General features: G+C 65.1%; 101 protein-coding genes (1 of these 101 cut by a window edge). 44 read left to right on the plus strand and 57 right to left on the minus strand.

Going from position 1 to position 114,058, the window contains the following annotated elements; translation table 11 throughout:
- Positions 1–160: 160 nt before the first annotated feature.
- The 6 genes from bioD to BLW02_RS03275 form a co-directional block, all read right to left on the minus strand.
- Positions 161–934, minus strand: a complete 774-nt coding sequence (gene bioD, locus BLW02_RS03250) for a dethiobiotin synthase (protein WP_092697015.1) — start codon at positions 932–934, stop codon at positions 161–163.
- Positions 931–2,148 carry an 8-amino-7-oxononanoate synthase gene (gene bioF, locus BLW02_RS03255; protein ID WP_092697016.1) on the minus strand — a complete coding sequence of 406 codons (1,218 nt, stop codon included), beginning with the start codon at positions 2,146–2,148 and terminating at the stop codon, positions 931–933. Before bioF ends, bioD begins: the two co-directional genes overlap by 4 nt.
- Positions 2,138–3,454: an adenosylmethionine--8-amino-7-oxononanoate transaminase gene (gene bioA / locus BLW02_RS03260; protein WP_092697017.1), complete on the minus strand. Its 1,317-nt coding sequence runs from the start codon at positions 3,452–3,454 to the stop codon at positions 2,138–2,140. Before bioA ends, bioF begins: the two co-directional genes overlap by 11 nt.
- 224 nt (positions 3,455–3,678) lie before the next feature.
- On the minus strand, positions 3,679–5,325 hold the full coding sequence (locus BLW02_RS03265; RefSeq protein WP_092697018.1) for an acyl-CoA synthetase: 1,647 nt from the start codon (positions 5,323–5,325) through the stop codon (positions 3,679–3,681).
- A 46-nt stretch (positions 5,326–5,371) separates the two neighbouring features.
- Positions 5,372–7,072: a GGDEF domain-containing protein gene (locus BLW02_RS03270; RefSeq protein ID WP_092697019.1), complete on the minus strand. Its 1,701-nt coding sequence runs from the start codon at positions 7,070–7,072 to the stop codon at positions 5,372–5,374.
- A 3-nt stretch (positions 7,073–7,075) separates the two neighbouring features.
- The gene (locus tag BLW02_RS03275; RefSeq protein WP_244273606.1) at positions 7,076–8,149 is read right to left on the minus strand and encodes an ABC transporter substrate-binding protein; all 1,074 of its coding nucleotides are present in this window, start codon (positions 8,147–8,149) and stop codon (positions 7,076–7,078) included.
- A gap of 65 nt (positions 8,150–8,214) precedes the next feature.
- On the opposite strand from BLW02_RS03275, the gene dnaG reads away from it, so the two are divergent.
- Together dnaG and rpoD are read left to right on the plus strand one after the other, a co-directional pair.
- Positions 8,215–10,185 (plus strand): DNA primase, encoded by a 1,971-nt coding sequence (dnaG, locus tag BLW02_RS03280; protein ID WP_092697020.1) that lies wholly within the window; start codon positions 8,215–8,217, stop codon positions 10,183–10,185.
- Positions 10,186–10,450: 265 nt separating this feature from the next.
- Positions 10,451–12,814 carry an RNA polymerase sigma factor RpoD gene (gene rpoD / locus BLW02_RS03285; RefSeq protein ID WP_092697021.1) on the plus strand — a complete coding sequence of 788 codons (2,364 nt, stop codon included), beginning with the start codon at positions 10,451–10,453 and terminating at the stop codon, positions 12,812–12,814.
- Positions 12,815–13,101: 287 nt separating this feature from the next.
- Here rpoD and BLW02_RS03290 read toward each other — a convergent pair whose 3' ends face one another.
- The 3 genes from BLW02_RS03290 to BLW02_RS03300 all read right to left on the minus strand — a co-directional run bounded on the left by BLW02_RS03290 (position 13,102) and on the right by BLW02_RS03300 (position 16,388).
- On the minus strand, positions 13,102–14,121 hold the full coding sequence (locus tag BLW02_RS03290) for a tripartite tricarboxylate transporter substrate binding protein (protein ID WP_092697022.1): 1,020 nt from the start codon (positions 14,119–14,121) through the stop codon (positions 13,102–13,104).
- 69 nt (positions 14,122–14,190) lie between these two features.
- Positions 14,191–15,402, minus strand: a complete 1,212-nt coding sequence (locus BLW02_RS03295) for a CaiB/BaiF CoA transferase family protein (protein WP_092697210.1) — start codon at positions 15,400–15,402, stop codon at positions 14,191–14,193.
- A gap of 23 nt (positions 15,403–15,425) precedes the next feature.
- Positions 15,426–16,388, minus strand: coding sequence for a hydroxymethylglutaryl-CoA lyase (locus tag BLW02_RS03300; protein ID WP_092697211.1), 963 nt, complete (start codon positions 16,386–16,388; stop codon positions 15,426–15,428).
- Between the two features lie 123 nt (positions 16,389–16,511).
- On the opposite strand from BLW02_RS03300, the gene BLW02_RS03305 reads away from it, so the two are divergent.
- From BLW02_RS03305 to BLW02_RS03315, 3 genes are all read left to right on the plus strand, one after another.
- Positions 16,512–17,426 (plus strand): LysR family transcriptional regulator, encoded by a 915-nt coding sequence (locus BLW02_RS03305; RefSeq protein WP_092697023.1) that lies wholly within the window; start codon positions 16,512–16,514, stop codon positions 17,424–17,426.
- A gap of 281 nt (positions 17,427–17,707) precedes the next feature.
- Positions 17,708–18,016: a winged helix-turn-helix transcriptional regulator gene (locus tag BLW02_RS03310; RefSeq protein WP_024814563.1), complete on the plus strand. Its 309-nt coding sequence runs from the start codon at positions 17,708–17,710 to the stop codon at positions 18,014–18,016.
- Positions 18,017–18,152: 136 nt separating this feature from the next.
- Positions 18,153–18,509: an FKBP-type peptidyl-prolyl cis-trans isomerase gene (locus BLW02_RS03315; protein ID WP_092697024.1), complete on the plus strand. Its 357-nt coding sequence runs from the start codon at positions 18,153–18,155 to the stop codon at positions 18,507–18,509.
- An 87-nt stretch (positions 18,510–18,596) separates the two neighbouring features.
- Here the strand turns inward: BLW02_RS03315 and BLW02_RS03320 are convergent, their stop codons facing one another.
- The 4 genes from BLW02_RS03320 to ppsA form a co-directional block, all read right to left on the minus strand.
- Entirely contained in the window at positions 18,597–19,079 is a 483-nt protein-coding gene (locus BLW02_RS03320; RefSeq protein WP_092697025.1) for a hypothetical protein, read from the minus strand.
- Positions 19,080–19,248: 169 nt separating this feature from the next.
- Positions 19,249–21,348: a VC_2705 family sodium/solute symporter gene (locus BLW02_RS03325; RefSeq protein ID WP_092697026.1), complete on the minus strand. Its 2,100-nt coding sequence runs from the start codon at positions 21,346–21,348 to the stop codon at positions 19,249–19,251.
- Complete coding sequence (locus BLW02_RS03330; RefSeq protein WP_092697027.1) at positions 21,341–21,664, minus strand: DUF4212 domain-containing protein; 324 nt, start codon at positions 21,662–21,664, stop codon at positions 21,341–21,343. The genes BLW02_RS03325 and BLW02_RS03330 overlap by 8 nt, the downstream gene beginning before the upstream one ends.
- Before the next feature lie 50 nt (positions 21,665–21,714).
- Entirely contained in the window at positions 21,715–24,105 is a 2,391-nt protein-coding gene (gene ppsA, locus BLW02_RS03335) for a phosphoenolpyruvate synthase (RefSeq protein ID WP_092697028.1), read from the minus strand.
- 191 nt (positions 24,106–24,296) lie between these two features.
- On the opposite strand from ppsA, the gene ppsR reads away from it, so the two are divergent.
- A complete protein-coding gene (gene ppsR / locus BLW02_RS03340; protein ID WP_092697029.1) occupies positions 24,297–25,118 on the plus strand; it encodes a posphoenolpyruvate synthetase regulatory kinase/phosphorylase PpsR in 822 nt (273 codons plus the stop codon).
- Positions 25,119–25,300: 182 nt separating this feature from the next.
- Here the strand turns inward: ppsR and BLW02_RS03345 are convergent, their stop codons facing one another.
- On the minus strand, positions 25,301–26,200 hold the full coding sequence (locus tag BLW02_RS03345) for a LysR family transcriptional regulator (protein ID WP_092697030.1): 900 nt from the start codon (positions 26,198–26,200) through the stop codon (positions 25,301–25,303).
- A gap of 104 nt (positions 26,201–26,304) precedes the next feature.
- On the opposite strand from BLW02_RS03345, the gene BLW02_RS03350 reads away from it, so the two are divergent.
- From BLW02_RS03350 to BLW02_RS03360, 3 genes are all read left to right on the plus strand, one after another.
- Complete coding sequence (locus BLW02_RS03350) at positions 26,305–27,279, plus strand: Bug family tripartite tricarboxylate transporter substrate binding protein (RefSeq protein WP_092697031.1); 975 nt, start codon at positions 26,305–26,307, stop codon at positions 27,277–27,279.
- Positions 27,280–27,323: 44 nt separating this feature from the next.
- Positions 27,324–28,163: a substrate-binding domain-containing protein gene (locus tag BLW02_RS03355; RefSeq protein ID WP_092697032.1), complete on the plus strand. Its 840-nt coding sequence runs from the start codon at positions 27,324–27,326 to the stop codon at positions 28,161–28,163.
- Between the two features lie 140 nt (positions 28,164–28,303).
- Complete coding sequence (locus BLW02_RS03360; protein ID WP_092697033.1) at positions 28,304–29,365, plus strand: porin; 1,062 nt, start codon at positions 28,304–28,306, stop codon at positions 29,363–29,365.
- A gap of 127 nt (positions 29,366–29,492) precedes the next feature.
- Here BLW02_RS03360 and ahpF read toward each other — a convergent pair whose 3' ends face one another.
- Positions 29,493–31,061, minus strand: a complete 1,569-nt coding sequence (gene ahpF, locus BLW02_RS03365) for an alkyl hydroperoxide reductase subunit F (protein WP_092697034.1) — start codon at positions 31,059–31,061, stop codon at positions 29,493–29,495.
- A 170-nt stretch (positions 31,062–31,231) separates the two neighbouring features.
- A complete protein-coding gene (gene ahpC, locus BLW02_RS03370) occupies positions 31,232–31,795 on the minus strand; it encodes an alkyl hydroperoxide reductase subunit C (RefSeq protein WP_026436333.1) in 564 nt (187 codons plus the stop codon).
- A gap of 223 nt (positions 31,796–32,018) precedes the next feature.
- On the opposite strand from ahpC, the gene bfr reads away from it, so the two are divergent.
- Positions 32,019–32,495 (plus strand): bacterioferritin, encoded by a 477-nt coding sequence (gene bfr, locus BLW02_RS03375; protein ID WP_026436334.1) that lies wholly within the window; start codon positions 32,019–32,021, stop codon positions 32,493–32,495.
- Positions 32,496–32,655: 160 nt separating this feature from the next.
- Here the strand turns inward: bfr and BLW02_RS03380 are convergent, their stop codons facing one another.
- Positions 32,656–34,572: a B12-binding domain-containing radical SAM protein gene (locus BLW02_RS03380; protein WP_244273607.1), complete on the minus strand. Its 1,917-nt coding sequence runs from the start codon at positions 34,570–34,572 to the stop codon at positions 32,656–32,658.
- Between the two features lie 435 nt (positions 34,573–35,007).
- Between BLW02_RS03380 and BLW02_RS03385 the strand changes: the two genes are divergently transcribed.
- From BLW02_RS03385 to BLW02_RS03405, 5 genes are all read left to right on the plus strand, one after another.
- Complete coding sequence (locus BLW02_RS03385) at positions 35,008–36,195, plus strand: PepSY-associated TM helix domain-containing protein (RefSeq protein ID WP_092697036.1); 1,188 nt, start codon at positions 35,008–35,010, stop codon at positions 36,193–36,195.
- Positions 36,192–36,449, plus strand: a complete 258-nt coding sequence (locus BLW02_RS03390) for a hypothetical protein (protein ID WP_092697037.1) — start codon at positions 36,192–36,194, stop codon at positions 36,447–36,449. Before BLW02_RS03385 ends, BLW02_RS03390 begins: the two co-directional genes overlap by 4 nt.
- A 5-nt stretch (positions 36,450–36,454) precedes the next feature.
- Positions 36,455–38,695, plus strand: a complete 2,241-nt coding sequence (locus BLW02_RS03395) for a TonB-dependent receptor (RefSeq protein ID WP_244273608.1) — start codon at positions 36,455–36,457, stop codon at positions 38,693–38,695.
- Positions 38,696–38,899: 204 nt separating this feature from the next.
- Positions 38,900–39,382: a hypothetical protein gene (locus BLW02_RS03400; protein ID WP_092697039.1), complete on the plus strand. Its 483-nt coding sequence runs from the start codon at positions 38,900–38,902 to the stop codon at positions 39,380–39,382.
- A 256-nt stretch (positions 39,383–39,638) separates the two neighbouring features.
- Positions 39,639–39,959, plus strand: a complete 321-nt coding sequence (locus tag BLW02_RS03405; RefSeq protein ID WP_092697212.1) for a VF530 family protein — start codon at positions 39,639–39,641, stop codon at positions 39,957–39,959.
- Positions 39,960–40,008: 49 nt separating this feature from the next.
- Here the strand turns inward: BLW02_RS03405 and BLW02_RS03410 are convergent, their stop codons facing one another.
- From BLW02_RS03410 to BLW02_RS03420, 3 genes are all read right to left on the minus strand, one after another.
- Entirely contained in the window at positions 40,009–40,968 is a 960-nt protein-coding gene (locus BLW02_RS03410) for an alpha-E domain-containing protein (protein WP_092697040.1), read from the minus strand.
- Positions 40,962–42,425: a circularly permuted type 2 ATP-grasp protein gene (locus BLW02_RS03415; RefSeq protein ID WP_092697041.1), complete on the minus strand. Its 1,464-nt coding sequence runs from the start codon at positions 42,423–42,425 to the stop codon at positions 40,962–40,964. The genes BLW02_RS03410 and BLW02_RS03415 overlap by 7 nt, the downstream gene beginning before the upstream one ends.
- 108 nt (positions 42,426–42,533) lie before the next feature.
- Complete coding sequence (locus BLW02_RS03420; protein ID WP_244273614.1) at positions 42,534–44,975, minus strand: DNA internalization-related competence protein ComEC/Rec2; 2,442 nt, start codon at positions 44,973–44,975, stop codon at positions 42,534–42,536.
- Between the two features lie 250 nt (positions 44,976–45,225).
- Between BLW02_RS03420 and BLW02_RS03425 the strand changes: the two genes are divergently transcribed.
- Complete coding sequence (locus BLW02_RS03425) at positions 45,226–45,684, plus strand: RidA family protein (RefSeq protein WP_026436342.1); 459 nt, start codon at positions 45,226–45,228, stop codon at positions 45,682–45,684.
- 340 nt (positions 45,685–46,024) lie between these two features.
- On the opposite strand, the gene parC is transcribed toward BLW02_RS03425, so the two are convergent.
- Genes parC through BLW02_RS03440 form a run of 3 tightly spaced genes read right to left on the minus strand, consistent with a single transcriptional unit; the run spans position 46,025 to position 51,215 of the window.
- Positions 46,025–48,379: a DNA topoisomerase IV subunit A gene (gene parC / locus BLW02_RS03430; protein WP_092697042.1), complete on the minus strand. Its 2,355-nt coding sequence runs from the start codon at positions 48,377–48,379 to the stop codon at positions 46,025–46,027.
- 15 nt (positions 48,380–48,394) lie between these two features.
- The gene (locus BLW02_RS03435; RefSeq protein WP_092697043.1) at positions 48,395–49,210 is read right to left on the minus strand and encodes a lytic transglycosylase domain-containing protein; all 816 of its coding nucleotides are present in this window, start codon (positions 49,208–49,210) and stop codon (positions 48,395–48,397) included.
- A gap of 22 nt (positions 49,211–49,232) precedes the next feature.
- Complete coding sequence (locus BLW02_RS03440) at positions 49,233–51,215, minus strand: DNA topoisomerase IV subunit B (protein ID WP_092697214.1); 1,983 nt, start codon at positions 51,213–51,215, stop codon at positions 49,233–49,235.
- A gap of 122 nt (positions 51,216–51,337) precedes the next feature.
- On the opposite strand from BLW02_RS03440, the gene BLW02_RS03445 reads away from it, so the two are divergent.
- The 6 genes from BLW02_RS03445 (at position 51,338) to BLW02_RS03465 (ending at position 56,238) form a co-directional block, all read left to right on the plus strand.
- On the plus strand, positions 51,338–52,555 hold the full coding sequence (locus tag BLW02_RS03445; protein WP_092697044.1) for an MFS transporter: 1,218 nt from the start codon (positions 51,338–51,340) through the stop codon (positions 52,553–52,555).
- A gap of 29 nt (positions 52,556–52,584) precedes the next feature.
- Complete coding sequence (locus BLW02_RS19890; protein ID WP_159433762.1) at positions 52,585–52,740, plus strand: hypothetical protein; 156 nt, start codon at positions 52,585–52,587, stop codon at positions 52,738–52,740.
- 77 nt (positions 52,741–52,817) lie between these two features.
- Positions 52,818–53,369: a class I SAM-dependent methyltransferase gene (locus tag BLW02_RS03450; RefSeq protein ID WP_092697045.1), complete on the plus strand. Its 552-nt coding sequence runs from the start codon at positions 52,818–52,820 to the stop codon at positions 53,367–53,369.
- Positions 53,370–53,403: 34 nt separating this feature from the next.
- Entirely contained in the window at positions 53,404–54,300 is an 897-nt protein-coding gene (gene dapA, locus BLW02_RS03455) for a 4-hydroxy-tetrahydrodipicolinate synthase (RefSeq protein WP_092697046.1), read from the plus strand.
- A gap of 43 nt (positions 54,301–54,343) precedes the next feature.
- Entirely contained in the window at positions 54,344–55,435 is a 1,092-nt protein-coding gene (gene bamC, locus BLW02_RS03460) for an outer membrane protein assembly factor BamC (protein ID WP_092697047.1), read from the plus strand.
- Positions 55,436–55,449: 14 nt separating this feature from the next.
- Positions 55,450–56,238, plus strand: a complete 789-nt coding sequence (locus BLW02_RS03465) for an MBL fold metallo-hydrolase (RefSeq protein ID WP_092697048.1) — start codon at positions 55,450–55,452, stop codon at positions 56,236–56,238.
- 174 nt (positions 56,239–56,412) lie between these two features.
- Here the strand turns inward: BLW02_RS03465 and BLW02_RS03470 are convergent, their stop codons facing one another.
- The 3 genes from BLW02_RS03470 to BLW02_RS03480 form a co-directional block, all read right to left on the minus strand.
- Positions 56,413–56,706, minus strand: coding sequence for a hypothetical protein (locus BLW02_RS03470; RefSeq protein ID WP_092697049.1), 294 nt, complete (start codon positions 56,704–56,706; stop codon positions 56,413–56,415).
- A gap of 199 nt (positions 56,707–56,905) precedes the next feature.
- Positions 56,906–57,424: a hypothetical protein gene (locus BLW02_RS03475; RefSeq protein WP_092697050.1), complete on the minus strand. Its 519-nt coding sequence runs from the start codon at positions 57,422–57,424 to the stop codon at positions 56,906–56,908.
- Positions 57,421–58,560 (minus strand): cupin domain-containing protein, encoded by a 1,140-nt coding sequence (locus BLW02_RS03480; RefSeq protein ID WP_092697215.1) that lies wholly within the window; start codon positions 58,558–58,560, stop codon positions 57,421–57,423. The genes BLW02_RS03475 and BLW02_RS03480 overlap by 4 nt, the downstream gene beginning before the upstream one ends.
- Before the next feature lie 54 nt (positions 58,561–58,614).
- Between BLW02_RS03480 and BLW02_RS03485 the strand changes: the two genes are divergently transcribed.
- Complete coding sequence (locus BLW02_RS03485; RefSeq protein WP_092697051.1) at positions 58,615–59,139, plus strand: FKBP-type peptidyl-prolyl cis-trans isomerase; 525 nt, start codon at positions 58,615–58,617, stop codon at positions 59,137–59,139.
- A 43-nt stretch (positions 59,140–59,182) separates the two neighbouring features.
- On the opposite strand, the gene BLW02_RS03490 is transcribed toward BLW02_RS03485, so the two are convergent.
- The 3 genes from BLW02_RS03490 to coaBC all read right to left on the minus strand — a co-directional run bounded on the left by BLW02_RS03490 (position 59,183) and on the right by coaBC (position 61,730).
- Positions 59,183–59,713, minus strand: coding sequence for an outer membrane lipoprotein (locus BLW02_RS03490; protein ID WP_092697052.1), 531 nt, complete (start codon positions 59,711–59,713; stop codon positions 59,183–59,185).
- A 207-nt stretch (positions 59,714–59,920) separates the two neighbouring features.
- Positions 59,921–60,367 carry a dUTP diphosphatase gene (gene dut / locus BLW02_RS03495; RefSeq protein ID WP_092697053.1) on the minus strand — a complete coding sequence of 149 codons (447 nt, stop codon included), beginning with the start codon at positions 60,365–60,367 and terminating at the stop codon, positions 59,921–59,923.
- A gap of 145 nt (positions 60,368–60,512) precedes the next feature.
- The gene (gene coaBC / locus BLW02_RS03500) at positions 60,513–61,730 is read right to left on the minus strand and encodes a bifunctional phosphopantothenoylcysteine decarboxylase/phosphopantothenate--cysteine ligase CoaBC (protein ID WP_092697054.1); all 1,218 of its coding nucleotides are present in this window, start codon (positions 61,728–61,730) and stop codon (positions 60,513–60,515) included.
- A gap of 91 nt (positions 61,731–61,821) precedes the next feature.
- Between coaBC and BLW02_RS03505 the strand changes: the two genes are divergently transcribed.
- From BLW02_RS03505 to BLW02_RS03525, 5 genes are all read left to right on the plus strand, one after another.
- The gene (locus tag BLW02_RS03505; RefSeq protein WP_092697055.1) at positions 61,822–63,480 is read left to right on the plus strand and encodes a CTP synthase; all 1,659 of its coding nucleotides are present in this window, start codon (positions 61,822–61,824) and stop codon (positions 63,478–63,480) included.
- A gap of 11 nt (positions 63,481–63,491) precedes the next feature.
- Positions 63,492–64,349 (plus strand): 3-deoxy-8-phosphooctulonate synthase, encoded by an 858-nt coding sequence (gene kdsA / locus BLW02_RS03510; RefSeq protein ID WP_092697056.1) that lies wholly within the window; start codon positions 63,492–63,494, stop codon positions 64,347–64,349.
- A gap of 97 nt (positions 64,350–64,446) precedes the next feature.
- Positions 64,447–65,733, plus strand: a complete 1,287-nt coding sequence (gene eno / locus BLW02_RS03515) for a phosphopyruvate hydratase (protein WP_092697057.1) — start codon at positions 64,447–64,449, stop codon at positions 65,731–65,733.
- 123 nt (positions 65,734–65,856) lie between these two features.
- Positions 65,857–66,135 carry a septum formation initiator family protein gene (locus tag BLW02_RS03520; protein WP_026436361.1) on the plus strand — a complete coding sequence of 93 codons (279 nt, stop codon included), beginning with the start codon at positions 65,857–65,859 and terminating at the stop codon, positions 66,133–66,135.
- 17 nt (positions 66,136–66,152) lie between these two features.
- Positions 66,153–66,692: a hypothetical protein gene (locus BLW02_RS03525; protein ID WP_092697058.1), complete on the plus strand. Its 540-nt coding sequence runs from the start codon at positions 66,153–66,155 to the stop codon at positions 66,690–66,692.
- On the opposite strand, the gene hslO is transcribed toward BLW02_RS03525, so the two are convergent.
- Positions 66,658–67,650, minus strand: a complete 993-nt coding sequence (gene hslO, locus BLW02_RS03530) for an Hsp33 family molecular chaperone HslO (protein WP_092697059.1) — start codon at positions 67,648–67,650, stop codon at positions 66,658–66,660. The two genes, BLW02_RS03525 and hslO, sit on opposite strands and share 35 nt — an antisense overlap.
- 37 nt (positions 67,651–67,687) lie before the next feature.
- Positions 67,688–68,212 (minus strand): gamma carbonic anhydrase family protein, encoded by a 525-nt coding sequence (locus tag BLW02_RS03535; RefSeq protein ID WP_092697060.1) that lies wholly within the window; start codon positions 68,210–68,212, stop codon positions 67,688–67,690.
- An 84-nt stretch (positions 68,213–68,296) separates the two neighbouring features.
- Here BLW02_RS03535 and BLW02_RS03540 point away from each other — a divergent pair, with 84 nt between their 5' ends.
- Positions 68,297–69,100: a ferritin-like domain-containing protein gene (locus BLW02_RS03540; protein WP_092697061.1), complete on the plus strand. Its 804-nt coding sequence runs from the start codon at positions 68,297–68,299 to the stop codon at positions 69,098–69,100.
- A 415-nt stretch (positions 69,101–69,515) separates the two neighbouring features.
- Positions 69,516–70,799 (plus strand): EAL and HDOD domain-containing protein, encoded by a 1,284-nt coding sequence (locus BLW02_RS03545; protein ID WP_092697062.1) that lies wholly within the window; start codon positions 69,516–69,518, stop codon positions 70,797–70,799.
- 50 nt (positions 70,800–70,849) lie between these two features.
- Here the strand turns inward: BLW02_RS03545 and BLW02_RS03550 are convergent, their stop codons facing one another.
- The 3 genes from BLW02_RS03550 to BLW02_RS03560 all read right to left on the minus strand — a co-directional run bounded on the left by BLW02_RS03550 (position 70,850) and on the right by BLW02_RS03560 (position 73,848).
- Positions 70,850–71,836, minus strand: coding sequence for a Bug family tripartite tricarboxylate transporter substrate binding protein (locus tag BLW02_RS03550; RefSeq protein WP_092697063.1), 987 nt, complete (start codon positions 71,834–71,836; stop codon positions 70,850–70,852).
- Positions 71,837–71,905: 69 nt separating this feature from the next.
- The gene (xerD, locus tag BLW02_RS03555; protein WP_092697064.1) at positions 71,906–72,805 is read right to left on the minus strand and encodes a site-specific tyrosine recombinase XerD; all 900 of its coding nucleotides are present in this window, start codon (positions 72,803–72,805) and stop codon (positions 71,906–71,908) included.
- Between the two features lie 80 nt (positions 72,806–72,885).
- Entirely contained in the window at positions 72,886–73,848 is a 963-nt protein-coding gene (locus BLW02_RS03560; protein WP_092697065.1) for a tripartite tricarboxylate transporter substrate binding protein BugE, read from the minus strand.
- Positions 73,849–73,972: 124 nt separating this feature from the next.
- Between BLW02_RS03560 and BLW02_RS03565 the strand changes: the two genes are divergently transcribed.
- Entirely contained in the window at positions 73,973–74,878 is a 906-nt protein-coding gene (locus BLW02_RS03565) for an AEC family transporter (RefSeq protein WP_092697066.1), read from the plus strand.
- Between the two features lie 142 nt (positions 74,879–75,020).
- Here BLW02_RS03565 and queG read toward each other — a convergent pair whose 3' ends face one another.
- A complete protein-coding gene (gene queG / locus BLW02_RS03570) occupies positions 75,021–76,070 on the minus strand; it encodes a tRNA epoxyqueuosine(34) reductase QueG (protein WP_092697067.1) in 1,050 nt (349 codons plus the stop codon).
- A gap of 12 nt (positions 76,071–76,082) precedes the next feature.
- On the opposite strand from queG, the gene tsaE reads away from it, so the two are divergent.
- From tsaE to BLW02_RS03590, 4 genes are all read left to right on the plus strand, one after another.
- Positions 76,083–76,610: a tRNA (adenosine(37)-N6)-threonylcarbamoyltransferase complex ATPase subunit type 1 TsaE gene (gene tsaE, locus BLW02_RS03575; RefSeq protein ID WP_092697068.1), complete on the plus strand. Its 528-nt coding sequence runs from the start codon at positions 76,083–76,085 to the stop codon at positions 76,608–76,610.
- Positions 76,607–78,082 carry an N-acetylmuramoyl-L-alanine amidase gene (locus BLW02_RS03580; RefSeq protein WP_092697069.1) on the plus strand — a complete coding sequence of 492 codons (1,476 nt, stop codon included), beginning with the start codon at positions 76,607–76,609 and terminating at the stop codon, positions 78,080–78,082. Before tsaE ends, BLW02_RS03580 begins: the two co-directional genes overlap by 4 nt.
- Before the next feature lie 37 nt (positions 78,083–78,119).
- Positions 78,120–78,452: a cupin domain-containing protein gene (locus BLW02_RS03585; RefSeq protein ID WP_092697070.1), complete on the plus strand. Its 333-nt coding sequence runs from the start codon at positions 78,120–78,122 to the stop codon at positions 78,450–78,452.
- 198 nt (positions 78,453–78,650) lie between these two features.
- Entirely contained in the window at positions 78,651–78,887 is a 237-nt protein-coding gene (locus BLW02_RS03590) for a glycine zipper 2TM domain-containing protein (RefSeq protein WP_092697071.1), read from the plus strand.
- 71 nt (positions 78,888–78,958) lie between these two features.
- On the opposite strand, the gene BLW02_RS03595 is transcribed toward BLW02_RS03590, so the two are convergent.
- Positions 78,959–79,606 carry a DedA family protein gene (locus BLW02_RS03595; RefSeq protein ID WP_092697072.1) on the minus strand — a complete coding sequence of 216 codons (648 nt, stop codon included), beginning with the start codon at positions 79,604–79,606 and terminating at the stop codon, positions 78,959–78,961.
- Between the two features lie 96 nt (positions 79,607–79,702).
- On the opposite strand from BLW02_RS03595, the gene mutL reads away from it, so the two are divergent.
- Positions 79,703–81,658 (plus strand): DNA mismatch repair endonuclease MutL, encoded by a 1,956-nt coding sequence (gene mutL, locus BLW02_RS03600; protein ID WP_092697073.1) that lies wholly within the window; start codon positions 79,703–79,705, stop codon positions 81,656–81,658.
- 181 nt (positions 81,659–81,839) lie between these two features.
- On the opposite strand, the gene BLW02_RS03605 is transcribed toward mutL, so the two are convergent.
- On the minus strand, positions 81,840–83,012 hold the full coding sequence (locus BLW02_RS03605; RefSeq protein WP_092697074.1) for a glycerophosphodiester phosphodiesterase: 1,173 nt from the start codon (positions 83,010–83,012) through the stop codon (positions 81,840–81,842).
- A gap of 231 nt (positions 83,013–83,243) precedes the next feature.
- Between BLW02_RS03605 and gdhA the strand changes: the two genes are divergently transcribed.
- From gdhA to BLW02_RS03630, 5 genes are all read left to right on the plus strand, one after another.
- A complete protein-coding gene (gene gdhA, locus BLW02_RS03610; RefSeq protein ID WP_092697075.1) occupies positions 83,244–84,587 on the plus strand; it encodes an NADP-specific glutamate dehydrogenase in 1,344 nt (447 codons plus the stop codon).
- A 120-nt stretch (positions 84,588–84,707) separates the two neighbouring features.
- Positions 84,708–85,841 (plus strand): PilT/PilU family type 4a pilus ATPase, encoded by a 1,134-nt coding sequence (locus tag BLW02_RS03615; RefSeq protein WP_092697076.1) that lies wholly within the window; start codon positions 84,708–84,710, stop codon positions 85,839–85,841.
- 72 nt (positions 85,842–85,913) lie between these two features.
- The gene (locus BLW02_RS03620; protein ID WP_244273609.1) at positions 85,914–87,149 is read left to right on the plus strand and encodes a multidrug effflux MFS transporter; all 1,236 of its coding nucleotides are present in this window, start codon (positions 85,914–85,916) and stop codon (positions 87,147–87,149) included.
- The gene (gene miaA / locus BLW02_RS03625; RefSeq protein ID WP_092697078.1) at positions 87,146–88,138 is read left to right on the plus strand and encodes a tRNA (adenosine(37)-N6)-dimethylallyltransferase MiaA; all 993 of its coding nucleotides are present in this window, start codon (positions 87,146–87,148) and stop codon (positions 88,136–88,138) included. Before BLW02_RS03620 ends, miaA begins: the two co-directional genes overlap by 4 nt.
- Positions 88,135–88,788, plus strand: a complete 654-nt coding sequence (locus BLW02_RS03630; RefSeq protein WP_092697079.1) for an ABC transporter ATP-binding protein — start codon at positions 88,135–88,137, stop codon at positions 88,786–88,788. Before miaA ends, BLW02_RS03630 begins: the two co-directional genes overlap by 4 nt.
- Before the next feature lie 7 nt (positions 88,789–88,795).
- Here BLW02_RS03630 and BLW02_RS03635 read toward each other — a convergent pair whose 3' ends face one another.
- Complete coding sequence (locus BLW02_RS03635; protein ID WP_026436383.1) at positions 88,796–89,224, minus strand: Hsp20/alpha crystallin family protein; 429 nt, start codon at positions 89,222–89,224, stop codon at positions 88,796–88,798.
- Between the two features lie 164 nt (positions 89,225–89,388).
- Here BLW02_RS03635 and BLW02_RS03640 point away from each other — a divergent pair, with 164 nt between their 5' ends.
- On the plus strand, positions 89,389–92,007 hold the full coding sequence (locus BLW02_RS03640) for an ABC transporter permease (protein ID WP_092697080.1): 2,619 nt from the start codon (positions 89,389–89,391) through the stop codon (positions 92,005–92,007).
- Positions 92,008–92,166: 159 nt separating this feature from the next.
- On the plus strand, positions 92,167–93,339 hold the full coding sequence (locus tag BLW02_RS03645) for a lipocalin-like domain-containing protein (protein ID WP_092697081.1): 1,173 nt from the start codon (positions 92,167–92,169) through the stop codon (positions 93,337–93,339).
- Positions 93,340–93,384: 45 nt separating this feature from the next.
- Here the strand turns inward: BLW02_RS03645 and BLW02_RS03650 are convergent, their stop codons facing one another.
- The 5 genes from BLW02_RS03650 to BLW02_RS03670 are packed head-to-tail and all read right to left on the minus strand — an operon-like array spanning position 93,385 to position 98,071.
- Complete coding sequence (locus BLW02_RS03650; RefSeq protein WP_092697082.1) at positions 93,385–94,380, minus strand: branched-chain amino acid ABC transporter permease; 996 nt, start codon at positions 94,378–94,380, stop codon at positions 93,385–93,387.
- A gap of 12 nt (positions 94,381–94,392) precedes the next feature.
- The gene (locus tag BLW02_RS03655) at positions 94,393–95,277 is read right to left on the minus strand and encodes a branched-chain amino acid ABC transporter permease (RefSeq protein WP_092697083.1); all 885 of its coding nucleotides are present in this window, start codon (positions 95,275–95,277) and stop codon (positions 94,393–94,395) included.
- 37 nt (positions 95,278–95,314) lie between these two features.
- Entirely contained in the window at positions 95,315–96,514 is a 1,200-nt protein-coding gene (locus BLW02_RS03660; protein WP_092697084.1) for an ABC transporter substrate-binding protein, read from the minus strand.
- A 59-nt stretch (positions 96,515–96,573) separates the two neighbouring features.
- Positions 96,574–97,299, minus strand: coding sequence for an ABC transporter ATP-binding protein (locus BLW02_RS03665; protein ID WP_092697085.1), 726 nt, complete (start codon positions 97,297–97,299; stop codon positions 96,574–96,576).
- Position 97,300: 1 nt separating this feature from the next.
- The gene (locus BLW02_RS03670) at positions 97,301–98,071 is read right to left on the minus strand and encodes an ABC transporter ATP-binding protein (RefSeq protein ID WP_024814489.1); all 771 of its coding nucleotides are present in this window, start codon (positions 98,069–98,071) and stop codon (positions 97,301–97,303) included.
- A 256-nt stretch (positions 98,072–98,327) separates the two neighbouring features.
- On the opposite strand from BLW02_RS03670, the gene BLW02_RS03675 reads away from it, so the two are divergent.
- Positions 98,328–100,142, plus strand: a complete 1,815-nt coding sequence (locus BLW02_RS03675) for an ABC transporter transmembrane domain-containing protein (protein ID WP_092697086.1) — start codon at positions 98,328–98,330, stop codon at positions 100,140–100,142.
- 47 nt (positions 100,143–100,189) lie between these two features.
- Here BLW02_RS03675 and BLW02_RS03680 read toward each other — a convergent pair whose 3' ends face one another.
- The 14 genes in view from BLW02_RS03680 to BLW02_RS03745 are tightly spaced (at most 52 nt apart) and all read right to left on the minus strand, a layout consistent with a single transcriptional unit that may run on beyond the window.
- Positions 100,190–100,660, minus strand: coding sequence for a DUF1178 family protein (locus BLW02_RS03680; RefSeq protein ID WP_092697087.1), 471 nt, complete (start codon positions 100,658–100,660; stop codon positions 100,190–100,192).
- 24 nt (positions 100,661–100,684) lie between these two features.
- The gene (locus BLW02_RS03685; RefSeq protein ID WP_092697088.1) at positions 100,685–100,990 is read right to left on the minus strand and encodes a DUF2818 family protein; all 306 of its coding nucleotides are present in this window, start codon (positions 100,988–100,990) and stop codon (positions 100,685–100,687) included.
- 19 nt (positions 100,991–101,009) lie between these two features.
- Positions 101,010–102,503 carry an NADH-quinone oxidoreductase subunit NuoN gene (gene nuoN, locus BLW02_RS03690; protein ID WP_092697089.1) on the minus strand — a complete coding sequence of 498 codons (1,494 nt, stop codon included), beginning with the start codon at positions 102,501–102,503 and terminating at the stop codon, positions 101,010–101,012.
- A gap of 24 nt (positions 102,504–102,527) precedes the next feature.
- A complete protein-coding gene (locus tag BLW02_RS03695; RefSeq protein WP_092697090.1) occupies positions 102,528–104,003 on the minus strand; it encodes an NADH-quinone oxidoreductase subunit M in 1,476 nt (491 codons plus the stop codon).
- Between the two features lie 13 nt (positions 104,004–104,016).
- Positions 104,017–106,056 carry an NADH-quinone oxidoreductase subunit L gene (gene nuoL / locus BLW02_RS03700; RefSeq protein ID WP_092697091.1) on the minus strand — a complete coding sequence of 680 codons (2,040 nt, stop codon included), beginning with the start codon at positions 106,054–106,056 and terminating at the stop codon, positions 104,017–104,019.
- Positions 106,057–106,084: 28 nt separating this feature from the next.
- Positions 106,085–106,393: an NADH-quinone oxidoreductase subunit NuoK gene (gene nuoK, locus BLW02_RS03705; RefSeq protein WP_026436489.1), complete on the minus strand. Its 309-nt coding sequence runs from the start codon at positions 106,391–106,393 to the stop codon at positions 106,085–106,087.
- A complete protein-coding gene (locus BLW02_RS03710; protein ID WP_026436488.1) occupies positions 106,390–107,058 on the minus strand; it encodes an NADH-quinone oxidoreductase subunit J in 669 nt (222 codons plus the stop codon). Before BLW02_RS03710 ends, nuoK begins: the two co-directional genes overlap by 4 nt.
- 52 nt (positions 107,059–107,110) lie before the next feature.
- On the minus strand, positions 107,111–107,623 hold the full coding sequence (nuoI, locus tag BLW02_RS03715; protein ID WP_092697092.1) for an NADH-quinone oxidoreductase subunit NuoI: 513 nt from the start codon (positions 107,621–107,623) through the stop codon (positions 107,111–107,113).
- A gap of 12 nt (positions 107,624–107,635) precedes the next feature.
- A complete protein-coding gene (gene nuoH / locus BLW02_RS03720; protein ID WP_092697093.1) occupies positions 107,636–108,718 on the minus strand; it encodes an NADH-quinone oxidoreductase subunit NuoH in 1,083 nt (360 codons plus the stop codon).
- Positions 108,715–110,850 (minus strand): NADH-quinone oxidoreductase subunit NuoG, encoded by a 2,136-nt coding sequence (nuoG, locus tag BLW02_RS03725; RefSeq protein WP_092697094.1) that lies wholly within the window; start codon positions 110,848–110,850, stop codon positions 108,715–108,717. The genes nuoH and nuoG overlap by 4 nt, the downstream gene beginning before the upstream one ends.
- A gap of 15 nt (positions 110,851–110,865) precedes the next feature.
- Positions 110,866–112,221, minus strand: a complete 1,356-nt coding sequence (gene nuoF / locus BLW02_RS03730; protein ID WP_092697095.1) for an NADH-quinone oxidoreductase subunit NuoF — start codon at positions 112,219–112,221, stop codon at positions 110,866–110,868.
- A complete protein-coding gene (locus BLW02_RS03735) occupies positions 112,218–112,709 on the minus strand; it encodes an NADH-quinone oxidoreductase subunit NuoE family protein (RefSeq protein ID WP_092697096.1) in 492 nt (163 codons plus the stop codon). The genes nuoF and BLW02_RS03735 overlap by 4 nt, the downstream gene beginning before the upstream one ends.
- Positions 112,706–113,959 (minus strand): NADH-quinone oxidoreductase subunit D, encoded by a 1,254-nt coding sequence (locus BLW02_RS03740; protein WP_092697097.1) that lies wholly within the window; start codon positions 113,957–113,959, stop codon positions 112,706–112,708. Before BLW02_RS03740 ends, BLW02_RS03735 begins: the two co-directional genes overlap by 4 nt.
- Before the next feature lie 27 nt (positions 113,960–113,986).
- A protein-coding gene (locus BLW02_RS03745; RefSeq protein ID WP_092697216.1) for an NADH-quinone oxidoreductase subunit C crosses the window boundary here: on the minus strand, positions 113,987–114,058 show its 3' end. The gene runs 537 nt beyond the window's last position; the window shows 72 of its 609 coding nt (coding positions 538–609); its start codon lies off the right edge, out of view; its stop codon occupies positions 113,987–113,989.

Consider the following 114,058-nt stretch of genomic DNA (forward strand, 5'->3'; position numbering starts at 1 on the left):
CCAGGGGCTCTACCCGGGCCCAGAATTCATCCGTCACCTCCCACGAATGGGCATGGGCCTTGGCCATCTGTCTTTCCTGTACCGAGTGAAGGTCGGCTCAGGTCTGGAGTTTACTTAATTTACGGATAAATCCTAAGCACCAGACCCGTCTGCCTGTCGGCTATGGCGCCTGCAGCAACGCCAGCGCCTGCGGCAGATGGGCCGCGATGGCCGGCGCACTGGGGTCTGGCAGGCGGGGCACATGGCCCAGGAATGGCGCCACAAGGCCTTCCTCCAGCGCAGCCAGGTTGTCGGCCACATGGGGCATGGCCGCGTCCACGGTGTTGGCCACCCAGCCGGCCAGGCGCAGGCCGCGTGCGCGCACGGCCTCGGCCGTGAGCAGCGCATGGTTGATGCAGCCCAGGCGCAGGCCCACCACCAGCACCACCGGCAGCCCCAGGTCCACGGCCAGGTCGGCAGTGTCCCAGCCGGGAACGAGCGGCACACGGAAACCACCCACGCCTTCGACGAAGGCCATGTCGGCCCGCGCCGCCACGCCGCGCACGGCGGCCAGCAAGGCGTCGCGCGCAATGGTGCGGCCCTCCAGGCGGGCGGCAATGTGCGGTGCGCAGGGCGTGCGCAGCTGCAGCGGACCCACTTCGTCATCGCGCAGGCCCATGTTGCTGGCGGCACGCAGGCGCAGCACGTCTTCGTTGACCCAGCGGCCGTCCACACAATCCTGCCCCGCCGCCAGCGGCTTGATGGCGGCGGCACGCAGGCCCGCCTGCGCCGCCAGGTGCGTGAGCGCGGCGGTGATGGCGGTCTTGCCGATCTCAGTATCGGTGCCGGTGATGAAAAATGCCCCCCACGCTCGGCCGCTTCGCGGGTCGCTGCCCCCCCGAGGGGGATGCTTTGCATCTTGGGGCGGCCCGGCGCTGAAAAAACCGCGCGTCATGCCAGCTCCTCAGCGGCCTCGGCCAGCGCCGCCAGCAGGCGATCGATGTCGGCCGAAGTGTGCGTGCCGCACAGCGTGATGCGCAGGCGCGCCGTACCCGGCGCCACGGTGGGCGGGCGGATGGCCGGCACGCGCAGGCCGGCGCGGTCGAGCACGGCCGCCACGCGCAGCGCGGCGGCGTTCTCGCCGATGATGAGCGGCTGGATGGGGGTGTCTGAAGCCACCAGCCGCCAGCCCAGTTGGGGATGGCGCGCCAGCAGGTCACCCACCCCGGCGCGCAGCTGCGCCTGCAGGCGCACGAGATTGGCGCGGCGCTGCGCGCCCTCGTCACCGGCCATCAGCGCCAGGCTTTGCAGCAGCGCATGCGCCACGGCGGGCGGCGCGGCGGTGGTGAAGATGTAGGCCCGCGCGGCCTGGATCAGGTATTGGATGACGGTAGGGTGCGCGGCCACGAAGGCCCCGGCCACACCGGCCGCCTTGCCCAGCGTGCCGACCATGATCAGCCGCTCGCTGCGCAGACCAAAGTGCGCCAGCGTGCCGCGCCCCTGCGGCCCCAGCACGCCAAAGCCGTGGGCGTCATCCACCACCAGCCAGGCGTCGTGCCGTTCGGCCAACGCCAGCAGTTTGTCGAGCGGGGCCACGTCGCCGTCCATGCTGAACACCGCGTCGGTGACGATCAGCTTGATGCGGGCCGTGCAGGCGCCCAGCAGCGCGTCGAGCTGGGGCACGTCGCAATGCGCATAGCGCTGCACCGGCGCCTTGGCCAGGCGCGCGCCGTCGATCAGCGAGGCGTGGTTGAGTTCTTCCGAGAAGATCACCGCATCGGCATCACCCAGGGCCGTGAGCACTGCCAGGTTGGCCATGAAGCCGGTGCAGAAGAACAGCGCCTCGGCGTTCGGGATGGCGGGCGCCACGGCCGCCGCCAGGGCGCGCTCCAGCGCCGCATGCGCGCTGGAGTGCCCGCTGATGAGGTGCGACGAGCCCGAGCCTGCGCCATACAGTCGCGCGCCCTCGGCCAGGGCCTCGGCCAGCGCGGGATGGGCGGCCAGGCCCAGGTAGTCGTTGCTGCAGAACATCAGCAGCTCGCGGGATTGCCCATCGGCGCCGCGCACGCGCTGCACCGGCGCGGTGGCGCTCTCGGCCTCGCGCAGCACGCGCGTCAGATCCTTGGCGGCGATGGCCTGCAGCTTCTGGTTCAGGTGGTCAAGCAGCATCCAACACCTCCGCCAGCGTGGCCATCACGGCCTGGAACAAAAACTGCGCCGTGGGCGCGTCAATAAGGTAGGGCGGCATCAGGTAGACGGTGCCGCCAATGGGGCGGATCAGCAGCTCGTGCGCGCGCGCCGCCAGGTGAAAGCGCTCGGCAAACCGCTCACCGGGCTCGCGCACGTCGAACGCCAGGATCATGCCGCGCTGGCGCAAATGGGCCACGCGCGGGTCGCTGGCCAGCGGCGCGAAGGCCTCGGCCAGCAGCCGGGCCTGCGCGCGGTTCTTCTCCAGCACCTGGTCGGCTGCGAAGCGGTCGAGCACGGCATTGGCCGCCGCGCAGGCCAGCGCATTGCCGGTGTACGAATGCGAGTGCAGAAAGCCGCGCCCCACCTGCTCGCTCCAGAAGCTCTGGTACACCGTTTCGGTGGTCAGCACCAGCGACAGCGGCAGCGTACCGCCGCTGATGCCCTTGGACAGCGTGATGAAGTCGGGCCAGCCGCACTCGCCCTGCTCGAACGCAAAGAAGGTGCCGCTGCGCCCGCAGCCCACCGCGATCTCATCGGCGATCAGGTGGATTTCGAACTCGTCGCACAGCGCCCGCACGGCGCGCAGGTACGAGGGCTCGTGCATCGCCATGCCGGCGGCGCACTGCACCAGCGGCTCGATGATGAGGGCGGCCACATGGCCGCGCCGCTCTGCCAGCACGCGGCGCAGATCGGCCAGCGCGCGGGCCTCGGCGTCCGGGTCCTGGCGTGCATCGGGCGACTCGACGATGTGGGCGCGCATCAGCAGCGGGTCGTAGGCATCGCGGAACACTGCCACGTCGGTCACGGCCAGCGCGCCGATGGTTTCGCCGTGGTAGCCGTTGCGCAGGCAGACGAACTCGCGCTTGTCCGCCAGGCCCCGGTTGCGCCACGAATGAAAGCTCATCTTCAGCGCGATCTCGACCGCCGAGGCGCCGTCGCTGGCAAAGAAGGCGTGGCCCAGCGCGCCACCCGTCAGGGCCGCGAGTTTTTCGGCCAGCTCGACCGCGGGCGCATGGGTGCAGCCTGCCAGCATGACATGGGGCAGGGTTTCGAGCTGGTGCGTGATGGCGGCGCGGATGCCGGCATCCGAGTGCCCGAACAGGTTCACCCACCAGGAGCTGTTGGCGTCGAAATAGCGCCGGCCTTCCAGGTCGAAAAGCCAGGGGCCTTCACCCCGGGCGATGGCCAGCGGCGGCGTGACGGCGGCACGCGCCATCTGGGTACAGGGGTGCCACAGCGCAGCAAGGCTGCGCGCGGCGAGATCGGGGGAGTGCAGGGACGTCAATCAACAACTCGCTCGCCCGGGCTTGCGGGCAGGGATGGGACGAAAAAACCGCGGCAAGTATCGCACCCGGCTTGGCTGCAGGGGATGCCGCCAGATCTGCCCACCACTGCCGACTGCCCGGCATTGGAGGAAAAATGGCTTCAACGCTTGTTCAGAAGGCGCCAATAGCTATGAAAACGGAGCACCTTCGAATGCCCCTGCCGTGGCTGGCCGCCGTGCAATGGTCAGACGTCGATGGCCGCGGCCGAGCCCGCCTGCTTGCGCAGCTCGAACTTCTGGATCTTGCCCGTGGCGGTTTTGGGGATGTCGCCAAACACCACGGCGCGCGGCACCTTGAAGCCGGCCAGGTGCTTCTTGCAGTGCTGCACGATGTCTTCGACCGTGGTCTGTGCGCCCGCCTTCAATTCGACGAAGGCGCAGGGCGTTTCGCCCCACCTGGCGTCGGGCTTGGCCACCACAGCGGCGGCCAGCACGTCGGGGTGGCGGTAGAGCACGTCCTCGACCTCGATGGACGAGATGTTCTCGCCGCCCGAGATGATGATGTCCTTGCTGCGGTCCTTGATCTTGATGTAGCCGTCGGGGTACTGCACGGCCAGGTCGCCGCTGTGGAACCAGCCGCCGGCAAAGGCTTCCTCGGTGGCCTTGGGGTTCTTGAGGTAGCCCTTCATGGCGATGTTGCCCCGGAACATGATCTCGCCCATGGTCTCGCCATCCCAGGGCACGGGTTGCAGGGTTTCGGGGTCGAGCACCCGGGCTGCGCGCTGCAGGTGGTAGCGCACGCCCTGGCGGGCGTTGAGGCGGGCGCGCTCGCCGATATCGAGGTCGTTCCAGGCTTCGTGCCGGGCGCACACCGTGGCCGGGCCATAGACCTCGGTCAGGCCGTAGACATGGGTCAGGTCGAAGCCCATCTTCTCCATGCCCTCGATCATGGAAGCCGGTGGCGCGGCGCCGGCCACCATGGCCTTCACGCCGGCAGGCACACCCTCCTTCATTGCGGCCGGCGCGTTCACCAGCAGGCCGTGCACGATGGGCGCGCCGCAGTAGTGCGTGACACCATGGTTGCGGATGGCATCGAAGATGGCCTGCGCCTCCACGCGGCGCAGGCACACGTTGACGCCTGCGCGCGCCGCCACCGTCCACGGAAAACACCAGCCGTTGCAGTGGAACATGGGCAACGTCCACAGGTAGACGGCGTGCTTGGGCATGTCCCACTCCAGCACGTTGCTGATGGCATTGGTGGCCGCGCCCCGGTGGTGGTAGACCACGCCCTTCGGGTTGCCGGTGGTGCCGCTGGTGTAGTTGAGCGCGATGGCATCCCACTCATCGGTGGGCAGCTCCCAGGCGAATTGCGGGTCGCCGCCGGCCAGAAATTCCTCGTAGGTGGTGGTGCCGAGTTTCTGGCTGGCGGGGCCGTAGACAGCGTCCTCCACGTCGATCAGCAGCAGCGGCGCCGGGTTCTGGCGCAGCGCCAGGGCCTTGGCCATGACGCCGGCGAATTCGGGGTCCACGATCACCGCCCTGGCCTCGCCGTGGTCGAGCATGAAGGCGATGGCCTCGGGATCGAGGCGCGTGTTCAGGGCATTGAGCACGGCGCCCGCCATGGGCACACCAAAGTGCGCCTCGACCATGGGCTGCGTGTTGGGCAACATGACGGCCACGGTGTCGTTCTTGCCTATGCCGGCGCGCTGCAGGCTGCTGGCCAGCTGGCGGCAGCGCGCATAGGTCTGCGCCCAGGTCTGGCGCAGGGTGCCGTGCACGATGGCCAGGCGGTCGGGGTAAACCTCGGCGGTGCGCTCGATGAAGCCCAGCGGCGACAGGGGCGCGAAGTTGGCTTCAGTGCGGGGCAGGTGCTGGTCGTAGATGGAGGTCATTGCGCTTCACAAGGAAAAAATGAACAGGAGCTAGACAGGCCACGCCTCAGGGGTGGTTGCTGCGGCTTTGCTTGACACGGTACATGGCCGCATCCGCGCTGGCCAGCAGCGATTGTGCGTCGGGCGCATCGCGTGGGAAAAGGCTCATGCCGATGCTGGCGCGCACCCGCAGCGATTTTCCGAACAGTTCCAGCGTTTGCCCAAAGGCCTGCTGCAGTTTCTCGGCAATCTGAAGCGCAGCTTCTTCGGTATCGACGTTCTCGCACAGCACGGTGAACTCGTCGCCTGCCAGGCGAGCCACCGTATCGGCCTGGCGCACGGCCGAGACGATGGCACGGCCCGTGGCCTGCAGCACCTCATCGCCCGCTGCATGGCCCAGGGCGTCGTTGATGGACTTGAAATCGTCCAGGTCCACAAAGAACAGCGCACACGCCCGTCCGCTGCGCCTTGAGAGCTCCAGCGCCTGCGCCAGGCGCTGCTCGAACATGCGCCGGTTGGGCAGCCCGGTGAGGAGATCGTGATGGGCCAGGTGCGCCATGCTGTCCCGGCTGGCGTTGAGTTCGGCGATCTGGCGGGTGATCTGCTGCTCCATGTCGCTCAGGCTGCGCGCCAGTTCACCCACCTCGTCCTGCCGCTCGACCGGCAGGGCACCGTGGGGCTCTCCCCGCGAAAAGGCGCGGGCCGCGCGCACCATGGTCTGCAGGGGCCTGGTCACCGCCCGGGACACCAGCGCGGCCAGCAGCATGCCCACCGCGCTCAGGACCAGCAGCATCTTGAGGATGCCGCGCCCCAGCTCGAGCACTTCGTCCTGCACCACGGCCATGGGCTGCGAGAGCCCCGCCACCAGGAAGCGGTCTTCGTCCGAATCCCCGACGGGCAAGCGGGTGAACGAGAACACGCGCGGTTCGGCACCATCCGCCTGCGCGTCCATCATGAGTTCGTGGGTGCGCCCTTCGATGATCTGCGCCACCGGCGCCAGGGTGTCCTGCAGAAGGATGCGTTGGCCACGATCGAAACCGAAGGTCTGGGTCGGATCGGGGTGCACCAGAATGTCGCCCCAGCGGTTGCACAGGTAAAACCCATAGTTCTCGGGCAGGCTTTTCCTGAAGTAGGCCAGGAAGGGGCTGGCCGCCACGCGCACTACCACCACGGCCTCGACGGTCCCCCAGCGCACCACGGGCGATGCCATGTTGAAGATGGGTTGCTGCTGCTCTTCGGTGGCATCGCCTTCGTGGTTGATGCCGAACTCGCTGAAGTACACCGCGCCCGAACGCAGCTTGAGGGTTTCGAAAACAAAGGGGAAATGGGCTTTTTCCTGCAGCGCGGCCTGGGGCGCCTCCACCAGGTCATCGCCCAGCCGGTCAACCCGCAGCAGCTCCAGGCCATGGTCGCGGGCACTGATGAGCCGGATCTGCAGGTACGAGGGGTGCGCAGCCAGGCTCGCCTTGAACACTTCGGCCAGCAGGCGGCGGTCGCGCACAGAAGGTGCATGCGGCGGCTGCGCCGTGCGCGGCTCGGTGGCCACGGCCGCCGCGGCCGCCAGCAAGGTGGCATCGCGCGCCACGGCCGAAAAACCGGCTTCGAGGTGGCGCGTCAGCACCTGCGTGGTGGCCAGCAGCGAGCGCTCGGCCCGCTCACGCAGCAGGTCGCGCGCGGCAGCATAGGTGTAGTAGCCCGCCAGCACCGCAGCCAGTACGCTGAAGGAGGCCAGAATCCAGCCCAGGCGCGACGCGATGCCCCAGCGCATGGCTCAGAACCCCTCGGGGCGCTCGCCCGATACGATGCGCCGCCAGAGCCGGGTGCGCTGCCCTTCGCTCTCCACCGGCTCCAGCCACACTATCGGGCTCGCCGCAGCGCCCGCCGCGCCGCCGGGAGGCTCCTGCAAGGTGTTGGCCAGCCCCTGGCGCCGGGTCAGTACACCGCTCACCGCCGGCTCAAGCATGTAGTCGATCCACCGGGCTGCCAGTGCGGGCTGGGCAGAGCGGCGCGTGATGGCCCAGCAGTCGAGCCAGGCCAGGGCCCCTTCCTTCGGGATGACATAGCCCACGTCGAGCCCCGCGTCGCGCAGCAGCTTGAGTTGCTGCTGGCCATAGTTGGCATGCATCACCGCGATGCGGTGGCGGCGGAACAGCTCCACCGACTCCTCGGGCACCGAATAGAACGACAGCACGTTGCGGCGAAGCGCCACCAGGTCGCGGGCCAGACCGCCGAACCGCGCCGCATCGATGTGAAAGGGCGCCAGCCCCCGGCGCTGGGCGGCCAGCGAGAAACTGTGGCTGCTACCGTCGAACGCCAGCACCCGCCCCTGCCAACGCGGATCCCACAGCACGTTCAGCGAGTCTGGCGGCACGCCGAACTGCCGACGGTCGTAGATCAGGCCCATTTCGGAATAGGTGTAGGGCAGCGCATACACGGCCCCTTCGCTGGTGATGCCGGGAATCGATGCCAGTTGCCGAAACCGGGGCAACTGGCGCCCGGCATTGGCAATGTCCTTCATCGGCAGCGGAATGAGGCGCTTTTGCGCGACCAGGCTGGCGATCTCGACCGTGTTGGCGGCCACTACGTCGTAGCCTGGGCCTGCCGGATCGGCCAGCTTGGCACGCAGGCTGTCGTCCGAGCCCACGGTGGTGATTTCGACGCGCACGGCATGGCGCTTTTCAAAGGCGGCCACCACATCGGCGTCGGCGTACCCGGGCCATGACAGGACGCGCAGCACCGGCGCCCCCGACGCGCACAGCGGCAGCCAGGCAACGGCTGCCGCGCGCAGCCACACGCCCAGCCGCGCTGCGGCACTGCGTGTCCACGGGGTCCCCGTTGTTGCCATGGAGATGTCTCGGCTTCGCCAAATGTTAACGAGTGCAACCACACTTTGCGCAGACAATAAGCCCCGTGTCGATTCCCCAATCTTTCATTCAGGAACTGCTTTCGCGCGTGGACGTGGTGGACATCGTGGGCCGCTACGTGCAGCTCAAGAAGGGCGGCGCCAATTTCATGGGGCTGTGCCCCTTCCACGGCGAGAAATCGCCCTCCTTCAGCGTCAGCCCCGCCAAACAGTTCTATCACTGCTTTGGCTGCGGCAAGAACGGCAACGCCATCAGTTTTCTCATGGAGCACGCCGGCATGGGCTTCATCGAGGCCGTGCAGGACCTGGCCCAGCAGGTGGGGCTGCAGGTGCCCGACGATGACATCTCGCCGCAGGAAAAAGAGCGCGCCGCCGCTGCCCGGCAAAAGCAGGCCACGCTGACCGATGTGCTGGAAAAAGCCGCCGAGGCCTATCGCCGGCAGTTGCGCATATCGCCCCGGGCCGTGGCGTATTTCAAGGGACGCGGGGTGTCGGGTGCGGTAGCCAAGCGCTATGGTCTGGGCTATGCCCCCGAAGGCTGGCGCAGCCTGGCCAGTGTTTTTCCGCACTACGACGACCCGCTGCTCGAAGAAAGCGGGCTGGTCATCGTCAATGACGAAGATGGCGGCAAGCGCTACGACCGCTTCCGTGACCGGGTGATGTTTCCCATCCGCAACGTCAAGGGCGAGTGCATCGGCTTTGGCGGCCGGGTGCTGGGCGATGACAAACCCAAGTACCTCAACTCGCCCGAAACCCCGGTGTTCCACAAGGGCCGCGAACTCTATGGCCTGTTCGAGGCCCGCGCCGCCATTCGCGAACAGGGTTTTGCGCTGGTCACCGAGGGCTACATGGATGTGGTGGCCCTGGCGCAGTTGGGATTCCCCAACGCCGTGGCCACGCTGGGCACGGCCTGCACACCCGAGCATGTGCAAAAGCTGCTGCGCTTTACCGACGCGGTGGTGTTCAGCTTTGACGGCGATGCCGCGGGCCGCCGGGCGGCCCGCAAGGCGCTCGACGGTGCCCTGCCCCATGCCAGCGACACGCGCAGCATCAAGTTTCTGTTCCTGCCGCCCGAGCACGATCCCGACAGCTTTGTGCGCGCGCACGGCTCCGATGCCTTTGCCCGCCACATTGGCGATGCGGTGCCTTTGAGCCGCTTCCTGATCGAAGCCGCCAGCGAAAGCTGCGACCTGGGCACGGCAGAAGGCCGCGCCCACATGGCGAGCAATGCCCGCCCCCTGTGGAGCGCGCTGCCCGAGGGGGTGCTGCGGCGCCAGGTGCTCACCGAACTGGCACAGCTGGCCCAACTGGAAGCCCACGACCTGTCCGACCTCTGGAGCAAGACCGCCGCCCAGGAGGCAGCACGCCACCCTGGCACCGTGGCCTCGCACCGCCATGCCGCCACCCCCACGGACGAGCCCCCGTGGGGCGCGCCTGCCGATGCCGGCTGGCAATCACCCGGCGGCTACGACTCGCCCCCGAAGCCACCCTTTCGCAAGGGGGGCGACTGGAAAGGCGGCAGCTGGAAAAAAAAGGACGCCGCGCCCTGGCCGCCCCAGCCACGCCTGCCACGCACGCCCACCGCCAGCCGGGCAGACCACGCCGCACGGCTGCTGTTGTCGCACATGGCGTTTCTGGAAGAGTTGACGCACGACGACCACGCGGCGCTGTGTGCCCAGCCTGCCCCGCATGGCCCGCTGTTCAGCTGGCTGGAAGGACAGTTCCACGAGCATGGGCCGCAGGCCTGGGCCTTGCTGCGGGAAAGCCTGCGGGGCAACCCCTGTGAAGCCCTGGCGGTGAAGGTCATGACCGGCTCGCACGCGCAGACCGAGGGCGATCTGCACGAATTGCGGCTGGAACTGCGGGATCTTCTGAACCGCATGCTGATCGAAGACATCAACGCCCAGCAAAAAAACCTGATCCTGCAGGCGGCGCAAGACCCCACGGCACTGGAGCGCTACCGCGCGCTGGAACAGCGGCGCAACGTACTGCAAGGCATATTGCCCCGCACCCCTTGAAATACCGGACAGTCGGTATAATGTAGGGTTTTTCGGCAAGAGCGACAGCAGCACCTCCGAGCCGGGCCACCGTGACAAACGCGCACCTATGCGCTGATGGGCCCACTTATCGCAAGGACTGCACACCAAATGTTCGCCCAGACATCTTGCCCCTGAGGGCCTCCCCTCAAAACGTGAAGCCACCCCAGCTTTGCGTTGCCACCCGCGCCGGGACCTGAGGCGCTTGCGTTTTCTTTGTGTCCGTTTTTGATTCTGAGGTTGTTCCATGCCCGCTCAAAAGTCCGCGAAGCCGCCCAAGTCCGCTCCAGGCACCGCCGCAAAGGCTGTCTCCAAAACCGCTGCCACAGCACCGGCCCAAGCCGCGCCCCGCAAGGCCGTTGCTGCGGCCCCTGCCGCGGCTGCCAAGAAAGTGAAAACCGTGCCCGTGAAAAGTTCTGCCGAGCTGACCAAAGCTGCCGATGAATTGCTGAAGAAGAAGCCTGCCCGCGCCGCAGCCGCCGCGTCCGACGGTGACGAGGCCCCCAAGAAACGCCCTGGCCGTCCGGCCAAGGCCGCAGATAGCGCCGAGGCCAAGACCCCCGCCAAGCGCGGTCGCAAACCCAAGGCAGCAGCGGGCGAAGTGGGCAGTGACGACGCAGACCTGTCGGATATCGAAGCCGACCTCGAAGGCGAAGTGGAGGCGGAGGCCGCCCCCACGGCCGAAAAGGTCAAACCCCTGCGCATGAAGATCAGCAAGGCGAAGGAACGCGCCTTGATGAAGGAATTCGGCCTGGACGAAACCGTCCTGTCCGAAGAAGACATGGCCAAGCGCCGTGCGCGCCTGAAGACCCTGATCAAGCTGGGCAAGACGCGCGGCTACCTCACGCACGTTGAAATCTCCGACCACCTGCCCGACAAGCTCGTGGATGCCGAAACCCTCGAAGCCGTCATCACCACGCTGAACGACCTGGGCGTGGCGGTGTACGAGCAGACGCCCGACGCCGAAGCACTGATCATCACGGACAACGCCCCCGCTGGCGCCACCGAGGAAGAAGCCGAAGAGGCCGCCGAAGCCGCCCTGTCCACCGTGGACAGCGAGTTCGGCCGCACCACCGACCCCGTGCGCATGTACATGCGCGAAATGGGCACGGTGGAACTGCTCACGCGCGAAGGTGAAATCGAGATCGCCAAGCGCATCGAAGGCGGCCTGATGGCCATGATGGAGGCGATCAGCGCATCGCCCGCCACCATCGCCGAAATCTTGAACATGGGCGAGGAGATCCGCGAAGGCAAGGTTGTCATCTCGACCATCGTGGACGGTTTCTCCAACCCCAACGAGGCCGACGACTATGTGGCCGAAGAAGACTTCGACGAATTCGACGAAGCCGATGACGACGACGGCAAGGGCGGCTCCAAGGCCCTGACCAAGAAGCTCGAAGAACTCAAGAAGCAGGCGCTGGAGCGCTTTGACAAGCTGCGCGAGCTGTTCGAGAAGGTCCACCAGATCTATGACAAGGAAGGCTACGGCACGCCCGCGTATGTCAAGGCCCAGGCGGCCCTGTCGCAGGAGCTGATGACCATCCGCTTCACGGCCAAGACCATCGAGAAGCTGTGCGACATGGTGCGCGGCCAGGTGGACGATGTGCGCAAGAAAGAACGCGAACTGCGCCGCATCATCGTGGACAAGTGCGGCATGCCCCAGGAAACCTTCATCAAGGACTTTCCGCCCAACCTGCTCAACCTCAAGTGGGTGGAAAAGCAGGCCGCTGCCGGCAAGCCCTGGTCGGCCATCATGGCGCGCAACATCCCGCCCATCCAGGACCTGCAGCAAAAGCTGACCGACCTGCAATCGCGCGTGGTCGTGCCGCTGGTCGAGCTCAAGGGCATCAACAAGCGCATGAACGAGGGCGAAGCCACCTCGCGCGATGCCAAGAAGGAAATGATCGAGGCCAACCTGCGCCTGGTGATCTCGATTGCCAAGAAGTACACCAACCGCGGCCTGCAGTTCCTCGATCTGATCCAGGAAGGCAACATCGGCCTGATGAAGGCGGTGGACAAGTTCGAATACCGCCGGGGCTACAAGTTCTCGACCTACGCCACCTGGTGGATCCGCCAGGCGATCACAAGGAGCATTGCCGACCAGGCGCGCACCATCCGCATCCCGGTGCACATGATCGAGACCATCAACAAGATGAACCGCATCAGCCGCCAGCACCTGCAGGAGTTCGGCTTTGAACCCGATGCGTCCATCCTGGCGGCCAAGATGGAGATCCCCGAGGACAAGATCCGCAAGATCATGAAGATCGCCAAGGAGCCGATCTCCATGGAAACGCCGATCGGCGACGACGACGACAGCCACCTGGGCGACTTCATCGAGGACGGCGCCAACACCGCCCCCATCGAAGCCGCCATGCAGGCTGGCCTGCGCGATGTGGTCAAGGACATCCTGGATGGCCTCACGCCGCGCGAAGCCAAGGTGCTGCGCATGCGCTTCGGTATCGAGATGACCAGCGACCACACGCTGGAAGAAGTGGGCAAGCAGTTCGACGTGACGCGCGAACGCATCCGCCAGATCGAGGCCAAGGCGCTGCGCAAGCTCAAGCACCCCAGCCGCTCGGACAAGCTGCGCAGCTTCATCGATTCGCTGTAATACGGTCTCGCATTCAAGCGGATAACTAGGCGGGAAGCCGCAGACAGTGCTCTAGCACGGCAAGGCGAACCAACGAAGTTATACGTTTGAAGGCAAAACCGTATCAGCCGTACCACCACAGCCCTGGCAACAGGGTGTGCCTTCAGGCGCCCCGGCCACCACTGTGGTGCCGGGGCGTCATGCTTTGGGAGTGACACAGCGCTGTGTACAGGTCCTGCCAGAGATTCCCCATGAAAGGCCTTTGGCGCTTGATGGATGAGCGCCATCAGTCCTATAAAAAGGAGCAGTCAGTCCAGCTTGAGCCCTGACTGCTTCACCAGCCGGGCCATGCGGCCAATCTCGCTGCGAAAGAATGCCGCCGTGGCGTCTGGCGGGGGGCTTTGCAGCTGGTAACCCTGTGCCAGCAAGGCATCGCGCACCTCCGGCGTGGCCACCGCGCTGCGCACCCCATGGTAGGCGCGCTCCACCTCGGCCTTGGGCAGACCGGCCGGCCCGACCACGGCCACCCAGCCGTCGAGCACGTAGTGGGACAGCCCCTGCTCGGCCATCGTCGGCAGATCGGGCAGCAGCGGTGAGCGGACGCTGGACGACAACCCGATGGCCCGCAGCGCGCCCGCCTTCACATGGGGCGCGGCAACGGCAATGGCAATGAACGCCATCTGAATCTGCCCACCCAGCACATCGGCGGTCAGCGGCCCCATGCCCCGGTAGGGAATGTGCTTGATGTCCACCTGGGCCTCGTGCACGAACATCTCGGCGGCCAGGTGCAGGATGGTGCCGTTTCCGGACGATCCGTAGTTCAGCGCGCCGGGTTGGGCCTTGGCCAGGGCGATGAGTTCGCGCAAGTTCCTGGCCGCCACCGATGGATGGGCCACCAGCACGAACGGCGTGGCGCCGATCATGGTGATGGGCGTGATGTCGTCCACGGCATCGTAGGGAATGTTCTTGAACACACTGGGGTTCACCACATGGTTGTTGGACACCATGCCCAACACCGAACCATCCTTGGGCGCCTTGACGATCATCGAGGTGCCCGTGATGCCACCCGCACCGGGATAGTTTTCCACCACCACGGGCCGCGCCAGCGCCTTGCCCAGGCTGGGGCCCAGCACGCGGGCCACACCGTCCACCCCCGAGCCCGCGCTAACGGGCAGCACCATGCGCAGCGGTTTGTCAGACCCTTGGGCCCAGGTCAGCGCCGGGGCCACGGCGCCGGCCACCGCGGCCGCCAGCAGCGTGCGGCGCGCAATGCCGTCTCGATGGAAGGAAGGAGGAAAAAGGCTGTGCGCCGGTGGCTGTGTCGTCATGGTTGTCTCCATCGTTGTCATTGGAATGCTGTCGCACGGGCCCGTGCATGGCCCTGGCGCCGAGGCAGCTCAGGCCACTGCCCCCTGGGCTTGCAGGGCCTGGACCTGATCGGGCGTGTAACCCAGCTGCTCCATCAGCTCGGCCGTGTGCTGCCCCAGCACGGGCGGCTGCAGGCGCACTCCCAGCCGCTGGCCGTCCATGCGCAAGGGGAACAATGTGGTGCGCGCCGTCTGCCCTGCCCGCTCGCCGTCGGGCAAGGTGATATCGGCCAGGCCTCCGGTGGCTTGGAGGTGCGGGTCATCGAATAGCTGCTCAGGCCGCAGGATGGGCGCAAACGGCAGGCCGTTTTTCTCGAAGATGGCTGCCAGCTCGGCAGCGCTGTGCCCGGCCAGGCGCTGGCGCAACGCTGGCATCAGCGTGAGGCGTGCGCGCACGCGGTCGTTGTTGGTGGCCAGCAGCGGGTCGGCCTTGAGGTCTGCAAACCCCATGGCGTCACAAAAGGTGACCCACTGCGCGTCGCTCACGGCGGCCAGGAAGATCTGCTCATCGTCTTTCACGCTGAAGACGTCGTACAGCGCCCATGACGAGATGCGGTCGGGCATGGGTGCCGCAGGCTGGCCGGTAACGGCGTACTGCATCATGTGCTGGCCGACCAGGAACACGTTGTTCTCGAACAGGGCCGAGTCCACCTCCTGCCCGCGCCCGGTGATGCCGCGCTGCATCAGGGCCGCCATGGCACCGATGGCGCCGAACATGCCTCCCATGATGTCGTTGACGCTGGTGCCGGCGCGCAGGGGATCGCCGGGGCGGCCCGTCATGTAGGCCAGGCCGCCCATCATCTGCACCACCTCATCCAGCGCCGTGCGGTGCTCGTAGGGGCCGGGCAGAAAACCGGTGTGGTTCACATAGATGAGGCGCGGATTGAGCTGGCTCAGTGCGGCGTAGTCCAACCCGTATTTGGTCATCACACCGGGCTTGAAGTTCTGCGCGACCACGTCGGACGAGGCCGCCAGCCGGCGCGCCGCCTCCAGCCCCTCGGGGCTGCGCAGGTCGAGCGCAATGCTCTTCTTGTTGCGGTTGAACATGGGGAAGAAACCCGCGCCCGCGCCCAGCAGGTGGCGGGTGCGGTCGCCCTCCACGGGCTCGACCTTGATGACCTCGGCCCCCAGGTCGGCCAGCACCATGCCGCAGGTGGGGCCCATGACCATGTGGGTGAACTCCACCACGCGCAGGCCTTCGAGCGGCAGGCGGGGAGATGGTGCGGGTTGTGTGTCGTTCATGTTCAGCGCATTCATAAGGAAAATCAGGCCGCCTGCAGCGCGGCGGATGCAGCATTCTGCGGCAGCCCCGCCTGCCACAGCGCGCCATGCAGCGTTTCGCCCGCCAGCCCCCCCGCCACGCGCTGGCGCAGGGCCAGCAGCGCAGCCACGTCGATGCCGGTGGCCACGCCCATGCGCTCCAGCATGAAGGTCAGGTCTTCGGTGGCAACGTTCCCGCTGGCGCCGGGGGCGTGGGGGCAGCCGCCGATGCCGGCCAGGCAGGCATCGAAGCGGGTGATGCCCGCCTGCCAGGCCGCGTAGACATTGGCCAGGCCCATGCCGCGGGTGTCGTGGAAATGGGCGCACCACAGGCGCTCGCCGACCAGGGCGCGGGCCTTCTCGAACAGGCGCCGCACGCTGGCCGGGTCGGCATAGCCCACGGTGTCGGCCAGACTCACGCGGTCGGCACCGGCGTCGAGCAGGGCTTGCATCAGGCGCAGCACCTCCCCCTCGGCCACCTCGCCCTGCAGCGTGCAGCCAAAGGCCGTACCCACGCCGCCCTCGATCAGCGTGCGGCTACCGGCAGCGTCGCGCGCAGCGCGGATGCGCGCCACCTCGGCCACCACCTCATCAGGCGTCTTGCGCAGGTTGGCCAGGCTGTGGGCGTGGCTGGCGGACAGCGGCACGATCATGAGATCGGCCCCGCACTCCAGCGCGCGTTCGGCCCCCTTGAAATTGGGTACCAGCACCGAGGCCAGCAGGCCCGGCAGGGTTTTGGCGTGGGCCAGCACTTCGGCGGTATCGGCCAGTTGCGGCAGCAGGCGGGCGGGCACGAACGAGCCCACCTCGATCTCGCGCTGGCCGGCCGCGTAGGCGGCATCGATCCATGCGAGCTTGCGCGCGGTGGGCAGCACCGTGGCAATGCTCTGCAGGCCATCGCGCAACCCGACCTCGCGGACAACCGCCCGGGCAGAGCCAGAGGCCAAAGAAGAAGTCGATGATGGGATGTGGCTCACACTAAGTCTCCAGGCAGACGGGGTTGTGGGATTCTAGAAATTCCCACAAGAATCAGAAAATACATTTTGGAATCCTTATGATTCCCAAATGGAATATCAAAAAGCATTGCCCCCATGCGCCACCTGGACCTGCTGACCCTGCGGCTGTTTGCCGCCGTCTGCGAGCAGCGCAGCATCGCCCGCGTGGCCGAGCAGGAGTCCATCGTGGGCTCCGCCATCAGCAAGCGCCTGGCACAACTCGAAGACACCGTGGGCACACCCCTGCTGGTGCGCAAGCGGCGTGGCGTGGTGCCCACCCCGGCGGGTGAAACCCTGCTGGAGCATGCCCGCACCATGCTGGCCAGCATGGGCCAGATCGAGCGCGACATGGCGGCGTATGCCACCGGCATCCGGGGCCATGTGCGCATGCTGGTGACGGCCTCGGTGATGGCCGAGTCGCTGGCCGACGATGTGGCCGCCTTTTTGCAGCACCCGGCCCACCGCGACATCCAGGTGAGCATGGAGGAGCGCGTGAGCCCGGACGTGGTGCAGGGCATTCACGAGGGCAGCGCATCCATCGGCATCTGCTGGGATGCCGCCGACCTCTCGGGACTGGAAACCTGCGCCTACCGCAGCGACCACCTGGCCATCGTGGCCCATGAGTCCCACCCGGTGGCGCAGGCGGCCAGTGTCTGTTTCGCGGAGGTGCTGGGGTACGAATTCGTCAGCATGCCGGCCCTCAGCGCCGTCCAGGTGCTGCTGGCGCGCGCCGCTGCCGTGGAAGGCAAGACCCTGGCACACCGGGTGCTGGTGTCCAATTTCGACGCAGCCCTGCGGGTGGTGAGCGCCAACCTGGCCATCAGCGTGGTGCCGCGCGAGGTGGCCGAGCCCTTTGCCAGGACAGCCGCAGTGCGCATCGTTCCACTGGGCGACGCCTGGGCCCGCCGGAGCTTTGCCGTCTGCTACCGCAGCAGCCAGGCGTTGACCCCCTGCGCGCGCCTGCTGGTGGACCACCTGGCGCGCGCGGGCCACGCCGGCATCCCGTACTGAGGGCCCCGGAGGCCCGCCGCACCAGCGAAAGCAGCCCGGACGCGTACCATTTCAGGCCGCCGACCCGCCCCGTCGACCCGGTTCCGGCTTCGTGGCCCGCATGCAACACTTTAAAATGATTTGGGGCTTTCCTGAAGGTTGGATCATGTGTACTGTGCCTTTTGAGCTACCAAACTTGTAGCAAAAGAGGTTACGCGCTATAGTCGCAGCGCTCCCTCGGACGTGGTGCCTGTCGCGCCGCCCCGAACTTTGACCCACCACTCGCGCGAGGAGAAACATCCATGAGCTCCAAAGAGAATGCCGCCATCAACCAGCTGTTTGAACGGCTCGAATGCCGTTATGCACTGCGCGTGCTCTGGGCCTTGCGGGATGGCCACCCCCAGACCTTCCGTCTGCTGCAAGACAGCGTGGGCGGCATCACACCCAACACGCTGAACACCCGCATCAAGGAATTGCGCGAGGCCGGCTTTGTCGACCATGGCAGCGACGGCTACACCGTCACCCCCTCGGGCGCCGATCTGCTCAAGCGCCTGTCCGACGTGCAGGCTTTTGCCACCCGCTGGGTGGCGGGCCGTGCCAAGAAGGCCTGAAGCAGCGTCCATCCGCCGAGCCGGGTGGCCCCGCCCGCTCGCCAAGCCTTCGCTAGAATATGGAATAAATGGCTGCCAACGCTCTACAAAAATGCATTGGCAGCTATATTTTTAATAGCATTCAAGGAATTTCATCATGGCACTGACCACCACTGCATCCGGCCTGCAATACGAAGACACCGTCGTCGGCGAAGGCGCCGAAGCCACCAAGGGCCAGAACGTCTCGGTGCACTATACCGGCTGGCTGTACAACAACGGAGAGCAAGGTGCCAAGTTCGACTCCAGCCGCGATCGCAACGACCCCTTCGCCTTCTCGCTGGGCGCCGGCATGGTCATCAAGGGCTGGGACGAGGGGGTGCAGGGCATGAAGATCGGTGGCCAGCGCACCCTGATCATTCCCGCCGCACTGGGCTATGGCGCGCGCGGCGCCGGTGGGGTGATTCCTCCCAATGCCACGCTGAAATTCGATGTGGAACTGCTGGGCGTGCGCTGAAGCAGCACCCCGTCCTTTCACTTCAGCAAGCGGCCCGCGAGGCCGCTTTTTTGATTCCGCCCGTTGAAACCTGACCCAAGAGCAGCATCAGCTGAACAAGGCTTTTTCCAGCCGGGCAAATTTGGCATCGCCGACGGCATCCCGGATCTTGGGAGCCAATGCCGCCAGGTCATCAAAACTGCCCGCCCCCTCCACGGCCAGATTCAAGCGAAAACCGCGCAAACCCAAGCCAGCGGTCAATTCGGTGGCAATGAGGTAGGCGGCCTGGTAGCGCTCTGTATCAGACCGGCCACTGACCTCGTCCGACAACTCCAGCGACGACGAGATGCCATCACCGCCTGCCAACGACAACCCGGTAACCGCCAGCCCGGTGATCGGCTCCAGCAGCCCTTGCGCCAACATGGTCTGCACGTCTTCCTGGGTGATCCCCATCCCAGCAGTGGCTGCAAGCACGTCACGGGTCGTTCGTTTGCCATCAAACAAAATGAAAGCGGTGCGCTGGCGAGATGTCAGCCCCCCTTGCCTGTCTTTCAGAGACTCCTGACCCGCTTGCGTTTTAACCAGTACCATGTGCCTCCTTCAAAGGTGGGATGACACGGCACCGGCGGTGCGTGCAATCTTTTGAAACAGTCTCGCAGGTTTGCCGCGTTTTGACATCGGGGGTTTCCATCAAGCAGGCACCTCGACAAACCGGCAATGGCCGCCGGCCAGGCCTTCACCGTGCGCAGGCAACTGGCCCTCACATCTCGGAGCGCACCACGGGCAGCGCGGGAGCCGGTCGCGTGATGCGGCTCACCACGGCGGCCACGATCAGCCCCGCAGGCACTCCAAACACCCCCGCAGAAATGGGTTGGATGCCAAACCACAGGCCATCCGCGAGCAGCCAGCCCACCCATGCGCGCATGGCGGCAACATGCGAAAGCATGTAGTACACCGCAACGCCCAGCCCGGCGAGCATGCCGGCCACCGCGCCCTGGCGCGTGGTGCCACGCCAAAAGATGCCCAGCACCATTACCGGCACAAAAGCCGATGCCGCCAGGGAAAACGATGCCGAAACGAGCGGCAGAATTTCGGCCGGCTTGAGCGCCGCCACGAATGCCGCCGCCAGCGCCACGGACAGCAAGGTGAACTTGGTCAGGATGACGCGCTGCTCGGGCGATGCCTCCCTGGGGGCGCCGCGGTAATAGAGGTCGCGCACCAGCGCATTGCTGATGGTCAGCAGCAGCCCATCGGCCGTGGACAGCGCCGCAGCCAGCCCGCCCGCCGCCACCAGGCCCGACACCACATAGGGCAGCCCCCCCAGCTCCGGCGTGGCCAGCATGATGAGATCGGCCCCCAGGCGGATCTCGCCAAACTGCACCAGGCCGTCGCCGTTCACGTCTTCCACCGACAGCAGCGACGCATCCACGCGCGCCCATTGCGCCATCCAGCTGGGCAAGGTATCGAAGCTGCTGCCCACCAGGTTCTGCATGACCTCGAACTTCACCAGCACCGCCAGCGCCGGCGCGCTGAGGTACAGCAAGGCAATGAAGAAAAGCGACCAGGCCACCGATGAGCGTGCAGCCGCCACGGTGGGGGAGGTGTAGTAACGGGTCAGCAGATGCGGCAGCCCCGCCGTGCCCACCATCAGGCAGAACATCAGTGCCAGAAAATTGCGCCGGGTGAGTTCATACTCCTGCCGCTCGTGCGGCGAGCCGTCAGGGTTGCCCGCATAGGCCTGGCTGTGCAGCGGCAGCCCCCCCAGGGGCCGGGCACGCTCGTAGTTTTCGCGCATCTCACGCGTCCAGCGCTCGCGTGCCGATACCGCATCGCGCGGCAGTGCGACCAGTTCCCGGCTGGCAGAAACGATCAGGCCCACATCGGCATTCTGGTCGCGCAGGGTACGAACACGCTCACGCGCCTTTTCGCGCTCACGCTCCAACGCACCTTCAACGTCCTTGAGGCGCGCCTCGTAGTCCTGGGCCCGCCGCAAATAGGCCACCACCACCTGGTGCTCTGCCGGCGAATCGAGCAGGCGTTCCTCCAGATCGGCAATCTTGCCCAGTTGCGTGCCATAGACCAGCGGTGCCAGCGGGTTGCCCAGCTGCTTGTAGGCCAGCCACGACACGGGGATCAGGAAAGCCAGCAGCAGCACCACATATTGCGCCACCTGCGTCCAGGTGATGGCGCGCATGCCCCCCAGGAACGAGCACAGCAGCACGCCCCCCAGCCCCAGCATGATGCCGATCTCGAACTGCACCCCCGTAAGGCGCGAGGCAATCAGGCCCACACCGTAGATCTGGGCCACCACATAGGTGAAGGAGCACAGCACCGCCGCCAGCGCCGCAATGATGCGCGGCCAGCGGCCACCAAAGCGCACATGGAAAAAGTCGGGCACCGTGTAGAGACCCATCGCACGCAGATGGGGGGCGATCAGCATGGCCACAAGGCAGAAACCGCCAGTCCAGCCCAGCAGGTAGGCCAGCCCACCGGCCTGGCCGCGTGTGCCAGAAAAGCCCTGCAGGTACAGCGCACCCGACAGGCTGATGAACGAGGCCGCGCTCATCCAGTCGGCCGCCGCTGCCATGCCGTTGTACACCGGCGGAATCCGCCGCCCCGCCACGTAATACTCTTCGGGATCGGTGGTGCGCCCGTACACCCCGATGCCGGCATAGACCATCACCGTGAGAAACAGGAAGATCGGACCGATCCAGTGCCGCGACAGCCCCTGCTGCTCGGCCCAGGCCATCAGAATCAGAAACGCCGCCACCCCCACCACATACAGGGCAAAGATGCGGTGCAGGCGCCACAGGTAGGCCTTGTCATCGCCCCCTTGTCCCGCGCCCCCGGGCTCAACCATGGGATGGGGCCCGCTCGATGGTCAGCGCGGCCATCCGCGCGGCGTCCTGGCGCTCAAACCGGTTCATGGCCCAGCAATAGACCACCACGATGGCAATGAACATCAGCACCGCACCCTGTGCAGCAATCCAGTGGCCCAGCGGCCAGCCTGCCACCACGAACGCTTGCAGATCGCGGGCGAAGTAGGCGGCCACGAAAGACACCAGCGCCCACGCCAGCAGCAGCCCCCCCTTGAGCCAGAGGTGGCGCACATCGTGCATGTCTGGCGGGAAGGGGCCCGCCAGTTCGGGTTCGTGGATTTTTTTCAGGGGCTGCATCCAGGGCGTGCTCGCATACCGTGGGTCGGACAAGGGCAGCCCCTGCGCACTCAGCGTGCCAGCTGCTGCCAGGTGGCGATCACGCTGTCAGGATTGAGCGAAATCGACGAGATGCCTTCCCTGGCCAGCCACTGCGCAAAGTCCGGATGGTCGCTGGGGCCCTGGCCGCAGATGCCGATGTATTTGCCCTGCGCCAGACAGGCCTTGATGGCCTGGTGGATCAGCGCCTCGACAGCCGGGTCGCGCTCGTCAAAGTCCTGTGCCAGCAGCTCCAGGCCCGAGTCGCGGTCCAGGCCCAGGGTGAGCTGGGTCAGGTCGTTGGAGCCGATGGAGAAGCCGTCGAAGAACTCCAGAAAGCGCTCGGCCAGGATGGCGTTGCTGGGCACCTCGCACATCATGATGACCTTGAGATCGTCCTTGCCGCGCTGCAGGCCGTGCGAGGCCAGCAACTTGGTCACGCGCTCAGCCTGGCCCAGCGTGCGGACAAACGGCACCATCACCTGCACGTTGGTCAGGCCCATGTCGTTGCGCACTCGCTTCAGGGCTTCGCATTCCATCGCAAAGGCTTCGCCGAAGTCCTCGCTGATGTAGCGGGCCGCACCGCGGAAGCCCAGCATCGGGTTTTCTTCCTCGGGCTCGTAGCGGCTGCCGCCAATGAGCTTGCGGTATTCGTTGGACTTGAAGTCCGACAGGCGCACGATCACGGGCTTGGGCCAGAAGGCGGCGGCAATGGTGGCTACACCCTCTGCGACCTTGTCCACGTAGAACGCGCGCGGGCTGGCATGGCCCCGGGCCACGGATTCGACGGCCTTCTTCAGGTCGGCATCGATCTGGGGGTAGTCCAGGATGGCCTTGGGGTGCACACCGATGTTGTTGTTGATGATGAACTCCAGTCGCGCCAGGCCAACCCCTTCGTTGGGCAGCTGGGCAAAGTCAAAGGCCAGCTGGGGGTTGCCCACGTTCATCATGATCTTGGTCTGGATGGCAGGCATCTCGCCGCGCTGCACTTCGGTCACCTCGGTTTCGAGCAGGCCGTCGTAGATGCGGCCGGTGTCGCCCTCGGAGCAGCTCACCGTGACCAGCGTGCCATCCTTCAGGCGCTCGGTGGCGTCGCCGCAGCCCACCACGGCCGGAATGCCCAGCTCGCGCGCGATGATGGCGGCGTGGCAGGTGCGGCCGCCCCGGTTGGTGACGATGGCGCTGGCGCGCTTCATCACGGGCTCCCAGTTGGGGTCGGTCATGTCGGTGACCAGCACGTCGCCGGGCTGCACCTTGTCCATCTCGGAAATGTGGTGCACCAGACGCACGGGGCCGGTGCCGATCTTCTGGCCAATGGCGCGGCCCTCGGCCAGCACGGCGCCGTGGCCCTTGAGCTTGTAGCGCAACTCGACCTGGCCCTTGGCCTGACTCTTCACTGTTTCAGGGCGGGCCTGCAGGATGTAGAGCTGGCCGTCGGTGCCGTCCTTGCCCCATTCGATGTCCATGGGGCGGCCATAGTGCTGCTCGATGACCACGGCATAGTGCGCGAGTTGCTCGACATCGGCATCGGTGAGCGAATAGCGGTTGCGCTGCTCGGTGGGCACGTCGGTGGTCTTGATGAGCTTGCCGCTCTGCGCCTTTTCATCGGGCGTGGCAAACACCATCTGGATCAGCTTGCTGCCCAGGTTGCGACGGATCACTGCCTTCTTGCCCGCCTTGAGCATGGGCTTGTGCACATAGAACTCGTCAGGGTTCACGGCGCCCTGCACCACGGTTTCACCCAGGCCGTAGCTGCTGGTGATGAACACCACGTCTTCAAAGCCGCTCTCAGTGTCGATGGTGAACATCACGCCGGCGGCGCCCAGGTCGGAGCGCACCATGCGCTGCACGCCGGCCGACAGGGCCACCACATCGTGCGCAAAACCCTTGTGCACGCGGTAGCTGATGGCGCGGTCGTTGTAGAGGCTGGCGAACACCTCCTTCATCTTGTGCAGCACTGCGTCGATGCCATGCACGTTCAGGAAGGTTTCCTGCTGACCGGCAAACGATGCGTCGGGCAGATCCTCGGCCGTGGCGGACGAGCGCACGGCAAAGCTGGCTTCGGGATTGCCTTCGGACAGGGTGGCAAAAGCCTCGGCAATGGCCTTTTGCAGATCGGCCGGGAAAGGCTGGGCCTCGACCATGGCACGGATCTCGGCGCCCACGGCAGCCAGGGCGCGCACGTCTTCGGTGTCGAGCGCTGCCAGCTTGGCGCTGATGCGGTCGGCCAGGCCCTCAAAGGCCAAAAATTCGCGGAACGCGTGGGCCGTGGTGGCAAAGCCCGTAGGCACCCGCACGCCATGCGGCAACTGCGAGATCATTTCGCCGAGGGAGGCGTTTTTGCCGCCTACCGCCTCAACGTCGGTCATTCTCAGGTTTTCAAACGGTACGACCAGGGCGGTCGGGCTGAAAAGTGCAGACATGGGAAAGCTCCAGAAGTTAAAACCGGGTCTGCGCGCCCGCCCGACAGGAGCAGGGAGGGAGCGGCCATGCACGGGCTGCAGCTTTTTGGTTGTGGTTGTGGGCCGACCGGGTGCATGGTGAGAATTGGATAATTGACGCAATTGTAGGCGGGCCGCACCGGCAACCGCCCGACGCTCTTGAAAAGGCCCCCATGCACTCGCGCACCGTATTCTTTGTGTCGGACGGCACCGGCATCACCGCCGAAACGTTCGGCAACGCCATCCTGGCCCAGTTCGAACTGGTACCGCGCCGCGTGCGCCTGCCCTTCGTGGACACCGAGGACAAGGCCCATCAGGCGGTGCGCCAGATCAACCACACCGCCGAGCTGGAAGGCAAGAAGCCCATCGTCTTCACCACGCTGGTGAACATGGAGGTGCTCAAGGTCATCCAGGAGGGCTGCAAGGGCATGCTGCTCGACATGTTTGGCACCTTCGTGCACCCGCTGGAAGAAGAACTGGGTGTCAAGTCGCACCACCGGGTGGGCCGTTTCAGCGATGTCAGCCGCAGCAAGGAATACACCGACCGCATCGAGGCCATTAACTTCAGCCTGGCGCACGACGACGGCCAGAGCCACCGCGACCTGGCCGGCGCCGACGTGATCCTGGTGGGCGTGAGCCGCAGCGGCAAGACCCCCACCAGCCTGTACCTGGCCATGCAGCATGGCCTGAAGGCCGCCAACTACCCGCTGATCCCCGAAGATTTTGATCGCCGCCAGCTGCCGCCGGCGCTGATGGAGTTTCGCAAGAAGATCTTCGGCCTGACGATCAGCCCCGAGCGGCTGTCCGAGATCCGCAGCGAGCGCCGCCCCGACTCGCGCTACGCCAGCCTGCAGAACTGCCGCCACGAGGTGGCCGAAGCCGAGGCCATGATGCGCCGCGCCGGCATCCGCTGGCTGTCCACCACCACCAAATCCATTGAAGAGATCGCCACCACCATCCTGCAGGAGCTGCAGCCGGACCGGCTGGTGTATTGATGCGGCCGTGCGCGGGTCCCCGAGCTGCGCCGCGCAGCCGCCCGGCATGGCCGAACGGCGGCGCAATGCACCACGCGTGTGAGCCCCGGGCCGGGCAGTGGGTCCACCGTCTTTCACCCGATGGACCGGCTGCCCCGGGCCCCATCGGCGCACCCGCCCCCGTGTCGCGCCCCGCGCGCCCTTCAACCACCTGAATGCAGCTGGACCAGGCGTTGGCGCAAGGCTTCTGCAGCGGGAGCCAGCACGCGGTCGCGCCGCTGCAGCAATCCCAAGGTACGCCAGAGGTCGGGTTCTATCAGCGGCACGCCGCACACCTGGGGGTGCTCCGCCGGTAGCGCCAGTTGCGGCAGCACGGCCAGGCCCAGCCCGGCTTCCACCAGGGCCAGCGCTCCGGCAACATGATTGCACTCGTACCAAGCGACAGGTTGCTGGGGCAGATCGGCCGTGGCCTGATCCAGGAGCAGCCGGTTGCTGCTGTCACGCGAGACCGACACCAAGCGCTGCCCCGCCAGTTCAGCCCATGCCACCTCCTTGCGCCCGGCCCAGCGGTGACCCCGCTGCATGGCCAGGACGTAGCGCTCGCGCATCAGTGCCTCGAAACGCAGTGCCGACTCCTGGCTGCCGGTAAAGCTCAGCCCGAAATCGGCGTCTCCCCGCACCACGGCATCGAGCACCTGGTTGGCGCTTTCGTCGATGACGTGCACCTGGACCTCCGGCTGCGCCACCGCGAAGGCCCGCAGAACACGGGGCAGCAGATGGCTCGCCACCGACGGAATGCAGGCGATCGCCACCCGCCCGCGGCGCAGATGGACCTGGTCATTCACGCGCTGCACCGCTTCATCCAGGCCCGCCAGGGCCGTGCGCGCCTCGTGCAGAAACTCCTGCCCCACCGCCGTCAGTTCCACGCTGCGGGTCGTGCGCTCCAGCAACCGGACACCCAGAGCCGCCTCCAGCCGCTCGACGCGGCGGCTGAGGGCCGGCGGCGACAGGCACAGGGCTTCTGCCGCCAGGCGAAAGCTCGCCTTCTCTGCAGTGACCACGAATGCCTGCAGTTCACCCAGATCGAATTTGATGCGCAACATGCAATAGTCCTGTCATAAATTGCAATTCACAGATTATTGCGTCCTACCTAGACTGGCGTCCTTTCGCAAGGCCGACCGTGCATCGGCCACTTCTGGAATCCACCATGCAACGACGCTCCCTGATCGTGGCCGCCGCCCTGGCCACATGTCTCCCCCTGGTCCACACAGCCTCCCAGGCCCAGGACTTTCCTCCCAAGAAGCCCGTGACCCTGGTGGTCGGCTTCGCCGCCGGCGGTTCAGCGGACATCGCGGCGCGGTTGATCGCCAAGAAGCTGGGCGAGAACATCGGCCAGAGCGTGGTGGTGGACAACAAGCCCGGCGCGGGGGGCAACCTGGCCCACGCCCAGGTCGCCACGGGCCCGTCGGATGGCTCGGTGTTGCTGTTCGGCTCCATTGGCCCGCTCAGCATCGCCCCCCATTTCATGAGCGTCCGCTACGACCCGCTCAAGGATCTGGCGCCCATCACCATGGGCGTGAGCTTCCCCAACGTGCTGGTGGTGCCCGCCAGCACCGGCATCAAGACCCTGGGCGAATTCGTGGCCAAGGCCAGGCGCGAGCCGGGCAAGTTCGACTTTGCCTCCACCGGCCCCGGTTCGGCGGCGCACCTGGCCGGTGAACTGCTCAACGACGTCGCCAAGATCGACACTGTGCACGTGCCCTACAAGGGCGGCGCCCCTGCGCTGCAGGATGTCCTGGGAGGGCGTGTGACCGCGTTCTATGCAGCGCCCCCCACCGCCCTGCCCCACATCGAGTCGGGCAAGCTCATTCCATTGGCCACCACTGGACTGACACGTCCTGCCTATCTGCCCAACGTACCCACGGTGGCAGAGAGCTTTCCGGGCTTCAACGCCACGAACTGGTATGCATTCGTGGCTTCGGCCAAGACACCCAAGCCCCTGCTGGACCGCTGGAATGTCGAACTGGTGAAGGTGCTCAACACCCCCGAAGTGCGCGAGAACATGCTCAAGCATGGCCAGACCGCATCGCCCAGCACCCGCGATGAGCTGGGCAAATTCATCGCCGCCGAATACAGCAAGTGGGGCCGCATCATCCACGAGCGCAAGATAACCGCCGACTGACATAGCGGCCCGCAACCCCTACGACATCAATCAGGAGACATGACATGCAAACCTTCAAGCCAGACACTGTGAGCCCCATCGAAATGCCCCGCCGCCGGGTGCTGAGCGCCCTGCTCGGCGCCGCGTTGAGCCTGGGCCTGGCCCTGGGAGCGGCAACGCCCTCCAGCGCCCAGGCGGCAGAAATCCGCGTCGTCACCTCGGGCGGTTTCTCCGCTGCCTACGACCAGCTGATTCCCCTGTACGAGCAGGCCACCGGCCACAAGGTGGTCACTGCACGGGGCGCTTCGATGGGCAAGGCACCCGACTCCATCCCCAGCCGCTTCGCCCGCGGCGAGCAGTTCGACATCGTCATCCTGGCCGACTCGGGGCTGGAGGCCCTGGTGGCGCAGGGCAAGGTGCAGCCCGGCAGCCGCGTGGACCTGGCCCGTTCCATGATCGGCATGAGCGTGCGCAAGGGCACGCCCAAGCCCGACATCAGCACCGTGGAAGCCCTCAAGCAGACCCTGCTGAACGCCAGGTCGATCGCCTATTCCGCCAGCGCCAGCGGAACCTACCTCTCGAACGAACTGTTCCCGCGCCTGGGTGTGGCCGAGCAGATCAAGGACAAGGCCACCAAGATCTACAGCGAGCGCGTGGGCGCGGTGGTGTTGCGTGGCGACGCCGAGATCGGCTTCCAGCAGGTCAGCGAGCTGCTGCCCTTCAAAGAGCTGGAGTTCGTCGGACCGCTGCCGGACGAAGTCCAGCAGCGCGTTTTCTTCTCGGCGGGCGTGGCCGCGGGCGCAGAGAACCCCGACGCGGCGCGGCATCTGATCCGTTTCCTGGCAGCACCGGCGGCAGCCCCCATCGTGCGCAGCACCGGCATGGAGCCTGCGGCCGCCCGCTGACACTGCGTCGACAGCGCTTCAGCCCCTTGCTCCGCGCGCCGGGCGTGCGCACCGGCAGCGCTCGCCCAACGACCTCCCCCCACTGCACCGCCCTCCGGGTGCGGCGCACCGCCGCGCCCCTCACAACGACAAGGAGACCCATGAAACCCCAACACCTGGCATGGCTGGCCGCACTGGCCACACCCGCGCTCACCCTGGCGCAGGGCAGCACCACCCTGTACGGCATAGCCGATGCCGGCGTGCGCCACACCGCCGGCATGACCGCCGCCAATGCACCCGGCACCGCCTCTGCGACCAGCCTGGCCAGCGGCGTCAACAACACCAGCCGCTTCGGATTCCGGAGCCGCGAAGAACTGGGGGGCGGTCTCTATGCACTCTTCAACTTCGAAACCGGTCTGAACATCGACAGCGGCAGCACCGCCAACGCCAAGTTCTTCGACCGCGCCGCCATCGTCGGCCTGGGCGGCGCCTGGGGCCAGGTCACGGCGGGCCGGCAGACCAACTTGCTGGCCGATGCCGTGAGCCCCGTTGACGCGGCGGGCATGCGCTTCGCTTCGTTCAACCCCAACATCGCCACGGCGGCCTTGAGCAGCCATGGCCTGGGCGTTGAATATGGCACGGCAGGTTCTTCCAGCGGCTCTTACCGGCTGGACAACGCCGTCAAATACACAGGCCGGTTCGGGCCCGTCACCGCACGCGCCATGTACAGCTTCGGAGAAAACGCCGGGAACACCTCGGCCCAGTCCTCGGCAGGAGCGGGCCTCGCCTATGCCGCAGGGGATTGGACCGTCTCGGGCGCCGTCCAGCGCTTCAAAACGGCAGGCAACCTGTCGTTGCAGGCCTTCACGCTGGGCGCCGCCTACCAGCTGGGCAGCGTGCGCCTGGCCGCCAACACCGCGCGCAGCGAAGCCGACACGTCCACCACGGCGCGCACGGAACAGCGGGTGCAGTCAGCGGGGGCGACATGGTCGGTGACCGGTGCGGTGGACCTCACCGCCGCCGTGTACCGCCTGGACCGCCAGCGAACCGGCAAGCGGGAAGACGGCTACACCCGGGCCCTCCTGTTTGCCGAGTACAAGCTTTCGCGCCGCACCAAACTGTATGCAGAGCTGGACCGCACCCAGTGGCGCGACGGCTTCCAGGGCGCCGCCAACAGGGACCGCGCCACCGGCATCACCACCGGCGTGCTGCACACCTTCTGACCGGGCTCCAGACCCGGGCATTCAGAGCAAAAAAACGGCGGGACTGCTCCTCACAGCCCCGCCGCTTCCAATGGGATCGCTTCCCGCGCTCACCACATAAGCGCTACCGGCCGATTTCTTCTGAAAATCAAGCTGGCACGCTGGTGCGGATCAAATGATCGAACGCGCTCAGCGCGGCCGTGGCGCCGGCGCCTGCAGCAATCACGATCTGCTTGTAGGGCACCGTGGTGCAGTCGCCCGCGGCAAACACGCCGGGCACGTTGGTCTGGCCCTTGGCATCGATCTCGATCTCGCCAAACTTGCTCAAGGCCACCGTGCCCTTGAGCCAGTCGGTGTTGGGCACCAGGCCGATCTGCACGAACACGCCGGCCAAAGGCACCAGGTGTTCTTCGCCCGTGGCGCGGTCCTTGAATTTGAGGCCGTTGACCTTGCCGTCGGCGCCCGTGATTTCGGTGGTCTGCGCGTTGGTGTGGATAGTGACGTTGGGCAGGCTTTGGAGCTTTTTGACCAGCACGGCGTCGGCCTTGAGCTGGTCGGCAAACTCCACCAGCGTGACGTGCGCCACGATGCCGGCCAGGTCGATGGCGGCCTCGACACCCGAATTGCCGCCGCCAATCACCGCCGTGCGCTTGCCCTTGAACAGCGGGCCGTCGCAGTGCGGGCAGTAGGCCACGCCCTTGTTCTTGTACTCGGCTTCGCCGGGCACGTTGACGTTGCGCCAGCGCGCGCCGGTGGACAGGATCACGCTCTTGGCCTTGAGCGAGCCGCCGTTGGCCAGTTGCACCTCGATCAGCCCGCCCGGCTGTGCGGCCGGAATCAGCTTGTCGGCGCGCTGCAGGTTCATGATGTCCACGTCGTAGGCGCGGGTGTGGGCCTCCAGCGCGGCGGCAAACTTGGGGCCGTCGGTCTCGATCACCGAAATGTAGTTCTCGATGCCCAGCGTGTCGTTGACCTGGCCGCCAAAGCGCTCGGCGGCCACGCCGGTGCGGATGCCCTTGCGGGCTGCGTACACGGCGGCGGCGGCGCCAGCGGGGCCGCCGCCAATGATGAGCATGTCGTAGGGGGCCTTGGCCGACAGCTTGGCCGCGTCGCGCGCGGCGGCGCCGGTGTCGAGCTTGGCCACGATCTCCTCCACCGTCATGCGGCCCGAGGCGAATTCCTGGCCGTTCAGGTACACCATGGGCACGGCCATGATGCCGCGCTCGGTTACTTCCTGCTGGAAGGCGCCGCCTTCGATGACCGTGGTCTTGACCTGGGGGTTGAGGATGGCCATGAGCGCCAGCGCCTGCACCACGTCGGGGCAGTTGTGGCAGGTCAGGCTCATGTAGACCTCGAAGTTGAAGTCGCCTTCCAGGGCCTGGATCTGCTCGATCACGTCCGCCTCGACCTTGGGGGGGTGGCCGCCCGTCCACAGCAGGGCCAGCACGAGGGACGTGAACTCATGGCCCAGCGGCAGGCCGGCAAAGCGCAGCTGGCTGGTGCTGCCCGTGCGCTGCAGCGTGAACGAGGGCTTGCGGGCATCGTTGCCGTCGGTGCGCAGCGTGATCTTGTCGCTGCGCAGCGACTGGATGGTTTGCAGCAACTCCAGCATCTCGCGGGAGGTGTCGCTGTCGTTCAGGGATGCCACCAGCTCGAACGGCTGCTGCACGCGTTCCAGGTATGCCGAAAGTTGGGTCTTGAGTTGTTCGTCGAGCATGGTGGTGTCCTTGTAGATTCGAGTGGCAGAGGGTGTGTGCTCAAGGCGCTTGTGGCGCCGCCCGCACAAAAAACGGACGTAAAAAAGCCGGACGGCATGGCGCGGGCGCCACAGCGTGGTCCGGCTTGGGAGCGCCTCCCAGGCGCTCCGCCGTCAAACAGTCTTGTGGCTTAGATCTTGCCGACCAGGTCCAGCGATGGAGCGATGGTCTTTGCGCCTTCGTTCCACTTGGCGGGGCAGACTTCGCCGGGGTGGGCGGCGGTGTACTGGGCAGCCTTGAGCTTGCGCAGGGTTTCCTTCACGTCGCGGGCGATTTCGTTGGAATGCACTTCCATGGTCTTGATCACGCCATCGGGGTTGATGATGAAGGTGCCGCGCAGCGCCAAGCCTTCTTCGGCAATGTGCACATCAAAAGCGTTGGTCAGCTGGTGCGTGGGGTCGCCCACCAGCGGGAACTGGGCCTTGCCCACGGCGGGCGAGGTTTCGTGCCACACCTTGTGCGAGAAATGCGTATCGGTGGTGACGATGTACACCTCGGTGCCAGCCTTCTGGAATTCAGCGTAGTGCTCGGCAGCGTCTTCCACTTCGGTGGGGCAGTTGAAGGTGAATGCGGCGGGCATGAAGATCACGACCGACCACTTGCCCTTCAGGCTCTCTTCGGTCACGGTGATGAACTTGCCGTTGTGAAAGGCTTCGGTCTTGAAGGGCTGAACTTGGGTGTTGATCAGGGACATTGCTGCTTCCTTGGTGGTTGGTTGACTGAACAGGACTGAAGTCTAGGCTTTTCAAACAAATCAATCCAATTAATTGAATTCATTGAATCAATTGGTTATTGCTATTTTATGACAAGGCCGCAGGCTGCTTCGCCACCCCGCCGCTCCTCGCAGGGGCTTGTGTTGCGCGCGTGCTGCCGGGCCGCGACAATCATTGCCGGAACAACCCACCAAGGAAACCACCATGAAGGGCGACACACAGGTCATTGGCCATCTGCAGGCCCAGCTCAAGAACGAGCTCACGGCCATCAACCAGTACTTTCTGCACTACCGCATGCTCAAGCACTGGGGTTTTGACAAGCTGGCCAAGAAGGAATATTCCGAATCCATCGGCGAGATGAAGCACGCCGACTGGCTGATGGACCGCATCTTCGTACTCGACGGCCTGCCCAACCTGCAGGACCTGGCCAAGATCCAGGTGGGCGAAGATGTGCCCGAAATCCTGGCCTGCGACCTGCGCGCCGAACAAGGCGCCCAGGCCACCATCAAGGACGGCATCGCCCACTGCGAAACGGTGCGCGACTATGTCTCGCGCGACCTGCTGCAAAAGATCCTGGACGACACCGAGGAACACATCGACTTCCTCGAAACCCAGATCGACCTGATAGCCAAGGTGGGCCTGCCCAACTACCTGCAGTCGCAGATGGGTGAAGTGGAGTGACGCTGCGCCGGCGTTGCTGATGCGACGCCTTGGTGCGCCCACACGCCCCGCGTTTCAAGTGCTGCAGGCCCACAGCGCTTGCGGATCAGGCGCAAGCGGCTATCGAAAAAGCGCATTGCCGAGACAGGGCGCCGGATCGGCGCACCCGCCCGCAGTCCGGTCACCGGCGCTCGCGCAGTGCCCGCTCGATGCGGTTGCGTTGCACGGTGGTCTTGGGCACCTTGAAGGGGAACCAGCTGCGCACGTCCTCTTCGAGCCCGATGCCGTGCATGTAGTTGTAGATAGCCTTCTTGAGCGCGCCGCCCAGGGCGTCGTGGTCCACGCCCGTGGGGTCGTGAAAGCCGATGTCGTTCTTGGCAAAGCTCACCGGCGGCAGCGGCTGCAGGGTCACGCCAAAGTCTTCGGGGTGCTGGCCCACCGGTGAGTGCACGGTGCAGGCAAAGCGGTGGAAAAAGCCGCTTTGAATACAGCCATTGGCAAACAGCTGGCGCACGTATTCCAGCGCATCCACGGTGTCCTGCACCGTCTGCGTGGGAAAGCCATACATCAGGTAGGCGTGCACCAGAATGCCGGCTTCGGTGAAGGCCCGCGTCACGCGCGCCACCTGGTCCACCGACACGCCTTTTTTCATGAGATTCAGCAGCCGATCGGACGCCACTTCCAGCCCGCCCGAGATGGCGATGCAGCCGCTGTCGGCCAGCAGGTTGCACAGCTCGGGGCTGAAGGTTTTTTCGAATCGGATATTGCCCCACCATGAGATGCCGGCATTGCGTGCGATGAGCTCGGTGGCCAGCGCCTTCAGGGCCTTGGGCGGCGCCGCTTCGTCCACGAAGTGAAAGCCGGTCTGCCCGGTTTCGCGCACGATGGATTCGATGCGGTCGGCCAGCACGGTGGCCGAGGCGCCTTCGTAGCGGCCGATGTAGTCCAGGCTCACGTCGCAGAAGCTGCACTTCTTCCAGTAGCAGCCATGGGCCACGGTGAGCTTGTTCCAGCGACCGTCGCTCCACAGCCGGTGCATGGGGTTGAGCATGTCGAGCAGCGAGAGGTAGCGGTCCAGCGGCAGGCCGTCCCAGGTGGGCGTGCCCACTTCGGCGAACGCCACGTCAGGTTCATGCAGGTTGATGTAGCGCACCGCGCCGGTCTCGACCTCGCGCACAAAGGTGCGCACCAGCCGCTGGCGGCCGCGCTGGCCCTGCAGATGTTCCAGCAGCGCCAGCAGAGGGCGCTCGCCCGCATCCAGCGTCACGTAGTCGAAGTGGTCGAACACGCGCGGCTCGGTCAGCTCGCGCAGTTCGGTATTGACGAAGCCACCGCCCAGCACCGTGACGATGTGCGGGTGGTGTGCCTTGATGGTCTGGGCAATGCGGAAAGCCGCATAGGCGGAGCCGGGGAACGGCACCGACAGCAGCACCACGGTGGGCGCGTGGCGCTGCACGGCAGCCAGCGTCAGATCGCGCAGGGTGTCGTCCACCAGGTTGGGCGGCGCGGCCAGCGCCTGCGCCAGCGGCTCGAAGGTGGGCTGGCTGCCCGCCAGCGACTCGGCATAGCGCACGAATTCAAAGCGCGGGTCGACCGCATCGCGCAGCACATCGGCCAGGTCGTTCAGGTACAGCGTGGCCAGGTGCTTGGCGCGGTCGTGCAGGCCCAGGGCGCCAAAGGCCCAGCCCAGCGGGTCGCCGCCCTCGTCATCCACGTACACATCCAGTGACGCAAAGCGCGGCCCCTCGGGCAAAAAGTTGCGCCCCACGATGCGGTGCGCCAGGGTTGAATCACGCCCCTGCAAAAAAGCGATGGCGGGCGCGATGGTGGCCACGTAGCGATCGCGCTGCGCCACAAAGCTCTGCACCGCAGGGCTGTGCCTTGGCGCGGGCAATGCGTCCACCTGCGCCGCCACCGCGCGCAGGCCTGCGGGCGACAGCAGTTGCAGCACCAGAGCCAGCGCCAGGTCTTCCTGCACCGCCGCCACCCCGCGCGAACGCAGGAACCCCGTGAGGTATGCGGTGGACGGATACGGGGTGTTGAGCTGCGTCATCGGCGGGATGACGGACAGGACACGAAGGGCAGGCTGGGCAGGCATGGGGGATGGACAGGGTGGCCGCCAGTGCGTGGCGGGTGCGGAAGCGGGTGCTGATTATCGGCGCCCTCACCCAACGACGCCGCCAGGCCCCGCAAGCCATGGCATCCCGTGCGGAAACAGGGCCGAGCCACGGCGCCTCTCGTGCGCCAACACGGGCGGCCGCAGCCAGGCCGTTGCTTGTTTGCTACGCCACGACAATACAAATGAGATCAATTATCATTTGTATCGTAAAATTCGGTTTCCGCAAGCCACAGCCGCCCCGGCTGGAGCCAGCACCCACCCTGCCGAGACTTTTCGGGTTGCCTGGCTTGAACCACTCCATTGCCCCCACGGACCTTCGGTCTGCATCCCTGCCAGCCCGCGATCGGGCCGTGCAGGCGCGGGCAAGGGATTCGCGCAAGTGTCCGCCAAACCGTTAGCGCAAACCGCCCCGCCATGCTTTCTCCCGTCGCCATCCGTCGCTGGTCCTGGGTCCATCAATGGTCCAGCCTGGTGTGTACCGTGTTCATGCTGCTGCTGTGCCTCACGGGCCTGCCGCTGGTTTTTCACCACGAAATCGGGCACCTGCTGGACACCGAGGTCGAGACGCCGGCCATGCCCGCCAACACGCCGCGAGCCAGCCTCGACCAGGTGCTGGCCGCCGCACAGGCACTGCACCCGCAGCGCGTGGTGCAGTTCGCATCACAACCCGAGGACGGCGATGCGCTCTGGTTCGTCACCCTCACCCCCACGCCCGCGCCCACCGACGACTTCAAGTCGATCGCCGTGGACGCCCGCACGGGTGCCGTGCTGTCCGAGCGGCCGGTGGGCGAAGGCTTCATGCATGTGATGTTCCGCCTGCATGTGGATTTGTTCGCGGGGCTGGCGGGCAAGCTCTTCCTGGGGCTGATGGGCTTGCTGCTGCTCGTGGCCATCGTCACGGGCGTGGTGCTGTATGCGCCGTTCATGCGCAAGCTGCGCTTTGGCGAGGTGCGGCAGCACCGGTCCACCCGTGTGAAATGGCTCGACCTGCACAACCTGCTGGGCATCGTCACGCTGACATGGGCGCTGGTGGTGGGCGCCACGGGCATGGTCAACACGTGGGCTGATCTGGTCATCCAATACTGGCAGCACGACCAGCTGTCGGCATTGCTCAAGCCGTATGAAGGCCAGCCCATCGTGCCCGCCATCGAGCGCGGCCCGCTCCAGCACTCGCTGGAGGCGGCACAAGCCAAGGCGCCGGGCACCAGGCTGTCGTTCATCGCGTTCCCGGGCACATCGTTTTCCAGCCCGCACCACAACACGTTCTTCCTGCGCGGCAACACGCCCCTTACCTCGCGCCTGCTGCAGCCGGTGCTGGTGGATGCGCGCACGGCGCAGGTCACCGCGGCCCCCCAATTGCCTTGGTATGTGACGGCGCTGCTGGTCTCGCAGCCGCTGCACTTTGGTGACTACGGCGGCATGCCGATGAAGATTCTCTGGGCGCTGCTGGACATTGCCACCATCGCGGTGCTGGGCAGCGGCCTGTACCTGTGGCTGCGCCGCAAAGCCCCGGCTGCGGCAACGCAGACCGCGTCCACGCCACCCGGCAAGGGCCAACCCCTGGTGGCCACGGCACTCACCCACGGCAAGCACACGGCATGAAAAAGTCGTCCTTTCTCGCCATGTGGGGTTGGCCCCTGGCCCTGGCCGTCTTGTCGGCCTCGGGTCTTGCAAGCGCCCTGGTGTCCGACACCTGGGGCGACTGGTGGTCCTGGCTGGGCCTGGGCCTGCCTGTGGCCGTGATGGGCTGGCACGCCTGGCCCCGTTCACGTGCCCTGCCCGCTCCGCTCGCTCCTGCATCGCATCACCGCTGCGGCGCCGACAACGCTTGCACACCTCACTCAACCCACCGCTGATCACCATGCGCAATTTCCACCTCTCTTCGCCATCCCGCAAACGCCCGGTATTCGCCCCGACTCCCGCCGCCATCGCTGCCGCCATGCTGTGCGTGTTGGCGCTGCCCTCGGCGCAGGCCCAGACAGCGTCCACCACCACCGCGAACGACGACAAGACCTTGTCCACCGTCACGGTGAACGCCAGCGCCGACGCATCGGCCCAGGGCCTGTCGCCCGCCTACGCCGGCGGCCAGGTGGCCCACGGCGGCCGCGCGGGCGTTCTGGGCACGCGCGACGCCATGGAGACGCCGTTCTCCATCACCAGCTACACCAACGAACTCCTCCAGGACCGCCACGCCCGCAGCGTGGGCGATGTGCTGCAAAACGACCCCACCGTGCGCGTGGCGCGGGGCTTTGGCAATTTCCAGGAGGCCTACTTCATTCGCGGCTTCATCCTGGATTCGGACGACACCGCCTACAACGGCCTGTACAGCCTGCTGCCGCGCCAGTACATCGCCACCGAACTGTTCGAGCGCGTGGAAGTGCTGCGGGGCGCCTCGGCGTTTCTGAGCGGCGCCAGCCCCGGTGGTGGCGGCATTGGCGGCAGCATCAACCTGCTGCCCAAGCGTGCCCCCAATGAGCCGTTGAACCGCGTGACCTTTGGCGTGGGCAGCGGCGGCCAGACCCAGGTGGCGGCCGACATCGCCCGCCGCTTCGGCCCGGACGGCAGCACCGGCATCCGCGTGAACGCAGCCTCGCACCAGGGCGGTACCGCCGTGAACGACGAAGACGCCCGGCTCGGCCTGCTGGCCGTGGGCCTGGACTGGCGCAGCCGCGACGTGCGCCTGTCGGGCGATATCGGCTGGCAGGACCACAAGCTCCAGCGCACCCGCACCAACGTGACCCTGGGCCCCTCCGTCGCCAGCGTGCCTGCTGCACCCGACAACCAGACCAATTTCGCCCAGCCCTGGAGCTATTCCAACGAGCGCGACACCTTCGGCACGCTGCGCGGCGAATGGGACATCAACACCAGCGTGACCGCCTGGGCCGCAGCCGGTGCGCGCCGCAGCGAAGAAGCCAACGCACTGGCCAACCTCACCGTCAACAATGCCGCGACGGGCGCCGCCACCACCTACCGCTTCGACAACACCCGCAAGGACAGCGTGAACACCGGTGAACTCGGCCTGCGCGGCAAGCTGCAGGCGGGCGGCGTGGGGCATGAATGGGTAGTGGTGGCCTCGGCATTCAGCGCCGAGAAGAAAAATGCCTACGCCATGGACTACGCCAACACCCAGGCCACCAACCTGTACGGCCCCGTGGCCACCAGCCTGCCCGCCTTCAGCGCCAACGCCTTCCGGGGCGGCGATCTGGCCAACCCGCTGCGCACCGGCATCACGCGCCTGACCAGCTTTGCCGTGGGCGACACCCTTGCGCTCATGGACCAGCGCCTGCTGCTCACGGCCGGCCTGCGCCACCAGAAGATCGACATCGGCAACTACGCCTATGGCACCGCCGCACTCACCGACCGCTACGAGCAAAGCCGCACCAGCCCGCTGCTGGCTGGCGTGTTCAAGCTGGACAAGAGCGTGTCGCTTTACGCCAACTACGTCGAGGGCCTGAGCCAGGGGCAAACCGCGCCCAGCACCGCCGCCAACCGGGGTGACATGCTGGCACCCTACGTCTCCAGGCAAAAGGAAGTGGGCGTGAAATACGACGGCGGCCGCGTGGGCGGCAGCCTGGCCTTCTTCAGCACCGACAAGCCCCGCGCCTACCTGGACAGCAACAACGTCTTTGGCACCAACGGCAAAGACCGCCACCAGGGCCTGGAGCTGGCCGTGCAGGGCGAGGCCACCAAGGGCCTGCGCCTGCTGGGCGGCCTGACCTGGCTGGACGCCAAGCAGCAGACCACCGGCTCGGCCACGACCGATGGCAAGCGCGTGATCGGCGTGCCCAAGCTGCAAGCCAACCTGGGCGCCGAATGGGATGTGCCCGGCCTACCCGGCCTGGCCCTGGACGGCCGCGTGGTGCACACCGGCGCCAGCTACGCCAACGCCACCAACACCCTGCGCGTGTCCGGCTGGAACCGCCTGGACGTGGGCGCCCGCTATCTCACCGAAGTGCAAGGCCGCCTCGTCACGCTGCGTGCCCGCATCGACAACCTGACCAACCGCAACTACTGGGCGTCCGCCGGTGGCTACCCCGGCCAGGGCTACCTGGTGGTGGGTGCGCCGCGCACGTTGTCGATCAGCGCCAGCGTGGATTTCTGACGCGGCCTGCCCATTGGATTATTCTTGTTGAATAGGGGCGCCTCCCGGACGATCATATGGCCGCCTGTGGAACAGATCCGGGGGCTCCTGATACCACGGCTTCATGGCTGTTGAACCGGTGGGTCTTGAGCATATCGGTGATGCACCCAGTCACCACACCGATAGACTTCACATGGCCCATGGTCGCCAGTATGCTGGCAGCGTATGGCTACCGTGAAAGAAAACGACATGATGGCTTTATTGCGCAGAACGGTTGTGGGCTTATGGATCGTGTTCGCTGGAATCGGCGTGACATGGGCAGAAGATATCGCTGCCACAGTGGAACCACCTGTTGTGAAGGCGCAAGAGCCGGAGGCATTTCTGGTGGTGCTCAATATCAGCGGCCCCACTTTGCTGGCCAGCAACCAGGACATCACAGACAACGGAAAGGAACTGGTCAGCCTGCCGCGCAACACATACAAGCGTTTGAGCATCGCGCCTGGCCCGCATGAATTCCGATTCAAACCTTTTCCGTCCGGCAAGCGTGTCGCCCATCTGGAAGCGCAGGCGAGCAACACGTATTACCTGGTGGTGGGCTACAGCCCTGGCAAGTCGTGGGCCTTTCCGCTGGGGGGCGACCCCATGACCATCAAGGTCGTAAGCGAAGAAGATGCGACGCCATTGATGAAGGAAATGATTGCTCAATGATTCGCTCTTGAGGCCAGCATGACCAACGTGCGCTCCAACCCACGCGGCCGCCTGCGCGTGAACGGGGAACAGCGGGAGCGGGGTTGATCACCCCTCCGGGTCTGGCAGATTTTCACGCACGCTGCCCCGATATCTGGAACGCCCAAGCATCCCCTGGACATCGAACCGGGCTGCTCAATTGCTCCAGAACGGGCCCCTGCTGCAGTGCGTCACATGCGCCAGCGCCATGTTCTGCATTCGCCTTATGCTTGCGGCCATGAATGCCCCAGCGCCCCTCCCCATCCCGGACCCCGACAAGCCCGCAGCCGACATCACGGCGCCTCCCGGTGCGCGCCCCACCCAGGCCCACAACCCCTTGCATGGCGTGACGCTGGAAGCCATGGTGGTGGCACTGGCCGACTATTTTGGCTGGCAGGGGCTGGGCGAGCGCATCCCGGTGCGCTGCTTCCAAAGCGACCCCAGCGTGTCATCGAGCCTGAAATTCCTGCGCAAGACGCCCTGGGCGCGCGCCAAGGTCGAGAGTCTTTATCTCTTCATGCTGCGCGAGCAGCGGCGCAACGCGCAAGACACCTCCTGAAGCTCCCGGCGCAAACACTGGCGCCTGGGGAGTGGCGGAACCGGATGCCTCAATCGGCTGCCGCCACCAGAAAGTCGCGGCTGATCCCCCCGCCCAGGTCATTCACCCGGTCCAGAAACTGCGTGAGATAGGCGTGCAGGCCGGTGGCCAGGATTTCGTCGATGCGCCCGTATTGCAGGTCTGCCAGCAGCCGCCCGGCACAGCGCTGCGTCTCGGCGGATTGCCCATTGGTCACCATGGCCAGGTTGTCCACCACCTCGCGCAGGCTGGCATGCAGCGAGCGCGGCATGTCGCGGCGCAGGATCAGCAGGTCGGCCACCCGCCCCGGCGTGATCACGTCGCGGTAGACCTTGCGGTACACCTCGAAGGCGGACACGCTGCGCAGGATGGCGCTCCAGTGGTAGAAGTCCTTTTCCTGGTTGCGCTCGCTGGCGCGGCCGAAAAAATCGCTCTCGACCGCATGGAACTTCACGTCCAGCAGCCGCGCCGTGTTGTCGGCCCGCTCCAGGAAGGTACCCAGGCGCAGGAAATGAAAGGCCTCGTCCTGCAGCATGGTGCCCAGCGTGACCCCGCGCGAGAGGTGCGAGCGGTACTTGACCCACTCGAAGAACTGCGCAGGATCGCGCTCGAAGGCGCCGCCTTCGAGCTGCCGGGCCAGTTCCAGCCAGGTCTGGTTCTGCGTTTCCCAGACTTCCGTGGTGAGTGCCCCGCGCACCGCCCGCGCGTTCTCGCGCGCTGCCCGCAGGCACGACAGGATGGAGGACGGGTTGTTGCCATCGCGCACCATGAATTCGAGCACCTTGGCGGGGGCGACCTCCCCATGCTTTGCGGTGTAGGCCGGAATCAGCTCGCTGATCGACAGCAAGCCCAGCCAGCCCTCCTGGGCGACAGCGGCGGACTGCGGCAGCAGCGATGTCTCGTAGCTCACATTGAGCATGCGGGCGGTGTTCTCTGCCCGCTCGGTATAGCGAGACATCCAGAACAAGTGGTCGGCAGTGCGGCTCAGCATGTTTCCTCCCCTTCCTGTCCCAGTACCCAGGTGTCCTTGGTGCCGCCGCCTTGCGACGAGTTGACGACCAGCGAGCCCTCCTGCAGCGCCACGCGCGTGAGGCCGCCGGCCACCATCTGCACCTCGCGCCCGCTGAGGACGAAGGGGCGCAGATCGATGTGGCGCGGAGCGATGCCGCTGTCCACATAGGTCGGGCAGGTGGACAGGCTGAGCGTGGGCTGGGCGATGTAGCCCGCCGGATTGGCCAGCAAGGCGCGGCGAAAGTCCGTGATTTCTGCCTGCGTGGCGGCTGGGCCGATGAGCATGCCGTAGCCCCCGGCGCCATGCACTTCCTTCACCACCAGCTCGGGCAGGTGCGCCAGCACATGCCGCAGATCGTCGGGCTTGCGGCACATCCAGGTGGGCACGTTTTGCAGGATCGGCTCTTCCCCCAGGTAAAAGCGGATCATTTCGGGCACATAGGGGTAGACCGATTTGTCATCGGCCACGCCCGTCCCCACGGCATTGCAGATGCCCACGTTGCCCGCGCGGTAGGCGTCCATGAGGCCGGCGCAGCCCAGCGTGGAGTTGCGGCGAAACACCTGCGGATCGAGGAAATCGTCGTCCACGCGCCGGTAGATCACATCCACACGCCGCAGGCCGCGCGTGGTGCGCATGTACACAAACCGGTCCTTGACCACCAGGTCCTGCCCCTCCAGCAGTTCCACCCCCATCTGCTGCGCCAGAAAGGCATGTTCGAAATAGGCGCTGTTGTGCATGCCGGGCGTGAGCACCACCACCGTGGGCGCGGCCACCGTGGGCGGGGCGCTGGCCCGCAGGGTTTCGAGCAGCAGGTCGGGGTAATGCGCCACCGGGGCCACCGCATGCGCGCTGAACAGCTCGGGAAAAAGCCGCATCATCATCTTGCGGTTTTCCAGCATGTAGGAGACACCCGAGGGCACACGCAGGTTGTCTTCGAGCACGTAGTACACGCCATCGCCCTGGGCGTCGGCGGCCCGCACGATGTCGATGCCGGCAATGTGCGCATAAATGTTGCGAGGCACCTGCACACCCACCATCTCGGGGCGGTATTGGGCGTTGTTCAGCACCAGGTCGCTCGGAACAATGCCGGCACGCAGGATGTCCTGGCCGTGGTACACGTCATGGATGAAGCGGTTGAGCGCCGTGACCCGCTGCACCAGGCCGCGCTGCACCTGCGTCCATTCATGCTCCGGAATGATGCGGGGAATCAGGTCGAACGGAATGAGCCGCTCGCTGCCCGCGCCACTCTCGTCCTTGGCGCCGTAGACCGCAAACGTGATGCCCACGCGCCGGAAGATCATTTCGGCCTCGGCGCGCCGGGCCTGCATGGCGTCTGCCGGCTGGCGCGCGAGCCATTGGCCATAGCGCTTGTAGTGCTCGCGCACATCGCTGCCGTCAAAGGGCAGCATGGCGTACATCTCGTCGAATTTCTGCATCGGCGGGCCTCCTGGAAACCAGGATAGCAAGTTGCGCACCCACCACCTCTGTTCCATGACAAACCATGCAACCAGACCGCCCGCGCAGGCGTCGGCGCCTGACGCCGGTCAGGGTGCGAGGGTGTGCTGCCAGTAGCGCCGCCCGGCGTCCCGCTCGCAGCGCACCTGCCGGGGCTGCAGCGACTGCCAGGTGGCCGCACCGCAGCGCGCGGACTCCACCACCCGGATCTGCCGCTCCTGGTAGCGCCCCAGCACCTCGGGAGCCGGGTGGCCAAAGCGGTTGCGGTAACCGGCCTGCACCAGGGCGGTGCGCGGCTGGACAGCGTCCAGAAACGGCGCGCTCGACGACGTCTTGCTGCCATGGTGCGGCACCAGCAGCAGATCGGCGGCCAGCGGTGCGGCGCCCGCCACCAGGGCCTGCTCCTGGGCCTGCTCGATATCCCCGGCCAGCAAGGCCACGGCGGGCTGCGGCCCCTGCGTTGCGATGCGCAACACGCAACTGGCAGCATTGGTGCGTGCGGCGCCCGTGGCGCGGGCGCCGTCGCCCACCGCCGGGTGCAGCACCTCGAAGGCCACGCCGTCCCAATCCCAGCGCTGACCCGCCACACAGGGCGTGACCGGGCGCAACGCCTGCAAGCCATGCTCGGCCTCGATCGATCCCGTCACGGCGGCCTGGGGTTGCTGGGCCAGCACGGCCGCCGCGCCGCCCGTGTGGTCGGAATCGCGGTGGCTCAGCATGAGCAGGTCCACCCGCTCGCCTAAAGCGCGCAGCAGCGGCACCAGCACCCTGTGGCCCGCGTCGCTTTCACGGCTGAAGCGGGGGCCGGCGTCGTACAGCAGCGCATGGGTGGCGGTGCGCACCAGCACGGCATTGCCCTGGCCGATATCGGTCGCGAGCACCTCAAACTCGCCCGGCGCAGGCCGCGCCGGTTGCCACCACAACGCGGGCACCAGCAGCGGCAGCGCCAGCGCGCGCACCGCCCAGGGCAGGCGCATGGCCAGCACGGCGCCGCCCATCACGGCCGCCACGCCCGCCCACAGCGGCGCCATCGGCACAAACGCTACCGCAAAAGGCCAGGCCGCCAGCCATTGCAGGAAAACAGCCAGGGGCTGAACCGCCCACGCGGCCAGGCTCCACAGCGGCGCCCACAAGACGCCCGCGAGCGCCAACGGAGTCACCACCAGCGTGACCCACGGAATGGCCAGCAAGTTGGCCGCAAACCCCACCAGCGACACCTGGCCAAACAGCAGCAGTGTGAGCGGCGTCAGTGCCAGCGTGACGACCCACTGCTCTCTCAAAAGTGCATAGAAATGGGCTCTAGCGCCCGTACCATCATCGCCACCGGCTATCGGATCCGTCGCAAAAAGCACCGCCACAGCGACAAAACTCAGCCAGAATCCCGCCTGCCACAGCGCCCAAGGGTCCGCCACAACCACCACAGCGCAGGCCAGCAGCCACACCTGCGGCCAAGGCCAGCGGCGCCCGCTCAGGCGCAGCGCGGCAATGGTGGCCAGCATCAGCACGGTGCGCTGCGCGGGCACGCCCCAGCCACTGAAGAGCGCATAGCCAGCGGCCAGCAGGACACCCGCCAGCAGCGCCGCAGAGGGCGCCGGCAGCGCCAGGCACCAGCGCGGCACACGGCACCACAGCCACCGCACCACCAGTGCCGCCAGCCAGGCAAACAGGGTGATGTGCAGGCCCGAAATACTCATCAGGTGCGCCACGCCGGTGGCGCGGAACACATCCCAATCGGCACGGTCAATCGCGCGCTGGTCGCCCGTGACCAACGCTGCCACCACTCCCGCAACACGCCCTGGGCCCTCGTCGCCAGCAGCGGCATGGCCGGCGAGGCGGGTCACGATGGCGTCCCGCACGGCCTGGCGCGCGCGCTCGACAGGGTGCCGCCAGGTGCTGCCCAGCCGCACCGGCGGCACATCCTTCGCGCCGGTGCGCACATAGCCCGTGGCCTGCACGCCCTGCTCCCACATCCAGAGTTCGAAGTCGAACCCATGGGGGTTGCGCGCACCGTGGGGGGCTTTCAGACGCACCGTCATTTCCCAGCGCTCGCCGGCCCGCAGTGGTGGCGGCTGCCGCCCTGCATCGGCAGGCTGCGCCCACCCCTGCGCCGGCTCGCCGTACCACGACACATCCACCAACGGCGGCAGCTTCACCACCGTGCCTTGCCACAAGGCAGACTCAATCTCCAGGCGCAGGCGCACACCCGCTTCATTCACCTGCGGCATGGTGGCGACCACGCCGGTCACGCGCAGGTCGCGCCCCTCCAGCCCCGGTGCCAGCGCATGGGACGCATAGGCACCGGCACGCAGCCCACACAGCGCAAACAAGGCCAGTGCCCCCGCACAGGCCGCAAAGCCCAAGGCCCACCACCGGGCCACGCGCCGCCCGGCAGCCAGGCGATACGCCACCCGCAATACCCTGTGCGAGCCACTGAGGAGCCACGCCACAACCGCCAGGGCCAGCATCACCCCATAGGCCCGCCCATTCCAGAGCAGGGGCTGCTGCAACTGCAGCGCCGCACCCACCAGCATCCCCAGCAAGCACGCCGGCAAGCGCCAAGCGCTCCGCGCGAAACTCTCCTCTGGCGGATGGGGCGCAGCAGGATGGATGGCGCAGGGCGCAATGGGTGGCATGGGCACATGCTAAACCCACCTTCCATCGCAGAAATGGGCGGTTTTCGCGCAGGCTTGTGCAACACTGGCGCCCTCTGCACCGAAATCCAGGCGCCGCACTCTATTGCACGCCTGACCGGACTTTCCCTTCACCCCTCCGAGGAAAACCATGAGCGTTTACGACAAGCTGAAAGAACTCCAGATCACCCTGCCCCCCGTGTCGGTGCCTGCGGCCGCCTATGTGCCTTATGTGCAGACCGGCAACCTGGTGTTCCTGAGCGGCCATATCGCACGCAAGGACGGCAAGCCCTGGGCCGCCCAGTTTGGCCGCGACATCACCACCGAAGAAGGCAAGGCCGCCGCCCGGGCCGTGGCGATCGACCTGATGGGCACGCTGCACGCAGCCTGCGGGGGGGACCTCAACCGCGTCCAGCGCATCGTGAAGGTGATGAGCCTGGTCAACTCCACCGGCGACTTCACCGAACAGCACCTGGTGACCAATGGCGCCAGTGAGCTGCTGGGCCAGGTCTTTGGTGAAAAAGGGGTGCACGCCCGCAGCGCCTTTGGCGTGGCGCAGATTCCCATGGGAGCGTGTGTGGAAATCGAATTGATCGCCGAACTGGCCTGAAAGACGGAGCGTACTGTGATCAGTCCGCGCCAAAAGGCACTCATACGGTCTCGCATTCAAGCGGATAACTAGGCGGGAAGCCACAGACAGTGCTCTAGCACGGCAAGGCGAACCAACTATCGTTTACGTTTGAAGGCAAAACCGTATCAGCCGCCAGGAGCCGCCGCCAGGCTGCTCGCCTGATGGGCGCTGCTGGCACTTTGCTGGACGGTGCTGGTGAACGGCTCCATGGCGACCGCCGCTGCCTGCAGGGTGCCGGAACCCGCGCTTTTGTTTTTCTGCAACCCCCGAGCGCTCCCGTTGGGCGTACCATTCCGGCGAAAAAGCCGGCGCACAGCCACTATTCGACGCGCGTCACGGATGCGGGCTTGAAGCCTAAATCTGCGACCTTGCCCTTGCGCCCCCGTGCGGCGCGGGCATTGTTGAGCGAGCGGATTTCCAGCGTTTCTTCCCGCGCCTTGCCGCCCCGCCCCACACCCTCGATGCGGATGCTGCGCGTGTAAGCGGCAGCCCCCGCCAGCTGGTCTTTGGGCTCCAGGTCGATCAGCACCAGGCCGCGGCCACCGTTGGCCATGGTCTTGAGTTCGCTGATCTCGAACGTCAGGATACGCCCCCCCGCCGAGGCGCAGGCCACATGCGTGGCGGCGGGCAGCGGCTGTCCCCCGGTGCTGCCCGCCGCATGGGAAGGAGGGCACACGCTCTCGCCATCACCCAGGGTCATGAAGGACTTGCCACCCTTCTGGCGCGACACCAGGTTTTCCACACTGGCCAGAAAGCCATAGCCACCCGAATTCGACAACAGCAAGGTGGCGCTGGCCGGGCCGGCGAAGTAATGCAGCAGCTGCGTACCCGATTCCAGCTCGATCAGGGTGGTCACAGGCTGCCCGTCACCTCGCCCGCCGGGCAGTTGCGCCACCGGCACCGAATAGACGCGGCCATTGCTGCCAAACACGATGAGCGGGTCCACGGTGCGGCATTCGAACGTGGCGTAGAGCCCGTCACCCGCCTTGAAGGCAAAGCTGGCCGCCTCGTGGCCATGGCCGTTGCGGGCACGCACCCAGCCCTTTTGCGAGACGACCACCGTCACCGGCTCGTCCACCACCTTGACTTCGGCCACGGCCTTCTTCTCGGCCTGGATGAGTGTGCGGCGCGCATCGGCAAAGGTCTTGGCATCCTGCTCGATCTCCTTGGCCATGGTGCGGCGCAGCGAGCCGGGGTTGTTCAGAATGTCTTCGAGCTTGCCCTGGCTTTCGCGCAGTTCTTTCAGCTCCTGCTCGATCTTGATGGCTTCGAGGCGCGCCAGCTGGCGCAGGCGGATTTCGAGAATGTCCTCGGCCTGCCGGTCGCTCAGGCTGAAGCGCGCGATCAGCGCGGCCTTGGGTTCCTCGGCCGCGCGGATGATGGCGATCACCTCGTCGATGTTGAGCAGCACGGTCTGCCGCCCTTCGAGGATGTGGATGCGGTCCAGCACCTTGGCCAGCCGGTGCTGGCTGCGGCGGGTGATGGTGGTCTGGCGGAACGCAATCCACTCCTCCAGCATCACGCGCAGCGACTTCTGCACCGGCTTGCCATCGAGCCCCACCATGGTGAGGTTGATGGGGGCCGAGGTCTCCAGGCTGGTGTGGGCCAGCAATGCGGTGATCAGCTCCTGCTGCGGCGTCTTGCCCGTCTTGGGCTCGAACACCAGGCGCACGGGGGCATCCTTGCTGGATTCGTCGCGCACCACGTCCAGCACGGCCAGCATGCTGGCCTTGAGCTGCGTCTGGTCCTGGCTCAGTGCCTTCTTGCCCGCCTTGACCTTGGGGTTGGTGATTTCCTCGATCTCTTCGAGCACGCGCTGCGTGCTCACGCCGGGCGGCAGCTCATTGACTACCAACTGCCATTGGCCACGGGCCAGTTCTTCGATCTTCCAGCGCGCCCGCACCTTGAGGCTGCCGCGGCCCGTGCGGTAGGCGTCGGCAATGTCGCCCGCGCTGCTGATGATCTGGCCGCCGCCCGGGTAGTCGGGCCCGGGCACCAGGGCCAGCAGCTCTTCCTGGCTGAGCGAAGGCGTCTTGATGAGCGCGATGCAGGCGTCGGCAATCTCGCGCAGGTTGTGGCTCGGGATCTCGGTGGCCAGGCCCACGGCGATGCCGCTGGCGCCATTGAGCAGCGCGAACGGCAGACGCGCGGGCAGCTGGCGGGGTTCTTCCGTGCTGCCGTCGTAGTTGGGCATGAAATCCACGGTGCCTTCGTCGATCTCGTCAAGCAGCAGGCTGGTGATGCGCGACAGGCGCGCCTCGGTGTAGCGCATGGCGGCGGCGCCATCCCCGTCGCGGCTGCCGAAGTTGCCCTGGCCGTCGATCAGCGGGTAGCGCTGGGCAAAGTCCTGCGCCATGCGCACCAGTGCGTCGTAGGCCGACTGGTCGCCATGGGGGTGAAAGCGCCCCAGCACATCGCCCACCACGCGGGCACTCTTGACGGGCTTGGCCGCCGTGCTGCGCGTGGGGCCGCTGTAGCCCAGGCCCATGCGGTCCATCGAGTACAGGATGCGCCGCTGCACGGGCTTGAGGCCGTCGCACACATCGGGCAGCGCGCGGCCCTTGACGACGGACAACGCATATTCCAGATAGGCGCGCTGGGCATAGCCCGCCAGATCCAGGGAGTCACCCCCGTCGCCAGCGGTGGTGAAATCGAGAGTGGGTTGATCGCTCATTCGTTCGGGTTCGGTTCAATCACGTTCTGGTGCGAAGTCACGCGTGTCTGGAAGCTTGTCCCGGCCCACGGCGCCGCTCGGGAGCTCCATGCGCACGCGGCCCGGAGCAGCGCGCTGGGCCAGCACGGTCGTTGGCGGCTTGAGCTGGGCATACAGGCCAAGCACGGTGCGCACATAGTTCTGGGTTTCCTTGAAGGCCGGAATCTGGTTGCCCGCCTTTTTCACCGCGCCCTCGCCCGCGTTGTAGGCGGCCAGGGCCAGGTCCATGCGGCCGGGAAACAGATCGAGCAGGTAGCGCAGATAACGGGTGCCGGCAGACACATTCACGGCCGGGTCGACGAGTTTCTGCGCCACGGTCCGGCGGGCGTCCGCCGCCACGCCGAAGCGTCCCGCCGTGGCCGGCATCACCTGCATCAGGCCAATGGCGCCCTTGGGCAAGACGGCGCCGGCGTCAAACCCCGATTCGGTGGCAATCAGGGCCTGCAGCAATTCATAGTCCACCCCCTGGTGGCTGGCCGATGCGCGCAGGTGGTGCCTCACGCGCTGGTAGTCGGGCGAGATGTCAAAAAACGCCAGCAAACGCGCACTGGCCGCCGGCAGCGCCCCCGGCACAGGCCGCACCGCACCCTGCGGCCCATCGCTCGATGAATCGAATTGCGTGCCGCGAAAGAACAGCTGGTAACGCGCATCCGTCTGCTCTGCGGCGAAGTGGGTCACGCCGCGTTCGTCCACAAAGGCCCACAGGTCTGCATGCGCCGGTTGTTGCGCTATCCATAGCAGCAGCACAGCCAGAAAGCGCAAAAGGCCTGAAGAACGATGCATCATGGACATGGCAAGTACCGGCAATGCGTGGTCAGATATCCACTTCCACTGCATCGCCATGCAGCTCCATCAGCTCGCGCCGCGAAGCGGCCTCGCCCTTGCCCATGAGCTTGGTGATGAGCCCTTCCGTGGCAGAGAAATCCGTGCCCCCCAGCTGCACGGGCAGCAGGCGGCGCGTGTCGGGGTTGAGCGTGGTTTCCCACAGCTGCTCGGCATTCATCTCGCCCAGGCCCTTGAAGCGGCTGATCTGGCATTTTTCGCGCGGCACGCCGTCTTTCGCGCATTTGTCGAGAATGGCGGTGAGCTCGCCTTCATCGAGCGCATACATCTTGGCCGCGGGCTTCTTGCCGCGCGCGGGAACATCCACGCGAAACAGCGGCGGGCGCGCCACATAGATATGGCCGGCCTCGATGAGCTTGGGGAAATGCCGGAAAAACAGCGTGAGCAGCAGCACCTGGATGTGCGAGCCATCCACGTCCGCATCACTGAGGATGCACACCTTGCCGTAGCGCAGGCCCGACAGGTCGGGTGAATCGTTGGGTCCGTGCGGGTCCACCCCCATGGCCACCGAGATGTCGTGGATCTCGTTGTTGGCAAACAGCCGGTCGCGCTCCACCTCCCAGGTGTTGAGCACCTTGCCGCGCAGCGGCAGCACGGCCTGGTTTTCCTTGTCGCGGCCCATCTTGGCGCTGCCACCGGCCGAGTCACCCTCGACCAGGAACACCTCGTTGTAGGCGATGTCGCGGCTTTCGCAATCGGTGAGTTTGCCGGGTAGCACAGCCACGCCCGAACCCTTGCGCTTTTCCACCTTCTGGCCGGCCTTCTGGCGCGTCTGCGCGGCCTTGATGGCGAGTTCGGCCAGCTTCTTGCCGTATTCGACATGCTGGTTGAGCCAGAGTTCGAGCGCGGGGCGCACAAAGCCGCTCACCAGCCGCACCGCATCGCGCGAGTTCAGGCGCTCCTTGATCTGGCCCTGGAACTGGGGGTCAAGCACCTTGGCACTGAGCACATAGCTGGCGCGTGCAAACACATCTTCGGGCATCAGCTTCACGCCCTTGGGCAAAAGACTGTGCAGCTCGATGAAGCTCTTGACGGCGTTGAACAGGCCATCGCGCAGGCCACTCTCGTGCGTGCCGCCGGCGCTGGTGGGAATCAGGTTGACGTAGCTTTCGCGCACGGGCTGGCCGTCTTCGGTGAAGGCCACGCACCACGAGGCGCCCTCGCCCTCGGCAAAGTTGTCGTTGCCACTATCGGCAAAGCCCTCGCCCTCGAAGAGCGGGATCACCGGGTCACCGTTGAGCGTCTGCTGCAGGTAGTCGCGCAGGCCGCCCTTGTATTGCCAGGTTTGCGTGTCCCGCGTCTTCTCGTTGACGAGCGAGACCGACACGCCCGGCATCAGCACCGCCTTGCTGCGCAGCAGGTGGGTGAGCTCGCCCAACGGCAGGGTGCTCGATTCAAAGTATCTGGCATCGGGCCACACGCGCACCGTGGTGCCCTGCTTGCGCTCGCCGGCCTCCAGGGGACGGGCCACCAGGGGCTCGATCACGTCACCCGCCGAGAACACCAGGCGCGCCACCTGCCCTTCGCGGTGGCTGCAGGCTTCCAGGCGCGTGGCCAGGGCGTTGGTGACGCTCACGCCCACGCCATGCAAGCCGCCCGAGAAGCTGTACGCGCCGCCCTTGCCCTTGTCAAATTTGCCGCCAGCGTGCAGGCGGGTGAAGACCAGCTCGATCACCGGGGCCTTTTCCTCGGGGTGCAGGCCAAACGGAATGCCACGCCCATCGTCCTCGACGCCCACCGAACCATCAGCGTGCAGCGTGACCTTGATCTTCTTGCCATAGCCGGCCAACGCCTCGTCGGCGGCGTTGTCGAGCACCTCCTGGATGATGTGCAGGGGGTTGTCGGTGCGGGTGTACATGCCCGGGCGTTGCTTGACAGGCTCCAGCCCCTTGAGCACACGGATCGAACCCTCGGAATATTCGCTGGCGGACACAGAAGACGGTTTGGCAGACATGGGGCGGATTGTAGTGCCGCAGCCGTGCATGAACTGGATGAATACCCAGTCATGGAATCCCACACCGTCCCAGGTCATGCAGGTGTCAGGCAGATGCGTGCGGTATTCGCTACATTCCCCGCATGCCTACGAATCCTCCCAAACTGTCCATGTTCCAGGTGCTGGCCTGCGGTGCCGCCATCGTGACGTTGTCCATGGGCATCCGCCACGGCTTCGGGCTATGGCTGCAACCCGTCACCCAGGAAATGGGCTGGACGCGGCAGTCGTTTGCGCTGGCCATTGCCATCCAGAATCTGTCCTGGGGCCTGATCGGCATTTTTGTTGGCATGGTGGCCGACCGTTTTGGCGCCTTTCGCGTGCTGGTGGGCGGCGCGGCGCTCTATGGCCTGGGTCTGGCCGGCATGGCGCTGTCTCCCACGCCCACCCTGTTTGCGCTGACTGCGGGTGTGCTAATCGGCGCGGCCCAGGCCGGCACCACCTACGCCGTGATCTACGGGGTGCTGGGCCGCCAGATCGCACCCGAAAGGCGTTCCTGGGCCATGGGCGTGGCGGCGGCGGCCGGCTCGTTCGGGCAGTTTCTGATGGTGCCGGTGGAGGGCTGGCTGATTGCCAGCCTGGGCTGGCAGCAGGCGCTGCTGGCACTGGCGCTGATGGTGCTGCTCATCGTTCCGCTGGCTTTCGGCCTGCGCGAGCCCGGATTTCACGGATCGGCACCCGCTCGACGCGACCAGACCATTGCCCAGGCGCTGGGCGAGGCGTTCCGCTACCCCAGCTTCCTGCTGCTGACGGCGGGGTATTTCGTATGCGGCTTCCAGGTGGTCTTCATTGGCGTGCACATGCCAAGCTACCTGCGCGACCATGGGCTCTCGCCCCAGGTGGCCAGCTATTCACTGGCGCTGATCGGGCTGTTCAATGTGTTCGGCACCTACATTGCGGGCACGCTGGGCCAGCACATGCCCAAGCGCAGGATTTTGGCCTTCATCTACTTTGCGCGGGCTGTGGTCATCACCGTTTTTCTGCTGGTGCCCCTGTCGCCGCTGTCGGTGTATGTGTTTTCCGCCGTGATGGGGGCACTGTGGCTGTCCACCGTGCCCCCCACCAATGCCACCATTGCGCAGATTTTTGGCGTGCAGCACCTGTCCATGCTGGGCGGTTTTGTCTTTTTCAGCCACCAGGTCGGCAGCTTCATGGGCGTGTGGCTGGGCGGGTACCTGTATGACCGCACGGGCAGCTACGATGTGGTGTGGTACATCGCGATCGGGTTGGGAATTTTTGCGGGACTGGTGAATCTTCCCGTCAAGGAAGCTCCCATCCGCCGCGCCGCGCCGCTGCCCGCCTGACCACACCCGTTCCTCCGCACAATCCGTCCATGGCCCTGCACAACCCCACTCCACGCCTTGCATTCCGCACTGCCCGGCTGCTGGGCTGGGTGGTCGCTGTGCTGGCCTTGCTGGCGGTGTTTGCGCTGTACACCGCGCCAGGCTTCATGGTCATGCTGTCAGACCAGCTCTGGGCATGTTTCTGAGAATTTCAAACCTTCTAGGCCACGAGCGCTCATGAATCAATCGCCAGCAGCTCTTATTGCAATAGCAAACATTTCCCATGCACGGCACTGAAGCCCCTTCAGACTGGGTGCGCCGCTGGTCTCCCCTGGCCCCGCCGGGCAGCGCGGTGCTGGACGTGGCCTGCGGCGCGGGCCGCCACCTGCGGTGGATGCACGAACGCGGCCACCCCACGGTGGGCGTGGACCGCTCCGCCGATGCCGTGGCCGCCTGCGCGGCCTGGGGCGAGATCCACTGCGCCGACATCGAAGCGGGTCCCTGGCCCTTTGCCGGCCGACAGTTTGGTGCGGTGATCGTCACCAACTACCTCTGGCGCCCGCTGCTGCCCCTTCTGGTGGACAGCGTGGCCCCCGGCGGCGTGCTGATCTATGAAACCTTCGCCAGCGGCAACGAAACCGTGGGCCGCCCTGCGCGAGCCGACTTTCTGCTGCGCCCCGGAGAGCTGCTGGCCGCCTGCGCGCGCCTGCGCACCATTGCCTACGAAGACGGTTTTGTGGACGCCCCCGCGCGTTTCGTGCAACGCATTGCGGCCGTGCGCGAAATCGAGCACCCAGGCCAGCCCGTCCGATACCGCCTGGACCTTCCGGTCTAGTTAGAATGCCCTTTTACCGTTTACCACTGCGGACATGACCTCTTCTTCCGTGCCCCTTACCGGCAGCATCGTCGCCCTTGTCACCCCCATGCACGAGGACGGTAGCGTGGACTACCCTGCCCTGCGCAAACTGATCGACTGGCACATCGCCGAGGGGACCGACTGCATCGGCGTGGTGGGCACCACGGGTGAATCGCCCACGGTCAACGTCGAAGAACACTGCGAAATCATCCGCGTGTCTGTGGAGCAAGCGGCCAAGCGCGTGCCCATCATGGCCGGCTGCGGCGCCAACTCCACCGCCGAGGCCATCGAGCTGGCCAAGTTTGCCCGCGGTGTGGGGGCCGACAGCCAGCTGCAGGTCGTGCCCTACTACAACAAGCCCACGCAAGAAGGCCAGTTCCAGCATTTCAAGGCGATTGCAGAGGCCACGGGCGACCTGCCCATCGTGCTCTACAACGTGCCCGGCCGCTCGGTGGCCGATATGCAGCACGACACCGTGCTGCGCCTGGCCCAGGTGCCCGGCATCATCGGCATCAAGGAAGCCACGGGCAACATCGAACGCGCCCAGTGGCTGATCCGCGACCTGCCCAAGGGCTTTGCCGTGTATTCGGGCGATGACCCCACCGCTGTCGCCCTGATGCTGTGCGGCGGCCACGGCAACATCAGCGTGACCGCCAACGTGGCGCCCCGCCTGATGCACGAGCTGTGCGTTGCAGCACTGGCCGGCAATGCACGGCGCGCCATGGAAATCCAGTTCCAGCTGATGCCGGTGCACAAAAACCTGTTCATCGAAGCCAACCCCATCCCCGTCAAATGGGCCATGGCCCGCATGGGTCTGTGCGCAGGCACCATGCGCCTGCCCATGACGCCCCTGAGCCAGGGCAACGAATCCACGGTCGAAGCAGCCCTGCGCGCCAGCGGCCTTCTGTAAGCCGCCCGTCCCCCGACACTTGAGACACTCTGAGGATTTCCGCGTGAATCACACCGCACGACTGGGCCTGCTGGGCCTTGCCATGGTCCTGTCCGCCTGCTCCGTCCTGGAAAGCGACAAGATCGACTACAAAAGCGCCACCCAGGGGGCCACGCTGGAAGTGCCGCCCGATCTGACACAACTGTCGCGGGACAACCGCTACGCGGTGCCCGGCACGACCGTCTCTGCGGCAGCATTCCAGGCAGGCCAGAGCGCGAAAACATCGAACACATCCACCGCAGCAGCCACCAAAATTGGCGACGTGCGCATCGAACGCAATGGCAACCAGCGCTGGTTGGTGATCGACCGACCGGCCGACCAACTGTGGGAGCCCGTGCGTGAATACTGGCTGGAGAATGGTTTCAACCTGGTTGTCGATCAGGCCGACTTGGGCATTCTGGAAACCGACTGGGCGGAAAACCGCGCCAAGCTGCCGCAGGACGTGATCCGCGCCACCCTCGGCAAGGTTTTTGATTCGCTGTATTCCACCGGCGAACGTGACAAGTTCCGCACACGCCTGGAGCGCAATGCCGCAGGCGGCACCGAAATCTATGTCACCCACCGCGGCATGGTGGAGGTGTACACCAGCGCGGCCAAGGACAGCACCGTCTGGCAGCCCCGCGCCGCCGATCCCGAACTCGAAACCGAATTCCTGCGCCGCCTCATGGTCAAGCTCGGTGTGAGCCAGGAGCAATCCAAGGCGGTGGCGGCAGCGCCCGCACTGAAGGCGGCCACGGTGCGCATGGCCTCGGTGAACAACGTTCCCGTGGTGCAGATGGACGAGGGCTTTGATCGCGCATGGCGCCGGGTAGGCTTGGCCCTGGATCGCACCGGTTTCACCGTGGAAGACCGCAACCGCAATGACGGTCTGTACTTTGTGCGTTATGTCGCTCCAGGAACCGACAAAAAGGAGCCCGGCTTCTTCAACAAGCTGCTGGGCGGCGGCTCTGCCGCAACACCACCGCTCAAGTACCAGGTGGTGGTGCGCAGCCAGGGCGACGCCACCACGGTTTCCGTGCTGAACGAGGCCGGCGCTCCCGAATCGTCTGCCAACGCCGAGCGCATCCTGCGCGTGCTGGCAGACGACCTGAAATAAGAGCCTGACTGCCAATGCTGCGCTTTCGCAGCTTGGGCAGCGGCAGCTCAGGCAACGCCACTGTGGTGGAGGCAGGCGACGGATCACAGATTCGCCGCCTGCTGGTGGATTGCGGCTTCGGCATCCGGCAGCTGGCCACGCGGCTTGGCGCTGCGGGTCTGGGCATCGACCAGATCGATGCCATTTTCATCACGCACGAACATGCCGACCATGTGGGTTGCGCCAAAGCTTTGGCGTTGCGACACCGTATTCCCGTATGGATGAGCGCCGGCACCCACGCGGCACTGGGTTTTCCCGATCTGGATGGGCTGCTGCAGGTGGCCTACGACATGGCGCCGATCGACCTCGGTACCCTGTGCGCATTGCCCTTCACCGTGCCACACGATGCACGGGAACCGCTGCAATTGCGCTGCACCGATGGCGCCTCTCACCTGGGTCTGCTCACCGACCTGGGCCACGCCAGCAGCCATGTGCTGCAGCAACTGCAGGGTTGCCACGCACTTTTGCTGGAAGCCAACCATGATCCGGACATGCTCGAGGCATCCGGCTACCCCGCCTTTCTCAAGCGGCGCATCGGCGGCGAGCACGGACATCTGGCCAACCATGCGGCCGCCAGTATCCTGACGGCCGTTCGGCACGCAAGCCTGAATCGGGTGGTGGCGGCCCACCTCAGCGCTCAGAACAACCAGCCCTGGCTGGCACAACAGGCGCTGGCGCAGGCGCTGGACTGGCCGGCTCAGGCTGTGGACGTTGCCTCGGCCGTCGCAGGCACTGAATGGATCGACGTCACGCTGTCCCGCTAAGCGATGGATTCACACCCATCAGGCGGTTGGCGGGCAATACACACACCACTGTTGCGGGAATAGCCCCCCTGAACACGGAGGCCACCCACAAAAAAGCCCCGCACCTGCAGAGGTCGGGGCTTTCGGCTTCAGACACTCCAGCAAAGCTGGAAACCTCTGAAATCGTTTCTGGCTTTACTTGGCAGCAGAAGCGGCGTTGGTGGCTGCAGTAGCAGCAGCATCCACAGCAGCCTTGGCATCGGATGCGGCAGTGGCGGCTGCGTCCACAGCGGTCTGGGCGCCAGTGGCGGCCGTGGCGGCAGCGTCAGCAGCAGCCTTGGCAGCGTCTACAGGAGCAGATGCGTCAGCGGCGGGAGCCGGAGCTTCCACAGGAGCTGGGGCAGGAGCAGCAACGGGCTCTTCTTTCTTGCCACAAGCGGCAAGGGCAGCAGCAGCGATCAGAGTAGCCAGAACGAGGGATTTCTTCATTTCAATTTTCCTAAATAGACAGACAAAGAACCGGAATTGCCACCACGATCAGCTTCGACATCTGTTGACGCGTTGGTGGAATGCATTTGCATGCGTTTCAGCGCAGTCGGAAATTATATTGGGGATTCGTCAATACCGACTAACACTGACTGAGCGCAAGCAATGCATTCAATCTTTCAGATACACATCAGTATTAACGCTACAAGCCCAAAGTGGTTGACGGAAAGCCAGGAGAACTTTTACTCCGCAGCCACTCATTGAGCGATTCACGCAGCAAAACGCGCCGATCCGGTTCGAACCCGCTGACCCCCACACAGTGCAAGGGATCAATCCGGTGCAGCACCCAGGCGGGAGACCACAAAACACTGGGAAGGTCCAGCGGATCTGCCGACGGGCTGCGCCGGCAGGTAATGATGTGATCCCAGGTGCCGCGCCAGCGCACAAAGCGCGCATGCCGCCGAATCACCTCATCAAACGTGCAGGCCAGCATGGTGAATCGCCGGCCACTGCGCGCCCACTGCTGCAATGACTCGATCACGGCGAGTTCACCCAACGGCCAGTCATGGAAATTGGCATCACTCACCACGATCTCCGTCCAGCCGTCGCGGGCAGCCGTAGCCAGACCATTGCGCACCAACTGCATGAAGGCATCCCGACCGCTGAACCGCCCCGAAGGCAAGTCAGGCAGCGCAGGAGCTGAGGGCGCCGCATCGGTCATGGGGTTTCCTTGGCCTCTTGACAGGCATGGGCCCAGCCGGCGTCGCACCAGGCAGACAACAGCTCCAGGGCATCGTCACTCGCACGCGCCAGATCGCGGCTTTGCAGCCGGCGCTGATCCGCCAGGCGCCGCATCAGCGTGGCGTCACGGCCTGCCGCACGATAGCTTTCCCCATTGATGAAAACGTGGTGCGCGTCATACATCATGCGGGTGCGCCGATCCAGCGCAACGCCCTCCAGCATCACCCCTGCGTCATTCGCCTCGAACCACACGCTGGGCTTGGGCTCGGTCAGGTACTCCCCCAGCGCGCGCTCCAGCACCAGCGGCTCACTCAACGCGCGTTGCAGAGCCTCGCGGGCAAAGTCGTGCAACCGATCCGGGATGGCGGCAGGCTGCTCCACCGCTTCCTGGCCCGCGTCGCGGTACAGCACGGGCGCATCCTCCTCGCCCGCATCTTCCGCCACCCGCATCAGGAGTTCCTGGGCCAGCTCTGCACGGGCCGGAGCACGGAACCCGATCGAGTAGGTCATGCACTCCCCTTCGGCGATACCGTCATGGGCATACCTGGGCGGAAGGTACAGCATGTCCCCGGGCTCCAGCACAAACTCCTGTTCGGGCTCGAACTGCGCCAGCACTTTCAGCGGAATATCATCCCGCAGGCTCAGGTCTTTCTGGCGCCCGATGCGCCAGCGGCGGCGCCCGTGGGCCTGCAGCAAAAATACGTCGTAACTGTCAAAATGCGGGCCCACGCCTCCACCGTCACTGGCGTAGCTGATCATCAGATCATCGAGCCGCGCCTCCGGAACAAAACGGAATTGCTGCATGAGGGCATGCACCTGGTCGTCGTGCAGATCGACACCCTGCACCAGCAAGGTCCAGTCAGGCTGCTGGAGGACAGGCAATGCACGGCGCGAAAACGGTCCGTGGCGCAGCTTCCAGACATCCTTGACCTTTTGCACCAGCCGGGCTTCCACACCCTCCTGTGCAGCCAGGGCAAAGAGACCGGCACGCAGCACGGGAGGCTTGAATCCGGGGATGGCCTGGCGTACCAGCAAGGGCTTTTTCTGCCAGTGCCGCTGCATGAATTGCGCGGGGGTCAGGCCACCAAGGAGGGGGAGGGGTTGCTGGCTATCCATGAATACCTGTCCGCCCCATGACAGGGCCATTGATCAAACTGCGACAATTCTCCTATGGAAATTACCCAACAATGCGTGGTCGCACTGACGTGGACCCTGAAAGACACCCTCGGCGAAGAACTCGACGTGCTCGATGACCCTGTCGAATTCCTGGTGGGCGGCGATGACCTGCTGCAACGGATAGAGGAAGCCCTGCAAGGCCACGGCCCTGGCGCCACACTTGCGCTCCACCTCGAACCCGAGGATGCCTTTGGCGACTTCGACGATCAATTGCTGTTCCTGGAACCCCGCAACCTCTTCCCCCCCGAAATCGAAGAAGGCATGACGTTCGACGGCAGCGCGCTGCCGGAGGGCGTCAACCCTTCTGCGCCCCGCAGCGGGCTCTACACCGTGACGGAAATCTATCCAGACCATGTGGTACTGGACGGGAACCACCCTCTTGCCGGCATTGCACTGCGGCTGCAACTCACGGTGCGGGGGGTGCGCGAAGCCACCGAAGACGAGATTGGCAAAGGCACTGCAGGCACGGGCTTCTTTCGGATTCAGCCCCAGGCGCCTGGCAACTCGCTGCTGCATTGAATGCCACGGCGGCCGGCTGCGGCCGCCGTGGTGTGCCTGCTATTTACAGCCGGGAAATCTGGCCGTTGTAGAGACGCACCCGGTCACCAGGGCGCAGGTCGCCCGGATGGCTCACGTCATAGGAACGATAGCCCCCCTGGTCGAGCTGAATCGAGATGCGGTAGCCTTGTACCTCTGCGCCACCGGCATCGCGGTTGCGCCCTTCGATGGCATTTCCTGCCAATGCGCCACCGACCGCGCCCACCGCTGTGGCGGCAGTGCGGCCCGAGCCCCCACCCACCTGGTTGCCCAGCACCCCGCCCACCACGGCGCCCAGCACGGCACCGACACCGGTGGTCTGCCCCTGGCTGCGCGCCTGCAGCACTTCAATGTTGGCCACACGTCCATACTCGGTGCCCATGGGCTGGTTCGAATAGATCGGCGCATTGCTCTGGTAACCCCCGGAGGAATATCCGCCCGAAGGGTATTGGGTTGGGTATTGCGAGGGGTAAGGCTGCTGCGGCGCACATGCGGCCAGCGCTCCCAGCAAAAGGGCAGAGCCTGCCAGTGTGGCGAAACGTGTGATCTTGCGCATAGGGGTTCTCCTTGAAATATTCCAGTGGTGGCAGGCCGTGGCGAAGTCATTGCCCCTAGCCACCCAGTGAATCGATTGAAGCATGGGCCCGAGGTTCCCCGGGACGGTGAAGTACGAACGCAAAGGTCGGCCTGGAGCTCTGCACCGCGTAGGAATGCGCCGACACACCGATGGTACAAAAACGGCCCCAGGGCCACCCGTCGCCACTCACCCCTTGCCGGTGGAGCCGTAGCCGCCCTCGCCGCGCGTGGTGGCCTCGAACTCGGTCACCACATTGAACCGCGCCTGCACCACAGGAACAATCACCAGCTGGGCCAACCGCTCCATGGGCTCTAGCGTGAAGGGCACCGTGCTGCGATTCCAGGCACTGACCATGAGCTGCCCCTGGTAATCGCTGTCGATCAGACCCACCAGATTACCCAGAACGATGCCATGTTTGTGCCCCAGCCCCGAGCGGGGCAGGATCAGCGCAGCGTAACCGGGGTCTCGGATGAACACGGCGATGCCCGTGGGCACCAGATGCCAGGCATTGGGGGCCAGCACCAGGGGCGCATCCAGGCAGGCCCGCAGGTCCAGGCCCGCGCTGCCCGGCGTGGCATAGGCCGGCAACTGTTCGGCCATGCGCGGATCGAGAATCTTGACGTCAATCTTCACTTCTTGCTTTCTGATGCGTAGTGGTGGGAGTGCGGGAACATTCGGGGCTCGTCCGTGAGCACTTGCCCCGCATGAGAGTCACAGTGCCGGCGGTGCGAACCACTGCCGCGCACCGGCCAGGCACCCACGGCCTGCGCTTGCGGATTCACCGGGGAGGCAGGCGCCGGGCGATCTCGGCAATCAGCTGTTGGGCCAGTACACGCTTGGAGGCCCGGGGCAGCTCGCGATGCCCCTGCGCATCCACCAGCAGCAGGGCATTGTCGTCCTGCCCGAAGGTGGCGGGGCCGATATTGCCCACCAGCAGCGGCACGCCCTTGCGCTGGCGCTTGGCCGTGGCGTGCTGCAGCAGATCGTGGCTTTCGGCCGCGAACCCGACGCAATACAGGTCGCCCACCAGCGCATGCTGCGACTGGGCCACGGTCGCCAGGATGTCGGCGTTTTCAACAAAACCCAGCACCGGCATCTGGCCCGAGCCATCCTTCTTGATCTTCTGGGTGGAGGGCATGGCAGGCCGCCAGTCGGCCACTGCCGCTGTCGCGATGAAAACGGAAGCTGCCTGCGCACGCTGTTCAACCGCCGCAAGCATTTCCTGTGCCGATTGCACATCCACGCGGTGCACACCACGGGGCGTTGGCAGATGCACGGGTCCCGCGACCAAAGCGACCTCGGCGCCCGCCTCCCGGGCGGCACGCGCAATGGCAAAGCCCATCTTGCCGCTCGACAGATTGGTAATGCCGCGCACCGGATCGATCGCTTCGAAGGTCGGGCCCGCCGTGATCAGCACCTTGCGGCCCGACAGCAGCTTGGGCGCAAAAAAAGCCACCAGCTCGTCCAGCAGCTCCAGGGGTTCGAGCATGCGCCCGTCGCCCGTCTCACCGCAGGCCTGGTCGCCATGGCCCACGCCCAGCACCACGGCGCCATCCTGTGCCACCTGGGCCAGGTTGCGCTGGGTGGCCGGGTGGGCCCACATCTCGCGGTTCATGGCCGGCGCCAGCAGCAGCGGCACGCGCCCCGTGGGCCGCGCCAGGCACAGCAGGCTCAGCAATTCATCGGCCCGCCCCTGTGCCAGGCGCGCCACGAAATCGGCGCTGCACGGCGCAATCACAATGGCATCGGCCTCGCGGCTCAGGTTGATGTGGGGCATGTTGTTGGCCTCGCGCGTGTCCCACTGCGAGCCATAGACCGGCCGCCCCGACAAGGCCTGCATGGTCACCGGCGTGATGAATTGCTCCGCCGCCTCGGTCATCACCACCTGCACGGTGGCACCCTCCTTGATGAGCTGGCGGCACAAGTCAGCCGCCTTGTAGCAAGCCACGCCCCCGCTCAGACCCAGAACAATGTGTTTGCCAGCAAGCTCATTCATGGACGCGAATTTAGCAGACGGCAGAAGGCCCCGCCGACCCCGCTTGCCGGGGGGCCATCTATAATTCCGATTTCCCACCACCAAAAAAGACATGACCAAATTTGTCTTCGTCACCGGCGGTGTGGTGTCTTCCCTCGGTAAGGGAATCGCCTCAGCCTCCCTTGCCGCGATCCTCGAATCGCGGGGACTCAAAGTCACCCTCATCAAGCTTGACCCCTACATCAACGTAGATCCGGGCACCATGTCGCCGTTCCAGCACGGCGAGGTTTTCGTGACCGACGACGGCGCGGAAACCGACCTCGATCTGGGCCACTACGAGCGTTTCATTGAAACGCGCATGAAGAAGTCCAACAACTTCACCACCGGCAAGATTTACCAGTCGGTGCTCGAAAAAGAGCGCCGTGGCGACTACCTGGGCAAGACCGTGCAGGTCATCCCGCATGTCACCAACGAAATCCAGGAATACATCAAGCGCGGTGCCGGCATTGGCACCGAGGATGCGGTGGACGTGGCCATTTGCGAAGTGGGTGGCACCGTGGGCGATATCGAATCGCTGCCGTTCCTTGAAGCCGTGCGCCAGTTGAGCCTCAAGCTGGGCCCCAACAACTCGGCTTTTGTGCACCTCACCTACCTGCCCTGGATTGCCGCGGCCGGCGAGCTCAAGACCAAGCCCACGCAGCACACCGTGCAGGAGCTGCGCAAGATCGGCATCCAGCCCGACGCCCTGCTGTGCCGTGCACAGAAGCCGGTGCCCGAAGAAGAGCGCGAGAAGATTTCGCTGTTCACCAACGTGCCCGAATGGGGTGTGATCAGCATGTGGGATGTGGACACCATCTACAAGGTGCCCCGCATGCTGCACGAGCAGGGCCTCGATGGCCTGATCTGCGACAAGCTGCGCCTGAACACCCCGCCCACCAGCCTCAAGCGCTGGGACGAGCTGGTGTATGAAACCGAACACCCCCGGGGCGAAGTCACCATCGCCATGGTAGGCAAGTACGTGGATCTGTCGGACAGCTACAAGTCCGTCAACGAGGCACTGCGCCACGCGGGCATGAAAAACCATGTGCGCGTGAAGATCGAGCACCTGGACTCCGAAACCATCGACCACGCCAACGCCGCTGAAAAACTGGCCCGGTACGACGCGATTCTGGTCCCCGGCGGCTTCGGCAGCCGCGGAGTGGAAGGCAAGATCAGCACGGCCCAGTTTGCCCGCGAGCACAAAGTGCCCTACCTGGGCATCTGCCTGGGGATGCAGGTGGCCACCATCGAATACGCGCGCCATGTGGCGGGCCTGGCCAACGCCAACAGCACCGAGTTCGATCCCACAACGCCCCACCCCGTGATCGCCCTGATCACCGAGTGGAAGGATGCGGACGGTACCATCAAAAAACGCGACGAAAACTCGGACCTGGGCGGCACCATGCGCCTGGGCGCGCAAAGCTCGGATGTGCAAAAGGGCTCACTGGCCCACAGCATCTACGGCGACGTGGTGACCGAGCGCCACCGCCACCGTTACGAAGCCAACGTGAACTACCTGGACCAGCTGCGCAAGGCGGGCCTGGTGATTTCAGCCCTGACGCAGCGCGAGCAGCTCACCGAAATCGTCGAGTTGCCCAGCGCTGTGCATCCCTGGTTCATCGGCGTGCAGTTCCACCCCGAGTTCAAGTCAACGCCCTGGAACGGCCACCCGCTGTTCAACGCCTTCATCGAGGCGGCCGTGGAACACCAGAAGCAAGCGGCGCAAGCCTGAGGGAAACTACCATGCAACTGTGCGGATTCAACGTCGGCCTCGACCAGCGCTTCTTCCTGATCGCGGGCACCTGCTCCATCGAAGGCCTGCAGATGTCGCTGGACGTTGCCGGCCAGCTCAAGGAGGCCTGCACTGCGCTGGGCATTCCCCTGATCTACAAAGGCTCGTTCGACAAGGCCAACCGCTCGTCTGGCACAAGCCAGCGCGGCGTGGGCCTGGAAGCGGGCCTGAAGATCCTGGACGAGGTGCGCCGCCAGTTGCAGCTGCCCATCTTGACCGATGTGCACGACGCATCCCAGGTGGCCGAGGTGGCCAGCGTGGTCGATGTGCTGCAAACGCCCGCCTTCCTGTGCCGCCAGACGGATTTCATCCGCGCCGTGGCGCAAAGCGGCAAGCCGGTGAACATCAAGAAGGGCCAGTTCCTCGCGCCCTGGGACATGAAGAACGTCATCGACAAGGCCCGCGCGGCTGCGGCGGAGGTGGGCCTGTCGGAAGACCGCTTCCTCGCCTGCGAGCGCGGCGTGAGCTTTGGCTACAACAACCTCGTGGCCGACATGGCCAGCCTGGCCGAAATGCGCAAGTCCGGCGCGCCCGTGGTGTTCGACGTGACCCACTCGGTGCAAAAACCCGGCGGCCTGGGCGCCGTGAGCGGCGGCGCCCGCGACATGGTGCCGGTGCTGGCCCGCGCCGGTGTGGCTGTGGGCGTGGCGGGCCTGTTCATGGAAACCCACCCCAAGCCGGCCGAGGCCTGGTCGGACGGGCCGAACGCCGTGCCGCTCAAGCACATGAGGGCCCTGCTGGAAACCCTGGTGGCGCTGGACGACGTGACCAAGAAGAGCGGGTTCCTTGAGAACCACTTCGACGCCTGATTGGCAGTATATTTTTGGTAGCTAGAAGCGATTACCCCATAAGCGCTACAGGCCAAGATGGCCTGAAAAATTTTAAACTTCCCATCCAAGGAAAACCATGAGTGCCATTGTTGACATCGTAGGCCGCGAAGTGCTGGACAGCCGCGGCAACCCCACCGTCGAATGCGACGTGCTGCTTGAGTCGGGCGTGATGGGCCGTGCCGCCGTGCCCTCGGGCGCATCCACCGGCTCGCGCGAAGCCATCGAGCTGCGCGACGGCGACAAGAGCCGCTACCTGGGCAAGGGCGTGCTCAAGGCCGTGGAACACATCAACACCGAAATCTCCGAAGCCGTGCTGGGCCTGGACGCTTCGGAGCAAGGCTTTCTGGACAAGACCCTGATCGACCTCGACGGCACCGAGAACAAGAGCCGCCTGGGCGCCAACGCCATGCTGGCCGTGTCGATGGCCGTGGCCCGCGCTGCGGCCGAAGAATCGGGCCTGCCGCTGTACCGCTACCTGGGCGGCATGGGCAGCATGCAACTGCCCGTGCCCATGATGAACGTCATCAACGGCGGTGCGCACGCCAACAACAGCCTGGACCTGCAGGAATTCATGATCATCCCCGTGGGTGCACCGAGCTTTCGCGAGGCCGTGCGCTGGGGCGCCGAGGTGTTCCACGCGCTGAAAAAGATCATCCACGACAAGGGCATGAGCACCGCCGTGGGCGACGAAGGCGGCTTTGCGCCATCGGTGGAAAACCACGAAGCTGCCATCCAGCTCATCCTGCAGGCCATCGAAGCCGCCGGCTACACCGCAGGCGAGCAGATTGCCCTGGGCCTCGATTGCGCGGCCAGCGAGTTCTACAAGGACGGCATGTATGTGCTCGAAGGTGAAGGCGGCCTGAAGCTCACCGCCCAGCAATGGACCGACATGCTGGCATCATGGTGCGACAAGTACCCCATCATCAGCGTCGAAGACGGCATGCACGAAGGCGACTGGGACGGCTGGAAGATCCTGACCGAACGCCTGGGCAAGAACGTGCAGTTGGTGGGCGACGACCTGTTCGTCACCAACACCAGGATCCTGAACGAAGGCATCGACAAGGGCATCGGCAATTCGATCCTCATCAAGATCAACCAGATCGGCACCCTGACCGAAACCTTTGCCGCCATCGAGATGGCCAAGCGCGCCGGCTACACCGCCGTGATCTCGCACCGCTCGGGTGAAACCGAAGACAGCACCATCGCCGACATCGCCGTGGGCACCAATGCCGGCCAGATCAAGACCGGCTCGCTGTCGCGTTCGGACCGTATCGCCAAATACAACCAGCTGCTGCGCATCGAAGAAGACCTGGGTGAAATCGCCCACTACCCTGGCCGCGCTGCGTTCTACAACCTGCGCTGAAGCATGCCAAGCGCCTGGCTCCGCTGCGCTCGCCCCACGGCCCCCGTACGCCCTGTGGCGGTGGGGCAGTGGCTGGGTGCAACGGATGGCACACACCTCCTTTCCAGGCGTACCATTTAAGCCATGGTGTCCCGTCTGGTTCCCGTTGTCCTGCTGGCCCTGCTGGCAGCCCTGCACGCCCAGCTCTGGCTGGGGCGGGGCAGCATTCCGCGCGTGCAGGAGATGCAGCGCCAGCTGGCCACGCAGACAGCCGCCAACGACCAGGCCCGCCAGGCCAACGAACGCCTGAACTCCGAGGTGCACGACCTCAAGGAGGGGCTGGACATGGTGGAAGAAAAGGCACGCAGCGAGCTGGGCATGGTCAAGCCCAACGAGGTCTACGTGCAATACACACCCCGCTGAACCGCCAGGCCGTCATCTTGCCTGCGCCGCAGACCATTGCCCTGCTGGGGGCCCCCGGCACCGGCACGGCCGAACTGGCCGAGGCCCTGAACCTCCGTCTCGCCGATGCCACGCTCACGGCCCAGGCCATTGCACTGGCAGATGCCCCGCATCTGCCCGACGCGATGCGCCACACCCTGCACAGCGCCGCCATCACCTTGCTGATGGGCCTGGATGCGCCCTGCCCCGCACCCGAGCAAGCGCGGCGCGAGGCTTTCGACGCACGCCTGCGCGCCCTGCTGACAGATGCGGCCGTGCGCTACCAGGTGGTGTACGGCCAGGGGGCCCAACGCATCGACAATGCATTGCACGCTATTGAAGCAGTAGCAACAAAAGCACGATCAAAAAGCGCAAGAAACCAGCTTGACGACAAGCCCATGCGCCTGCGCGCCTGGGATTGCGAGAAATGCAGCGACCCCGACTGCGAGCACCGCCTGTTCAGCACCCTTGCCGGCCGGGGCACGGCCCAACGCGTCGCAGGGCTTACTGGATTCCGGGAGACACCGGAGGCTGGCTGACGGCCGGCGAGACAAAGATCTGCGCCGCATCCACCGCGTCGAAGCGGTACTGCTGCCCACAGAATTCGCAGCCCACCTCGACATCGTCGCGCTCGGCCAGAATGCTCTCGATCTCGTCCCGGCCCAGGTTGCGCAGCATGTTGCCCACGCGTTCGCGGCTGCAACTGCAGGCAAAGCGGGGCCCGGTTTCACCCTGCTGCGGCTCGAAACGCAGCAGCTTTTCTTCCCAGAAGAGGCGGCGCAGGATGGTGTCCACATCCAGGGTCAGCAGTTCCTCGCGGGTCAGGCTCGATGCCAGGTGGGCAATGCGGTTGTAGTCCTCGTTGCGGCCGATCTGGTCTTCATTCTCGCGGTGCGTCAGGCCTGCCGCCAGGTTGCCCTCACCCTTGAGGGGCATGCGCTGGATCAGCAGGCCGGCCGCCACGGTGTCGTTGGCCGCCAGCACCAGCACGGTATCGAGTTGCTCGGATTGCAGCATGTAGTGCTGCAGCACATCCGACAGGCGCTCAAGCTTTTCATGCTGATCGCCATGCAATGGCACCACGCCCTGGTAGGGTTGCTGGCCCGGGTGGCGGTCCTTGGGGTCGAGCGTGATGGCGCAGCGCCCGCCGCCCGCCACATTGAGCATCTGGCTCAGGCGCGCACCGTCGGCCACGGGGCCGTTGACCGTGGCGGTGGCACGCAGGCTCAGGTCGGACTGCACCTCGGCCACGGCCAGCTTGACCGGGCCGTCGCCAAACACCTGCAGCACCAGTGCACCGTTGAACTTGATGTTCGACTGCATCAGCACGCCGGCAGCGGCCATTTCGCCCAGCAGCTCGCGCACAGGCGCGGGATAGGGGCCGGTGGCGGTGTTGCTGGCGCGGCGCTGCAGGATGTCGGTCCAGGCCTCGGTCAGGCGCACCAGCATGCCGCGCACGGGCATGCCATCGAAAAGAAACTTGTGGAGTTCAGACACGCAGGGGATTCCCGGAGAAATAAATCGGCAGCGGCATTCAGCCGATTCTGTGCAGGCCGTTTTGAAAGCGGCGTGCGTTGTCCATGTAGTGCCGGGCACTCTGGCGCAAGCCCTCGATCTGCTCGGGGCTGAGTTCGCGCACGGCTCGGGCAGGGCTGCCGATGATCATGGAACCATCCGGAAACTCCTTGCCCTCGGTCACCAGCGCGCCCGCGCCCACTAGGCAGTTCTTGCCGATCCTGGCGCCGTTGAGCACGATGGCGCCGATGCCGATCAGTGTTTCGTCGCCAATGGTGCAGCCGTGCAGCATGACCTGGTGGCCCACGGTCACGCGCTCACCCACCACCAGCGGCTTGCCGAAGTCGGCATGCAGCACGCTCGCGTCCTGGATGTTGGAACCCGCACCGATGGTGATGGCCTCCGTATCGCCGCGCACCACGGTGCCAAACCACACGCTGGCGTCCTCGCCCAGCGTGACGTTGCCGATCACCTGCGCACTGTCGGCCACCCAGGCCGAATCCGCCACACGGGGAGCCGCGCCATCCAGTTCGTAAATCGCCATGCACCATACTCCGTAAAAATGGATCTGCCTGTTGGTGACAGAGCATGTGCTCTGGCCCGCAGTGCAGGGCCTAGAATTGTAAGGATGGAGCTTCGCCAACGTGCACTGCAGGTCTTGTGCCTCTCAGACCCAGAACAAAAAACGGCCGCAGCAATTGATTTTCATGCGCAAGCAGCTACGTTTTCAATAGCAGAACAAACCCCCACTGTCCCGGTGGATGCCTGCGCCCTGCCCGGCCATCCCGAGCGCCCGGCATTGCTGCGTCACACCGAGGTCGCTCGCCGCTCCCCGGCCACGGCCGAAGGCCGCGCCGTTCTCATCCACGCCATCGCACACATCGAGTTCAACGCGATCAACCTGGCCCTCGATGCGGTCTGGCGTTTTGACGGCATGCCGCAGGCCTATTACCTCGACTGGTTGCGCGTGGCGGCCGAAGAGGCCAGGCACTTTCGGCTGCTGCGCGACCACCTGCGCCGACAGGGCCATGACTACGGCGATTTCCCGGCCCACCAGGGCCTGTGGACCATGTGCGAGAAGACCCAGCACGACATCGTGGCCCGCATGGCCCTGGTGCCGCGCACCATGGAAGCGCGCGGGCTCGATGCCACGCCGCAAATACAGCGCAAGCTGCGCCAGGTGGGCACGCCCGATGCCCTGGCAGCCGCAGGCATCCTCGACACCATCCTGCACGATGAGGTGGGCCACGTCGCCATTGGCAACCACTGGTACCGCTGGCTGTGCGCGCGCCAGGGGCTGGACCCCGAAACCCTGTACGGCGAGCTGGTGCGCCAGTACGAGGCGCCGCGGCTCAAGCCACCGTTCAACGAGGCCGCGCGCCGCAGCGCGGGCTTTACCGAAGCCGAATTGCTGTGGTTGCAGCAGGGCTGATCGAGGCACCCCGATCACCGGTTTTTTCCACCATCGCCAGAGGCCGCGTGTGTCCTCCTGCGCGGGCACCGAAGCGCTGGTGGGCAAGAAGCCCATCTTTGTCAATGGCACCCACGAAAGCCCGACGGGGCCACCTCGAATGGGTGGACCCCGACAAGGTCATGCTCGAAATATCCCCTGTGCCACACCGCTGGCGCCGAGGTGGCAATCCGTTCCAGGGATACCGGTTCGCCCGCCCCGCGCTCACCGAGGCCAAACTGCTCCCGGCCTCGCAGGCCGGCATCACCCGTGCATCAACCTGGCCCATCTGCAGGCACTCGCCTGGGCGGACCAGCGCACGGATTGATCTCCCGAGCAGCGGCCCCGGTCTAGAATGCCCCGGAACCTCTCCCGCAACCCCTGACCAGCGACACCCATGTCGAGCACCCACGAACAAGACATCCCGGCAGCCGCAGTCACCGCATCCGATGGCACAGAGAACGAAAATCTGGCCATCATCGCGCGCCAGGCCATCGTGGATGCCAACCGTGCGGTCTATGGCTACGAGCTGTTCGACCGCACCACGGCATCGAACTCCCACACCGCAGCCAGCGATGCCGCACTGCTGTTCAACGCCCTGTCGCATGCTGGCACCGAAGCCCTGGTCGGCAAGAAAACGGTGTTCATCAACTGCACGCACGAAAGCCTGGCAGGCGGTCATCTGGAGCTCATCCACCCCGACAAGGTGGTGCTGGAGGTTCCCCCGCTTGCCGATAGCGCCACGGCCGAGGACATCGAAGCCCGGGTTGCCACGCTGGACGCCCTGCGCACCCGCGGTTTCCGGCTGGCCTTCGACCAGAACGTGCTCAAGCCCAGCTACGTCTCGTGGCTGCCGCTGGCAGGCTTCATCAAGCTGGACATGCAGGCCTTCAAGCCCGAACTGGCGGGCACGCTGGTCAAATTTGCCAGTATCCACAGCCAGGCCACGCTGGTGGCGGAGAAAGTGGAAACCTCCGAGCAGTATCAGCTGATGGCGGACCTGGGGGTCCAGCTGTTCCAGGGCTACTGGTTCGCCAAGCCCTCGCTGGTCAAGGCCACCACCATCCGCCCCTCCCGGGCGACCATCATCCAGTTGATCAACCTGGTGCACAAACAGGCCAGCACCGCTGAAATTGAAGACCTGCTCAAGAAAGACCCCACGCTATCTTTCAACCTGCTGCGCTTCATCAACTCCTCGGGTTTTGGCCTGTCGTGCGAGGTCACCTCGTTCCGCCATGCGGTCATGATCCTGGGGCTCAAAAAACTGTTCCGCTGGGCCGCCTTGCTCATGACCACCTCGCGCGCGGGTGGCGCGCCGCCAGCCATAGGCACCACGGCGGTAGTGCGGGGCCGGCTCATGGAACTGCTGGCGGCCGAACTGCTGCCCCCCGAAGAATGCGACAACGCCTTTGTCGTGGGCGTTTTCTCGCTGCTCGATGTGATGCTGGGCGTGCCGCTCGAAAAAGCCCTCGCCTCGGTGGCATTGCCAGAGCCCGTGACGGATGCGCTGCTGCATGGCACGGGCGTGTTTGCGCCGTTTCTTGAACTCACGCAGGCCTGCGAAAGCGGCGACGAAGTGGCATTCGCCAAGGCAGCAGAGGCCCTGCACCTGTCCAACCGCCAAGTCAACTGGGCCCACCTGCAGGCCCTGACCTGGGCCGAGAGCCTGGGCGAAGAGTAATCCGGCGGCAGCGCCGCCCGGACGGAACCGCAGCGGCTTGAGCCCCGGGCTCAGTTGCCCTGGATACCTGCACTGCGGATGATGCGGGCGTTGTTCTCGGATTCCAGCGCGATCTGGCGGGCAAACTCGGCCGCCGTTCCACCCGTCGGCACGTTGTCGGTGGCATCGAGCTTGTTGCGGATGTCGGGCTGCGCCAGCGCCTTGTTCAGCTCGGCATTGAGCCGGGCCAGCACGGCGGCAGGGGTTTGCGCCGGCGCATAGATGCCGAACAGCGACGACATGTTCGCGGCCGGCAGCCCCAGCTCCGCCAGCGTGGGCACATCGGGCAGGCTGTCGAGCCGTGCGGGCGCGCCCACCGCCAGGGCCTTGAGCTTGCCCGACTTCACATGCTGCAGCACGGCCGGGCCGGCATTGGTGGAAAGCACCTCGAACTGCCCGCCGAGCGCATCGTTCATCTGCTGGCCACCCCCTTTGTAAGGCACGTGGGTGATCTGCACCTGGGCGCTGGCCATGATCTGCTCCAGCATGATGTGGCCCAGCGAGGCCGGGCCCGAGGTGGTCCAGCGAATCTCGCCAGGTTTGGCGCGCGCGGTGGCCAGCAGATCGCGGAAGTCGCGCGCCTTGCTGGCGGGCGTGCCCAGCAGCAGCACCGGCGAATACATCACGCTGACCACGGGGGCGATGTCCTTTTTCGGATCAAAGGGCGACTTGCCCAGGTGCGGGTTGAGCGCCAGCGGACTGATGGAGGCAAAGCCCAGGGTGTAGCCGTCAGGGGCGGCCTTGGCCACCGCATCCACGCCAATGCTGCCGCTGGCGCCGGCCTTGTTTTCAATCACCACCGGGGTGCCCAGCTGCACTGCCAGCTTGTCTGCCAGTGCGCGCGCCACCGTGTCGCTCACCCCTCCCGCGGGGTAGGCCACCACGATGCGGATGGGTTTGGCAGGCCAGGCTGCCGCTTGCGACTGGGCGTGGCCCAGGGGCGCCAGGGCGCTCAGGCACAGAGAGGCCAGCAGGCGGCGACGGCTTTGGAATGGCATTGCGGGGCTTTCAAAAATCGGGAAAAGAGCGATTTTCGCGCAGATCACGGGGCTGCGCCCGCGCACTTTTCACCCCCGTGGATGGTGGCGTTCGTGCAGCGCCTTCAGGCGCTCGCGCGCCACATGGGTGTAGATGGTGGTGGTGGAGATATCGACATGGCCGAGCAGCAGCTGCACCACCCGCAGGTCTGCGCCATGGTTGAGCAGATGGGTGGCAAAGGCATGGCGCAGCGTATGCGGCGACAGCGGCACCGTGATGCCCGCCACCGCGGCCCATTTCTTGACGATCATCCAGAAACTCACGCGCGTCATGCCGGCGCCGCGCTGGGTGACAAACAGGTCCTCGGTCTGCTGGCCGCCCAGGATCACGCCACGCGATTCCTGCAGGTAGCGCTCGATCCATAGCCGGGCCTCCTCGCCAAACGGCACCAGACGTTCCTTGCTGCCCTTGCCCATCACCCGCAGCACGCCTTCATTCAGGCCGAGTTGAAAGGTCTTGAGCGTGACCAGCTCGGTCACACGCAGGCCGCTGGCGTACATCAGCTCCAGCATGGTGCGGTCGCGCAGGCCCAGCGGGGTGCCCACGTCGGGGGCGTTCAGCAGGGCCTCGACCTGCGCCTGCGACAGGGTTTTGGGCACGCGCAGCGGCTGGCGCGCCGCCTCCAGCCGCACCGTGGGATCGGCGCGGATGCGCCGCTCGCGCAGCGCCCAGTGGAAATAACGCCGCAGCACCGTCAGGCGCCGGTTGGCCGACGTGGCCCGCGTCTGGGCATGGCGCTCGGCAAAGTAGGCCTGCAAGTGGTGCTCGGCCGTGCCATCCAGCGCCAGCGCGGGCTGCTGCTGCGCCAGCCAGGTGGCGTACAGCGTGAGGTCACGCCGGTAGGCCGCCAGCGTATTGCGCGCCAGGCCATCCTCCAGCCACAGGGCATCCACAAAGGTATCGATGGCGGTCAGGCTGGCTGCGAGCATGTAAGAATCTGTTCAAAAAACCATAGCACGTAAAAAAGCCGCCCGGTGGTGCGGGCGGCTGCAGGGGGCAAGGTGGGGGATTATTCCAGCGTGAGTTTCTGCTTGGCCACCACGTCCTTGTAGACCGCGTACTCGGCCTTGATCTGCGCGCTGAACTGCTCCGGCGTGTTGCCCACGATGAGCGAGCCCGTGTCTTCGATGCGTTTTTTCACGGCCGGATCTTCCAGCGCCTTGCGCACGGCGGCATTGACCTTGTCGACGATATCCTTGGGCAGCCCCTTGGGGCCCACGATGCCGTAGTAGGCCATGCGGTTCACCGGCTCCAGGCCCAGCTCCTTGAAGGTGGGCACATTGGGCAAGGCCGCCACGCGCTGGGGTGCGGCCACCACGATGGGCACCAGGCGGTTCTCCTTGATGAAAGGCAGCGCCGAAGGCAGGTTGTCAAAGATCATGGGCACCTGGCCGGCCACGGTGTCGTTCAGTGCGGGGCCTGCACCGCGGTAGGGGATGTGGGTCACGAAGGTGCCCGAGAGGTTCTTGTACAGCTCCATCTGCAGGTGGCCGATGCCGCCCGTGCCCGACGAGGCATACGAGTATTTGCCAGGCGACTTCTTGACCTCGGCCACGAACGACTTGTAGTCCTTGGCTGCGAAGCTGGGGTGCACCGCAATGATGTTGGGCGTGGCCGCGATGTTGATGATGGGCGTGAAATCGGTCAGCGGGTTGTACGGCGTCTTGGGGTTGATGGCCGGGTTGGCCGCCGTGGTGGACACCGTGGCCACGCCGAGCGTGTAGCCATCGGGTGCCGACTTGGCCGTCTCGTTGGCGCCCACGATGCCGCCGCCGCCCGACTTGTTTTCCACGATCACGCTCTGGCCCAGCGCACGGCCCAGCGGGTCGGCAATGACGCGGGCGATGATGTCGGTGGTGCCACCGGGTGCAAAGGGCACCTGCAGCTTGATGATCTTGGTGGGATAGCCCTGGGCCGCGGCGGTGCCAGCAGCGGCCGCGAGGGTGAGAGCGAGCCATTGACGACGATGCATTCAGTTCTCCTTTGTGAGGGTGACAGACCGGCCAATGGTATGCGCAATACGTGTACGCCTCGCCCATGGATTCCCCATAGGGGCTAACCCGCAGCCAACAGCCCCATCAGGTATTCTCGGCGCCGTGAATTACGCCCAGCTCCTTCTCCCCGACTTCACCCTCATCCTCTTTGGCTACCTGGTCTGCCGCTACACCGCCCTGAACCGTTCGGTCTGGCAGCCGGTGGAGAGCCTGGTGTACTACCTGCTGTTTCCCGTGCTGCTGTTCCAGTCCATCGTGAAAAGCCCGGTGGACGTTCGGGCCGCCTCCGGCCTGATCGGCGCGGGGGTGCTGTCGGGCCTGGCCGGCATTGCACTGGCCTACAGCCTGCCGCACTGGCCCTGGCTCGGCAAGCGGCTGGACGCCCGTGACCATGCGGCCAGCGCCCAGGTGGCGTTCCGCTTCAATTCCTTCATCGGCCTGGCGCTGGCCGAGCGGCTGGCCGGGGCGCAAGGCCTGCTGATGATTGCCGTGCTGATCGGTGTCTGCGTGCCCCTGTTCAACGTGGCGGCCGTGTGGCCCATGGCACGCCACGGCCAGCACGGCTTTGCACGCGAGCTGCTGCGCAACCCGCTCATCGTCGCCACCGCATCGGGACTGGTGGCCAACCTGCTGGGCTTTCGCATCCCCGTGTGGCTGGAACCCACCGTGAGCCGCATCAGCGCTGCCTCGCTGGCGTTGGGGCTGATGGCAGCAGGCGCGGGCATGCAGTTCGGCCTGCTCACGCGCAGCAAGATGCTGAGCACCGCCGTGCTGTCCATCCGCCTCCTGGCGCAGCCGCTCATTGCCTTCGGCATGGCGCGCCTGTTCGAGCTCAACCCGGTGCAGACCACCGTGCTGCTGGCTTTTTCCGCCCTGCCCACCGCGTCCACCTGCTACGTGCTGGCGGCGCGCATGGGCTACAACGGGCCCTATGTGGCAGGTCTGGTGACGCTTTCGACCCTGCTGGGCATGGTCAGCCTGCCCTTTGCGCTGGGTTTTTTGCGATGAATGTCCAGGCGTGCACACCCGACCCACGCCGCCCCAGCTCCCGCACGCCGGCACGCTGCCAACCACGGTGCTACTGGCCAGGGAATGAAATTCCCGTTTTGATAGCTGCCAGCACTTACCCGACCAGCGCCAGCGGCACTTGTCATTCAAGCCCCAGCGCCCAGGCCACATGCTCGCGCACCAGTGCGCTGGCGTCCTCGGCCCGCGACTGCAGCGCCGCACGCAAGGCCTCGTCGCCCGTGGCGTGCAGCGCGTTGCCCAGCGCCACGGCCACGTTGCGCAGCCAGCGCTCATGGCCGATGCGGCGGATGGGGCCGCCCTCGGTCATGCGCAAAAATGTGGCCTCGTCCCAGGCAAACAGGTGCACCAGCTGCTGGCCCGCCAGCCCGTTGCGCTCGTCAAAATCCGGCAGGCGGCTGACCTGGGCGAACTTGTTCCAGGGGCAGATCAGCTGGCAGTCGTCACAACCATAGATGCGGTTGCCCATCAGCGGGCGCAGCTCCACAGGGATCGGCCCCGCGTGCTCGATGGTGAGGTACGAGATGCAGCGCCGCGCATCCAGCCGGTGCGGCGCAATGATGGCCTGCGTGGGGCACACATCGATACAGGCGCTGCAGCTGCCGCAGTGCGCGCTGACAGGCTCGCTCGGCGGCAGGGCCATGTCCACGTAGATCTCGCCCAGAAAAAACATCGAACCCGCCTCGCGGTTGAGCACCAGCGTGTGCTTGCCGCGCCAGCCCTGGCCGCTGCGCGAGGCCAGTTCGGCCTCCAGCACCGGCGCCGAATCGGTGAACACGCGGTGGCCGAAAGGGCCTATGGCCTCGGCAATGCGGTCGCTGAGCTTTTGCAGGCGCGCGCGCAGCACCTTGTGGTAGTCGCGCCCCCGGGCATACACCGACACAATGCCCTCCTCGGGCCGCGAAAGGCGCGCCAGCTCGATGGCCTGCCAGCCCTCGGGCGCCTGCACTGGCGTAACGCGCGGCAGGTAGTCCATGCGCGCGGTGATCACGCTCACGGTGCCCGGCACCAGTTCGGCCGGGCGGGCGCGCTTGAGGCCGTGCGCCGCCATGTAATGCATGTCGCCATGGAACCCTTGCGCCAGCCATTGCATCAACCCGGGCTCGGACGCGGACAAATCCACCCCCGCCACGCCAATTTGGGAAAATCCCAGTTCGCGGGCCCAATCCCGCAATTGAGGAACGAGTTGACTGTTGCACCACATATCGGCCGGATTGTAGAAACTGCCACCGCCGAGGCTCCCGCCAACACCCCGCGTGTGCTGACCTGGCACAGCGAGGACGACACGGCAGCCTTTGCCCGCGCCCTGGCAGCACAGCCCCTGCTGGCCAATGCCTTCCTCACGCTGCATGGCGACCTGGGCGCCGGCAAGACCACCCTGGTGCGCCACCTGCTGCGCGCCCTGGGCGTGCAGGGGCGCATCAAGAGCCCCACCTACGCCGTGGTCGAGCCGCACGAAGCCCCGGGCCTGGCGATCTGGCACTTTGACTTCTACCGCTTTGACGACCCGCGCGAATGGGAAGATGCGGGTTTCCGGGATATTTTTGCCAGCCCGGGCCTCAAGCTGGCAGAATGGCCAGAGAAGGCTGCAGCACTTACCCCGCCTTCGGACCTTGCTATACACATTGAAGCAATTGATGACACCGAAAGGAAAGTCACGCTGCATGCCCCCACCCCCCTGGGCCGCAGCCTGCTGCAAGGAATGACCGCATGACCCCTGCCACCGGCCAGCCACGGCCTGCAAAGCCTTCCGCCCCATCGCGCCGCACCGTGCTGCAGGCCGGCAGCCTGGTGCTGCTGCTGGGCACGCAGCAGATAGCGCGGGGCGCCACGATCGTGGCGGTGCGCGTGTGGCCCGCGCCCGAGTATTCGCGCGTCACCATCGAATCCGATGGGCAACTGACCACCAAGCAGTTGTTCGTCACCACCCCACCCCGCCTGGCAGTGGACATCGAAGGCATCGACCTCAGCCCCGAGTTGCGCGAACTGGTGGCCAAGGTCAAGGCCGACGACCCCAACATTGCCGGCATCCGCGTGGGCCAGAACACACCAGGGGTGGTGCGCCTGGTGATCGACCTCAAGCAAGCCGCCATGCCCCAGGTCTTCACGCTGACGCCCGTGGCCGCCTACGGCCACCGGCTGGTGCTGGACCTGTACCCTGCACAGCCCGTGGACCCGCTGGAAGCCCTGATTGCCGAGCGCCTGCGGGATGCACCTGCTGCCCCGGCTGTGGCCACAGCGCCCGCTGGCACCCGGGCCGGCGCGGCGCCACACGCCACCGCCGCAGCCTCGCCCTCTGCCGAGACAGACCCCCTGGGTGAGCTGATGACCCAGCGCGCCACGCGTGCGCTGCCACCCGAAGCGTCCCCGGCCGTGGTCACCGCCACAGCCCCCGCCCCGGCACAGCCCACCACACCGCCGGCACGCAGCACCGGCAGCTCCCGGGCCAGTACCCAGCAGACCGACCGCATCATCATCGTGGCGCTGGACCCCGGCCATGGCGGCGAAGACCCCGGCGCCATCGGCCCGGCCGGCACCCGCGAGAAAGACGTGGTGCTGCGCGTGGCCCACCTGCTGCGCGACCGCATCAACGCCACAACCGTGGGCGGCAACCCCATGCGCGCCTACCTCACGCGCGATGGCGACTACTTCGTGCCGCTGGGCACCCGTGTCGAGAAAGCGCGGCGCGTGCAGGCCGACCTGTTTGTCAGCATCCACGCCGACGCCTTCACCACGCCCGCAGCGCGCGGTGCCAGCGTGTTTGCACTGAGCCAGGGCGGCGCCTCCAGCACCGCTGCGCGCTGGCTGGCGAACAAGGAAAACCAGGCCGACCTGGTGGGTGGCCTGAACATGCAGTCGAAAGACCAGCATGTGCAGCGTGCCCTGCTCGATATGAGCACCACGGCGCAGATCAACGACAGCCTCAAGCTGGGCACCGTGCTGCTGGGCGAAATCGGCAACGTGGGCAAGCTGCACAAGCCGCGCGTGGAGCAGGCCGGCTTTGCCGTGCTCAAGGCGCCCGACATTCCGAGCGTGCTGGTCGAAACCGCCTTCATCAGCAACCCCGAGGAAGAAGCGCGCCTGCGCAGCAGCGCCTACCAGGTGCAGCTGGCGGACGCGCTGATGCGCGGCATCACGCGCTATTTCGCCAAGAACCCGCCGCTGGCGCGCAGCCGGTCGGTTTAGAGTCGATCCATTCATCCTGCTGCACAGGAGACAACCCATGGCACTTACCCACACCCCTTCTGGCCAGGTCGTCAGTATCCTGCCGCTCGGCGACCGCCTGGCACAGGCCACCTCCAGCGCCATCCTCAAGGCCGGCCAGCTGGAAGTCATGCGCGTGGTGCTGCTTGCCGGCAAGAGCATGCGCGAGCACCACACCCCCGGTGAAGCGACCGTGCAGTGCCTGGAAGGCACGGTGGAGTTCAAGGCCGGCGGCGACATGCACTTGCTGCGCGCGGGTGATCTGGTGCACCTGCAGCCACGGGCCCTGCACGCCCTGACGGCCGTCGAGGACGCCTCGCTGCTGGTCACCCTCTGCCTGGCGCCGGGCTGAGCACCGGCACGCGCCCGGCGCAGGCCGGAGCCGGACCAGCCCACCAGCCCCCAGTGGCGCCCCTGTCCTACACCATCCGGTCGGGGCTTCCTACAGCGCAGCATCCAATGGCGCGCGATAGTGGGGTCGTGGCCCCGCGGTGGCCCTGATGGCCTTGCCGCCACGGTCTTTCCACAGCACTTTCAAAGGATTCCCGCCATGAAAATCCGTTTCGCTCTTGCCACCTCTGTCTGCGCTGTCACCCTGGCCCTGGGTGGATGCGCTTCCAAACCCACCAATGCCCAGATCGGTACCGGCGTAGGCGCCGTGGTCGGGGGCGTTGCCGGCAATGCCGTGCTGGGCGGCACACTGGGCACCGTGGGCGGTGCCGCCGCTGGCGCACTCATTGGCAACGAACTCGGCAAGGACCGCGACCAGTCCAAGCCCCGTCGCTGATTCAGCGCCACAAAAAACAAGGGCCTGGCGCAGACATGTTCCGCGCCAGGCCCTTGTTTTTCTCGGCCCCCTCAGACCGCGTCGGCCTTGCGGCCCGCACGCCAGGCGCCGAAGATGGCCATCAAGCCGGGAATGAAGATCATGGCCCAGATGATCTTGTCCAGGTTGTCCTTCACCCAGGCAAAGTTGCCAAAGAAATAGCCAGCTGAGCAGATCCCCAGCACCCAGAGCAGGGCGCCACCGACATTGAAGGCGGTGAACTTGGCCCGCCCCATCTGTGCCACGCCGGCCACGAACGGAGCAAACGTACGAATGAACGGCATGAAGCGTGCAATCACGATGGTGATGCCGCCATAGCGTTCGTAAAAATCATGGGCCTGGTTGAACGCCCGCCGGTTGAACCAGCGCGAATCTTCCCACTGGAACACCCTGGGACCAAAGTAACGGCCAATCGAATAATTGCACTGGTCGCCCAGGATGGCCGCGGCGATCAGCACGGCGCTGGCGAGCGGAAAACTCATCATCCCCGCACCGCACAGCGCGCCCACGATGAACAGCAGCGAGTCGCCCGGCAGAAATGGCATGACCACCACGCCGGTTTCCACAAACACGATCAGGAACAGCAGGGCATACACCCAGGCCCCATAGCTGGCGACAAAGGCTTCGAGGTATTTGTCGACATGCAGGATGAAGTCGATCAGAAAGGTCACTAATTCCATGGAGGTTCCGGCAACACAAAGGCAGCGCGCATTATCCCCATCGGCCCATAGTGCCCCATCCGATGCCCCTGCGCGGCCCCGCCCTAAAATCGCCCGGTGAACGACGCCACCCTCTCCCCACCGCCCCGCCGCCCCATCCGCGACCTGCCCGACGAACTCATCAGCCAGATCGCCGCCGGCGAGGTGGTGGAGCGCCCGGCCTCCGTGGTGCGCGAACTGGTGGACAACGCGCTCGACTCGGGTGCCACGCAGATCACCGTGCGCCTGCTGGCTGGCGGCGTGCGGCTGATCGCCGTGGAAGACGACGGCTGCGGCATTCCGCAGGAAGAGCTGCCCATTGCCCTGCGCCGCCACGCCACCAGCAAGATCACCAGCCTGAGCGACCTCGAAACCGTGGCCACCATGGGCTTTCGGGGCGAGGCGCTGGCCGCCATCGGCTCGGTGTCCGAAATGGCGCTGCTGTCGCGCCCGGCACACCAGCCGGGCGCCTTTTTGCTCGATGCCCGCAGCGGCGAGCTGCGCCCGGCGGCGCGCGGCACCGGCACCACGGTCGAGGTGAAAGAGCTGTTTTTCTCCACCCCCGCGCGCCGCAAGTTCCTGAAGACCGACGCCACCGAGCTGGCCCACTGCATCGAATCGGTGCGCCGCCACGCGCTGGCGCGGCCCGATGTGGGTTTTGCCATCTGGCACGAAGGCAAGCTGGTGGAGCAGTGGCGCGCCACCTTCGTGCCGGGCGACGCCAACCTGCAGGACGCCCTGGCGCGCCGCCTGGCCGATGTGCTGGGCGACGACTTTGTGGCGCAGTCGGTGGCCGTGCAGCACCGTGCAGGGCCCATCACCGTGACAGGCCGCGCAGGCCTGCCCGACGCCGCCCGCTCGCGCGCCGACCAGCAGTACTGCTATGTCAACGGCCGCTTCGTGCGCGACAAGGTGCTCACGCACGCGGCGCGCAGCGCCTACGAAGACGTGCTGCACGGCCACAAGCAGCCGGTGTATGCGCTGTATGTGGAGATCGACCCGGCCCGCGTGGATGTGAACGTGCACCCTACCAAGATCGAGGTGCGCTTTCGCGACAGCCGCGAGGTGCACCAGGCTGTGCGCCACGCGGTCGAAAACGCGCTGGCCGCCCCGCGCGCCGCCGCACTGGCCACCGGGGCATCGCCCCCCCCCGAAACGGCTGCCATCCCCGGCGGCGCCGAGGATTTCAAGCCAAAACAGCCGCTAGCGCAGATTTGGCAAACGCAAGCAGCTATCCAGTTTGAAGAACGTGGCCACCATGTAGCCGACCTGCAGGCCCTGTGGGGGCCGGCAAAGGACAGCGCGGCTGCCATTCCTGACGGGCCCACCGCGCCACGGGTGGACTGGATGGCCGCCAGCAGCAGTGCGCAGACGGACACCCTGCCCCCGTCCCCGGCGCCCATTCCCCTCGACCCACGCAACAGCGACCAGGCCACCTGGCCGCTGGGCAAGGCCGTGGCCCAGCTCCACGGCGTGTACATCCTGGCCGAGAACGCCCAGGGCATGGTGGTGGTGGACATGCATGCCGCCCACGAGCGCATCGTCTACGAGCGCCTCAAGGCCCAGGTGGACAGCGGCGCCCGCATTGCCAGCCAGCCGCTGCTGATTCCTGCCACGTTTGCCGCCACCCCCGAAGAGGTGGCCACCGCCGAGGCGTCGGCCGAGGTGCTGGCCACGCTGGGGCTGGAGGTGGTGCCCTTCTCCCCCAAGACCCTGGCCGTGCGCGCCGTACCCACCACGCTGGCCACCGCGTCAGGGTTTGGCGACCCGGTGGAGCTGGCCCGCAGCGTGCTGGCCGAACTGGCGGCGCACGACGCCAGCACCGTGGTACAACGCGCGCGCAATGAAATCCTGGGCACCATGGCCTGCCACGGCGCCGTGCGCGCCAACCGCAAGCTCACCATCGACGAGATGAACGCCCTGCTGCGGCAGATGGAAACCACCGACCGGTCGGACCAGTGCAACCATGGCCGCCCCACCTGGCGCCAGCTGAGCATGAAAGAGTTGGACGCGCTGTTCCTGCGCGGCCGATAACCGCTCCACGGGCCGGCAAAGGTCAGAAAAGAAAATCGGCCCCGAAGGGCCAACAGAGCGATCAAGCGAAGCGCTGCCCTCGCGCCGGCACGGCCGAACGCCAGCGCTCCCGCGCAAGGGCCGCCCCGCCGCGCTGGGAGCGTCCCCCTTTGGGGGATGGCGCGCAGCGCCTCAGGGGGCTTCAATTCTCCCGCGCGGCCTTGGCGTGGTCCGGGAAATCGCTGAACACGCCATCCACGCCCAGATCGAAGAACAGCTGGTATTCGGCCTTGGGGTCGCCCTTGAAGTCCGACGCCAGGCGCTTGGCCTCGCTGCGGAAGGTGTAGGCATGCACGAACAGGCCGGCGGCGTGGGCGTCCTTCACCACGCTGGTGGGCGCCATCATCACGCGGTCGCGGTCGTCGATCTTGCCGTCGCCGTTGAGGTCATCCGGCTTGCCGTCATTGTTGGCGTCCACCTGCCTGGAAGGGATGAGGTAGGGCTTCCAGGGGCCCACGCCGTCGGCATAGGTCTTCACTTCCTTCAGCCCCGCAGGGGTGAGCAGGCTGGCGAAGGTGCGTGCATCGCCCGCCACGGCAAAGTCGTAGGGCTTGTCGTAGGGCGCCACCAGCGACATGCTGCCGTCCGCCTTCACATCGTCCGCGTCCACCAGTTGCACCAAGCGGACCTGCGTCTTGGTACGCAGGTATTGGAGATTGGACACCTCGAACGACTGCACGATCACGGGCGACGCCTTGGTGGTGTAGCCGTACCTGGCCAGTGTGGCCAGCAGGCGGTCTTCGAGCTTCAGGCCCAGGTTGACGTGGTAGGTGGGGTGCTTGGTTTCGGGGTACACGCCCACCGTGCGGCCGGCCTTGGCGCCTTCGCTCCTGGCGAGGTCGAGCACTTCATCGAGCGTGGGGATCTGGTATTTGCCGTTGAACGACTGGTCGCGGTCGGCCATGGGCTGGATGGCGCGCAGGGTCTTGATTTCCGCCAGGGTGAAGTCCGAGGCAAACCAGCCCTCTTCTTCCACGCCATCGACCACTTTCCTGGTCTTGCGGCTGGCAAATTCGGCGCGGGTGGACACGTCGGTGGTGCCGGTGATGTTGGGCTCGTGGCGGGCGATGAGCACGCCGTCCTGCGTAGCCACCAGATCGGGCTCGATGAAATCGGCACCCATCTCGATGGCCTTCCTGTAGCCTTCGAGCGTGTGGTCCGGCAGGTAGCCGCTGGCGCCGCGGTGCCCGATCACCAGGGGCCGCTCGCCGCTGAGCGTCGGGTAGTTCGGCCCGTCGCCGCCGCCGCATGCCACCAGCGCAGTGGCTGTTGCCAGGACAAGCAGCCCGACTTTTGCAATGGGTTGTTGACGCATCTCTTCCGCCCCTCTGGTGTGTATTGGAAACGGTCCACTGTGGTGCGCAAGGGTGACAAACACATGACATGCAAACGCACCAAAAGCGGTCAACAGAACGCACCAAAAACCGGCAGAACCCGCCAGAAATGCCCCACCACGGTGCAGAACCATGCATGAGTGCATGTCTTTTTGACATAATTCAGTGCTGCAACGCCGCATATTTCGTTTTTTGCACAGAAAGTCCTTTCCATGAAGTACGAGTCCGTAGACAGCTTCCTCGCGCAGGTCGCACAGCGCAACCCTGGCCAACCTGAATTTCTGCAAGCTGTCACAGAAGTCATGGAAAGCCTGTGGCCCTTCATCGAAAAGCACCCCCGCTACGCCGAGCACGGCCTGCTGGAACGGCTGGTGGAACCCGAGCGGGTGGTGATGTTCCGCGTGTCGTGGGTGGACGACCATGGCAGCGTGCAGGTCAACCGCGGCTACCGCATCCAGCACAGCATGGCGATTGGCCCCTACAAGGGCGGCCTGCGCTTCCACCCGTCGGTGAACCTGTCGGTGCTCAAGTTCCTGGGGTTCGAGCAGACCTTCAAGAACGCGCTGACCACGCTGCCCATGGGCGGCGGCAAGGGCGGGTCCGATTTCGACCCCAAGGGCAAGAGCCCTGGTGAAGTGATGCGCTTTTGCCAGGCCTTTGTGTCGGAACTGTTCCGCCATGTCGGCGCCGACACCGACGTGCCGGCCGGTGACATCGGCGTGGGCGGCCGCGAAGTGGGCTACATGGCCGGCATGTACAAGAAGCTCAGCAACCGTGCAGACTGCGTGTTCACGGGCAAGGGCCTGTCGTTCGGCGGCTCGCTGATCCGCCCCGAGGCCACCGGCTACGGTACGGTGTACTTTGCGCAAGAAATGCTCAAGACCCGCGGCCAGTCGTTTGACGGCAAGACCGTGTCGGTATCCGGCTCGGGCAATGTGGCGCAATACGCAGTGGAAAAGGCCATGGCCCTGGGCGCCAAGGTGCTGACGGTGTCCGACTCCAGCGGCACGGTGTATGACAAGGATGGTTTCACGGCAGAAAAACTGGCCATCCTGATGGAAGTGAAGAACCACAAATACGGCCGCGTCAACGACTACGCCCAGCTGGTGGGCGCCGAGTTCCAGGCCGGCAAGACGCCATGGCACATCGCCGTGGACGTGGCCCTGCCCTGCGCCACGCAAAACGAGCTCAACGCCGACGATGCCGCCACCTTGATCAAGAACGGTGTGCTGTGCGTGGCCGAAGGCGCCAACATGCCTTCCACCATCGAGGCGGCCAAGGCGTTTGAAGCCGCTGGCGTGCTGTACGCACCGGGCAAGGCCTCGAACGCCGGTGGCGTGGCCACGTCGGGCCTGGAGATGAGCCAGAACGCGGCCCGCCTGAGCTGGCCCGCCGAAGAGGTGGACGCCCGCCTGCTGCAGATCATGCAGGGCATCCATGCCGCCTGCCTGAAATACGGGCAGCGCGCCGATGGCTCGGTCAGCTACATCGACGGTGCCAACATTGCCGGCTTTGTGAAGGTGGCCGACGCCATGCTGGCACAGGGAGTGGTGTAATCCGCTGCGCGGATTCGCACACAGGAATCAGGGGGGCCATTCGCCCCCTTTTTTGCGCCGCACGCTCCAGCGGATATGCTCGCCGGGGCATACAAATCGTCACATTGAGCGGAATTCACCGTGGAAATCTTCAGCTTCCTGAACGCCCTGGTCGAGAACGGCGGCTCTGACCTCTTCTTCAGCGTGGGCGCTCCCGTCAACCTCAAGGTCGAAGGCGTCACCCATCCGCTGACGATGCCCGCCCTGCTGCCGGGGCAGGTCAAGCAGCTGGCTTATTCGGTGATGAATGAAAAGCAGATCAGCGAGTTCGAGGCCAGGCTGGAAATGAACCTGTCCATTTCGGCCGAAAACCTGGGGCGCTTTCGGGTGAACGTGTTCGTGCAGCGCGGCGAGACCGGCATGGTGATTCGCTACATCAAGAGCAAGATCCCGCCCCTGGCGGCGCTGGGGCTGCCGCCCATCCTTGAAAAGCTGGTACTGCGCAAGCGCGGCCTGGTGCTGGTGACCGGCGCCACGGGCTCGGGCAAATCGACCACGCTGGCGTCGATGATCAACTACCGCAACGAGAACGTGACCGGCCACATCCTCACCATCGAGGACCCGCTGGAGTTTCTGCATGTCCACAAGCGCTCGGTGGTGGACCAGCGCGAGGTGGGCATAGACACCCTGTCGTACGAAGAGGCGCTCAAGAATGCGCTGCGCGAGGCTCCCGATGTGATCATGATCGGCGAGATCCGCGACCGCAACACCATGAAGCAGGCCATTACCTATGCCGAAACCGGCCACCTGTGCCTGTCCACGCTGCACGCCAACAATGCCAACCAGGCGATGGAACGGGTCATCAACTTCTTCCCCGAAGACGCGCACCACCAGTTGCTCATCGACCTGAGCATGAACCTGGCGGGCGTGGTGTCGCAGCGGCTGATTCCGGGCCTGCACGACAAGCTGGTCCCGGCGGTCGAGGTGATGCTCAACTCGCCCTACATCGCCGACCTGATCGCCAAGGGCGAATTCACGGGCATCAAGGAGACCATGGGGCGCAGCACCGAAATCGGCATGTGCACCTTTGACCAGGCGCTTTACGCGCTCTACACCGAAGGCCGGATTTCGCTGGAGGAAGCGCTGCACAATGCCGATTCGCGCACCGACCTGGCGCTGCGCGTGCGGCTGGCCGCCGGCGTCCGCACGGTGGATGCCGGCGATCTCGCGATCGACACCTCCTCGCCCATGCAGCCAGCGTCCAAGCTGTCCTGAGCACCTCCTCACGCGGTTGTGCCGAGGGCTGGCAAGGCATTTTGCGGCCCTGCATCTGCTACCCTCCAGCGCATGTCTGACGCTTCCACCGCCCCGGCTCGCACGGGCGCTGCGACCATGCCGGCCGGGCTGGTCATTGGCCTGCTGGCGCTGCTGCTGGGCCTGCAGCCGGTCACCACCGATCTGTATCTGCCTGCGCTGCCCACACTCAAGGCGCAGCTCCTGGCCAGCATGGCCCAATCCCAGCTCACGCTCACGGCCCTGCTGCTGGCGTTTGGCTGCTCGCAGCTGGCGTGGGGGCCGCTGTCGGACCGCTGGGGGCGCCGCCCCATTCTGCTGGCGGGGCTGGCGGCCTATGTGCTGGCCGCGCTGGGCTGCGCCCTGTCGCAATCGATGGAAACGCTGATCTTCTGGCGCGCCGTGCAGGGCGCCGCCATGGGTGCCGGCGTGATGGGTGCGCGCGCCGTGGTGCGCGACCTGTATGCGCCGGTCCAAGGCGCGCACGCCATGTCCCGCGCGCTCACGGGCCTGGGCATCATTGCCTGCCTGAGCCCGCCCCTGGGCGGCCTGCTGGCGGACCACCTGGGCTGGCGCGCCACGATGGCGGCACTGGGCTGCTTTGGCGGCCTGGCGCTGCTGCTGGTCCTGCTGCGCTTTGAGGAAACCCTGGCCCGCCCCAACCCGCTGGCGCTGCGCCCCGCGCACCTGCTGCGCACCTGGGGACAGATCCTGCGCCACCCGACCTTCCTGGCTTTTTCGGCCACCACCACCTTCACCTATGCGGGCCTGTTCACCTACCTGGCGGCCTCGTCGTTCACCTTCATCCAGGTGCTGGGCTGGAGCCCCGCCGCCTACGGCCTGCTGCTGTCGTGCAACGCGGCGATGTACATCAGCGGCACGGTGCTGTGCCGGCGCCTGCTGGTGCGCTGGGGGCTGCGCCGCAGCATGGCGCTGGCCGGCCTGCTGAGTGCCACGGGCGGCACGCTGATGGGCATCTGTGCGCTCGCCGGCGTGCAAAGCGGCTGGGCCTATGCCCTGCCCTTCCTGCTGTACCAGATTGCGCATGGCATCCACATGCCCTGCAGCCAGAGCGGCGCCGTGGGCCCCTTTCCGCAAGCCGCCGGCACGGCCGCTGCACTGAACGGCTTTGTCATGATGCTGGTGGCGTTTGGCGTGGGCCACTGGCTGGGCCAGCGCATGGACGGCACGGTGCTGCCGCTCGCCCTGGGCGTGTGGTTCTGGGGTCTGTGTGCCGCCCTCGCGGCCTGGACGCTGGTACAGAAATTCGGGGAGCCGGCCAAGCCATGAGCAGCCCACTGCCCGCCATCGCCATCGCCGGCCCCACGGCCGCTGGCAAGACGGCCGGCGCCCTGGCGCTGGCCGCCGTGCTGGCGCCGCGCCTGCCGGTCGAGATCATCAGCGTGGATTCGGCACTGGTGTACCGGGGCATGGACATCGGCACGGCCAAGCCCACGCGCGCCGAGCTGGCCGCCGTGCCGCACCACCTGATCGACATCCGCGACCCGCTGCAGGCCTACAGCGCCGCCGAGTTCGTTCAGGACGCCCAGCGTTTGACCGCCGAGATCCGCGCACGCGGCGCCCTGCCGCTGCTGGTGGGCGGCACCATGCTGTACTTCAAGGCGCTGTTCGACGGCATCGATGACATGCCTCCGGCCGACCCCGTGGTGCGCGCACGGCTGGAGGCCCAGGCCGCCGAACAAGGCTGGCCGGCCCTGCACGCCGAACTGGCCCGCGTGGACCCCACCACCGCCGCCCGCCTGGCGCCCGCCGACAGCCAGCGCATCCAGCGCGCACTGGAGGTGTGGCATGTCTCAGGCCAGCCCCTTTCGCACTTTCACACGACAAGAAAGAGAGCTGACAGCGCACAACCCACAAGTTCTACAGCCCTGTTTTCCCTGGAACCCGACGACCGCGCCTGGCTGCACGAGCGCATCGCACTGCGTTTTGACGCCATGCTGGCGGAAGGTTTCGTGGAAGAAGTGCGCCAGTTGCGCGCCCGTGGTGACCTGCACCCCGACCTGCCCTCGATGCGCTGCGTGGGCTACCGCCAGGCCTGGGAAGCGCTCGAAGCCCAGGCCGCAGCCGGCCCCGGGGCGCCGCTCGACCTGGCCGGCCTGCGCGAACGCGGCATCGCCGCCACCCGCCAGTTGGCCAAGCGCCAGATCACCTGGCTGCGCAGCATGCCGCAGCGCCAATCCATCGCCTGCGACCAGCCCGACGCCACCGCGCGCCTGGTCCAGGCCGTGCTGCAGCGCCTGGAGATTCCTGCACCATGAACGGCCCGCTGCAGGTCGAAGCCCTGGCCAAACACTACGGCGGCACGCCGGTGTTTGCCAATGTACAGTTCACCGTGCAGCCGGGCGAATTCGTGGCCATTGTGGGCGATTCGGGCGTGGGCAAATCCACCCTGCTCAACTGCCTGGCCGGGCTGGACCGGTGGGACGCGGGGCGCATCGTGCATGGCGGCACCGACCTGGCGCCGCTGGATGAAACGCAGCGCGCCCTGTGGCGGCGCGCCCATGTGGGGTTTGTGTTCCAGGCCTTCCATGTGCTGCCGCACCTCGATGTGGCGCAGAACGTGGCCTTGCCGCTCCTGCTGCTGGGCCGCGCCGACCCGGCGCGGGTGCAGCACATGCTGGCGGCCGTGGGCCTGGCGGGTCTGGGTGAGCGCCTGCCGCAGCAACTGAGCGGCGGCCAACTGCAGCGCGTGGCCATTGCCCGCGCCCTGGTGCACCGCCCGGCCCTGCTGCTGGCCGACGAGCCCACCGGCAACCTCGACCCCGGCACCGCCGCGCGCGTGCTGGACCTGCTGCTCGCACAGACGCGCGAACATGGCGCCTCGCTGGTGCTGGTCACGCACTCGGATGCCGCCGCAGCGCGCGCCGACCGGGTGCTGCGACTCACGGCGGGCGGCATCGCCGGCTGAGCCAGACTTATTCGATGTTGAGCCGCTGTGCGCTGCCGCCCTGCTTCTTGGGCAGCGTGAGCGTCAGCACGCCGTTGTCGTATTTGGCCTTGGCCTGCGTGGCATCCACATCCACAGGCAGCTGAAAGCTGCGCGCCACCGAGCCAAAATAGCGCTCGGAGCGCAGCACCTTCTCGCCCTCGGTCTTCTGGTCGTGCTGGCGCACCTCGGCGCGCAGGCTGACCACATTGCCATCGATCGCGACGTGGATGTCCTCCTTGGGCACACCCGGCACCTCGGCCTGCACGGTGTAGCCACCATCGGTTTCCTTCACGTCCACCTTGATCTGCGCCGGCGAGGGCACGCCGTCGCCATGCAATGGGCGCACATAGAAACCGGGGGCGACGTCCTTGAAAAAGTCATCGAACAAACTGCCACGGGTAACCAGAGAATTCATGGTGAAGCTCCTGAACGTAAGGGTTGGACAACCGGGCCGGCAAGGGAGCACCAGCCCCACTGTCAAGATACGAACCGCCCGACCCCATTTCAAGGGCTGCGGCAGTCGGGTTTGATCTGCCTCAATGGTCTGCCCTGTCGGCGCCGCGCCGTCACAATCGGGTCATGCTTGCACTGCTTCGCACCTTCTCCTGGCAGGAGCTGCGCCACCACCCCTGGCGCAGCGCCGCAGCGGTGGTGGCCGTGATGCTGGGCGTGGCGCTGGCCTTTGCCGTGCATGTGATCAACAGCTCGGCCCTCGACGAGTTCGCGCAGGCCGTGCGCGCCGTCAACGGCCAGCCCGATCTGGAGCTGCGCGCCATGCAGGGCCTGCTGCCCGAGGCACTCTATGGGGAGGTGGCCGCCCTGCCGCAGGTAGTGCAAGCCAGCCCATGGCTGGAGCTTTCCACGCTGGCCCAGGTGGATAAACCCGTCGCCGCACCCGCGCCTGCATCGGCCCGCGTGGTGCTGCGGGTGCTGGGTGCGGATGCGCTGCTGCTGCCGGCCGTGGCACCCGCGCTCATGCCCCGCGCCTTTGCTGGCAGCGAACGGCTGGCCATGCTGGCGCCGGCCACGGTGTTTCTCAACGCGGCGGCCTTGCAGGCGCTGGGCCTGGCGAGTGACGGCAGTGGCGCGGCACCGCTGCGGCTGCAGGCCGGCGCGCAGGGATCGCACATTGTGCGCGTGGCCGGTACGGTGGCAGCGGGCGGCGCGCCCCTGGCCGTGATGGACATCGGCGCGGCGCAAGACCTGTGGGGCCAGGCGGGCCACCTGACCCGCATCGATCTGCAGCTGCAAGCGGGCACCGACCGCACAGCCTTCCGGCAGCGGCTGCAATCTCTGCCCTGCTGGCCCGCCAACGCCATGCTGGCCGAGCCGGGTGACGCGGTGCAGCGCATCGGCAGCCTGTCGCGCGCCTACCGCGTCAACCTCACGGTGCTGGCGCTGGTGGCGCTGTTCACGGGGGCGTTTCTGGTGTTCTCGGTGCTGGCCCTCAGCGTGGCGCAGCGTGCTCCGCAGTTCGCGTTGCTGGCGGTGCTGGGTGCCACGCCGCGCCAGCGCCTGGCCCTGGTGCTGGCCGAGTCGGCCCTGCTGGGGCTGGTGGGCAGTGCCGCAGGCATCGCGCTGGGAACGGCGCTGGCGGCCACCGCCTTGCAACTGCTGGGGGGGGACCTGGGAGGCGGCTACTTTGCCGGGGTGCAGCCGGCACTGCAATGGAGCGGCCCGGCCGCGCTGCTGTATGGCGCACTGGGTGTAGCAGCCGCGCTGGTGGGTGGCTGGTGGCCCGCCCAGACGGCCCGCCACCTGCCGCCGGCCCAAACCCTCAAGGGCCTGGGCGCCGCGGCCGGCCCGGGTTCGGGCGCCACGGTCGGTGTTGTTTTGATCGCTGGAGGTGCTTTGCTGGCAAGCGCTCCACCCGTATTTGGCATTGCATTGGCCGCCTACATCGCCATTGGCTTGCTGCTGGTGGGCGGCATTGCGCTGCTGCCCTGGGGCATGAACTGGCTGCTGCAACGCCTGCGCCCATGGGTGGCCGGCCACTTGCTGCTGGTGCTGCCCCTGGAGCGCGCACGCCGCATGCGCGGCGCGGCCGCCATCGCCGTGGGGGGCGTGGTGGCCAGCCTGAGCCTGGCCGTGGCGCTGACGGTGATGGTGGCCAGCTTTCGCGGATCGGTGACCGAATGGCTCGATGCGGTGCTGCCCTCGCCACTGTATGTGCGCTCGGCCCTGAGCGCGGCGGGGGGCGAGGCGGCCCTGCTGCCGCCCGGATTCGACCAGGCCGTGGCGCTGCTGCCCGGTGTGGCCCGCGTGCAGCCCCAGCGCGCCAGCCCGCTGCAGCTGGACGCCGCACGCCCCGCCCTCATGCTGCTGAGCCGTCCGCTGGGCAGCGACCCGGCGCGCACGCTGCCCCTGGTGGGCGCGGCGCTGCCCGTGCCCCAGGGCCGGATAGGGGTTTACATCAGCGAAGCGGTGGTGGACCTGTATGGCCTGCAGCCCGGCATGGAGTGGCCCGCTCTTTCAAAGGCTTTCAGCCCTCTGGCACCGGATGGAAAAGCGCAAGCAACCATGTTTTTCATCGCAGGCGTCTGGCGCGACTATGCCCGCCAGTCGGGCGCCGTGGCCATGGACCGCGCCGACTACCTGCGCCTGACGGGCGACGCACGTACCAACGACTTGGCACTGTGGCCGCGCGATGGCACCGACCTGGCGCAACTGCAGCAGGTGATCCGAGCGCTGGTGGCCGATTCCGGCGCAAAAACAGGTGAGGGTGCAGCAGGGCTGGAGTTTGTCTCGGCCGGCGCCCTCCGCGAGCGTTCGCTGCGCATTTTCGATCGCAGCTTCGCCGTCACCTACTGGCTGCAGGCCGTGGCCATTGGCATCGGCCTGTTCGGCGTGGCGGCCAGTTTCAGCGCGCAGGTGCTGGCGCGGCGCAAGGAGTTCGGCCTGCTGGCCCACCTGGGCCTGACCCGCCGGCAGATACTGGCCGTGGTGGCCGGCGAGGGTGCGGCGTGGACTGGCGTCGGCGCGGCCGTGGGCCTGCTGCTGGGCCTGGCCGTGGCCTTGGTGCTGGTGCATGTGGTCAACCCCCAGAGCTTTCACTGGACGATGGAGCTGCGCGTGCCGGCCGCCCGATTGCTCGCCCTGTGCGCCGCCGTGGTGGCCTCCGGCACCCTCACGGCCTGGCTGGCGGGCCGGGCGGCAGCGGGGCAGGATGCGGTGCTGGCGGTCAAGGAAGACTGGTAGCCGCAGCGCGGGGATGCCGCGTATGCAGCGCAGGCGTTGGGACACAATCCACGCCATGCCTGCGCAAGACTGGGCTATCGAAGCCACCGGGAGAACCCGCACCGCCGCCCACCAGCGCCTGGATGCCCCGCTGCCCAGAAACACCCATCGCACTTGCCCATGACGTTCACCGCACTGCCCTTCCACACAGCCCTGTACACGCGCCGCCAATGGCTGGCGCTGACCCTGGCTGGGGGCGCGTCAAGCACACGGGCGCTGCCCGCGCGTGCCCTGCAGTTTCCCCGCGACCATGGCAGCCACCCGGACCTGCACACCGAATGGTGGTACCTCACGGGCCATGCGCAGGCCGCAGGCCGGCTGTGGGGCTTTCAGGTGACGTTCTTTCGCTCCCGCGTGGATGCCACGCAGGGCCTGAATTCAGCCTTTGCGGCCAAGCAGCTGCTGTTCGCCCACGCGGCGCTGACCGATGTGCAAGGCCAGCGCCTGCACCACGACCAGCGCATTGCCCGTACCGGTTTTGGTGTGGCGCAGGCCAGCGAGGCCGACACGGCCGTCAGGCTGCGCGACTGGTCGCTGGCGCGAACCGCCCTGCCCGCCAGCGCCCCGCGTGCAACCCAGGAGAGCGGCGCCGGGCCAGGCCCGGCCCCCACCGGCAGCCGTTATGCCGCGCAGGTCGAGGGCGACGGCTTTGGTCTGGACCTGCAATGCGATAGCACGCAGCCACCGCTGCTGCAGGGCCAGCAAGGCCTGTCGCGCAAAGGCCCCGAGGCCAGCCAGGCCAGCTATTACTACAGCCAGCCGCAGCTGGCGGTGAGCGGCGCCATCGTGCTGAACGGGCGGCGCATGGCCATTGAAAACAGCACCACCGACAGTGCCACCCACCGCGCCTGGCTGGACCATGAATGGAGCGACGCCCTGATGCACCCCGACGCCGTGGGCTGGGACTGGATCGGCATGAACCTCTTCGATGGCAGTGCGCTCACCGCGTTTCGCCTGCGGCGCGCCGATGGTTCGGCACTGTGGTCGGGCGGCTCGCTGCGCCCGGCCGGGCAGCCCACCCAGGTGTTTGCCGACAACAGCGTGGCCTTTGTCGCGCAACGCCACTGGAACAGCCCGCACAGCGTCGCCCGCTACCCGGTGCAGTGGCGGGTCGATACCCCTGCCGGCCCGCTGAGCGTGCGGGCGCTGCTGGACAACCAGGAACTCGACAGCAGCGGCTCCACCGGCGCGGTTTACTGGGAAGGCCTGTCCGAGTTGCGCAATGGGGCGGGCGCGGTGATCGGCCGGGGCTATCTGGAGATGACGGGATACAAAAAGCCGCTGCGCCTGTGACGCAGCGGCTTTCACAATGCCCACCCGAAAAGAGCTACGGGAGACTCAGCCCTTGCTGCCGGCCTTGCGGCGGCCCAGCCAGGCAATGATTTCACCCATGATGCCGCGGCGGAACGACAGCACGCAGATCACAAAAATCAGGCCCGTCACCATGGTGACCGATTCACCCAGGGTGTTGAACCACTCCACGCTGGTCAGCGTGGCCAGGAAATGGCCGATTTCGCCCAGCTTGTTCTCCAGCAACACCACCACCGCCGAGCCCACCAGCGGCCCCGACAGGGTGCCCAGGCCACCGACCAGCGTCATCAGCACGACGTGGCCCGATGCCGTCCAGTGCACATCGCTCAGTGTGGCAAAGCCCAGCACCAGGGTCTTGAGCGAGCCGGCCAGCCCGGACAGCGCGGCCGACAGCACAAACGCCAGCAGCTTGAAGCGGTTGGTGTCATAGCCCAGCGAAATGGCGCGTGGCTCGTTCTCCTTGATCGCCTTGAGCACCTGGCCATAGGGTGAATGCACCGTGCGCACGATCAGCAGGAATGCCGCCACCACCACCACCAGCACCACGTAGTACATGGTCATGTCGTTCTGCAGATCGATCAGGCCAAACAGCTTGCCGCGCGGCACGCCCTGCAGGCCATCCTCACCACCGGTGAAGGGCATCTGCAGGCAGATGAAGAACAGCATCTGCGCGAGCGCCAGCGTGATCATCGTGGAATAGATGCCTGCGCGGCGGATGGCGAAGAAGCCAACGATCAGGCCCAGCAGCGCACCGCTGGCCGTGCCCAGCAGCAGGCCGACTTCGGGGGTAAAGCCCCACACTTTCATGGACTGGCCTGCCACATAGGCCGAGCCCCCCAGAAAGGCAGCATGGCCGAAGGACAGCATGCCGGTGTAGCCGAGCAGCAGGTTGAAGGCCGAGGCAAACAGCGCAAAGCACATCAGCTTCATCACGAAAACCGGGTAGGCGCCGAGCAACGGCGCCGCCAGCAGGCCGACAAACAACAGGCCGTAGCCGACAGCGGAAAGATTCTTGGAATTCATGTGTGCAGCCCCTTATTTTTCTTTGCCGAACAGGCCGGCGGGGCGAATCAGGAGAACGATGACCATGATGACGAACACCACGGTCGAGGATGCTTCGGGATAGAACACCTTGGTGAATCCCTCGACGATGCCAAGACCCAGGCCGGTGAGGATGGAGCCCATGATGGAGCCCATGCCACCGATCACCACCACGGCGAACACCACGATGATGAGGTTCTGCCCCATCAGTGGCGACACCTGGTACACCGGCGCGGCCAGCACACCGGCAAAGGCGGCCAGCGCGGCACCAAAGGCATAGGTCAGCGTGATCATCAAGGGCACGTTCACGCCGAACGCTTCCACCAGGCGCGGGTTTTCTGTGCCCGCACGCAGGTAGGCGCCCAGCTTGGTCTTCTCGATCACGTACCAGGTGGCAATGCACACCGTAATCGATGCCACCACCACCCAGGCACGGTAGTTGGGCATGATCATGAAGCCCAGGTTGGTGGCGCCTTCGAGCAACTCGGGCGTGTCGTAACCCAGGCCCGAGACGCCATAGATCGAGCGAAAGACACCCTCGATCAGCAGCGTCAGGCCCAGTGTGAGCAGCAGGCCATACAGATGGTCCAGCTTGTAGATCCAGCGCAGCAGCAGCCGCTCGATCACCACCCCGAACACCCCCACCACCAGCGGCGCCAGCACCAGCATCAACCAGTAGTTGATGCCAAAGTAGTTCATGGCCATCCAGGTAATCACAGCCCCCAGCATGAACAGCGCACCGTGCGCAAAGTTGATGACGTTGAGCAGGCCGAAAATCACGGCCAACCCGAGGCTGAGGATTGCGTAAAACGAACCATTGACCAGCCCCAAAAGGAGCTGGCTCAAGAGGCCCGGCAATGAGACACCAAAAATTTCCATGGCAGGCGGCAGGTGGGAAGAGGTTCAGGTTAGCGGGTTATTTCCAGAGCGCGCACTTGCTGTCGGCCTTGGTGGTGAACACCTGGTCACCCGGGATTTTCTTGATGATGTTCAGGTAGTCCCAGGGCTTCTTGGAGTCGGCCAGGGCCTTCACCTGCACCAGGTACATCTCATGGACCATGCGGCCGTCAGGGCGAATCACACCGCCCTTGGCGTAGAAGTCGTTGATGGGCGTCTTCTTCATGTATTCCATGACCTTGTCGGCGTCCGTGCTCTTGACCGCTGCCACCGCCTTCAGGTAGGTGGTGGTGGCAGAGTAGTCAGCAGCCTGAACGTCGGTAGGCATGCGCTTCATCTTGGCAAAGTAGCGGTCAGCAAACTTGCGCGACTCGTCGTCCTTGTCCCAGTACCAGCTCGTGGTGTGCAGCAGGCCTTCGGTGTTCTTCAGACCCAGGCTGTGGATATCGCTCAGGAAAACCAGCAGGCCGGCCGTCTTCATGCTCTTGTTGATACCGAATTCCTTGGCGGCCTTGATGGAATTGATGGTGTCACCACCCGCGTTGGCCAGCCCCAGGATCTGGGCCTTGGAGTTTTGCGCCTGGAGCAGGAACGAAGAGAAGTCGGAGGCATTCAGGGGATGGCGCACTGCACCTGCGACCGTGCCGCCCTTGGCCTTGACCACGGCCGTGGTGTCGTTTTCCAGCGAATGGCCGAACGCATAGTCGGCCGTCAGAAAGAACCAGCTCTTGCCGCCGCTGTCCACCACCGCACCGCCTGTGCCCTTGGCCAGAGCCACGGTGTCGTAGGCGTAGTGCACGGTGTAGGGAGTGCATTGCTCGTTGGTCAATGCAGAGCTGCCAGCGCCGTTGTTGAAGTAGACGCGCTTTTTCTCCTGCGCCACCTTGGCAGTCGCCAGGGCGGTGCCGGAGTTGGTGCCGCCGAAGACCATGGTGACACCTTGCGTGTCAATCCATTCACGGGCTTTCGAAGCGGCAATGTCGGCCTTGTTCTGGTGGTCGGCCGTGAGCAGCTCGATGGGCTGCCCCAGCACCTTGCCACCGAAGTCATCGATGGCCATCTGGATGGCGGTTGCGCCGCCCTTGCCTTCCACGTCCGAATACAGGCTGGACATGTCGGTGATGAAACCGATCTTGACTTTCTCCTGCGCATGGACGGCCGAAGTGGCCAAGCCGGCTGCGCCCAGCATCAGTGCCAATGCTTTGAGTTTGCTTTTCATGGATGTCTCCTGTTGTGGTGAGAGGGATTGCGAAAAACGGGACGTAGCGGCCTGGCCGCTCAGACACCGAGAAGGTCGTTGAGCACCGGCATTTTTTCTTCCAGCTCGCTGGCACCGAATTTCTCGACGATGCGGCCGTGCTCCATGACATAGAAGCGGTCGGCCAGTGGCGCGGCAAAGCGGAAATTCTGCTCGACCATGACCACGGTGTAGCCGCGCTCGCGCAGCGTGATGATCATGCGGGCCAGCGCCTGCACGATGACGGGGGCCAGGCCTTCGGAGATTTCGTCCAGCAGCAGCAGCTTGGCACCGGTGCGCAAAATGCGTGCTACCGCCAGCATCTGCTGCTCACCGCCCGACAGGCGGGTGCCCTGGCTGTTGCGGCGTTCGGCCAGGTTGGGAAACATGGCGTAAATTTCATCGATCGACATGCCCGGCGTCCCCGTCTTGAGGACGGGCGGCAGCAGCAGGTTTTCTTCGCACGACAGGCTGGAGAAAATGCCCCGCTCTTCGGGGCAATAGCCCACACCCAGATGCGCGATGCGGTGCGTTGACATGTGGATGGTCTCCACACCATTGATCTTCACGGAGCCCTTGCGCGCCCCGGTGAGGCCCATGACGGCCCGCATGGTGGTGGTGCGCCCGGCGCCATTGCGCCCGAGCAAGGTCACCACTTCGCCGGGCTGCACCACGATGTCCACGCCGTGCAGCACATGCGACTCGCCGTACCAGGCTTCGAGGTTGCGGATTTCGAGCGCGGGGGTATTGGAGGCAGTGGTCGCCATTTCAGTGGGCTCCCTGCAGTTGGCCGTCGGTCGTGCCCATGTAGGCTTCCATCACTTGGGGGTTGTTCGATACTTCGGCGTAAGGCCCCTCGGCCAGCACGGCGCCACGCTGCAGCACCGTGATGCAGTCGGCAATGGTGGACACCACCTTCATGTTGTGCTCCACCATCAGGATGGTCCGGCCAGCCGACACTTTCTTGATGAGCTGCGTCACACGGTCCACATCCTCATGGCCCATGCCCTGCGTGGGCTCGTCGAGCAGCATGAGCTCGGGCTCCATGGCCAGCGTGGTGGCGATTTCCAGGGCGCGCTTGCGGCCATAGGGCAGATTCACCGTGAGCTCATCGGCCAGGTCTTCCAGCCCCACTTCGGTAAGGAGTTCCATGGCGCGGGCATCGAGCTGGCGCAGGCTGCGCTCGCTGCGCCAGAAGTGAAAGGCCGTGCCCAACTTGCGCTGCAGCCCGATGCGCACGTTTTCCAGCAGCGTCAGGTGCGGGAACACCGCCGAGATCTGGAACGAACGGATCACGCCACGGCGTGCGATCTCTGCGGGCTTTTCACGGGTGATGTCCTGACCGTTGAACCGGATCAGACCCGAGGTCGGCTCCAGAAATTTGGTCAGCAAGTTGAAGCAGGTGGTCTTGCCGGCACCATTGGGCCCGATCAGGGCGTGGATGGAGCCGCGGCGCACCGACAAGGTCACATTGCTGACCGCGGTGAAGCCCTTGAACTCTTTGGTCAGGCTTTGGGTTTCAAGAATGACGTCGCTCATTGCGCCTTGATCGCTCCATGGGGATGCTGAGGAAAGAGCCTTGCCACAAGGTCTCCGTGGGTTCTTATGTTGCATCGCATCGTAAGTCCCGACGTGGGGATGCAGATACTGGGACAAATGCCTATGTATAAATGCCTACGCCCTGCGTGCCCCTTGCCTCGCGAGGCCCGCAGCGCACGGCGTGCTCCACCCACTCCAGAAAAAAGGGCTGCATACCCCGGGCGCAACGCCCCTCGGCGCAGCCTACACTGGCCCGATGGCAACACCCTCCCCCCTGCATGCGCGAGGCGCTCCGCGCTCCCTGTCGGGCCTGCTTCCTTTTCTACGGCCCTACCGTGCCCGCATTGGCCTTTCGCTGGTCTTTCTGGTGCTGGCAGCCGTTGCCACGCTGGCCTTTCCCCTGGCATTGCGCAACCTGATCGATGGTGGGCTGCTGGCATCGGACCACGGCAACCAGACGATGGCGCTGCGCGGGCATTTTCAGGCGCTGTTTGCCGTCGCCATTGCCCTGGGCATTTTTTCAGCCGCACGCTTTTACATGGTGAGCTGGCTGGGCGAACGGGTGACAGCGGATCTGCGCAATGCCGTGTACAGCCATGTGCTTGAGCAAAGCCCGCAATTCTTTGAAACCACGCAGACTGGCGAGGTGCTGTCGCGGCTGACGACCGACACTACCCTGGTCCAGACCGTGGTGGGTTCGTCACTTTCGATGGGGCTGCGCAATGCCGTCATGGGCGCGGGCGCACTGGTGATGCTGGTGTGGACCAATCCCTACGTGATGTCGGTGGTGCTTCTGCTCTTGGTGCTGGTGGTCTTGCCCAGCATGTGGATAGGACGGCGCGTGCGGCGCCTCTCGCGCGACAGCCAGGACCGCGTGGCCGACTCCAGCGCCATCGCGGCCGAGGTGCTGAACGCCGTGCCAGTGGTGCAAAGCTATACGGCCGAAGCGCGCGAATCCTTGCGTTTCGCCGACGCTACCGAAAACGCCTTTCAGGCTGCCGTGCGCCGAACGCGTGCACGCGCCTTCCTCGTGGCATTCATCATCATTGCCAACGCAGGCCTGCTGCTATGGGGTCTCTACCGGGGTACGCAGGCGGTGCTGGACGGGCACATGACAGCGGGCCACCTGGGGCAGACGGTGGTGTACGTCATCTTGCTGGCGGGTGCCGTGGCGGTACTGGGAGAGGTCTACGGCGACCTTCTGCGCGCCGCAGGAGCCACGGAGCGCCTGATGGAACTGATCGCCAGCCAATCCCCAGTCACGGAGCCCGTGCTGCCCCGGCCGCTGCCAACGGGAGTCCGGGGGCTGAGCGTGGATTTTGAAGCGGTGAATTTCCACTACCCCTCCCGGCCCGATCAGCCGGCCCTGCAGGCCTTCACACTCCACCTCGAACCGGGTGAGACCGTCGCCCTGGTAGGCGCCAGCGGAGCCGGGAAAACCACGGTGTTTCAGTTGCTCCAGCGCTTCTACGACATCGACCAGCACCCGGACGAAGCTTCGCATGGGCGCATTGCGGTCAATGGCGTGGACATCCGGCAACTGGGACTCCAGCAATTGCGTGCCCACATTGGCACGGTGCCCCAGGACGCGGTGATCTTCTCGGCGTCTGCCTTTGACAATATCCGGTACGGTCGCCCCGATGCTTCAACGGATGAGGTGATCGCCGCGGCACGGGCGGCTTTTGCCCACGACTTCATTGAAGCACTGCCCGAGGGGTATTCCACCTTTCTCGGAGAGCGCGGCGTTCGCCTTTCCGGCGGGCAACGCCAACGGATCTCGATTGCACGTGCGCTGCTGAAGAATCCCCCCTTGCTGCTGCTGGACGAAGCCACCAGCGCACTGGATGCGGAAAGCGAGCGCATGGTGCAGGCCGCCCTCGACTCTGCGATGCAGCGGCACACCGGCCAGCGGACCACCCTGGTCATTGCACACCGCCTGGCCACGGTGCAAAACGCCGACCGGATCGCGGTGCTGGAAAACGGCCGCATCGTCGAACAGGGAACCCATGCCGCGCTGCTCACCCAGGGCGGCGTCTATGCCCGCCTGGCAGCGATGCAATTCACGGCGTGATCGATCAGCATCGACATCGGCCATGTCGATTCACCCGGACCAGAGCCTTATTGCAAGGTTTCCTTGGCCGCTTCGGGCAACAGCAGCGGCAGCACCGCAATGCCCTCATCGAGCAACTGCAATGCCTCTTGGTGTGAAGCCTGGCCTCGTATGGCCCGCTCCTCGACCTCGCCGCGGTGGATGCGCCGGGCCTCTTGCGCAAACTGTGGGCCCACGTCTTCCGTATGGGCCATGACTTTGCGCGCCAGCGACAACCAGGCAGCCTGCAGATCCACACCAGATACTTCAGCAGGGTTGCGGTCAGCAGAGGCGTCCGCAACCGGTGCAACAGGCTCGACCGCCGGTTGCCGGGCGCCCAGATTCAGCCTGGGGGCACTCAGCCTTTTGGCGATGTGGGAGTCCGAGCACATCGGGCATTGCACGAGTGCCTCACGCAACTGCCGCTGAAACTCATCCTCGGACGAGAACCACCCCTCAAAGACATGGCCCTGCCCACAATGCAGGTCAAGCACCTTCATGCCAGCAAGCTCTCAACCGCCGCATCAGCCGTGGCGGCGCAGCAGATAGCGGTAAACAAAACCGGGAAATGCCAGCGTGAGGAAAAGGGTGCCCGTGACGGCATAGAACTCCCACCCCTGCGGAGCAATCTGTCCGGCACGGCGCTCCAGCAAGAGGGCCATGCCTCCCACCAGGAAATACAGCGCCACCAGTTCCACCAGCCGCACCGGCAAAGACTTCTTTGGCTGCTTCAACGGACCGATCACCATCAGCCTGTGGTTGATAAACGGAAGATTGGCCGCGAAGAATGCAGCAACGATGATGAGCCAGATAGCGCCAGTTTGCGACACGGAAATACCCTGCTCGAACTCAGGTCGCCAGGGCCCGCACGATGGCATCGGCACACAAGGCCATCAAGCCACCAGGCAGCAAACCCAGTCCCAGTACCAGCGCGCCATTGACAGTCAAGACAACCCGAACATCCAAGGGTGCGGATACGCTGGTCGCCGTCAGGGGCGCATCAAAATACATCACCTTGACAACGCGCAAATAGTAGAAAGCACCGATCAGGGACATCACGACGGCAAACACGGCCAGCGCAATATAGAGCCCTTGCCCCGATGCCACCAATGCCTGCAATACCGACAACTTGGCGTAAAAACCCACCAGTGGCGGAATGCCCGCCATGGAGAACAGGCAGACGGCCATCACGCCGGCATACAGCGGACTGCGCTGGTTCAGGCCCGCCAGATCCGCAATCTCTTCGCTTTCAAAGCCTTCGCGGGCCAGCAACAGGATCACGCCAAACGCAGCCAGGGTGGTCAGAACATAGCTCACCACGTAAAACATGGCGGAACTGTAGGCACTCTCCACAGCGGCGGCATCCACATTGCCGTTGATCACACCCGACAACAGGCCCAGCAAGACAAAGCCCATCTGTGCAATGGTGGAGTAAGCCAGCATGCGCTTCAGATTGGTCTGCGCAATGGCGGCCAGGTTACCCACCAGCAGCGAGCCAATGGCCAGCACCGCAAGCATCTGCTGCCAATCGATGGCCAGGGGCAGCAACCCATCCACCAGCAGCCGGATGGCGATCGCAAATGCGGCGAGCTTGGGCGCGCCACCGATCATCAGTGTCACGGCCGTGGGCGCACCCTGGTAAACATCGGGAATCCACATGTGGAACGGCACCACACCCAGCTTGAAAGCCAGGCCTGCGACCACGAAGACCAGTCCGAACACCAGCACCTGGTGCCGGATCTGGCCGGAATTGACGGCCTTGAACACTTGCCCGATATCGAGCGATCCCGTGGCGCCATACAGCATCGACAGACCATAAAGCAGGAAACCGCTGGCCATGGCACCGAGCACGAAATACTTCATGGCGGCCTCAGTGGCCGTTGCGTTGTCCCGGCGCAATGCCACCAGGGTGTAACTGGACAGGGTCAGCAGCTCCAGGCCCAGGTAGATCACCAGAAAGTTGTTGCCGGAGATCATGATGGACATGCCCAGCAACGCCAGCATCGACAGGGTGAAAAATTCACCACCACGCAACATGTCACGATCGGCAGCGTAAGGGCGCCCGTAGACCAGCGTCACCATCATGGCCACGGTGGCGAAACATTTGAGCCAGTTGCCCATGGCATCACTGACGACCATGTTGCCGAAACCGTAGAACGTGTTTCCGCTGCTGGCATACAGCCCCTGCAGGGCGGCAACCACGGCCAGCGTGAGCATGGTGAGGACATAAGTACCGGTACGGCGTGGGCTGCGGACCCCCAGGTCCACCAGCATGATCACGCAGGCCATGACCAGCAGCACGATCTCGGGGTAAACGGCAAGCCAGCTGATGTTGTCAATCATCTCGAATCTCTCAGTTCAGTCTGGTCAGTTCAGCTTGGACAGGGCCACATGCTTGAGCAACTCCGCCACAGAGGTGTCCATCACGTCGGTGAAGGGGCGTGGATAAAGGCCCATCGCCAGCACGGCAATCGCCAGCAGCGACATCACGAGGAATTCACGGCTGTTGATATCGGAGAGCTCCTTGACGTGATCGTTGGCAACAGGGCCCAGATAGACCCGCTTGAACATCCAGAGCGTATAAGCGGCGCCAAAGATCAACGCCGTGGCGGCTGCGCCACCGATCCAGAAATTGGCTTTCACCGCACCCAGGATCACCATCCACTCGCCCACGAATCCGGCGGTTCCCGGCAGTCCGCAATTGGCCATGGCAAACAGCAAGGCAAATGCCGTGAAGTTCGGCATGGTATTGACGACGCCACCATAAGCAGAAATTTCGCGGGAATGCACCCGGTCGTACAGCACGCCAATCGAAAGGAACATGGCACCGGAGACAAAGCCATGCGCAATCATTTGCACCAGACCGCCCGAAACACCCAGATCATTGAAGATGAAGAAACCGAGCGTGACAAAACCCATGTGCGCCACGGAGGAGTAAGCCACCAGCTTTTTCATGTCCTTCTGGACCAGTGCCACCAGGCCCACATAAATCACGGCCACCAGGGACAGCGCAATCATGAGCCAAGCCCATTCGCGCGACGCATCCGGCGCAATCGGCATGGAGAAACGCAGAAAACCGTAGGCTCCCAGCTTCAACATGATGGCCGCCAGAACAGCGGAGCCGCCGGTGGGGGCTTCCACGTGCACGTCGGGCAGCCAGGTGTGGACCGGCCACATGGGTACCTTGACCGCAAACGCGGCGAAGAAAGCAAAGAAAAGCAGCGTCTGCGCGGTGGCGCTGAGCGGCAACTGGTGCCATGCAGCGATGTCGAAACTGCCACCCGACTGGTTGTACAGGAAGATGAGCGCAATCAACATCAACAGCGAGCCGAGCAGCGTGTAGAGGAAGAACTTGAACGCCGCGTAGATCTTGTTGGGCCCGCCCCAGATACCGATGATCAGGTACATCGGAATCAGGGTTGCCTCAAAGAACACGTAGAACAACAGGCCGTCAAGGGCGCAGAACACACCGATCATCAACCCCGAAAGGATCAGAAAGGCACCCATGTACTGGTTGACGCGCTCGGTGATCGACTCCCAGGATGCGATCACCACGATGACCGTGATAAACGCGGTAAGTGGCACAAACCAGAAGGAAATGCCATCCACACCCAGGTGGTAATGGACATTGAAACGCTCAATCCAGGTGGTCTTTTCGACAAACTGCATGGCCGCAGTACCCAGCTTGAAGCCATCGTACAGAGGCAGCGTTACCAACAAGCCGATGATGGCGCCAATCAGCGCGACCCAGCGGACGGCACGGGCGTGTTCATCCCGCCCGACCGCCAGCAGCAGAACACCAAAGACGATTGGCGTCCAGATTGCAAGACTCAACAGACCCATTTTGTTCTTTTCCTTATTTGATGAGCTGCAGGAAATAGTCGCGCCAGACAAACCAGGTCATCAGCGCAAACACGCCCAGAATCATCACCAGGGCATAGTGGAAGATGAACCCGGTCTGCATCCAGCGCACCACGCCGGAAATCCAGCCCACCAGCTTCCACGATCCATTGACCAGGGCACCATCAATGATGGCGCGGTCTCCCACTTTCCACAGACCCGAGCCGAGGGCGCGTGCACCACGCGCCAGGATGTTCTCGTTGAGCCAGTCCAGGTAGTACTTGTTTTCCAGCAGCGCATAGAGCGGCTGCACGCGTGCCTTGATGGCCGTGGGCAAAGCGGGATTGACCATGTACATGTAGTAGGACAACGCCACACCCGCCAGCGCCAGCCAGAACGGGGCCGTCTGCAATCCATGCAGGGCCATGGCCATGGGACCGTGGAAGATTTCGGCCAGTTTGGCCATGGCGGGATGCTTGACTGCATCCACAAAAATCACGTCCTTGAAGAAGTCGCCAAACAGCATGGGCTGGATGAACATGAAACCCACCACGACAGACGGGATAGCCAGGAGAACCAGCGGTACCGTGACCACCCATGGCGATTCGTGGGGCTCATGGTGCTCGCCATGACCATGTCCATGATCGTCCGCATGGTGCGCATCTGGATTCTGGTCAAAGCGTTCCTTGCCATGGAACACCAGGAAATACATGCGGAACGAATAGAACGCCGTGATGAAGACACCTGCCAATACGGCAAAGTGGGCAAACCCAGCAGCTGGCAGGTGGCTGAAATGGACGGCCTCGATGATGCTGTCCTTGGAATAAAAACCCGAGAACAGGGGGGTGCCAATCAGCGCCAGCGAACCGAGCAGGGAAGTAATCCAGGTGATGGGCATGTACTTGCGCACGCCACCCATCCAGCGGATATCCTGGTTGTGGTGCATGCCCATGATGACCGAACCGGCGCCCAGGAACAAAAGCGCCTTGAAGAATGCGTGGGTCATCAGGTGGAACACGGCCACCGAGTAGGCCGAGGCCCCCAGGGCCACCGTCATGTAGCCGAGTTGCGACAAGGTGGAATAAGCCACCACGCGCTTGATGTCATTCTGGATGATGCCCAGAAAGCCCATGAACAGGGCCGTGATGGCGCCAATGACCAGAATGAAATTGAGCGCCGTATCCGACAGTTCAAACAGCGGCGACATGCGGGCCACCATGAAAATGCCGGCCGTCACCATGGTTGCCGCGTGAATCAGAGCGGAAATGGGGGTGGGGCCTTCCATCGAATCGGGCAACCACACATGCAGTGGAAACTGGGCGCTTTTGCCCATGGCACCAATGAACAGGCAGATACAGATGACCGTGATGAGCATCCAGTCGGTTCCCGGGAAGGACAGACCGCCCAGTTCAGCCGTTTTGCCAAACACCTCGCCGTAATTGAGGGTGCCGGCATATGCCGCTATCAATCCAATGCCCAGAATGAATCCGAAGTCACCCACACGATTGACCAGGAAGGCCTTCATGTTGGCGAAGATGGCAGAGGGCTTGTTGAACCAGAAACCAATCAGGAGATACGAGACCAGGCCCACCGCTTCCCAGCCAAAGAAAAGCTGCAGCAGGTTGTTGCTCATGACCAGCATGAGCATGGAGAACGTGAACAGCGAAATATAGGCAAAGAAACGGTTGTAGCCGTCGTCCTCCTCCATGTAGCCAATGGTGTAGATGTGCACCATGAGCGACACGAAAGTCACCACCACCATCATCATGGCGGTAAGACTGTCGATGAGGAAGCCGACTTCCATCTTGAGCCCGCCCACGACCATCCAGGTGTAGAGCGTCTCATTGAAGCGTGCGCCATCCAGCGCCACGCTCTTGAGCGTCATGGCCGACAGGATGAATGCCACCAGCACACCCAGGATGGTCAGCGTGTGGCTGAGGCGTCGACCGATCCAGTTGCCACCAAAGGTGGTGCCAAGGATGCCGGCCAGCAAGGCGCCCGCCAGCGGCGCCAGCGGAACCGCCAGAAGCGTTGAAGCAGAAAGGGTTTGACTCATTCTTGAGAACCTTGGGAATGCGTGCGACTCAACCCTTGAGGGTGTTGAGGTCTTCCGCGTTGATGCTGGTCTTGTTGCGGAACAGCAGCACCAGGATGGCCAGACCGATGGCCGACTCGGCCGCAGCCACCGTCAGGATGAAAAACACGAAAACCTGGCCGTGCATGTCGCCCAGATAGTGCGAGAACGCCACGAAATTCATATTGACCGCAAGCAGCATCAATTCGATCGCCATCAGCAAAACGATCAGGTTCTTGCGATTGAGGAAAATACCGATCACGGCAAGGGCGAACAACATGGCGCCCAGTGAAAGAAAGTGGCCCAGCGTCAATGTCATGCTTTTTTCTCCTCGCCCGCAGGTGCACTGGCGACTTCGGGGGCAGGCTTCTGGGTTGCTGCCAGTTTCACCACCTGCAGACGATCACGCGCCCGCACCCTGATCTGCGTCGAGGGGTCGATCGCCTTGGTGTCCTTGCGCTGGCGCAGCGTCAAGGCAATGGCGGCAATCATGGCCACCAGCAAAATGACGGCGGCAATTTCCACGGGATACAGATATTCCGTGTAGAGCAATTTGCCCAGCGCCTTGGCGTTGGAGTAGGGAACCACCTGCCCCGCCGCATCCAGCACCACCGCGACGGCCTTGGGTTCATCCATGCCCCGAAAGCCACCCATGAGAACTGCCGCCATTTCCAGGGCGATCATGGCGCCCACGAAGGCGGCCAGCGGAAAATGCTTCCAGAAACCCTTGCGTATCGTATCGATGTGGATATCCAGCATCATCACCACGAACAGGAAAAGCACCATGACCGCCCCCAGATACACCAGGACCAGCACGATGGCGAGAAACTCCGCCTTGAGCAGCAACCAGATCGCAGCAGCCTGAGAGAAGGCCAGGATCAGGTTCAGCACCGCATGCACGGGATTGCGCGCGGTAATCACCCGGAATGCTGCGAACAGCAGCACCACCGAGAAGAGATAGAAAAAACCAGTCTTGGCGTCCATGAATCGGTTCTTTGTAGAAAGTCTGGCCTAAGGAACTCGCATCAGTACCGCATTAGCGGTACTTGGCGTCAGCGGCCTTGGCCGCAGCGATTTCACCTTCGTAGCGGTCACCCACCGCCAAAAGCATGTCTTTGGTGAAATACAGATCGCCCCGCTTCTCCCCGTGGTATTCGAGGATGTGCGTTTCAACGATCGAGTCCACCGGGCAGCTCTCTTCGCAAAATCCACAGAAGATGCATTTGGTCAGGTCGATGTCGTAACGCGTCGTGCGGCGCGATCCATCCTCACGCACATCCGACTCGATGGTGATGGCCATCGCAGGGCAGACAGCTTCACACAGTTTGCAGGCAATGCAACGCTCTTCACCGTTGTCATAGCGGCGCAATGCATGCAGCCCCCGGAAACGCGGCGACAAAGGCGTTTTTTCCTCGGGGAACTGCACCGTCACCTTGCGGCGAAAGGCGTAGCGTCCGGTCAGGGCCATGCCCTTGACCAGCTCCACCAACATGAAGCTCTTGAGAAAGTCTTTGAACGAAAAAGGTGCAGCAGCAGCAACAGCAGTCATTTGTGTCCCCGCTTATTTCCAGATATTCCACGGCGAGAGCAACCACCCGCCAACAATGAGCAGCCACACCAGCGTGACCGGAATGAAGATTTTCCAGCCCAGACGCATGATCTGGTCGTACCGGAAACGGGGGAAAGTCGCCCGGATCCAGATAAACATCGACACCACGGCAAAGGTCTTCAGACCCAGCCAGATCCAGCCCGGAATCCAGTTGAACAGCGCGCTGTCAATGGGAGACAACCAGCCACCGAGGAACATCAGCGCGGCCAGAATGGACACCAGCCACATGCTGGCGTATTCGGCCAGGAAGAAAATGGCAAAACCCATGCCCGAATACTCAACCATGTGTCCCGCCACAATCTCGGCCTCTCCCTCCACCACGTCAAACGGGTGGCGGTTGGTTTCTGCCACGCCGGAGATCAGGTACACCAGGAAAATCGGCAGCAGGGGCAACCAGTTCCACGACAGGAAACCCAAACCCTTGTCGGCGGCCATGCCACGCCCCTGCCCCATCACGATTTCGGTCAGGTTCATGCTGCCAGACACCATGATCACCACCAGGAAGCAAAAGCCCATGGCGATTTCATAGCTGACCATCTGCGCCGAAGCCCGCAATGCTCCCAGAAAGGCGTACTTCGAATTGGACGCCCACCCGGCAATGATCACGCCATAGACTTCGATGGAAGTAATGGCCATCACCAGCAGCAGGCCCGCATTCACATTGGCCAGAGCGACGTCTGGGCCAAAGGGAATCGCCACCCAGGCCGCCAGTGCGGGCATGATGGCCATGACCGGCCCCAGCACAAAGAGGCCTTTGCTCGCCGCGGTAGGCTGGATGATTTCCTTGGTCAGCAGCTTCAAGGCGTCCGCAATCGGCTGCAGCAGTCCGAAGGGGCCGACCCGGTTGGGACCATGGCGAACCTGCATGAAGCCCAGCAGCTTGCGCTCCCACAGCGTCAGGTAGGCAACCGCACCCATCAGCGGCGCCAGGATCACCACAATTTTCAGCAGGATCCAGAGTACGGGCCAGACGATGGCAGTCCACCAGCCATAGCTCAACAGGTTCAAACCTGCGTTGTGGATTGCATCAATCATGCCGCGACTCCTTCCTGCGCACGACGTGCATCCGCCGTCAGTTGCAACGAAGTGGCCCGTCGCACCAGTCCGTCCAGCTGGTAGATGGACGCCACGACCGGCTCACCCACTGCAGAGTTGGCAGCCTGTGGCAGCATGGCCTGGGCGTTATTCAACAGCGCAGATGACACCGTTGCCGTGCCACCTGCCGGAGTGCCGGTCGCCTTGGCAAGCACATCCTGGGACGTCTCGAAATCAAAACCCGGAACGTTCAGCAGATTGGCCAGCACCCGCAGCACCTTCCAGGCAGGCCGGGTTTCACCCAACGGCCGGACGACTGCATGGAAACTCTGCAAACGGCCTTCGGCGTTCACAAAGCTGCCCGATGTCTCGGTAAATGGTGCAATCGGCAGCAAGACATCGCTGAAAGCCATGTTGGCCTTGAACGGGCTCAGCGTGACCACCATATCGGTCTTGGCAAGCGCCTGACAAGCGGCTTCACCACCGGCCGCATCAAAGGCGGGCTCGGTATTCAGCAGGATGGCAGCTTTCAGGCTTCCACCAAGCATCTGGCCGGCATTCTGACCACCGTTGACAGGCATGGCACCGGCAAACTGTGCTCCCACCGTGTTGGCAGCCTCCGTGAGGTAACCCACCGTGGCGCCCGCCTGTTCACCGATCCACTGCGCCAGCGCCAGCAAGCGGCTGGCATGTGCATGGTGCGCAGCTGCGTTCCCGAGCAAGATGGCCTTGCGCTCGCCACCCAGCAGGGAACGGGCGATGGCCAAAGCCGAGCCGTCCACCGGAGCGGTCCCATCGGGAGCCGGTATGCCTTTTTCCTGGGCAATGGCGGCGGCAACGCTGGCGAGCGCCTGTTCCCATGCGCCGGACTGCTGCACCAGCGTGTGTGCCACGGGCATGGCCCAGTCATAAACTTCAGAATTGATGGCACTGACCGCACAACCATGGCGCGCTGCCTGGCGAATACGCTGTGCAAACAGCGGATGGTCCTTGCGCAGGTTGGAGCCGACCACCAGCACACGCTGCAAAGTGGAAAGCGATGCGATGGAGGTGCCCAGCCAGCGAATTCCGGCTGGTGCCGGGAATTCGGCATTGCGCAGCCGGTAGTCGATGTTCTCGCTGCCCAGTCCACGCACCAGGGAGCCTGCCAGATACAGCTCTTCCAGCGTGCTGTGCGGGCTCACCAGGGCGCCAATAGCGCCAGCGCCATGGTCGTTGCGAACGCAGCGCAAACCGTTGGCGACATATTCGAGTGCCGTCTGCCAGTCCACCTCTTGCCAGGTGCCGCCCTGCTTGAGCATGGGCCGGGTCAGGCGTTCGTCGCCGTTGAGCGCTTCATACGAAAAGCGGTCGCGGTCCGCAATCCAGCATTCGTTGACCTCTTCGTTCTCAAACGGAACGACGCGCATGACCTTGTGATTCTTCACCTGGACAATGAGGTTGGCGCCGGTGGAGTCATGGGGGCTGACCGACTTGCGGCGCGAAAGCTCCCAGGTGCGGGCGCTGTAGCGGAAAGGCTTGCTGGTCAACGCACCCACCGGGCAGATGTCGATCATGTTGCCCGAGAGCTCGGAATCGATCGTTTCGCCCGTCACGGTGGTAATCTCGGAGTGTTCACCCCGATGGATCATGCCCAGTTCCATGACGCCAGCCACTTCCTGGCCGAAGCGCACACAGCGGGTGCAGTGGATGCAACGGCTCATCTCCTCCATGGAGATCAGCGGGCCCACATCCTTGTGGAGCACCACGCGTTTTTCCTCTTCGTAACGCGACGAGGAAGCGCCATAACCGACGGCCAGATCCTGCAGCTGGCATTCCCCGCCCTGGTCGCAGATGGGGCAATCGAGCGGGTGATTGATGAGCAGAAATTCCATCACCGACTTCTGCGCCTGAATGGCTTTGTCGGTCTTGGTGCGCACGATCATGCCTTGCGTCACCGGAGTGGCGCATGCAGGCATGGGCTTGGGCGCTTTTTCGACGTCCACGAGGCACATGCGGCAATTGGCCGCAATCGACAATTTCTTGTGATAGCAGAAGTGGGGAATGTAGGTGCCAGCCTTTTCGGCAGCATGCATCACCATGGAGCCCTCGGTGACTTCTACCTTCTGACCGTCCAGTTCAATTTCAACCATATGCTTTTCTCGCGATCAGGCAGAGGGCGCAGCCTGAGGGGTCTTGTTCCGGATCAACGCTTCGAACTCGGGGCGGAAGTGCTTGATCATGGCGCGCACAGGCATTGCCGCAGCATCGCCCAGGGCGCAGATGGTGCGTCCCATGATGTTGCTGGCCACGGAATCGAGCACCTCCATGTCGGCAGGACGACCCTCACCACGATGGATGCGGTCCACCAGACGCCAGAGCCAGCCCGTGCCTTCGCGGCATGGCGTGCACTGTCCGCACGACTCATGCATGTAGAAATAGGACAGGCGCTTGAGGGACTCCACCATGCAGCGCGAATCGTCCATGACGATGACGGCACCCGAACCCAGCATGGAGCCGGCCTTGGCAATGGAGTCATAGTCCATGGTGCATTCCATGATGATGGATGCCGGCAACACGGGTGACGACGAACCACCAGGAATCACGGCCTTGAGCTGGCGCCCCGTCCGTACACCACCCGCCAATTCGAGGAGCTTGGCAAACGGCGTGCCCATGGGCACCTCGTAATTGCCGGGACGCTCCACATCGCCACTGACCGAGAAGATCTTGGTACCACCATTGTTAGGCTTGCCGCAGGCCAGGTAGGCTGCGCCACCGTTGCGGATGATCCACGGCACCGCCGCAAAGGTTTCGGTGTTGTTGATGGTCGTGGGCTTGCCATAGAGGCCGAAGCTGGCCGGGAATGGCGGCTTGAAGCGGGGCTGCCCCTTCTTGCCTTCCAGCGATTCGAGCAAGGCCGTTTCTTCGCCGCAGATGTACGCGCCAAACCCGTGGTGCGCATGCAGCTGAAAGCTAAAGCCGCTGCCCAGGATGCCGTTGCCCAGATAACCCGCAGCGCGCGCCTCTTCCAGCGCGGCCTCGAAGCGCTCGTAGACCTGGAAGATTTCACCGTGGATGTAGTTGTAGCCCACGCTGATACCCATCGCGTAGGCAGCAATGATCATGCCCTCGATCACGATGTGCGGGTTGTACATCAGGATGTCGCGGTCCTTGCAAGTACCTGGCTCACCCTCGTCCGAGTTGCACACCAGGTACTTCTGCCCGGGGAACTGCCGTGGCATGAAGCTCCACTTCAGGCCGGTGGGAAAACCCGCACCGCCACGACCCCGCAGACCGGACTCCTTCACGGTCGCAATCACCTGGTCCTGCGTGAGCCCCTCACCACCATCCTTGCCCAGGATGGCGCGCAGCGCCTGGTAGCCACCACGCGCTTCATAGTCCTTGATACCCCAGTTGGAGCCATTCAGGTCGGCGTAGATCTGGGGCGCAATGTGGCGGTCATGGAAGCAGGTTTCGACACCTGCCGCCTGGAATTGTGCAAGCACCTGGGCAGCCGTCGTCATTGCTTGGCCTCCACTGCACGCAGGCTGTCAACCAGTTGGTCGAGCTTGTCATTGCCCATGAAGCTGCACATGTTGCGGTCGTTCACCAGCATCACGGGCGCATCGGCGCAGGCACCGAGGCACTCGCATTGCTGCAGGGTGAACAGGCCGTCCGACGTGGTTTCCCCCATGGAAATGCCCAGCTTGTGCTCAAGGTGCTCCAGCGCCTTGCCGCCGTCACGCAACAGGCATGGCAGATTGGTGCAGACGTTGAGCTTGTACTTGCCCACCGCCTGCTGGTTGTACATGTTGTAGAAGGTGGTGACTTCGTGCACGGCGATCTGCGGCATGCCGAGGTACTCGGCAATACCCGCTTCACTGGCTTCGCTGACATGGCCCTGCTCCTGCTGCACGATGGACAGGCAGGCCATCACGGCCGACTGCTTCTGCTCCGGCGGGTACTTGGCCACTTCTCGCGCGAATCGCGCTTTGGTCGCTTCGGTAATCATCGATCAATCTCTCCGAACACGATATCCATGGTCCCAATGATGGCCACGGCGTCCGCAATCATGTGGCCCCGGGCCATTTCATCCAGCGTGGCCAGATGCGCAAAACCGGGGGCACGGATCTTCAGGCGATAGGGTTTGTTGGCACCATCGCTCACCAGATAGATGCCAAATTCCCCCTTGGGATGCTCCACTGCCGCATAGGCTTCGCCCTCGGGAACATGGAACCCTTCAGTGAACAGCTTGAAATGGTGGATCAGCTCTTCCATGTTGGATTTCATGGATTCGCGATCAGGCGGTGCAATCTTGTGGTTGTCGGTGATCACTGGCCCCGGGTTGGCACGCAGCCAGTCCACACATTGCTTGATGATGCGGTTGGACTCGCGCATTTCCTGCATGCGCACCAGATAGCGGTCATAGCAGTCGCCCGTCTTGCCCACAGGCACGTCGAAGTCCATGCGGTCGTAAACGTCGTAGGGCTGCGTCTTGCGCAAATCCCACGCAATGCCGGAGCCGCGCAGCATGGGACCGGTCATCCCCAGATTCAGCGCCCGCTCGGGCGTCACCACGCCGATACCCACGGTGCGCTGCTTCCAGATGCGGTTGTCGGTGAGCAGGGTTTCGTACTCGTCCACACAACCCGGGAAGCGCTGGGTGAAGTCGTCAATGAAATCAAGCATCGAACCCTGGCGGTTCTTGTTCATGGCCTCCAGGGCCTTGGCATTCTTGATCTTGCTGACCTTGTACTGCGGCATGCTGTCCGGCAGATCACGGTACACACCGCCGGGCCGGAAATACGCCGCATGCATGCGCGCACCGGACACGGCTTCGTACATGTCAAACAGGTCTTCGCGCTCGCGGAAGGTGTAGATCAGGATGGTGGAGCTGCCGCAATCGTTGCCATGCGAGCCGAGCCACATCAGGTGGTTCAGCAGACGCGTGATTTCAGCAAACATCACACGGATGTACTGCGCGCGCAGCGGCACTTCGATGCCCAGCAGTTTTTCAATCGCCAGGCAGTAGGCATGCTCGTTGCACATCATCGAGACGTAATCGAGCCGGTCCATGTAAGGCAGCGACTGGATATAGGTCTTGTGCTCGGCCAGCTTTTCGGTAGCCCGGTGCAGCAGACCAATATGCGGGTCGGCGCGCTGCACCACTTCGCCATCGAGCTCCAGCACCAGACGCAGCACACCGTGCGCGGCCGGGTGCTGCGGACCAAAATTCAGGGAATAGTTCTTGATTTCCGCCATGATGGATCACGTGAGACGCCCAGCGGCTCAGTGCAGGCCTCCGTACTTGTCTTCGCGAATAATGCGGGGCGTGATTTCCCGAGGCTCGATGGACACGGG

Source organism: Acidovorax soli, assembly GCF_900107605.1.
GTDB lineage: Bacteria > Pseudomonadota > Gammaproteobacteria > Burkholderiales > Burkholderiaceae_C > Acidovorax > Acidovorax soli.

Bases quoted from the DNA above. Each gene is read 5' to 3' on its own strand.
- bioD (WP_092697015.1), bottom strand. From the start codon at position 934: ATGACGCGCGGTTTTTTCAGCGCCGGGCCGCCCCAAGATGCAAAGCAT.
- bioF (WP_092697016.1), bottom strand. From the start codon at position 2,148: ATGCTGCTTGACCACCTGAACCAGAAGCTGCAGGCCATCGCCGCCAAG.
- BLW02_RS03265 (WP_092697018.1), bottom strand. From the start codon at position 5,325: ATGACCTCCATCTACGACCAGCACCTGCCCCGCACTGAAGCCAACTTC.
- BLW02_RS03270 (WP_092697019.1), bottom strand. From the start codon at position 7,072: ATGCGCTGGGGCATCGCGTCGCGCCTGGGCTGGATTCTGGCCTCCTTC.
- BLW02_RS03275 (WP_244273606.1), bottom strand. From the start codon at position 8,149: ATGGCAACAACGGGGACCCCGTGGACACGCAGTGCCGCAGCGCGGCTG.
- rpoD (WP_092697021.1), top strand. From the start codon at position 10,451: ATGCCCGCTCAAAAGTCCGCGAAGCCGCCCAAGTCCGCTCCAGGCACC.
- BLW02_RS03290 (WP_092697022.1), bottom strand. From the start codon at position 14,121: ATGACGACACAGCCACCGGCGCACAGCCTTTTTCCTCCTTCCTTCCAT.
- BLW02_RS03295 (WP_092697210.1), bottom strand. From the start codon at position 15,402: ATGAACGACACACAACCCGCACCATCTCCCCGCCTGCCGCTCGAAGGC.
- BLW02_RS03305 (WP_092697023.1), top strand. From the start codon at position 16,512: ATGCGCCACCTGGACCTGCTGACCCTGCGGCTGTTTGCCGCCGTCTGC.
- BLW02_RS03310 (WP_024814563.1), top strand. From the start codon at position 17,708: ATGAGCTCCAAAGAGAATGCCGCCATCAACCAGCTGTTTGAACGGCTC.
- BLW02_RS03315 (WP_092697024.1), top strand. From the start codon at position 18,153: ATGGCACTGACCACCACTGCATCCGGCCTGCAATACGAAGACACCGTC.
- BLW02_RS03320 (WP_092697025.1), bottom strand. From the start codon at position 19,079: ATGGTACTGGTTAAAACGCAAGCGGGTCAGGAGTCTCTGAAAGACAGG.
- BLW02_RS03325 (WP_092697026.1), bottom strand. From the start codon at position 21,348: ATGGTTGAGCCCGGGGGCGCGGGACAAGGGGGCGATGACAAGGCCTAC.
- BLW02_RS03330 (WP_092697027.1), bottom strand. From the start codon at position 21,664: ATGCAGCCCCTGAAAAAAATCCACGAACCCGAACTGGCGGGCCCCTTC.
- ppsA (WP_092697028.1), bottom strand. From the start codon at position 24,105: ATGTCTGCACTTTTCAGCCCGACCGCCCTGGTCGTACCGTTTGAAAAC.
- ppsR (WP_092697029.1), top strand. From the start codon at position 24,297: ATGCACTCGCGCACCGTATTCTTTGTGTCGGACGGCACCGGCATCACC.
- BLW02_RS03345 (WP_092697030.1), bottom strand. From the start codon at position 26,200: ATGTTGCGCATCAAATTCGATCTGGGTGAACTGCAGGCATTCGTGGTC.
- BLW02_RS03350 (WP_092697031.1), top strand. From the start codon at position 26,305: ATGCAACGACGCTCCCTGATCGTGGCCGCCGCCCTGGCCACATGTCTC.
- BLW02_RS03355 (WP_092697032.1), top strand. From the start codon at position 27,324: ATGCAAACCTTCAAGCCAGACACTGTGAGCCCCATCGAAATGCCCCGC.
- BLW02_RS03360 (WP_092697033.1), top strand. From the start codon at position 28,304: ATGAAACCCCAACACCTGGCATGGCTGGCCGCACTGGCCACACCCGCG.
- ahpF (WP_092697034.1), bottom strand. From the start codon at position 31,061: ATGCTCGACGAACAACTCAAGACCCAACTTTCGGCATACCTGGAACGC.
- ahpC (WP_026436333.1), bottom strand. From the start codon at position 31,795: ATGTCCCTGATCAACACCCAAGTTCAGCCCTTCAAGACCGAAGCCTTT.
- bfr (WP_026436334.1), top strand. From the start codon at position 32,019: ATGAAGGGCGACACACAGGTCATTGGCCATCTGCAGGCCCAGCTCAAG.
- BLW02_RS03380 (WP_244273607.1), bottom strand. From the start codon at position 34,572: ATGCCTGCCCAGCCTGCCCTTCGTGTCCTGTCCGTCATCCCGCCGATG.
- BLW02_RS03385 (WP_092697036.1), top strand. From the start codon at position 35,008: ATGCTTTCTCCCGTCGCCATCCGTCGCTGGTCCTGGGTCCATCAATGG.
- BLW02_RS03390 (WP_092697037.1), top strand. From the start codon at position 36,192: ATGAAAAAGTCGTCCTTTCTCGCCATGTGGGGTTGGCCCCTGGCCCTG.
- BLW02_RS03395 (WP_244273608.1), top strand. From the start codon at position 36,455: ATGCGCAATTTCCACCTCTCTTCGCCATCCCGCAAACGCCCGGTATTC.
- BLW02_RS03400 (WP_092697039.1), top strand. From the start codon at position 38,900: ATGGCTACCGTGAAAGAAAACGACATGATGGCTTTATTGCGCAGAACG.
- BLW02_RS03405 (WP_092697212.1), top strand. From the start codon at position 39,639: ATGAATGCCCCAGCGCCCCTCCCCATCCCGGACCCCGACAAGCCCGCA.
- BLW02_RS03410 (WP_092697040.1), bottom strand. From the start codon at position 40,968: ATGCTGAGCCGCACTGCCGACCACTTGTTCTGGATGTCTCGCTATACC.
- BLW02_RS03415 (WP_092697041.1), bottom strand. From the start codon at position 42,425: ATGCAGAAATTCGACGAGATGTACGCCATGCTGCCCTTTGACGGCAGC.
- BLW02_RS03420 (WP_244273614.1), bottom strand. From the start codon at position 44,975: ATGCTGGTGGGTGCGGCGCTGCAGTTGCAGCAGCCCCTGCTCTGGAAT.
- BLW02_RS03425 (WP_026436342.1), top strand. From the start codon at position 45,226: ATGAGCGTTTACGACAAGCTGAAAGAACTCCAGATCACCCTGCCCCCC.
- parC (WP_092697042.1), bottom strand. From the start codon at position 48,379: ATGAGCGATCAACCCACTCTCGATTTCACCACCGCTGGCGACGGGGGT.
- BLW02_RS03435 (WP_092697043.1), bottom strand. From the start codon at position 49,210: ATGTCCATGATGCATCGTTCTTCAGGCCTTTTGCGCTTTCTGGCTGTG.
- BLW02_RS03440 (WP_092697214.1), bottom strand. From the start codon at position 51,215: ATGTCTGCCAAACCGTCTTCTGTGTCCGCCAGCGAATATTCCGAGGGT.
- BLW02_RS03445 (WP_092697044.1), top strand. From the start codon at position 51,338: ATGCCTACGAATCCTCCCAAACTGTCCATGTTCCAGGTGCTGGCCTGC.
- BLW02_RS19890 (WP_159433762.1), top strand. From the start codon at position 52,585: ATGGCCCTGCACAACCCCACTCCACGCCTTGCATTCCGCACTGCCCGG.
- BLW02_RS03450 (WP_092697045.1), top strand. From the start codon at position 52,818: ATGCACGGCACTGAAGCCCCTTCAGACTGGGTGCGCCGCTGGTCTCCC.
- dapA (WP_092697046.1), top strand. From the start codon at position 53,404: ATGACCTCTTCTTCCGTGCCCCTTACCGGCAGCATCGTCGCCCTTGTC.
- BLW02_RS03465 (WP_092697048.1), top strand. From the start codon at position 55,450: ATGCTGCGCTTTCGCAGCTTGGGCAGCGGCAGCTCAGGCAACGCCACT.
- BLW02_RS03470 (WP_092697049.1), bottom strand. From the start codon at position 56,706: ATGAAGAAATCCCTCGTTCTGGCTACTCTGATCGCTGCTGCTGCCCTT.
- BLW02_RS03475 (WP_092697050.1), bottom strand. From the start codon at position 57,424: ATGACCGATGCGGCGCCCTCAGCTCCTGCGCTGCCTGACTTGCCTTCG.
- BLW02_RS03480 (WP_092697215.1), bottom strand. From the start codon at position 58,560: ATGGATAGCCAGCAACCCCTCCCCCTCCTTGGTGGCCTGACCCCCGCG.
- BLW02_RS03485 (WP_092697051.1), top strand. From the start codon at position 58,615: ATGGAAATTACCCAACAATGCGTGGTCGCACTGACGTGGACCCTGAAA.
- BLW02_RS03490 (WP_092697052.1), bottom strand. From the start codon at position 59,713: ATGCGCAAGATCACACGTTTCGCCACACTGGCAGGCTCTGCCCTTTTG.
- coaBC (WP_092697054.1), bottom strand. From the start codon at position 61,730: ATGAATGAGCTTGCTGGCAAACACATTGTTCTGGGTCTGAGCGGGGGC.
- BLW02_RS03505 (WP_092697055.1), top strand. From the start codon at position 61,822: ATGACCAAATTTGTCTTCGTCACCGGCGGTGTGGTGTCTTCCCTCGGT.
- kdsA (WP_092697056.1), top strand. From the start codon at position 63,492: ATGCAACTGTGCGGATTCAACGTCGGCCTCGACCAGCGCTTCTTCCTG.
- eno (WP_092697057.1), top strand. From the start codon at position 64,447: ATGAGTGCCATTGTTGACATCGTAGGCCGCGAAGTGCTGGACAGCCGC.
- BLW02_RS03520 (WP_026436361.1), top strand. From the start codon at position 65,857: ATGGTGTCCCGTCTGGTTCCCGTTGTCCTGCTGGCCCTGCTGGCAGCC.
- BLW02_RS03535 (WP_092697060.1), bottom strand. From the start codon at position 68,212: ATGGCGATTTACGAACTGGATGGCGCGGCTCCCCGTGTGGCGGATTCG.
- BLW02_RS03540 (WP_092697061.1), top strand. From the start codon at position 68,297: ATGGAGCTTCGCCAACGTGCACTGCAGGTCTTGTGCCTCTCAGACCCA.
- BLW02_RS03545 (WP_092697062.1), top strand. From the start codon at position 69,516: ATGTCGAGCACCCACGAACAAGACATCCCGGCAGCCGCAGTCACCGCA.
- BLW02_RS03550 (WP_092697063.1), bottom strand. From the start codon at position 71,836: ATGCCATTCCAAAGCCGTCGCCGCCTGCTGGCCTCTCTGTGCCTGAGC.
- xerD (WP_092697064.1), bottom strand. From the start codon at position 72,805: ATGCTCGCAGCCAGCCTGACCGCCATCGATACCTTTGTGGATGCCCTG.
- BLW02_RS03560 (WP_092697065.1), bottom strand. From the start codon at position 73,848: ATGCATCGTCGTCAATGGCTCGCTCTCACCCTCGCGGCCGCTGCTGGC.
- BLW02_RS03580 (WP_092697069.1), top strand. From the start codon at position 76,607: ATGACCCCTGCCACCGGCCAGCCACGGCCTGCAAAGCCTTCCGCCCCA.
- BLW02_RS03585 (WP_092697070.1), top strand. From the start codon at position 78,120: ATGGCACTTACCCACACCCCTTCTGGCCAGGTCGTCAGTATCCTGCCG.
- BLW02_RS03590 (WP_092697071.1), top strand. From the start codon at position 78,651: ATGAAAATCCGTTTCGCTCTTGCCACCTCTGTCTGCGCTGTCACCCTG.
- BLW02_RS03595 (WP_092697072.1), bottom strand. From the start codon at position 79,606: ATGGAATTAGTGACCTTTCTGATCGACTTCATCCTGCATGTCGACAAA.
- BLW02_RS03605 (WP_092697074.1), bottom strand. From the start codon at position 83,012: ATGCGTCAACAACCCATTGCAAAAGTCGGGCTGCTTGTCCTGGCAACA.
- gdhA (WP_092697075.1), top strand. From the start codon at position 83,244: ATGAAGTACGAGTCCGTAGACAGCTTCCTCGCGCAGGTCGCACAGCGC.
- BLW02_RS03620 (WP_244273609.1), top strand. From the start codon at position 85,914: ATGTCTGACGCTTCCACCGCCCCGGCTCGCACGGGCGCTGCGACCATG.
- miaA (WP_092697078.1), top strand. From the start codon at position 87,146: ATGAGCAGCCCACTGCCCGCCATCGCCATCGCCGGCCCCACGGCCGCT.
- BLW02_RS03630 (WP_092697079.1), top strand. From the start codon at position 88,135: ATGAACGGCCCGCTGCAGGTCGAAGCCCTGGCCAAACACTACGGCGGC.
- BLW02_RS03635 (WP_026436383.1), bottom strand. From the start codon at position 89,224: ATGAATTCTCTGGTTACCCGTGGCAGTTTGTTCGATGACTTTTTCAAG.
- BLW02_RS03640 (WP_092697080.1), top strand. From the start codon at position 89,389: ATGCTTGCACTGCTTCGCACCTTCTCCTGGCAGGAGCTGCGCCACCAC.
- BLW02_RS03645 (WP_092697081.1), top strand. From the start codon at position 92,167: ATGACGTTCACCGCACTGCCCTTCCACACAGCCCTGTACACGCGCCGC.
- BLW02_RS03650 (WP_092697082.1), bottom strand. From the start codon at position 94,380: ATGAATTCCAAGAATCTTTCCGCTGTCGGCTACGGCCTGTTGTTTGTC.
- BLW02_RS03655 (WP_092697083.1), bottom strand. From the start codon at position 95,277: ATGGAAATTTTTGGTGTCTCATTGCCGGGCCTCTTGAGCCAGCTCCTT.
- BLW02_RS03660 (WP_092697084.1), bottom strand. From the start codon at position 96,514: ATGAAAAGCAAACTCAAAGCATTGGCACTGATGCTGGGCGCAGCCGGC.
- BLW02_RS03665 (WP_092697085.1), bottom strand. From the start codon at position 97,299: ATGGCGACCACTGCCTCCAATACCCCCGCGCTCGAAATCCGCAACCTC.
- BLW02_RS03670 (WP_024814489.1), bottom strand. From the start codon at position 98,071: ATGAGCGACGTCATTCTTGAAACCCAAAGCCTGACCAAAGAGTTCAAG.
- BLW02_RS03675 (WP_092697086.1), top strand. From the start codon at position 98,328: ATGGCAACACCCTCCCCCCTGCATGCGCGAGGCGCTCCGCGCTCCCTG.
- BLW02_RS03680 (WP_092697087.1), bottom strand. From the start codon at position 100,660: ATGAAGGTGCTTGACCTGCATTGTGGGCAGGGCCATGTCTTTGAGGGG.
- nuoN (WP_092697089.1), bottom strand. From the start codon at position 102,503: ATGATTGACAACATCAGCTGGCTTGCCGTTTACCCCGAGATCGTGCTG.
- BLW02_RS03695 (WP_092697090.1), bottom strand. From the start codon at position 104,003: ATGGGTCTGTTGAGTCTTGCAATCTGGACGCCAATCGTCTTTGGTGTT.
- nuoL (WP_092697091.1), bottom strand. From the start codon at position 106,056: ATGAGTCAAACCCTTTCTGCTTCAACGCTTCTGGCGGTTCCGCTGGCG.
- nuoK (WP_026436489.1), bottom strand. From the start codon at position 106,393: ATGACATTGACGCTGGGCCACTTTCTTTCACTGGGCGCCATGTTGTTC.
- BLW02_RS03710 (WP_026436488.1), bottom strand. From the start codon at position 107,058: ATGGACGCCAAGACTGGTTTTTTCTATCTCTTCTCGGTGGTGCTGCTG.
- nuoI (WP_092697092.1), bottom strand. From the start codon at position 107,623: ATGACTGCTGTTGCTGCTGCTGCACCTTTTTCGTTCAAAGACTTTCTC.
- nuoH (WP_092697093.1), bottom strand. From the start codon at position 108,718: ATGATTGATGCAATCCACAACGCAGGTTTGAACCTGTTGAGCTATGGC.
- nuoG (WP_092697094.1), bottom strand. From the start codon at position 110,850: ATGGTTGAAATTGAACTGGACGGTCAGAAGGTAGAAGTCACCGAGGGC.
- nuoF (WP_092697095.1), bottom strand. From the start codon at position 112,221: ATGACGACGGCTGCCCAGGTGCTTGCACAATTCCAGGCGGCAGGTGTC.
- BLW02_RS03735 (WP_092697096.1), bottom strand. From the start codon at position 112,709: ATGATTACCGAAGCGACCAAAGCGCGATTCGCGCGAGAAGTGGCCAAG.
- BLW02_RS03740 (WP_092697097.1), bottom strand. From the start codon at position 113,959: ATGGCGGAAATCAAGAACTATTCCCTGAATTTTGGTCCGCAGCACCCG.